Source organism: Chitinophaga sp. RCC_12 (assembly GCF_041360695.1).
Classification (GTDB): Bacteria; Bacteroidota; Bacteroidia; order Chitinophagales; family Chitinophagaceae; genus Chitinophaga.
On the sequence record NZ_JBFUPS010000001.1, the window covers coordinates 1038090 to 1153432 of the forward strand.

Sequence of the window (115343 nt, forward strand, 5' to 3'; positions counted from 1 at the left end):
CATCTCCTTAAATTCTGTGACCTGCTCACCACAAGTGCCGGAAGCGGCATACCGCGCATCCGGCGCAAAAAAACCAATGCTGTTATATCCCCAGTAATTCGTTAATCCTTTATCCACCAGGTAACGGTCGGCCACAAAATGATGTACCGGCATCAACTCCACCGCGGTAACGCCCAGTTGTTTTATATAATCAATAGTGGCCGGATGCGCCATGCCCCTGTAAGTGCCGCGTATTTCATCCGGGATACCGGGATGCAGTTTGGTGAAACCCTTTACATGCGTTTCATAAATAATGCTTTGCTGATAAGGTGTTTTAGGGGGCTTATCATCACCCCAGTTGAACTGTTGATCTATCACCACACTTTTGGGAACAAACGGTGCGCTGTCTGTTTCACTGTAGCTCAGGTCTTCATCCGGATGCCCTGGTTCATATCCGAACAGTGAATTATGCCAGTTGATAGTACCACTCACCGCTTTCGCATAGGGATCTATCAGGAGCTTATTGGGGTTAAAGCGGTGTCCTTCTGCTGGTTCATACGGGCCATGTACCCGGTAGCCGTATAAAAGACCGGGCTTCGCGCCAGGGAGATAGACATGCCATACATTACTGCTGCGGTCCGAAAGACGAACAGTATCGTATGCGCTTCCAGCAGGATCATTAAACAGGCACAGCTCAACCCGGGTAGCATTTTCTGCATACAACGCAAAGTTTACGCCCTGGCCGTCCCAGGTGGCGCCCAACGGGAAAGGGCTTCCGGGATATGTTGTTGTTTCCATATATCAGGTTACTACTTTTAGAATATGGTTATTCAAAAGGAACTACCTCTCATCAAAGCCGATGCCATACATAGGAAACGTTTTCCCTGACCGCCCCTGTAAACAGATTAAATTATCCATATATTTGCTTAGACCAGCATTTGAATAATGGACCCACTATCTACCCTGCATATCCGGATCATCAACCAGGTTTTTGAACTGGACAAGAAAACAAGTACCAAACCGGAGCTGCTGTCCCTGCAACGTAATATAGACCGGATCAAACAGCATTTTGAAGAAGCCGGATATACCATTCTTAATCCATTGGGTGAACCGTACCGGGAAACACGGGTGGATTACGAAGCCAGTATCACCGGCGATATGTCGCCGGACATGGAAATAGTAAATGTGATCAAACCTGTTGTATATTATACTGCCGGGGGACAAAAGTCCATTTTACAAAAAGGGGTAGTCATTGCCGCCGCAAAATAAACCTATGAACAACCAAATTAATTTCGGTATCGACCTGGGCACCACCAACTCCCTGATCGCCAGGTTCCAGAATGGCGCCGTGGAAATCTTCAAAAACCCGTTTGGCCAGAAAGAAACACTGCCTTCGGTGGTGGCCTTCCGGAAAGACAGGATCATTGTTGGCGACAAAGCCCGTGAACTGATAGAGAAAGATCCGGAAAATGTATTCTCTTCTTTCAAAAGAAAAATGGGAACATCGGAATCTTTTTTTGTACCCAATACCAGCGATTTTAAAACACCGGTAGAACTCTCTGCCCTGGTACTCCGCGAACTCAAAAACTTTATCTATACCGGTGAAAAACCGGAAGCAGTGATCATCACCATCCCCGCTTCTTTTGACACGATCCAGTCGAACGCTACCAAGAAAGCAGGCAACGATGCGGGCTTCAGCGAAGTACTGCTGTTGCAGGAGCCCATTGCCGCCAGCCTGGCTTTTGCCAACAAACAAGCCAACGCTACTTCCCTGCAGGGACAGTGGCTGGTGTATGATCTCGGCGGTGGCACCTTCGACGTGGCGCTCGTGAAAATTGTGGATGGCGAAATGCGTGTTACCGATCATGAGGGAGATAACTATCTTGGTGGCGTTGACTTCGACATCGCCATCATAGAGCAACTGGTGATCCCTGCCCTGCAACAACAACACGCCTTCCCCGACCTGCTCAACGAAATGCGCAGCGCACGCGGTAAATACAATACACTATATCATATCCTGCTCAAAAAAGCAGAAGAAGTAAAAGTGCAGCTCACCGCCAGCCCTTCCGCAGAAATAGAATTTGAGATCACCGATGCCGGCGGCCAGGTACAGGATATTTATCTCACCATCACCCGCGAACAATTTGAAACCGTTATATACGACCGCATACAATATTCCGTTGATCTCGTAAAAAAGATCATCGACCGTAACCACCTCACCGCTGCCGATATCAAAGAAGTAGTGATGATCGGCGGCAGTACCTACATCCCGCTGGTAAAAAACCTGGTTACTGCACAACTGGGCATCCCGGTTAACTGTAGCGTAGATCCTACCACTGCTGTAGCCGCAGGCGCAGCATGGTATGCCGGCACCAAAACAATTACTCCGTCCAAATCTGCGGTCAGCAAACCTTTGGCGGCAGGCACACCGGACATCCGGTTTAAAACGGCCTACCAGAAAAACACCGCCGATAAGGAAGAATATTTCACGGCTATTGTAACCGGTCCCGTAGCCGGACTAAGCTACCGCATTGTGCGCACCGACGGCGGCTACGACAGTGGCATCAAACCGCTACAGGAACGCATCTCCGAAATGTTATTGCTCGCCGAAAACACCAGCAACGCATTTAATATCCTGGTATTCGATGCCGCCCACAACGAACTGCCGGTACAGGCGCCGGTGATCGCTATTTCCCAGGGCAAGTTCAATATTCATGGTCAGCCGCTGCCCAACGATATCTGCATTGAAATAGATGACCTGGAAAACAATACGACCAAGCTGGAACTTATCTTTGAAAAGAACGCCATCCTCCCATTGAGGAAAACGATCATCAAAGAAGTGATGAAAACCATCCTGCGCACCAGCCAGGACAGCCTGCTGATCAACGTACTGGAAGGCAGTCGCTATGCCATCCCGGGCAGTTGTATCCCCCTCGGCATGATCGAAATAAAAAGCACTGACCTCATCACCGACCTCGTAAAAGGCTCCGATGTGGAAATTACTTTGCAGATCAGCGAAAGCAGGGACCTGTCCGTGAAAGCAGTACTGCTCATGAACGAACAGGAATTCTCCGAAGTATTTAACCCGATGGTCAGGAAAATAAACACTGGCAAACTGCTCGACGATATCCGCCAGCTGCGCCTGAGTGCATCTGAAAAAATAAAATCATTCAGGAGAAGCCAGCAATATGAACTGGCTGCCACGGTACAAGATATCATGGTGGATCTTGATCATATCAGCAACCGCCTGGAACTGCTCAGCTCAGACGATGTGACCGATGAAAAATATCAGCTCGAAGAAAAGAAACGTAAACTTGCGCAGCACCTCGACAGCACCGGGAAAGACCAGCTGATCGTAGAAATCACCGAACTCTATTTTAAACGGAAAGAATATTGTTTGTATAATATCCGGGAAGAAGAAGACAGCGCCCGCATGATCCGTTTTGAAAAGGTCATTGCCGATGAAAGCGCCTGTCTTTCTTCACAAAGCTACTATGCGATCAAAGCAAAAATTGATGAGCTGAATGACCTCACCTGGGAAATAAGACGCAACAAACCCGAAACCTGGATCAATGCGTATTATTACTATGCCAATGTAAGTACAGAAGATTATACTGATCCGCAAACAGCTGCCCGTTTCAAGGAAATCGGAGAAAGAGCGCTGGAGCGGAAAAATTATGAAGAACTGAAAGTAGCCGTGAATCAACTGTACAACCTCATGCCGGATACCAAAAAAGAATCCGATCAGCTGAAAGGAACCGGGATCGGCTAATTGGCGATTTCCAGCTCTATGCCTGCGGCATTATTTTCCAGCAGGTTGAAATGGAGACTGGTACTGTCTGTGAGCCCGATTTCAATAGGGATATTCCGGTTGGAAGTGGCCCAGTAATTGGGGTCCAGTTTGAAAATAAGGCTGCTTTCTTTGAGGAAGTCTTTGGAATTTTTATAAGGCAGGAGGAAAAAGCCTTTTGCACGGTATGCATGAACATCGCTCATCGGATATTTAGCTTCCTTTGTTCCATCCCAGTGTTGCCCTGCATAAACATACAGTTGGTTAACTGCGAGCTGTAGTGGTAGATAAGCACTATCCGCCGGCGCAATATAACAGGAATAAAAAGTATCCGGCGTTTGGATCATGGCGATGAAAGGAACTATTAAACGGTTATAGAGGTGAAGGCTTTGGCGGTGAGCTGTATTCGCCTTTGGCGCGGAGACGGTCGCTCCCGGTTTGCGGTCTTTAAGACGATCGTCCACCTTTTTTAATACAGTAGGGTCGTTTTTTTTCAGGGCGGCTATAAAATCGGGACCATATACGTCATCTCCTGTTTTGAGTGTTTTACTGGTATCCTTATTGTTTAGAGGATATATAGAGTCCGTTTGTAGATTAGATAGGAGGTATTTTACGGGCTCGTAAGTAATTGCATCTGTGAAATATTCTGATTGAGTTGCGGCTTTAGGTTGCGGCTTTTTCTTCGGCAAGCTGGTAAGAAAGGTTAAAAACACGAATACTGATATAAGGATCAGCAATACTCCAGCACCCTCTTCAGTTATCCAGCGTGGCTTAAGAGGGCCTATAAAATATCCTACCCTCTGCGATAAAGACATCTTCTTACGAAGCTCTTTTTTATGCTCCAGCATCCGCTCTTTCCATCGCTTATTTTCCTCCTGTACATACTCCGTAGTCTGTAACTTTTCCACCAAATCAAGAATAGCCATCCCATTCTGAAAATCTTTCTGGTATATAGCCAGACCCACGTTGATCAGGCCAATACCATAATCGCTTCTAAACTCATGAAAACCACGCGGCAATATATTCAGCTGTTGCACCAGCGTGATATTGGCCCACACTGACAGTTCCTTCCACCGAATAAATACACCATTTCTCAGTTTTCCGATAATAATTTTAAGGTGTTCCTCCAACACCTGGGTATAACGGAATATCCGTCTATAACTGGTAGTAGTATGCTCTCCATCCAGTAGCCAGGGATTGGCAAAAAGATGGGAGGTATTTTGCAGCTCCTGATGTTTCAAACTATCCAGTACCGCATTTGTAAACAGCGGTTCATAATAAGGAGAGATAAATTTCAGGAATGCATTTTCTTCGTAAAGCGGGTTATCTGCAAACCGGCCCGTGATGTCACCCGTTTCGAGGAAATGCAGCAGCACCGGGTCGGCGGCGATTTGCGCATGATAGCGTAGCTCATTGCCTAACGACAGCTGGTCAAAAAACTGCAGGAGCTGGTGCTTATTGAATACCCAATCATTTACTTTAAGTTGCTTATCATCCGACAGGTCCAGTTCTGCCAGCATTTTTTTCCGGAGAAGGGATAACACAGCACTGTTCCCGGTATCTACGGGTCCACCATGAACGGCTTCCAGGAAACTAAGGGGATTCACATACTTCATAAGAAAGCAAAATAAATAAAAAAGCGGCTACTCCATCGGAATCAGGTCTACGCCGTTGAAATTATTGGTCAGCTGCCGGAGTTGCAGTTGCTGCTGCACGTGGTTCTTTTCGGATAAGAAAACTTCTACCGGGATATAACGGTTGGAGTGCTGCCAGTAGCTGCTATCCAGGTTGAGCTGCAGGCAGGAGGTTTTCAGGAACGAAAGCGCATCATAAACAGGCATAAGAAAAAAACCTTTAGCACGATAAGATGGCACGTAGTCCATTGCATACTCCGCCTTCCATTCTGCATCCCAGCCAGTGCCGGCGTAAAAGTATACCCTGCTTATGGAAAGCGGCAGGGGCACAAAGGCGCTGTCGAACGGCGCTATGTAACACGAATAAAAAGAGTCGGGCGTTTGCACCATTGTAATCAGCGCTCCATCCTGGCGGTTAATTACCTGCATACTTTGCCGGTGCGCGGCATCGTTCCGGGAGCTGTCTTCCGGCGCCCACTTCCTCGACCGGCCAAAAGGCGGGCGCACAAAGCCGGCGCCGTAATCTCCCTGCATCCGTACGGCTTTCATAAAATCGGCGCCATACACATCTGCGCCCGTGGCAGGAGCCGGGAGCTTAGGACCTTCCAACAGCTTCTTCACACGTTTTTCATTGTCCATCAATAACTGTGATAAAAGATACTGCATAGTCAGCGATGTGCGGGCGCCGGTAAAAATGCTGTTCGCACTTTCCCCGACCTTTATACGGGGTACCTGTTCCTGTTCAAAGCGCGCACCGATGATGATGGCCGTAATAATTACCAGCGCAATCCCTCCTTTCAGCAAAGTATCGCGGAGCAGTTTCCGGCGTTGTTGTTTCGTTTTATACTCTCTCCCGAAAAACCTGCCCAGCAATGATTTGCGGCTGGCAGCTTTTTCTTCCAGTTGCTCTAAATATTTAGCTGTTTCTTCTCTCACATACGCGCCGCATTTCAACGCTTTTGCGGCATACAGGATTTCCAGCGCCTTTTTATTTTCACGGGTGCCGTCCAGCGCCAGTGCGAAGTTGATCATCCTGATACCATAGTCGTTTCTGAACTCCTGGAAAATTTCCGGCAAGGCGTTCAACACCTGTACCTGTTGCAAATTCACATACGGCGCTGCGTCCTTCCACCCGGAGCGGGGATCCGCCCTCCTGCGTTGTTCTGCCGCTTCCAGTATTTTATAGGATTCCTGTAATGCCCGGAATATTTTATCATAACTCCGGTGCTGGTGTTCACCGTCCATTAGCAGCGGGTTGGCATACAGTTGCTGTACTGCCGGCGCCTGCTGTTGTTTCAGGCTATCGAGTACCGCAGTGGTAAACACCGGCTCATAAAACGGCGCTATAAAAGTGAGGAAGACAGGCGTATTGTAAAGCGGGTTATGATTAAAAAATCCTGTCAGCTTACCCGTTTCCAGGAAAACCAACAGGACGTTATCATCCCTGATCTGTTGATGTAAGTGTAATTTGCCGGGCGACTGCAGTTCATCAAAAAAAAGCAGCAGGTCGTTTTTACTGAACCATTGCGCTCCTGCCCGTAATACCTTTTCTTCCGATAATTCCAGCTCTGCCATCATTTTTTTCCGGAGAAGGGATATCGCAGCAGTATCCTCTGTTGATACGGGTCCGCCATTCATCTTCTCCAGGAAAGCAAAGGGATTCAGGTATTTCATATACCGGCAAAATACTAAAAAAAGTAATCAGCCAGTTCAGGAAAACAGCAGGTAAGCCAGTATCAGTGTAACAATTACGTTAAACGTTTGGGCTATCAGGAACGCATATACCGGTTTCCTGCTTTCTGTACCGATCAGGTCCTTGAAATTCGTTTCCAGCCCGATACTGGTAAATGCCAGCGCAAACCACAGTCCCTGTAAACTTTTCAGCGATCCTTTCTCCGGCGCAATAGCGGCGGGCGACAACAAAAAGGAGAACACCAGCGACGCGATGATAAAGCCGATCACAAATTTTGGAAACCTGTCCCAGATCACTTTCAGTGTGGGCTTTTGCTCCTTATCGGCCGCATTCGGATGTTTGGTATACGTCCAGTATACGGAAATCGCAAAAGCGGCAATACCCAGTAACACATTCTGCGAAAACTTCACAATGGTGCTGATCTTCAGTGCAGTTTCACCTACCAGCGATCCGGATGCTACCACTGCCCCGGTAGTATCTATACTACCACCCAGCCAGGCCCCTGTTACTTCTTCGGGGAACTGGAAATGATGGGCAATCATCGGCATAAAGATCATCATCGGGATGGCCGTGATCAATACCAGTGAAATCACCAGCGATAACTTCTTTGAATCGCCTTTAATAGCGCCGGAAGTAGCGATGGCGGCAGACACCCCGCAAATAGACACCGCGCTGGACAACATCATGGTCAGCTCTTTATCTATTTTCAGTTGTTTACATACCCAATAGGAAAAATACCAAACAGAAATAACGACCACCAATGCCTGTATCAGTCCAAGGGAACCGGCTTTCAGCACATCTGAAAAAATAACGGTGGTACCGAGCAATACCAGCCCTATCTTCACAAAAAACTCCGACGTAAGGGATTCCCGGAACCAGGCAGGCAGTTTAAACAGGTTACCGATCAGCAACCCGATGATGAGGCTGAAAATTACCGCTTCCAGTCCCAGTTCATTCAACGCAGCATTACCTGCTACAATCAGCGCCAATGTGGTTAATATAAACACTGCCGGGAATACCAGCAGGGTATTTTTTAGCGATCTGCCAGTAAGAAAGGACCCGAGCAGGGCCACCAGCAATACGTAAATAAACTGTGCGCCGATTTTTAAAAAGTTGGCGCCGGTCAGCACCTTCGTGGTAAGGTCACCGGCGGTGCTCCATTTGTAATCCGGTAAAGCAACATGTACTCCGGCCAGCGAAAGCAGGATGATCAGGAACCCTAGTACAACAATGGCCCAATCTTCCTGTAAATAAGACTTAACTCCAGGCATATTTATTCATTAAGATAGTGACGGTTTAAAAAAAATCTTTCAGCACGGTGTTGGCAGCATGGTAGCCACACATGCCATGAACGCCGCCCCCCGGCGGTGTGGCAGAGGAACAGATATAGATTCCTTTGGCAGAGGTACGATAGGGTGAAATGCGGCAGGCAGGGCGCGTGTACAACTGCCTGATGTCGATGATGCCGCCATTGATATCGCCGCCTACATAGTTTGGATTATATATTTCCATCTGTTGTGCATTCATGGTATGTTTTGCCAGGATCAGGTCGCGGAACCCCGGTGCAAAGCGTTCTATCTGCTGCTCAATGATCCGGGTCATATCTGCATCGCTGCCGTTGGGAACGTGGCAATACGCCCATGCCGTATGTTTTCCGGCGGGGGCCCTTTCATCAAACAGGCTTTGCTGTGATAACAATACAAAAGGCGCCTTACAGATTTTGCCATCGTATGCCTGTTGCTCTGAGAATGCAATTTCCTCAAAGGTGCCTCCCAGGTGTACCGTGATGGCCTGCCTGCATTCCGGCGCTGTAAAAGGAATGGGGCCGCTCAGCGCCCAGTCCATTTTAAACACGCCCGGACCGTAACGGTAGCGCGACAGCTGCCGTTTATAGAATGGTGAAAACTGATCACCGGCAATGGTGAGCAGTTGTTTTGGCGTGAGATCAAACACCACTGCACGATGCGATGGCAATTGCCACAGTGAACTAACGTGCACGCCTGTTTGAATTTCTCCGCCCAACGAAACAAAGTACTGCGCCAGGGCGTTGCCAATGGCCTGTGAACCGCCTTTGGGAACCGGCCATCCGTAGCGGTGGCCTACCGCCGACAATACAATACCGATGGCCGCAGAAGCCACATTGGTCAAGGGTTGTATGGAGTGTGCCGTCATGCCGGCCCATAAGCCCCTGGCGGCCGTAGTGGAAAACCTGTTGGCAACCGCCGATGCTGAACGCAGCGCATTCAGCCCAAAACGGGCCATGATCAATGGATGCCGCGGAAACGAAAAGGGCCCCAGGCTATCTTCCGCCACCGCCTCCCAATTGTCGGCTACCGGTTTTATCAGTTCCCGGTACACTTTTTCATCTGCTCCCAGCGCACGGGCGGTATCGTCCAACGAGCGGGCCAGGAAGGCTGCAGTACCATCGTCAAATGGGTGGGCCGCTTCCAGCGGGGAATAGGCAAACTCCAAACCGTAATCTGCCAGCGGCAATTTGGAAAAAAAAGGAGACCCCATGGCCATCGGGTGCACCGCAGAACATACGTCGTGGTAAAATCCCGGCAACGTGAGCTCGGCAGTACGCATGCCCCCGCCAATGACGTCCTTTGCTTCCAGCAGTAATACCGATACCCCTTGCTGTTGCAGCCTGATGGCGGCAGATAAGCCATTGGGTCCGGACCCTACCACTATTACATCGTAATCTTTTTTCTCCATGAGCTGCTTGCCGCGGTTGAGAGGTACTACCCCCGCGCTGATTTATTAGTCTACAAACTTAGTATACTATTAACGGGAATGCAAATTATTTTTGAGAAAGATAATATTTTATTTCGCGTCTTCCACCACTACACCCAGGCGCAGGGCTTTCAAACCGCTGAGGCCCTGCAGGTCTTCCAGTTCCAGTTCCTCCAGCTCCGGCTGCAGCACACCGGTTTCCTGTAAATAGCGGATAAACGGCAGGTAATCATCTACGTCGTCTTTGTCGGAATAGATCAACGCAATTTTATCGGGCTGGGTTAACCGTTCTTCGGTATTCCGGATATGTACTTTGTCGATCCGCTTCTTGATCATCTGGTAACGGATATTATACGCGCCCTCCACATCAAACTTCCGTTCATCTGCCCGGAAGCTGATATCGATAGGATGGTTATGCACAAAAATAAGCTGGGTGGTAAACAACTCCTTCTCCATTTGCGCGATCAGCGAGTGCGTTAGTTTGGTGATGGCTACCATGGAAGATAACTGCCATAACCGGAGGTTTTTGAGATGGAAATGATTGAACGGCTTCGCCGGTGCAATAGATTGACCAATGTAAATATCATACTCCACGCCATCCGTTCTGAACTTTTCAAAATAACAGGGATAAGAATCCTGCAACTTGGCTTTCTCTGACTCCAGGTAGTTGTTTGCCGCCTGGGTGATCAGCTGCATAGATGTTTCCAGCGCATCTTTATTCACATTACCCGCCATGCTTTGCAGGCAGGTGTTAATCGTTTCGCGGGTATCAGGATATTGCGCCGCAATATGTTGCAGGTAATTCACCGATTCCTCTTCCAGGAACCTGTTCAGCGCGTTTTCATCGGAAGGGCTCAGCTGCTGATGCAACAGGGCCTGCTGCCATCGCTGGCTATGATAGATCATTTCCTGCAGCAGGTCATTTTGCTGGTACTTGCGCAGCAAGTCCAGGGTACTGGCAAGGATGCTTAAATGACTGTCCAGGTCAGCAATGATGGCCTTATTTCTTTCTACAGTAGAATTCCGGATATCAATGGCGCCATACAAAGGGTATACTTCTTTAAACAATATATTGGTGATGACAGCCGGCCGGTTCTTTTTCACCCTGTACAGGTAATGCCAGGCGGCCTCATTAAATTTCCACTGCACGGCCGGTTGTATGGAAGTAAATTTCTCTTTGATCACCTGCTCTATCTCCCCGTTAAATTCGTCTATATAGATCTGTAGTAGCTGGCCTATTGCGCCTATGGCAGGTTCCAGCAGCGACAACGTTTTCTCGTCAAAACTATGATCGCTCCAGGTATGTGCCGCAAATGCCCCTACCGGTTCACCCATATGGAAAATGGGCATAATCGCCAGCGACTTTACCCCCTGCTGACGGAAATGTTCCAGGAAGGAATATTCTTCCCGCGTTTCTTTTCCGATATCCCCGGAAAAAAAGAAAAGTGGTTTCGACATAAAGGCCTTCGCATTTCTGCTGAACTCCTCCGGCGACAGGCGGCTTTCACCCCACACGGCAAACAATACACCTGTTCCACCTTTTTCAAAACTATATACCGGGTTATCATTTACGCGCAGGAAAGGAAACAGGTCGAATTCAATCCTGCTGTCACGCACCAGCGATTTAAGCGATAAGATCACCCGTTCGTAATTCTGTTCGTCAATTAATGTAGTACGCGATAACCGCATACCGGCAATATTCTCCACCGCTTTCTCCGCCGTTACATCTGTTACGGTGATCACACAAAATCCACGGAAGCTGAACAGGTCCAGCGGCAACATATCTTCCAGTATCTCTTCGCCACCACCTTCACTGAAATGCGTATACAACTGCACAAAATCAATGTCCGGCAGTTTCCCTTTTGCCGTCACGTTAACAAAGTCGGTGCTGATGGCCACCGCATAATATTGCAGCAAACCGGTAGCTGTATTTACGCCTGCATGGTATTGCTCCGTTTTTACCGGCGCCTGGAAATTATACAGCCGTTGCAGGATCAGTGAATACACCAGCTGCAGGCGCTCCCGGTGATAATCTGCCGGTGTGCGCGTTACTTCGTAGTTATACTCCGGCGAATTATTTGCCAGCAATTGATAGATCAGGTCTGTACCATAAAAAGTAGTGGGAAGAAACGGGAAGCTGAGTCCCCAGGCCAGCTGATATTCCGGGCTCATGGCCGGAGAAAGGCAGGCATATACATATTCCAGCAGGCCGGAATACTGAGGGGTTTCTTCCAGGGGAATATCCCGCCGGCCAATATCCGATGCTTCAAACGCGGCCAGGGCTTCTTTATACAACCGGGCTTTCACGGTGGGTTCTTCGTGGATCCGCTGCCTGAGATAGGCGATAAATGGTTCAAAGGAAATGGCTGCATCTATGGCCAGTGGCTGCGCCTTATTTCCTGACACATCCAGGATGGTTGTTTGCATAAAGGGGAAAATTCTTTTTCAGGATCAAAGGTAGGGGAAATCCTGGCTATTTACGAGGTGTAACACGCATGCGATCGCGGAAAGCAATAAATATCTTACCTTGTTGGACTGTAATTTCACCCCATTACGAACATCTCTTAAACAGCTGCAAATCATGAAAACAATTTACCTGTTAACAGCTGCGTTATGCCTGTTAATTAACTCCGCAACCTTTGCCCAGCAAGACTCTGCCGCCATGATGAAAGCATGGGCAGACTACATGACACCAGGCCCCGCACACCAGAAAATGGCAGAAACCGATGGCGAATGGACAGCCGACATGACCTTCTGGGAAAAACCGGATGCCCCGCCCAGCAAATCAACCGGCACCGTCACTTACAAGATGATCCTCGGCGGCCGCTATTGCGAAGGCCGTTACACTGCCAACATGATGGGCATGGACTTCGAAGGCATTAGTACTATGGCGTACGACAATGCAAAGAAAAAATACTTCTCCACCTGGGTGGACAACATGGGCACCGGCATCATGGTGATGGAAGGTGAACCCCTCAAATCCGGCGATGGACTTGAATTTACCGGCAAAGGACTTGACCCCGCCACCGGCAAAGAACACAACGTACGCCAGGTATTAAAATGGCAGGATAAAGACCATCACACCATGGAAATGTACCGGTTAACCGATGGGAAAGAAACAAAAGACATGGAAATCAAATACACCCGCAAATAACACCAGATCTGGCAGGGGAATTAACTTCCGGGTGGAAGCTATTTCCTCTGCTTTAAAATATTATTCACCTCATAGTCCGGTGCACCTCCTGCATAAGAGGCCACCAGCGCTCCCAGGGCATTGGCAAACACCAGGCATTCCCGCGCCGCACGCCCTCGGATCACACTATGCAGGAACCCCGCCAGGAACGCATCCCCGCTTCCGATGGTATCCGCCACCTTCACCACAATACCAGGTTCCACATAAAAAATATCATTCATAAACAACAACGCACCGTCACCGCCCATCGTTACCACGATAGTAAGAATCCCAAAACGCTCCGATAACATACGCACGGCCTGTTCTTTATCCACAAAAGGATGATACCATCCGCTGATCAGCGCCAGTTCATCCGCATTCAACTTCAGGATATCACACTCCGCCAGTAACCATTCCACATGCGCCTGGGTATAATGCGGCTCCCTTAAATTAATATCCAGCACCTTCACCACTTCCTCCTTCAACGCCTGCTGCAACGTATGCAACGATACCTTGTCGCGCGAACAAAGACTTCCAAATACAAAATAACGTGTAGCCGTATCCTTTATCCGCACTGCCAATGCCGGCGTGTATTCAATAAAATCCCACGCCGCCGGGTATACGATATCATAATGCACATTATGCGGGTCAGTCATATCCGCATATACTTTCCCCGTTTCCTGCTGCTCATCGGTCTGAACCAGGCTGGTATCCAGCCCATACCGGTGCAGCATGTCCAGCAACCCCTGCCCACGGGCATCGCGTCCCACACGGGATACCAGCGATACCTGCTCTCCCAGCTTCTGCAGGTGGTAAGCTACATTCATCACCGCGCCACCGGGTAATTCTTTCTCCGGTAAAATATCCCAGAGCATTTCACCAAAACATACAATCCCATTTGCCATAACTTTTGATTAAAGGTGATGATCCCTTACATTGTTCAGACAAAATACGATAAAGCACTTATATTTATAACGCGAAGCCCCCTAAAACCCGGAAAAAGATGCACCAGGAAGAACATTTAAAAAGCTCAGATTTTATTACAGACATGGTCATTGGCATGAGCGACGGATTAACCGTGCCCTTCGCCCTGGCCGCAGGACTCAGCGGCGCCGTGAGCAGCAACAACATCATCCTCACTGCTGGTATTGCCGAAATCGTAGCCGGCTGTATCGCCATGGGTCTCGGCGGATACCTCGCCGGGAAAACAGAACTGGAACACTATGAAAGCGAATTAAGAAGAGAATATACAGAAGTGGAAACCGTACCCGACAAAGAAATGGAAGAAGTGAAGGAAGTGTTTGCGGAATATGGCCTCAGTCCCGAAGTACAACACCTGATTGCCACTGAACTGTCGAAAGACAAAACCAAGTGGGTGAACTTCATGATGAAATTTGAACTGGGACTGGAAGCACCCAACCCAAACAGGGCGCGGCAAAGCGCGCTCACCATCGGCGCTTCCTATTTTGTGGGAGGATTGCTGCCACTATCGGCTTATCTTTTCACGGACACGCCTCAACGCGGTTTAATAGGTTCCACCGCGCTCACCATCATCTGCCTGTTTGTATTCGGCTATTTTAAAAGTAAAGTAACCGGTCAGCCACCCGTGCAGGGAGCCCTGAAAGTAACCATGATAGGCGTGCTTGCAGCAGCAGCCGCTTTTGCCATCGCAAAATTGGTTTCCTGAAAAATGAACATATACAAGGCCCGGCTGTTTGTAATCAGATCATTCGCATACCAGGAATATGAATATATCGCCCAAAGCAAAAATATGGCTGAAAGTATTGGTGGTCCTGCTCATCCTCAGGATAGTCATCGGTGTGCTGTTATATTATCTTGTAGAACATAAGTTCGTAAACATCATACAATACATCGTCAGCAAAGAATCCGGGAACGCCTATACGTTTGACGCGGATGATATCGACTTCTCCCTTTTTAAAAGAAATATTGTGATCAGCGGCGCACGGCTCACCGGGAAAGATACCGTTAACGTGGCCGCTCATTTCGATGTGTCCATTCCCAGGGTCTATCTTTCCATACAATCCTGGCGCGCGCTGATACTGCATAAAAAACTGCTGGTCGACAGCCTCTCCGTGATCAGCCCGGCACTCACTATCCATGAACATGTGGCGCGCGGCTCCCGCCAGGAAGGATTCCAGCTTTCATCTTTAGTACAGCACCTGGAACAAACCCTGCAATATGTAAACGCCCGCATCGTTCACCTGCAAAACGGTTCCCTGGTATACAGCAAGGTAAATGGGCCGCCGCCCCTGCGCGTCGATCATTTTAATTTCTCTATCCTCAACTTCTCCAAGGTTACCAACTCCGATAATCACATCCTGGGATCGGATGATGTGGACTTCTCATTCGACCGCCAACACTGGATCCTTCCGGATGGGAGAAATACTATCAGCTTCAAACGGCTGCACTTCTCCGGTAAAAAACAAATTTTTGAACTCGACTCCGCGACCATCTTCAGTGCCGCCACTGCCACAAAAGGGGAAATGTCGCTGCAGGCAGATAAGTTCTACTTTAATGCCCGGCATCTTCCCGCTATTTATATGCGGGAAGAATTATTGATTGATACCCTCGTATGCATCCGCCCTGTATTAAAACTCCCCGGCAAGAAGGTGAGCACCAAAGATAAAAAGATAGCGCTGGACAGCCTGCCCAATACCCTGTTCAAACGAATGAACTTCCGGTACATCGAAGTAAAAGACGGCGAACTGCTGCTTCGTGGAAATGTGTCAACCGGCACCACCAAACGTACCAACCTGAATATTTATAACCTCAATATTGCACATGATTCCACACCAGCCATCACCGCCGACAGCATCGCACTCAATCTTGATAAAATAAAGTTCTATTCGCTCGACAGCATGTTCCAGCTCAGTGTGGACGAATTTATCCTGCAACGGAACGATGTGATCTTTAACAACGTGGAATACAGCCCCACGCCGATGAACCATTCCGGCAAAGGATTAACATTCCGCGCTCCTTCCCTGCGGCTCAACAACGTAAGCCTGGAACACCTGCTGAGAAAGCGTTTAAAAGCCACCAGCGCAGTGCTCTATCAACCGGGTATTACCTTTCTTACCAAAGCAAAGAAACGGGTTAAAGGCAAAGTTCCTATAGACAGCACCGCTATTAAAATGCCGGCCTTCTACCAAACGCTGCACGGTCTCAGCGAACTGATACAGGTGAACACCTTCCGGATAGTAGATGGTAATATCAACTTTACTTCCAACGGCAAATCAAAGGTAACGTTGCTGGTAAAAAACCTGAACACCGATATCCTGCTGCATAACTTCCTGCTCAGCGATTCGCTGGTGGATATCAAACATTCCATGCCTAACCTGCATATTCTGCAGGTGAATGTAATATCCGATAAAGCTAATATCACCATGGATAACTACAGTTTCGATGGCACGCACCGGCATAATAAAGCCACCAAAGTAGCCGTGGCACTGGAAGACGGCACCCGGATAGCGGCAAGGGATCTTTACTGGGAAGTATTCGACTGGGACGTATTTCAGCAATCAAAGGATATACAGGTAGATGTATTAAGGATCGGGGCCATTGATATACAGGCACATCACAATGGCGCTAAAAAAGAAGGTCCTGCAAAGGATTTGCCGGTAATACGGGTTGCCCGCCTGGATATCGGCAAGGTGCAGTTCAACAGCGAAGGCGCCGGTGAGCACAGTAGTTTTAATGCGGATAAAATATCCTTGAAAGATGTGCGCACACGCCAGCACTTCTTTACCTGGGCAGCTGCCACCGGCCAGCTTAACCGCATCAGCCATCACAGTAAAAAAATGGACGTTGCCATTGGCAACGTGCGGCTTAACAGCAACGGTTATACGTACATTACTGATGCCGCAGCCAAGTTGTATAACAGTAACGGGCATACTAAAATAACCGTCCCTTCCCTCGATATAAAAACCAACATCCATAGCACCGACTTCAGCAGGATAGCCATTAGTAAACTGGCTACGGGCAATGCAGCGGTTTCGCATACCAGCATCAAAGAATACGATACCACCCGCCTGGAAACACAGGCCCGGCTAACGGGGAGTCAACTGGAAGTAAATACCGGCGGTCAACAGCTGTTGCAATACGGCGATATGAACATGCAGTTATCGGCGCTCTCCTACAGTCATACCGGTACAATTGCTTCCGTTCCGCAGCTATCCCTGCAACTCAGTAAAGGTTCGTTGCATAAAGAGAAGTCCGGCCGCCTGTCGCTTCGCTCCGGTGTGGACCTCGCCTGGCAGGAGGCACAGCTTTCCCTGCACCAGGCCGATACGCTTGAATTGGTATTGCAAAAATTATCGGGCATGTTTAAAGATGCAGCCTTCTCCTGGAGCCAGGGCCATAAAATAAAGTGGACCTCATTCATCAACAATACCACACTCAGTGAAGGCGGATTGCACTACCGCAATAAACAGGTTCATGTCAACGCGGAAAGCTTTAAACTGGACCCAGCCACCCAAACATTTCAGGTGCGTAACTTTGAAGTGGCGCCCAACCTTTCGGCAGAAGAAACTTTCCGCACTGCCCGCTGGCAACGCGATTACATTACAGTGAAAGGAGATGCATTGCAGATCAGTGGTATCAATATGCATCAACAACCCGGCGACACCACCATTGCCATCCGTAAAATTACGGTGGACAATACACAGCTGACAACGGCGAGGGATAAACGAATTCCGTTTGAACACGGCATTGAAAAATGGATGCCCACGAAATTAATTCATACCATTCCATTTGCGCTCCGGGTAGATTCCATTGTAGTACAACAATCTGCGGTAACGGTCAATGAATCGTCGAAGTCCACGAACAAATGGTCAGCTGTACCCCTTACGGATATCAACGCCCTGATCACCCATTTCGGCAACACCTACGGCAATGCCGACAGCCTCCTGGTACAGGCTACCGGCAGGCTCCTGGGAAATCCTATCCGTTACTTTTCCTATCATGAATCCTATGGAGATTCCCTTTCCGGCTTTACAGCAGAAAGCTATCTTGCGCCCATGGACCTGAAAGATTTTAATGCCGTCGCCATCCCGATGGCAGCTGTAAAGGTAAGACGTGGTTATGCGGATACGATCTTCTCACAATGGTCCGGAAATAAATACGCTACACTTGGCGCCATGAATTTTTATTATCACAACCTGAACGTACAGGTGCTGAATAAAAAGGATTCCACGCGGCAGGGCTTCAAGGCTAACCTGGAAACCTTCCTGGCCAACCTCTTCCTGAAAAACCGCAATCAGCGGCCCACCCGGATGTTCTTTATCCGCGACCGGGAAAAGTTCATCTTCAACTATTGGGTAAAAGCAGAAACTTCCGGTATTGTAACAGCCGTGGGCGTTAAAAAAGACCGGAAGTACCTGAAGAAATATAATAAAGTAGCAAAGAAATATTCTTTACCTAAAAAGTAATTTATTCCCTGATAATAGCCAGGGCCCTGTCCAGCAGCTCATCCCGGTTTTCACGTATACCCTTCACCGTTGGCTCCATTACAATATCCGGTACAATCCCCACCCGCTGCGTTTCCCGGCCATCAGGATAGTACACGCCAATGCCGGTGATCAGCGTTTGCACGCCACCAGGAAGTGTGAAATAAGAAACATTTCCATCCGCACCGGCGGTAGTACTGCCCAGTACCACGGCACGCGGCGCCAGCCGGAGCGCCATGGTTACAAACTCGGCGTTGCTCTGCGTGGTGGCATCCACCAGGATAACTATCTTCCCTCTGTAATAATCTTTGTTCTTTGCGCCGGCCTTCATTTCACCTGTCACGCAAAACAACCCTGGCTGCTGTACACTGCCAACAGTAAACTTAGCAAAAGGTACAGGCGACGGCAGCACATACTTCACAAGTGAAGCCAGGAGGTTGTCTGCGGGATAAGTACGCATATCTATCACCATTCCCCTGGTGTTTTTAAAAGCATCCCTTACGGAATCCATTTGTGTGTTCTTAAAATTACCCGGGTATACATAGCCTACGTCTTCCCCGATCATCTTCCAGGAAACAGATGGCCAGCCGCCCGCTATGATGGCCTGTTTATAAGTAGTGGTAGCCAGCGTTACACTGCTGATCTTACCCTCTCTTTCGTATTCCAGTTGCAGGGTACTATCCTGCGTTTGAAACAGGATCCGTTCAATCCTGTTCAGTTGCGTGGCATAATTGGAAGCAGAAGCAAGCGGCAATAATCGTTGTACCATAGCTGTCACCGGCTCTTTATTAACAGCGGTAATCACGTCACCAACCTGCAATCCGTATTTTTCATCACCCACTTTCACCAGCACCGCTTTGTTTTCCACAAACCGTGCCCGCAGTGGCAATGTTCTAAACCTGTCTGTATTGCGGATCACCACATTGGCGCCATATATACCGGCATGCGAATCGTGGATACCTGCAATCAGCCGCAGCAGCGCAGTTTGGTATGCCGCAGTATCTGCCGCGTTAATCATGGCCGGTATATATTCTGCCAGTTTATTATTCCAGCCTTCGGTGATCAGGTGCTTATAAGGAAAACAATACTGTATGATATTCCAGTAGCGATATAATGCCAGCAGGCGGAAACCGGCGTCAGGATAGGCCATGGTGTTATAGGCCTGCTCATTTTTAAATGCCGGATTACCAGCAGGCTCCAGTCCGAGGTAATAACTGGCATCATCGCGGTTCATGGCGGCCACCGTCTTCAGGGCTGCCGATAATGCCGTGCCTAATGTTTTCTCATCTGAAATCCAGTCGAGATCAGGGGTGAATTTAATTACCATTTTACCGGTGCGCATACGCCGGAACTCCTGCGGCGCCGTAAGCTGGTTGGTCCACCGAAGCAGGACCTCATTCCTGGCCGTTTCGCTGGTACTGTTCAATATTGCCGGTAAGATCCTGAATAATTCATAGTCCCAATTATATTCACCCGCCATTATCGCAGGATGATAATATTTCAGGAAGCCCCAAACCTTTCCAAGTACTTCCAGGTGTGTTGCCTGAAGCGGGGTAAGGCTGGAGATATTTATACCGGAGCCTTTGTCAAACGCATGATCACTGTCGGCTTTATACACGCGAAGCGGTGGTGCGTCCTTCAATGGTTTGCCATCAATCAATACTTCCAGGTTATCCGCCCATACGTTACCATTGCTGTGATTAATGGCGCCGGCGTATACTGTGCCGCCACCGGACGGGAGGGAAAGGGTAATGTTGTATTGCTGCCAGCCAGTAGTTCCTTGTAGCCGGCGCTTCTGCATATTATCCATCTTGTATACGGCACCCGATTTATCGTCTACCCGCATAAACAGGCCGGCATAGCCATCCGTAACTGCATCCAGCTTCAGGTAGCCTTTGAGCGAAATGGTTTTCCCTGCGAAAGTAACGGGTATACGTATCACGGTACAACCATAATCGTTCATCCCTCTTTTTTCAAATGGTGTAATGCGCAACGCTCCATGTCCTTCGTAGTAGGTGCTGTCGTCCACGGCCAGGCGGTATTTACCGCCCCAGTCGACCCACCCGTCAGGCAACGCGCCTCCCGGTTTTTTACTTTCGAAGCTTCCGTCAAAAGATGCAGGGTATTGTGCTACAGCGGGAAGCGATAAGGCACACGATAATACAAGGGCAGGAAAGCGCATAAGGAAAAGATGTTAGTTTCAAATCTTCCTTAAAATAACAGGTATTTTTGCACACTAAAAGTTAAAGTGTGTACTTGATTATTTTAAGATTTTTGGCGTATTTTAACCTTCTTTCATTTACAACTTTTTATCCGACATTTGTTACCCAATTTTAAACGAATATGAAAGTTTGCATTGCTGAAAAACCAAGCGTGGCCAGGGATATTGCAGAAGTGATCGGTGCGAAACAACGCAAAGATGGCTACTATGAGGGCAATGGCTACCAGGTAACCTGGACTTTCGGACATTTCTGTACTCTCAAGGAGCCGCATGATTATTACGAACAATGGAAGTTCTGGCGACTGGAAGATCTGCCGATGATCCCTCCCAGCTTCGGTATCAAACTGATTGAAAATTCAGGTGTACAAAAACAGTTTAAAATTATAGAGAGCCTGGTGCAGGCCTGTGAAGAAGTGATAAATTGCGGGGATGCCGGCCAGGAAGGAGAACTGATCCAGCGCTGGGTGCTGCTGAAAGCAAAATGCACCGCCCCCATTAAAAGGCTCTGGATTTCATCCCTGACGGTAGAGGCTATCCGCGATGGCTTTCAAAACCTGAAAGCATCCGAACAATATAACAACCTGTACGCCGCAGGCAGCGCACGCGCTATCGGCGACTGGCTCCTGGGCATGAACGCCACCCGGCTGTTCACTAAAAAATTCGCACAGGGTAAGGTGGTACTGTCCATCGGAAGGGTGCAAACACCTACCCTGGCCATGATTGTGCAGCGGCAAAAGGAAATCAATGCCTTTGTGTCGGAAGACTACTGGGAACTGAAAACCATTTACCGGGAAACAGAATTCACCGCGGCCATCGACCGCCTGAAAACACCGGATAAAGCCGCCAAAGGGCTCGCCTATCTCAAAGAACACCCATTTGAGGTAACCTCTTTCGAAAAGAAAGACGGAAAAGAAGGCAACCCGCGCCTGTTTGACCTCACCGCCCTGCAGGTGGAAGCCAATAAAAAATTCGGCTTCTCTGCAGATGATACGCTCAAATATATTCAGAACCTCTACGAGAAAAAGCTGACTACCTACCCCAGGGTGGATACCACTTATCTCTCGGAAGACCTGCACCCGAAAATTGCCGGTATCCTGCAGGATATGACACCCTACAACGCGCTCACCGCACCGCTGCTGGCTGCTCCTATCCCAAAGCTAAAGACTGTTTTCGACGATAAAAAAGTAACAGATCACCATGCCATCATTCCGACTGGTCAGCATCCCGGTGGTCTTCCCTTAGAAGAAAAAAGGATCTACGACCTGGTAGCCCGCCGCTTTATTGCCGCTTTCTACCCGGAATGTAAGATCTCCAATACCACCGTACTCGGTAAAGTAGGACAGGTACCTTTCAAAGTAACCGGTAAACAGATTATAGAACCGGGATGGAAAGAAGTATATGCCAACGATGTAAAAGAGAAAAAGGAAGGGGAAGAAGAAGAGAAAATACTCCCTCACTTTGAAGTGGGTGAAAGCGGGCCACATACCCCACGCATCCACCAGGGCAAAACCTCCCCTCCCAAAGCCTTTACAGAAGCGACTTTGCTGAGAGCGATGGAAACTGCCGGCAAGCAGGTAGATGATGAGGAAATGAGGGAACTGCTGAAAGACAATGGCATCGGCCGGCCTTCCACCCGCGCCAATATCATCGAAACCTTGTTCCGCAGAAAATATATCGAGAAGAAAAAGAAAAATATCTATGCCACCCAAACCGGCATGGATCTTATTGACACCATACAAACAGAACTGCTGAAAAGCGCCGAACTAACCGGTCAGTGGGAACGTAAACTACGCCTCATAGAAAAAGGCGAGTACGCGATGGATACCTTCAAAGATGAACTGATCCAGATGGTAGTTGATCTTACCAAAGAAGTAAAAACATCCAGCTACAAGTTCATCACCATTGCCCCTGATCCGCCACCGGTACCGGAAGAAAAAGAGAAACCCAAAAAGGAACCTAAGCCCAAAAAAGCCGTAGTGATAGCGGAAATGCAATGCCCGAAATGCAAAACGCATCCGCTCAAAAAAGGCAACACCGCCTATGGCTGCGCTAATTTTAAAGAATGCGGCTTCAAACTTCCGTTCGAAATACTAGGCAAAAAATTAACCGACAAACACATTGCGGACCTGCTGACCAAAGGCAAAACCGCCAAAATAAAAGGGCTCCAGGTTCCTGGTAGCGCGGAAGAGCGCGAAGGAAGGCTTGAGCTGGGGGCGGACTTTAATGTCACGTTGTCTTAGTGCAGGGACATCGCCTTCGGCGATGGAAATTGTCTTGGCTCAGGATTACGCTGATTATACTGATTAACTGGATTTTTACTTTTTTGATTTTATAAAGGATTAAGGGAGATAGCAGCGGATATTCGCTTTTATCTCCCTTATTTATGTTAATCAAATAAAATCCAAAAAAATCCAAAAGTAAAAATCCGAGTAATCAGTATAATCAGCGTAATCAGCGAGAAAGACAAAATCCGCTGCGATCCATCCTACACAATCGCCGTTCCCACTGTTACATCCTTCCATTGTTCCAGGTCAGCTTCCAACGCGGCTATTTTTTGATAAGCGAAGTTGTAGGCGTCTTCTCCGAGGAAGAGATGCAGCGGTGCATTGTCTGCAGCGGCGATGTCGATAATGGCGGCTACTGCTTTTTCGGGATCACCTGGCTGGTTGCCGTTGATCTCCTCCTGATGCGCGTGCTGGGCAGCACGAACCGACTCGTATGCGGCCAGTTGGTTCACAGGCAGGCCCAGGGAGCCGGAAGAGAGGAAATCGGTTCTGAAATAACCAGGGGAAACGATGGTTACAGAGATGCCAAAAGGTTTCACTTCTACTGCTAACGATTCAGATAAACCGTTCACCGCGAACTTGGTAGCGCAATAGATACCGAAGCCGGGGAAGCTACCGGTAAGACCAGCGATAGAGGAAATGTTGATGATGTGCCCGGACTGTTGCGCTCTCATATGCGGCAGGATACTGCGGGTTACATTCAGGAGGCCAAATACATTCACATCAAAATTGCTTCGTGATTCTGCATCCGACAGTTCTTCAATGCTGCCTAATTGTCCGTACCCGGCGTTGTTCACCAGTACGTCGATGCGACCGAAACGGCTGATAGTTTCCTTTACTGCTGCCTGTATGCTATTTTCATTATTAAGGTCAACGGCCAGCGGCAGGAAATCCGCGTCCGTTGCAATTTTGCGCAGGTCGTCGATACTGCGTGAGGTGGCGGCTACTTTATATCCTTTGTTTAGTAATTGTTTTACGAGGGAGCGGCCTAATCCTTTGGAGGCGCCGGTTACAAACCATACTTTTTTGTTGTCCATGATCTTGTGTTTTTTGTTATCACAAAAGTAGAACAGGGACTGTTGCTGCATGTTACGCTATTCAAACCAATAATTGCAAAAATCAAACAACGCGAAAAGCGCCGGGAGGGATGCTGGTTTGTTTTTTGAAAAAGTTGCTGAAGTGGGCGGGTTCTTCAAATCCGAGGGCATAGCTGATCTCTGCCACATTCCAGTTAGTATGCTTTAATAAAGCTTTTGCTTCAGCCGTTACGCGCTCTGCAATGTGTGCCGTGGTGGTTTTACCCGTGGTTTCGCGGATGGCCCGGTTCAGGTGATTCACGTGCACAGACAACTGCTTTGCGAAATCGTTGGCAGAACGCAATGCAAACCGCTGTGCCGGCGATTCAATAGGGAATTGCCGCTCCAGCAGGTCGGTAAATACCGCTGTGATACGCGACTTCGCATCCGCATGCTGGTACAGGGTTTCAGAGGGCTGCATCTTTAAGGCATAATGGATGATTTCTGTAAGGTAGCTACGCAGCAGGTCGTATTTATAAACGTAGTCCGTATTAATTTCTGTGAGCATCTTTTTAAAGAGCTGTGATACTTCTTTGTCCTGGGCCTTTGTCAGTATGTAAGAAGGAATACCGCCCGGCATCATCATGGGCAGGTCGTGGATGTTGCCACGGGTGGCGCCTGTAAAAAAGGACTCCCGGAATATGCAGAAATAGCCGCTGATATCGGAGGTGCGGGGCTCCCAACCGTAAGGAACCTGCGGGTTAAAGAAAATCAGGGTGCTGCCTTTTACCTCAATGGTTTTATCTGCATAGTGATAGAGGTTGGCTCCCCTTAGCAGGCTTACCTTGTAAAAGTCACGGCGACTGTATTTGACTGTTGATGCGCCGTCTACAATGCAGTCCTCCAGCCGGAATACATTAAAGTGACCTATATCCTGCTGTAACTTATCAGGTACTGCCTGGAACTTATGTTCGTAAAACTCCTGGAGTGTTTCTGTTTTGTTCATTCAACGAAGTTACAAAATTCACACTATGATTAATGTGATTATTATGATTTCCCGGGTAACCATAATAATCACCTCTCTTTAACAAGCCAGTATTAAATCTTCCGGTTCGCGGAATTTCCGTTCGCTGCTTTTAATAGGCACATCGTTGATGGCGGCCAGCCTGCGTTGCATGAATCCATCGGCATTAAACTCCCACAGCTCATTACCGTACGACCGGAACCAGTTACCGGCATGATCGTGCCATTCATACTCAAAACATACGGCAATGTGGTTATCTGTAAAGCTCCAGAGCTCTTTTTTCAGGCGGTAGTCCAGCTCCCGCTGCCATTTCTTTGTAAGAAAGGCCACTACTTCTTCCCGGCCGTTGATAAACTGGTCGCGGTTGCGCCATACCGTGTCGGGCGTATATACCAGTGATACCTTTTGCGGATCACGGCTGTTCCAGGCGTCTTCTGCCATCTGCACTTTCTGCAGGGCGGTTTCATGCGTAAATGGAGGAAGGGGGAATTTCTGTTCCATGAGATAATTGTTTAAAAGTGATCAGTATAATATTACAGATAGATCGATCTGTCTATTTTAAAAGATTAAAAAAAAGATGCCGGGCATCTTTAAACTTATAGAGATGAAATATGCACCTGGTCCGCATTACAACAATCCCAACGCCATTTTCCTCGCTTCCTGCACCGGCCACTGGTTCCGGTAAAGCTGGCTTTCCACGATCGCGGATTCAAACAACAGGTATACATGATCCTTTATCAATTGCTTCTCGTTGGTGAGGATCTCACCTAAAAAAGCGCGCAGGTCTTTTTTATGATCCTGTATGACCGTCAACACCGCTGTGTCCTTCTCCGTAGTTTCCGACAGGATATTCAAAAAGGCGCAGCCCCTGAAATGCTCCCTTTCATTATTATCAAACAGGAAGTCAAACGCTGCTGCAATTTTATCCTTCGGCTTGCCGGCCTCGTCTGTAAAGCTTTTCAGCCCGGCCATCCAGTCGATATGACGCTGATGTAAGAACGCCAGGAGCAAAGATTCCTTCGATTCATAATGCAGGTACAAGCTGGCTCTCGCCACACCAGCTTCCTCAATCACCTGGTTAATGCCTGTGGCGTGATATCCCTGGTTATAGAAAAGTGCAGTGGCGGTATCCAGCAAACGCTGCTTTGGATCTCCTGTTTTCTTCTTCATGGAACAAAGATAGCACAAAAACAGACAGATCGATCTATCCTTCCCCATTTACATAAAACAATTAAAAAAAAGTACGGCTTACTTTATCTTGTTGGCAAATAATCAAGCGTTTAGCATGTATTTAACATTCCGGAAACTATTTCTGTATCTTTTAATTTTAGGATGTGCGGTATCAACGGTGTACGCCGGTGCAAAAGCCACTCCCTGCGAAGCTTCCCACCTGAAATGCGAACACCTGGTAATGCCGCTCGGTGTAGACGCCGCTCATCCGCGGCTGTCGTGGCAACTGGCAGATGCCCGCCCGGGCGCGCGCCAAACAGCCTACCAGATCCGCATCTCCACCGATTCACTGACCCTGGATACCCACCCGTTGTGGACTTCCGGCAAAATTAACCGCGCAGATATCCTTACCAGCTACTCCGGAAAACCGCTGCAACCATTTACCCGCTACTACTGGAGCGTGGAAGTATGGGATAAAGACGGCGTAAAATCCACTCCCCGGCGCTCCTGGTTTGAAACAGGCATGCTGCAGCAAAGCAACTGGAAAGGCGCCTGGATCAGCGACGGCGAAGACACCCGCCTGAAACCCGCCGCCAACTTCAGAAAAGTTTTCACCGCTACTAAATCCATAAAGTCTGCCCGCGCCTATATCGCCGTAGCAGGCTTGTATGAACTATATATCAACGGTGAAAAGGCAGGCAACCATCGCCTCGATCCCATGTACACCCGCTTCGACCGCCGCACGCTATACGTTACCTACGATGTTACGTCCCTGCTGCAATCCGGTAAAAACGCCATCGGCGTAATGCTTGGTAATGGCTGGTATAATCACCAGTCCACCGCCGTATGGAACTTTCATGAAGCGCCATGGCGCGGCCGGCCGGCATTCTGCCTCGATCTGCGGGTAACCTATACTGATGGCACCGTGGAAACTGTTACCTCGGGGAAAGACTGGAAAACGGCACTGGGACCTATCGTATTCAACAGCATTTACACCGCGGAACATTATGACGCCCGCAAAGAACAGCCAGGATGGAACACCGTTAATTTCGACGACAGTAAATGGAAAGAGGTTATTTACCGTGCCGCACCTTCCCAAAATATCGTATCGCAGCAATTATATCCCATCGAAAATGTGGAGGAAATTCCTGCTGCCGCCGTTACCCATCCCAACGACAGCACCTGGATATATGACCTGGGCAGAAATATTGCCGGTGTAAGTAAGATCCGCGTGAGCGGTGCAGCCGGTACTATCATTAAGCTGAAGCACGGGGAACAACTGGATAAAAAAGGATTTGTAGACCTCTCCAATATCGTAGTGCATTACCGCCCTACCGATGACACCGATCCTTTCCAGACAGATATTTTTATCCTCGGCGGCAAAGGCGAAGAAACCTTTATGCCCCGCTTCAACTATAAGGGCTTTCAGTATGTGGAAGTGACCAGCAGTAAACCGGTACAGCTCAATAAGGAAAGTCTCACCGGCTATTTCATGCACAGCAATGTACCCCCTGCAGGCCACGTTTATGGCTCCGATACCATGATCAATAAATTATTCGCGGCCACCAATAATGCCTATCTCTCCAACCTGTTCGGTTATCCAACGGATTGCCCGCAGCGCGAAAAGAACGGCTGGACAGGTGATGCACAGATTGCCATTGAAACCGGGTTGTATAGCTACGACGGCATCACCATCTATGAAAAATGGCTGGCAGACCACCGCGATGAGCAACAGCCCAATGGAGTGCTGCCCTCTATCATTCCCACCGGCGGTTGGGGATATGAATGGGGTAATGGCCCGGACTGGACCAGCACCATCGCCATCATTCCGTGGAACATCTACCTGTTTTATGGAGATACTACACTGCTCTCGGCCTCCTATGATAACATGCGCCGTTATGTGGACCGGATCACGGCGATTAGTCCTTCCGGACTAACCACCTGGGGCCTCGGCGACTGGGTACCGGTAAAATCGAAATCGCCGGTGGAATTCACTTCCTCGGCTTACTACTACGCCGACGCGCTGATCCTGGCCAAAGCGGCGAAACTGTTTGGCAGAACATCAGACCATAGTAAATACAGCGCACTGGCAGAGAAGATCAAAACCGCTTTTAATGCCAAATACCTGAACCGTGAAACCGGTATTTATGGAGAAGGCGTACAAACAGAGCAAAGCGTTGCCCTGTACTGGGGATTAGTGCCCGATGCCATGAAAAGCAAGGTAGCCGCCAATCTCGCAAAGAGAGTGGCCGCGGATAATTTTCACCTCGACGTAGGTTTGCTGGGCACCAAAAGCATCCTGAATGCACTGAGCGAAAACGGCTATGCAGATGTGGCCTGGAAAGTGGCTGCACAACGTACCTTCCCATCGTGGGGCTGGTGGATCATGAACGGCGCTACTACCCTCTTCGAAAACTGGGATATCAACGCCTCTTCAGATCTTTCACGCAATCACATCATGTTTGGTGAAATAGGCGCCTGGCTGTACAAGGGACTTGCTGGTATTAGGCCGGATGAAAATGCACCCGGGTTTAAAAATATCCTGTTATCTCCTAATTTCGTAGAAGGACTGGATCATTTTGAAGGAAGTCATGACAGCCCTTACGGAACCGTGGTTTCTTCCTGGAAAAGAAACGGTACTGCCATCACCTACCGTGTGACAGTACCCGCAAATGCCGGTGCAGACATCTTTTTTCACATCTCACCCACACAAAAAATATATGAAAACGATAAACCGGTAACCACAGAAAATACCGGTAAAGGGTTACGTTATCATGTAACCGCAGGTACGAAAGAATTTCAGATCAGGTAAGCAGGATCTTTCTGAATAATTTCCACTCCCTTCTTTCCCGCTATGATGGCAGCATGCGCCATATTATAGAAAAGCGATGTTTCGAGAATACCCGGAATGTCCTTTAAACGATAATTGAGGCTGTCTAATGGCGGGAAGGAACGGAACCAGATATCAACAAGCAGATTACCATTCTCGGTAATCACTGCCCCATCTTTTTTATTACTGAGCCGGATCACCGGGTTAGCCAGTGAAAATATTTTCTTCAGCTGCTTCAGCACAAAGGGAACAGCCTCCGGGATCACTTCTATTACCACGGGAAAAGTAGTGTATAGCTGTGCTACGTACTTGGAGCCATCGCCAATAAGGATAAATTTATCTGCCATTGCGGCCAGCAATTTTTCCCGTGTATGAATACCACCGCCACTCTTCAGGGCATTCAGCTGATGATCAAACTGATCGCATCCGTCAAAATAAATATCCAACTGCGATACGTCTCCTGGTTGTTTAGTGTTGAATCCGTGTTCCTGCAGTAATTGCTGTGTGTTAAATGAAGAGGTTACCGTGGTAATACTTTTGAACAACGTTTCCTCCGTTTTCAGGTAGTTCACCAGGTGTGCAATGGTACTGCCTGCACCCAGCCCGATGGTATGGCCGGGTTTTATATAATCTAACGCTGCCTTTGCAGCCACTTGTTTCAGATCTTCCATATGGGTTGTTATGAAAGGTAAAGATGCGATTTTTTTGTCTTACTCAGGTTAGCCTGAGTAAGACAAAACTCCGCCACTTTATACTGCGATATGATACTTCATTCCTTTCTTTGTAGCGAAGCGCAATACGCCGTTACTATACTGATGCGGTATCACTGCTCCGTTCCGATCCTTTACCACAGCGCTTTCCGGCAGCAACAGGCGGCACTCCGCGCCGGTATTGGAGAGCAGGTTGAGTTCCTGCACTGTTTTATTTTTCCAGCTGAAATCCACTACAAAACCATTGATAGCACAAAGTCCCTTTACCTGGCCGGCGGCAAATTCCTCTTTGTCCGGTAGCGCCGGCAGCAGGCGGATCACGTTATCGCCCCCATGGCTTTGCAGCAACATTTCCGCGATACCGGCCACGGCGCCTAAGTTACCATCAATCTGGAATGGCGGATGTGAGCAGAACAGGTTAGCGTAAGTACCTGCCCCGGAGCGCATACTGATTTCGCTGGTAGCGGCGGCAGGCGCCAATAATTCCTGCAACATGGTATAGGCATGATTACCGTTGCCTAAGCGGGCCCAGAAAGCAATTTTCCAGGCGCGCGACCAGCCGGTGCCGCCATCGCCTCTTCTGAGCAGCGTTTTTTCCGCAGCCGCGGCTAGTTCCGGTGTATCCCACGGCGTAATTTCGTCATAGGGATACAAACCATACAATGGTGATACGTGCCGGTGATGCGGATCTGCTTCTTTATAATCTTCCAGCCATTCCTGCACACCGCCGGTACTGGGGCTCACCTGGTTCGGCGCCAGTTTGGCCAGTACTCCCTGCAGCGTATCTGCCCAGCCTTTATCCGTTTGCAGGATGCGGGCTGCTTCCTGGTTGGCTTTGAGTAAATCCCTTCCAATCTGCATATCCATGGTTGGGCCCATGCAGGTTTGTCCCTGCTGCCCGTTGGGCAGGATGTACGCATTTTCCGGTGAGTTGGAAGGCGCCGTCACCAGCCATTGATGCGATGGCTCTGTGATCAGGATATCTTTATAAAAAACAGCGGCGCCTTTCAGTACCGGGTATACTTCTTTCAGGAACTTTTTATCGTTGGTATACTGGTAATGTTTCCAGAGATGGGTAGCTACCCAGGCGCCACCGGTTAGCGTAGAACCCCAGTCGGCCCCTTCACCGGGAGAAGTAAAGCCCCAGGGGTTGTTGATCACATGCGCCACCCAGCCATCTGCCTTATAGTAGGTGCGGGCGGTGCGCTGACCGTATTTCGCCATTTGCCTGGCCAGTGTAAACAGTGGCTGATGGCAATCCGACAGGTTTGTTACTTCCGCCGGCCAATAGTTCATCTGTACATTAATATTGAGATGATAATCGGCGTTCCATGGTGTTTGATACTCTTCTGCCCACAGCCCCTGTAAGTTGGCCGGCATGCCGCCATTACGCGAGGAGCTGATCAGCAGGTACCGCCCGAAGTTGAAATACAGGGAGGCCAGGGAAGCGTCCTTTTTACCATCGTGCAGGCGTTGCAGCCGGTCGATGGTAGCGAGGGACTTCACCTCGTCATTGCTGTTATCGGTAAAGGATATACGACAACGGTTAAAGAACGACGTATAGTCCTTTACGTGCGACTGCAATAACGCCTGCCAGGAGGAGGCAGTGGCTTTGTTGATATCTGCCAGTGTTTTCGGCATTGGGGCCGGACCCGGCGTTTCCACCTCCGGCCAATTCATATTGGTACGGGCGGCTACCAGTAATAAACATTCGGTAGCGCCGGTAATGATGATCTGGTCATTGCTTTGTGCGCGGGTACCGCCTTTGGGTATTACTTTCAGTACGGCTGCATACTGAACACCGGGGTCGTTGTTGCCGCCGTTGAGCGTACCGCTCATTTCCAGGTTGCCGTTTACCACTTTCAGGGCAGCGCGTTCTTTCCGGTATAAGCCGGTACTGAAAGAAAGACTGCCAGGTTTGCTGGCGCTGAGGCGTACTACGGCCACCTGCCCTGGAGCTGACACCAGTACTTCTTCCTTAAAGGTAACCCCGTTCTTTTCCCAGCTTACGGCGCTGATGGCGCTATCCAGCCGTAGTTGCCGCTGGTAGTTGCTTACCGCCGACGTGGTATCTTTCCACTGGATAAAAAGGTCGCCCAGGGTTTGATAGCAACCAAATTTCACATTGGCGCCACCGCTGCTTCCGGGGCCTTTGCACACAAAATATTGCTGCAGCATTTTCTGTGCTTCAATATTTTTCCCTTCCAGCAGTAATGTTCTTATCTGTGGCAGGTAATTGCCTGCTTCTTTGCTGTCGGCGTCCTGCACACCGCCAGCCCACATCGATATTTCATTTAATACAATCCGTTCCCTGTTGGTGTTGCCAAATACCATCGCTCCCATACGCCCGTTTCCCAACGGAGCAGATGCGGTGAAATGCCGGGCTGGTTCACTGAACCGTACCGTTACATCAGATTGCGCCGATAACGAAAGGACGCCCAATAAAAATGCAGCTTGCAGCGTGGAATATATCTTGCAGTTCATATGCTTCAAGATATATAAAATAGTTATGCTGGGGAAACCTATAAGGAGTAATTGCTAATTACAAATTAAAAAATGCGAATTCTGTATTGGTGCCGCGAAGTTTGTCTTGGCTCAGGATTACGCTGATTATACTGATTACCTTGATTTTACTTTTTGGATTTTGTAAAGGATTTTGGGAGATATAAGCGGATATTTTCGCTTATATCTCCCAAAATCATCTAAAATCCTTTTAAAATCCAAAAAGTAAAATCAAGGTAATCAGTATAATCAGCGTAATCCTGAGCCAAGACAACCTTCGCATAACCGCTTTATTCCTTCCATGCACGCCCGCGCATTGTGGTAGGGGCATTTCCATAGCCCGGCTTTGTCTTCCGGGATGATGCTGTAATCCGCGTACACGCCCCAGAACCATTCGCCGTTGGTTTTGTCGATGATGTGTTGCGTTATAAAGTTCCAGGTGTTTTGTGCGTGTTGCAGGTAATGGCCATGCGGTTGCAGTTGCCAGGCATTGATAAAGCCCACCAGCGCTTCGGCCTGTGGCCACCAGTGTTTTTCTGTATTCATGTGGCGCCGGGAGGTTTCATATTCGTACCAGAGGCCACCATCCTTATCTATGCCGCCCTGCAGGGTGGCGTTGGTGATCACCAGGGCCAGTTTGCGGTATTGTTCTATAAGCGCCGGATCTCTGATAATTTCTGCTGCTTCCAGCAGGAGCCAGCTGGCTTCAATATCATGTCCGTATGATACATGATTACCTTTTACCCGCCATTGTTCATCAAAAAACAAATGCAGATGCCCGCTTTTTCTATCGATGATCTTATCGTGAAATACCTGCAATAACCGTTGTATTTGTATGCGTAGTTTCTCGTCCGGCCAAACGGTGTACAGGTTGGCGTACGCTTCCACTACATGCAGATGGGTGTTCATGGTTTTCTTCTCATTGGCATCTTTTGCACTGAGACGCAGATCCGCTATTTCCTGCCACTCCCGTGTGAATGCTTCAAAGTAACCGTCATGAACCGGATCATAACTGTGCTGTTCTATGCTGTTGTACAGCGAGATGGCGGTAGACAGTATTTCCGGATGTGGCGCCGCCTTGTAGTATTCACTGTATGCGTAAAGGGCAAATGCAATAGCATATACCTGTTTCTTTGTTTCGGCGGGCTGGCCGGTATAGTCTACCGTCCAGTATACGCCCCCGTAAGCGGGATCAATAAAGTGCGTATTAAAATACCGGTATGCACGATCTGCTATTGCCAGGTAGGCCGGGTTGCGGGTAGTGTTGTAGGCGGCTGCAAATGTCCACAGGATGCGGGCATTTAATACCGCACCCTTTGCCGCTCCCGGTACGGGAACATTATCATTTCCCAGCTTGCCAAAGAAGCCGCCGTATGTTTCATCCGGCGTATATTTCATCCAGTAGTCCAGGATGGCGGTGAGTTCTTTTTCCAGTGATATCTTTAATTCCTGATGCATTATTTCCTTCTTTGTTCCAGTTCAGCAGAGATAGTAGCGATGCGCTCTTCAGAGAGCGGGTACATGGCGATAAATATGATAGACAATACCGATCCGATGGCCGGCAAAAAACTAAGCATTAACAGGATGCCGTTTTGTGCAGCATCGGCCTGTACTTCGTTGGCTTTAAAACCGAAGGCGCCCAGCAGCCAGCCGGTGAGCGCACCACCGATCGTCCAGCCAAACTTCTGCGACATCGACGAGGAAGAGAAGATCAGGCCAGTGGCACGGCGACCGTTCTTCCACTCGGAATAGTCCGCGATATCAGCGTACATCGACCATAGCAATGGGAAAATAATACCTGCACAAATACTGATAAGGAACTGGAATATAAAGATCAGGGTGAGCTGTCCGCGGCCCAGCCAGTAAAACCCTATGCTCAGGATAGAAGCTATCAGCATAGCGCCCAGGTAGGTATTCTTTTTACCTATTTTATTACCAATGGGAGAAGCGAAGATTACACCTGCAATATTTGCCGCCTGGCCAAGTACCAGGTACAGCGTGGAATAGGTAATGCTGATACTGCCCAGTTTAAAGGCCTGCGCATTCTGTATATAATATTTGAAATAGTACAGGGTGGCGCCGTCGCGGATAGAGTTGAAGATCAGTGCGGCAATACCCGCTCCCAGCAATATCCACCAGGGCTTATTTTTCCAGAGATCCTTCACGTCTTCTTTCAGTGACGACTGCTCCTCTTTTATAGGCTGCACCCTTTCTTTTACCCAGGCAAAACACAGCAGAAATAAGATCACACAAATTACGGCGATCACTGCCACGCCCAGCTGCCAGCCCATTTGCAGGTTGTTTTTCCCTCCGGCTTTACTAAAAAAATTTACCAGCGGCTCTATCAACGCCAGCGCAATAAGACTGCCACCAAAAGCAAAGGCCATCCTGAAAGAGGCCAGCGTATTCCTTTCCTTTCCGTCGGCAGAGATCACCCCCAGTAACGATGCATAAGGCACGTTAATCAGGGAATAGATCATCATCATGGCGGAATAGGTAATGTAAGCGTATACCAGTTTGCCAGTGGCGGCGTAATCCGGTGTAGTGAAAGTAAGTACGCCTATAATACCAAAAGGCACTGCCATATATAAAATGTAGGGCCTGAACTTCCCCCATTTGGAATGGGTTCTGTCAGACAAAGTACCTACCACCGGATCAAAGAAAGTATCCCATATACGGGTAATCAGGAACATCGTGCCTACCGCAGCGGCAGCGATGCCCATCACATCTGTATAAAAAAACAACAGGTACATACCAAACAACTTCCAGAACATGGAAGAAGCCATATCTCCAAAGCCATACCCTATTTTTTCCTTTAAAGAAACTGTGTTGCCCATAGGTGGAATTCTGCTTAAAAATTACTTTATACAATCAGCAAATCTATCTCTATAAAAGATCATTTTTATAATACTTATTTATCTATTCAGGGTGCTTTGTTATCCATTGGGAAGATTAGTCTTCCGCGGGAGTGATCTCAAACCTGCCGGCATAATGCAATGGTTCCACGGGTCTGCCGGTAAGAGCGCCCCAGGCATAGGTAAAACAGGCGCCGAAATAAAAGATCAGGGAAGAATAAAACATAAACAACAACACCAGCACAGTAGACGCAGAAGCCCCATAAATGCTGTTAATACTGCTGTAGGTAAGCATTACTTTCAACACCATTTTCCCGATGTTAAACAGGATACTGGTTACCAATGCGCCGGTAATCCCTACTCTCCATCGCGGGCGGCCATCCGGCAGGAAATGGAATACCAGGAAAAACCAGATGGTAACAATGATCACAGATATAACATAGTTAAGCGTGCTGTTATAATAACTGCCCAGTGCAGGCAGGTACAGGTCTATATACTTTCCAAGAAAGATGCGCGCAGTTTCTGCCACCAGGTCGATGATAAACAAAACTCCTGCGAAAACGATCACCAACACTGCTTTCAGCCGGGATAGCATAATTTCTCCAAAACTGCTTTTATGGATCAGTCTTATTTTCCACAGTTCATTCAGGGAGCCTTTAATAATTTTGAAGAGCGTGGTGGCCACAAACAACAGGAAAATAAACCCGGCGATGGCGATGATCCAGTTCTGCGCAATGCTCCGGAAGGCTCTCAGGGTTCCCAGGATGGCTTCGGTTGTTTCCTTTCCAAACATTCCTTCCAGCTGGATCATAAGACGCCGACCAGCATGTTGTATCCGGAAAATAATACGTAACAACTGGATAATAATGATCAGGATAGCCGGTAAGGCAAAAGTGGTAAAAAAGGCAGTAGCGCCCGCCATCCGCAGCGGATCGCTGGCCTGCAGTGCCTTGTATGCTTCTTTGAAGGAAAGCAGGAAAAGCTGCCAGCGCGGCAATTGTTTTTCTGTTGTAACAGTGTCCATACCTGCGCTCAATTTACCGATAAATTTGCTTTGCCGGTTAAATGGTTGCAGGAAATTAAAACCGGCGATATCGCTATTTCGTCACCATCTGCGCAATACCGCGGCCGAAAGACCAATCTTCCAGGTCATTTTCCACGAAGATGATGATTACGTCATCTGCGCTCACTGGTGTAGCGGCTGCTATACGGCTGGCTATTTTTTCATACAGCGCCTGTTTCATATCCGGTGTTCTGCCGGCCCTGGCGGTGATACGGATAAAGAGCAGGTTTTCGGTGTGCGGCACTTCAAAGTAGCTTTCCGGGTAAAGGATATCACCGGGTTCCATAGCATGGATCACCTGGAAATAATCTGCTACAGGAATACTGAAGATATCCACGAGGCTCTGATGAACGGCGAGGGAAATGTCTTTTTTATTTTGTTGGGAAAGATGTTTTCCCAGGTAGATCTGTACAAAAGGCATGGCTTATTTATTTATGATGATAGTAGGCTGATCTGGCGTCAAAGTGGCCTGGTCCATTTTTACTGTTTCCACAGTCAGACCAGTCAGATCCTGCTGCAACAATGTTTTGCGGGCAGTTGGCATTTGTGCCGCCGCTGCCCCGGTGGTTAGTATGCTCATGATCAATAATATGCTTTTCATGAATCAAATTTACTATGGTTTCATACATTTGCAATATTGAAATATTCAACATCATACTTTAATAAAACTAAACTATGATAACAGACCTCCTGGAGATGGTGAATGAGCTTCGGAAACGAACGAAGAAAAAATAAAAAGCCCTCCGGAAAACCGGAGGGCATGTGAATGTTTGTTCATCATTCTCTACAGTGCAATCTCCTGTACGGGGGAGAAAAGCATATCTTCTACGCCTGCTATCTTTAAACCAATCCGTGCAAATACGGAAGGCTGTGCCGGCACTACGTCCGGTATATCCAGCTGCAGGCTGATATTTGCAGGATCAACGATATCGCCACCGGCCATATCGGCTGTTTGAATGCTATTGCGGCCATCCACAAACTGCGTTTTACACACATACAGGAATACCCGCTCAATATCCCGCGCATTAACATCCTTAATGATCTTTTCCGCACTAAAGGTAGCCGTGAGCTTTTTCGCCACTGCTGTAAATTTCGGAGAGCGGATCATGTAATACGGCATTACCTCGATATCCTGTTGCAGGTTGCCGGAGATCGTCAACGGAATGGTATCTGTATTGGTTGTTTTGTCCGGAATGGACCTGAAAGGGCCCTGTGAAGCGGGAATCACCAGCTTATAGGCAGCATTGAACAACAATGCAGAAAAGGAACCATCCTGGCTTACATTAACGTTGATGGGTATACTTTTTCCCCAACCGGGTTCCCAGAGCTCAAAATATACATCGTTGTAACTAACATTTACCGGCTCTCCCTGGTATACCAGTCTTCCATTAAAAGTACTGGAGGGCGCCTTGTAGTTATCTTTCTTACAAGAGGCAGAAAATATACCTAATGCAATGAGTATGATATACTGAATTTTAGTTCTCATAATAATTCGCTTTACTGGTTAGGATTCTTTACTATTTTAGGGTTGTTATTCCGGATATCGTCATCGATATACCCATAATAATTTCCCATCCGGAACAGATGCGCGGAGGTAACCGCTCCCGGCAATACCTGCTTAAATATATACTTACCATTATTGACACTTCCCGGATCGTATACCTTGTAAGGCCACAGGGCAAATACCCGGTTACTTACCGCAGTTGCAGTGCCAGGTGTAGTAGTCAATGGTGTTTTCACACCATTCCATACTTTATGTGCCAGGCGCCAGCGTTTCATATCCCAGAATTCGTGGCCTTCAAACGCCAGTTCCACTTTCCTTTCATGCACAATCCGGTCGAAGGTGATTTGCCCGGCCGTCAGCGGGGTTTTAAACCCGGCCCTTTCACGTACTTCGTTGATATAACCGGCTGCCACACCTGCCTGCCCCAGTTCAAACGCTGCTTCCGCAGCATTGAGTAACACCTCTGCATAACGGTAACGGATCCACCATACTTCGCTTTGAGTGCCTATACGGCCCGATCCAACGGTGGGATCCATATACTTGCGGATAATAAAACCTGATTGCGCGCTGAACTCCAGGTTATTTACCGGCCCGTCAAATCCAACTACCTGCACATCCTGTCCATTCGGCTCCAGCTTGGCTTTTGCTCCGAAGTTGTCACCCGTAACAATGCTGCCATCCTTCTTAATATAACCGGCCCATATATCTACTTTCTTATCCTTAAATTCAGATCCGGGTAACATAACAGTAGCGGCCAAACGTGGATCCCTGTTGGCAAACAAATCCATCGGATCAGTGTAATACATATAACCGCCGCCTGACGCATTGATGGGAAGCGGGGCAAAAGTATTATCCAGTAACTCGAACGACTGTACGAGATTCAGCGACGGATTTAAGCGGCCACCCTGTTGCTCTTCTGCATTGGAACGCGGCTGGCTCCACAAGGTCCAGGGCTGCACACGTCCGCTCTGCAATTTGTAATCCTTTGCAAAAATCACTTCCGGATTGGAACCTTTGTCGATAAACAGGCTGACAAAATTCTGCGTGACGTTATCCGAATTCTTTTTGTACAAAGAATAACTGCCGGTGGCAATTAGCTCCTGTGCTGCCTGCAGGGCAGTAGTATAATAAGCATTTGCTTTTGAAACGGGGATACCTACTTCTCCACCGGGCAATGACACCTGCGGTGTTTCTGCGCCGTGTTTTGCAATAGAACCGGCATACAATGCGGCCCTGACTTTGGTAGCCAGTGCCAGGCCCACGGTAACACGGGTTTTACTCACAGGGCTTGCAGGCACATATTTCTTTACCGTATCCATTTCGCTGATCACAAAATCATAGATCTCTGATTCTTTCGCACGCGGATGTTGCAGATAAGCAGGATCGTTTTTATAGTCATATTCCATTGCCTGCAATATCAGCGGCACACCGCCCACCCTTTTTACTTCTTCAAAATACACCACCGCTCTCAGGTAACGGGCTTCGGCAACAAACCTGTCTTTTACCTCCTGCTTCAGTTTTGTGGAGGCACCACACTTTTCGATGAATATGTTCAACTCCCTGATATACGCATAATCCCAATAGGTCACTTCGCGTCCACCTTTTACAATCATACCTGGAAATACGTAAGGATAGTCGCTGGCGCTATGCCGCCAGTACTGGCCGCTTTCAGATGCGAACGCCTCATCAAAGCGGGCAAACTCGCCCCAGTTATCAATGGTTTGTACCACCATGGAAGGTATCGGCGAATTCTCAACATCCGTTTGCCTGTCCGGGTAACGGTCGTACAGATCCGCAAGTACAGAAAGGATCAGTCCTTCATCATTCCATAGCTGCTCATTCTGCAGGATGTTGGAAGGTGGCACGTTCAGAAAGTCTTTGTCCCTGTTGCAACCCGTATTCAAAGCGAGTGCACAAAGAGCTATATATAACAAACTTTTTTTCATAACGAATCTTATTAATTACTTAGAAAGTAAAGTTCAAACCAATGTTTACCAGCTTATTCTGCGGATATTGCAACCCGTTTTCATCTGCTATTTCCGGTTCAATTCCAAGATCTTTTACATTATCGAGGGAGAAGAGATTGTAGGTATTTACGTATACCCTTACCTTCTTAAACCTGATCCTGTCCAGTATTTGCTGAGGAATAGAATAGCCAATTTCCATTGTTCTCAAGCGCAGGTAACGCACATTATGCAGCCAGAAAGTAGATGCCTTATTATAGTTACTATGACCACCCTTGTTGAATCGCAGCGGGGGATTTTTACCGGGAATCCATTTGCTGTTCAGGTCAAAAGGATCTTCACGGTGCCAGCGATCATCGTAGAACTGTTTGAGCAGGTTGCCCCCATTCTGATAGGGCCATCTCATTTCCCAGTTCTGATTGTAGGAATACATGGAACCACCGGAGAAGTCGGCTGCAAAATCAAAACCATTCCATCTTACGCCGAAGTTTAAACCAAAGTTAACGGTAGGGTTACCTGTTGTTTGATAGCCGATAGGCCTTTCATCCAGGTTATTGATCACGTTATCACCGTTCATATCCTTGTAGATGATGTCTCCCGGTAACAAAGTTTTATTGCCTTGTCCGTCCACATTCACCGGGTACTTATTGATTTCATCCTGCGACTGGAACTGGCCGATGGCTTCATATCCCCAATAGATACCATTCCAACGGTCTTCAATGGAATTCCGGTAATGATCCCAAGAGTTGCCCCATATCGGCTTGTAGGTTTCGAGCAGCCTGCTCCTGGAATAAGACACATTGCCTCCAATCATAAAGCTCACTTTACCGGCCTGGCCGTTATAGGCAGCAGAAAATTCGCCGCCCCGCTGTGAATCGCTGTTCACGTTTTCATCCGGCAGGTTGTAGCCAATTTCACTTGGCACCAGTACATCGTACTTGCGGCCACGTAACCCGGAACGTTTACGGTTGAAGAAATCGAGCGAGCCGGATATTTTCCCGTTCCACAACTGGTAATCCAGCCCTACGTCAGCAATTTTACTGGTAAACCAGGAGAGACGGTCGTTTGGAACGCCTTTGTCGCGGGAGCCCCTGATAATGGTGCCATCCAGGATTACAGTAGACGTGCCGTACGTATAGCCGGGTAGGTAGTCGTAGGCGCCGATACCGATATCATCGTCACCCAGTTCTCCATAGGAAGCCCTTAATTTTAATTCTGTGAGAATAGAATTTCCACCCAGCAGGTTTTTAACAAAAGGCTCCTCTGTTAACCTCCATCCTCCGGAGATAGATGGAAAGAAGCCCCATCTTTTATCTGGCGTAAATTTCCAGGAGCCATCGTAACGGCCGGCTACTTCCAGGAAATATTTGTCACTGAAACTATAGTTTAAACGGCCGATATAACCCACACGGGCTTCTGTCCAGTCGTTGTCGTTATAAGTATCCATATCGGAAAACTGGATCAGCGGCAGCAGGTTGCTTTTAGGCACCGCATGTACCCATACATCCAACTCGCGGCGTTTGATGCGTTCAGACACCAATGTAGCGCCGATGGTATGTTTACCAAAAGTGTTGTTATAGTTGATCTGGCCCTGCAATACGTTTTCCAGCACTTTATGCGTGCCGCGTTCCCTCCAGGGATTGGAGCTTCCGCCGGTACGCAGGTAAGTATCCGTAGCTTCCTGGTAGGTGTAGGTATCATACGTATATTCGTGACCGTTCATCAGCTTGTCAGCGAAATAGTAGGAATACATTCCTTTCAGTGTGAGCCCTTTGATAGGTGTTTCGTAAGTAGCGTTGAAGTTGGTTTGCAGCACGCGCCAGTCTTCCGTCCAATAGCCGGAGATGGCTTTTGATTGTACCGCCCAGTTCTCCGTGTTGTGGCCGATGTCATTTGGGTACAGCGGGTTGTCGTTGGCGTATGCTCTTTCTGTGGGCCTGTTACGGAACAGTGCAAAACGGGGCGCCCAATAGTCGTCGCCGCCGGGAACGCCGGGGTTATCGCGCTGCTCAATACGACCGTTGATCTGTACGCCTACTTTTACACGCTTCGCTACTTTGGCATCCACATTACTCTGGATATTGGTACGGTTAAAATCAAATTCTCTTCCCAGCACCGATTTCTGATCCAGGCGTGTGAGGGAAAGATAGTAGTTGATATTTTCAGAACCACCCGTAGCATTCACATTAATAGAATTCTGCGGGGCATTTTTCTTGATAATAAAGTCGTACCAGTCGAAACTCCTGTATCCCTTTTCTGTTCCCGCTTTCCACTTCTCCAGTTCCTCTCTGGTGATATCTGTATGCGGGTTTTCATCATTCATTTCGGCATCGGCTTTACCAAGCATCCACTCATAGGCATTTACCGTTTTGGGGAACCTCGACCAGTTCTGCCATCCCGTGTAGGCATCCACGTTAATGGTATTTCCCGCGCCCATTTTACCTCTTTTGGTGGTTACCACTACTACTCCGTTTGCGGCCCTTACGCCATAAATGGCGGCGGAAGCATCTTTGAGCACGGTGATGCTTTCAATGTCGTTGGGGGAAATATTGTTGAACTGGCCGGCATCTTTCTGAATACCGTCAATTACATACAGGGCATTTCCGAAGTTACGGATCTGGATGTTCGCGCCGGCGCCGGGTCTGCCATCAGGCATACGGAAAGACACGCCCGGTATTTTACCAGCCAGCGTGGCGCTCACGGTAGAAGCGTGTACTCTTTCCAGGTCTTTGCTGGTTACGCCGGAGATAGCGCCTGTCAGGGATTCTTTCTTTTGTGTACCATACCCTACCACTACCACTTCTCCCAATCCTTTGCTATCCGTTTCCAGTTGTACGTTTACTACTTTTTTGCCCGATAGCGGTACTTCCTGTTTTAGAAATCCCACATAGGAAAACACCAGTACGGCATTGTTTTCCGGAACGGAGAGCGAGTAATTTCCGGCGCCATCCGTAGCGGTTCCTTTATTGGTCCCTTTTATATTCACCGTTACTCCTACCAGTGGTATTCCTTTATCATCTGTTACCTTACCGGTAATCACCATGTCTGCGGGCGCAGCATGGGCCATCAGGCCGAGGGAAAGCAATAATACCGTGAATAGCCGGCAATAGCCGCCCGGTATCACCTTCCGGATTAAATTGCGGAAACGTAATCGTTTTTTCATAACAAGTTTTTGTGTGGTCTTATTAAATTATCAGTCTTACATACTGTCTTTTTGGTTGAAATATGCTACGCTATTGTTTATTTCACTACCGGGAATGCTACAATTCTCACTTTGGTGCAACCATAGGGCACCAGCGTAATACTGGTTTCTTTGTCGTTTACTTTACCTTTATAAATACCGTTCCGGTCTGTTACGGGTTGGGGCGCCACATCATCCACCAGTTTCCACTCAGGGAGTTGTTTACCTGTGGTGGTGATCGTTACCGGCGCATGTGCCAGGTTCCATACGAAAGTGTCTGTTACCGGTTTCACGGTGCTCACCTGCAGGTACTTTGCCGGCTCGCGGATGATCTTTTCAGGCAGGCCATAGTTCCATTCACCTTTAGGGTAAACACTGAAATAATCGCCTTCCACTTCATCATGTCCCTTCTCCCACTGCTCTTCTAACTTTAACGCATATACGAGCGGACCTCTTTCCACGGTGCGCGAATTACGGCCCCAGTTGGAAGTGCGTATTTGCATGGGCAGTTGCAGAACCAGCTGATCATCGTTGTTCCAGCTCCGGTTCAGGGTAATGATCTGGCCGCCTTTTTCGGAATGTAATTTCCGGCCGTTGAGCAGTATTGTTGCTTCATCACACCAGGCGGGGATACGCAGTTGGAGGGGAAAGGCAACTGGCTCCCGCATGTTCATCCGGAAACGGATCTGATCTTCAAACGGGTAGCCGGTTTCTTCGTGAATGGTAACAGGGGTATGATTCTTTCCTACTTCAGCAGTTACTTCATTGGGACTGTAAGTAAGCGCCGCGAGGCCGTTACCGGCAGCGCCATACCACAGGTGTGAGGCGAACTTCGTCCAGCCCTGGTGCATATTGGCCAGGCAACAAGTATAACCGCTGCGCATGCCCAGAACATTATTCATTTCCCGGTCGAACGGCAGGGAGAAATTGAATACGCCTCTTTTGATATTCACCTGGTTGGCTACCTGGAAATATTGTTTGTTGTTATAATCGTCGGTTGTTTGTGTAGGCAGTGCGTTAAAGGTCATGCGTTCCAATGCTTCCATATACAACGGATCACCGGTGATACCGATAATTTCCTCCAGGGAAAACATGGCTTCCACGATGGCGCACAGTTCAGTGCCCTGCGTAGGTGCGTTACCGTGAAGGTCTTCATCGGCGGAAAAGATGCCCATCGGCAAGCCGTGGAGGTTCATCAGGTCGGTAAAGCCGGTATGCAGGTCCTGCAGGTATTTTTTGTCGCCGGTGCGTTGGTAGTTCATCACGGGATCTTTCAGTCCCATGCCTACGTTTACACCGTGACGGCGCATCCAGTGCTGGTCGTTTTGCTGTGCAGCCGCATCTATTACCCAACTGCGGTTACCGAGCCAATTACTCCAGGTAAATGCCTGTGATTGCAGCAATGCAGCCAGCTCCAGCAGTTGTTTGTCTTTATTGATACTGTACAGCCATTGGGCTACCATTACGTTTTCAGCGCCACGGGAGGTGGCCCATTCTGTCCATTTGCCCAGCGGGCAGGATTTCAATACCTGCAACTGGTAGTGAAAATACCGTGTCATAAAAGGTAAAACACGGGGATCATTTGTGGCCGTATAATATTGTTGCAGTACTTTCAACATCACCATCTTTGGCCACCAGTCGTCGCCGTCGGCGGCATTACTAACGCCAATGGCTATATTCTTTTCCCGCTCGGTTTTGGTGAGCGGGCCAAAATAACCGGAAGGCCGCTGGTGATCGAGGGTCCAGTTGATATAGCGGAGCACTTTACTTTTCAGTTCTTTGTCGTTGAGCAACCAGGCCAGGGGCACTGCGCCATCCAGCCAGTAAGGTGTTTCCTCCCAGCCGTCGCCTTTTCCACCCAGCCAGCCGTTGTCGTTCTTCACTTTACCGTATACTTCATCGAGGTGGCCGCTGGTTCCGTTGCGCATGATCTGCAACTGGTGCAGCAGCCAGCCCTGTGGCTTTACTGCGCCGAGTGGAAGGGCCTGGTAAACGGGGGCCACAAAGGCATTGGTGTCAGCCCTGGCACCCGGCAGATGCGCTGCATCCGCCGGGATAAGACCAACAAAAAAAGCAGAAAGCATCAATAAGCCAAACAACTTTCGCTTTTCCATCATTATGGTTTTATAGTTACCAAGGCCGGGTTATACAATTTCTGATGAATCAGTTTCAGTTTGTCCAGTGGCATCTTCTGCACTTTCCGGTCGTAGGTCATCAGGCCGTTTGTTTCCACTTCCACATCGGTGGTTTGTGTGTATACGGCGGCCGACAGCCCTTGTTTGATCAGTGCTTCCAACCTATCGGTGAACCCGCTGTAGCGTTTAAAAAGATCTTCCTCGTTTTTAAAGCTCTGGTATCCCCAGTTATCTTTTTGCTGCCATACATGTCCGTTCACCGGCAATCCCAGTCCGCCGAATTCACCCAGCACGATGGCGCGTTTATCGCCATATATAGCCGGATCGGGCATTGCAGGCTCGGGGTAATTATGCAGGTCGATGATATGTCCTACCGGGTAAAAATTACCGCCGCTGGCAGTATTCACGAGGCGGGACGGATCTTTCTTCATGGTCCATTCTGCAATCTCCACTGTTTTAAATTGTCCCCATGCTTCGTTGAATGGCGTCCATACTACAATAGAAGGATAGTTATATAACTGATCAATGATGGTGTTCCATTCTTTACGGTAGTAGCTTTCTGATTCAGTTGAACGATGCTGATCGGTGCCGCGCCCGATAATACCGGGACGTGGCTCCCAGCCGTTTCCGAGATCGCCGCTCGGCATGTCCTGCCATACCAGCATACCCAGCTGATCACAGTAATAATACCAGCGTGCCGGTTCTACTTTAATATGTTTCCTGATCATATTAAAGCCCATTGCTTTGGTTTGTGCGATATCAAACTTCAGGGCTTCATCTGTAGGGGCGGTATATAATCCGTCGGGCCACCAGCCCTGATCCAGCGGGCCATATTGGAATACGAATTTATTGTTCAGCAGCATGCGTTCCACACCATTGGCATCTTTTCCAATGGAAGATTTACGCATGGCGAAATAGCTTTTCACTTCGTCTACTACCTTGGCTTTTCGTATAACCGTTAGGGTGAGGTTGTAGAGGAAAGGGGATTCCGGCGACCATAACTTTGGCGAAGCTATTTTCAATACCGCATTTTCGCCGTTGATGGTGCTTTCGGCTACTTTGGTACCACCATCAAATGCGGTTACTTTTATTACATCACCTGCCTTTAAGTTTTCCACATTAGCCGCTACCGTAAGTGTGCCCTGGTCGATATCGGGTGTTTGTTTAGTAGAAGCGATGTAGGTATCTGCTACGGCTTCCACCCATACTGTTTGCCAGATACCGGTTACCGGGGTATACCATATTCCTTCCGGACGCTTCACCTGCTTGCCTCGTGGCTGATCGCCATCGTCGGTGGGATCCCATACTTTTACTGCAATTTCCTGTTTACCTTTTTTTACTAATGACGTGATATCGAAGGTAAATGGATCAAAGCCGCCTTCGTGGCTACCGGCTTCTTTGCCATTAACGTATACGGTTGTACGCCAGTCGGACGCACCGAAGTGCAGCAATATCTTTTTACCCTGCATACCGGAAGGCAGCGTGAGTATGGTGTTATACCACAGGGTACTGTCTTTTCCCACAGTACGGCCCACACCGGAAAGTGCTGATTCCACAGCAAAGGGTACCAGTATTTTGCCGTCCCAGGTGGTGGGTTGACTTTCCTCTTTTGCTTTGATGGCATAATTCCACAATCCGTTCAGGTTTTTCCAGTTGCCGCGAACCAGCTGCGGGCGTGGATATTCCGGCAACGTAGCTGCCGGCGATACCTGTTCGCTCCAGGAAGTAGCGATCTTCCCTCCCACTATTTTCCAATCCTGTTGTTGTGCTATTGCTGTACTGCTGCCCAATCCAAGTGCCAGTGCAAAAAATAGGTACTTCTTTTTCATATATTTTCTTAAAGTGATTTTACTCTCCTGAAGGCTTAGTGACCCACGTATTTATTTTCACCGGTTCACCAAAAAATGGCGTGCCGTCTGTATTCCAGGTGATCTTTTGTATGCGGGGATTACGTTGGTTGCCACATCCCTGTCCGGCTTTTGAGTTGGCGTGATAAATGATCCAGTCTTCTTTTCCGTCCGGTGATTTAAAGAAACCGTTATGTCCTGGTGCGTAAGCGCCGTTTTCCGGCCTGCTTTGCAATACCGGCTCGGGCGATTTAGTCCAACTTGCCGGCAGCAGCGGATCGGCGCCCGGCTTTAATTTCATGATACCGAGTATATAATTTTCTGTCCAGCACCCGCAAGCGGAGAAGACCAGGAAGATTTCTCCTTTGGCATTCCGGAGAATTTCAGGACCTTCATTGATCCCGTTCTGTTCCCACGGGTATTGAGGCGCAGCTATTTCTACTTTTGAAGATGCCAGTGTCCAGGGATCTTTCATGCGGGCGATATACAGGCGTTGCACCACATCTTTTCCATTATGCCCGCTCCAGATAAAATAGTTATTGCCATTATGTTGTAAGAGCGTGCCATCAATAGCGAAGTGCTCCGGATGGGCGGGATCGGTGATCTGTCCTTTATCAGTCCAGCTGCCTGTGGTTGGATCGGCGGCCGTATTTTCCAGCACAAATGTGTGTTGCGGATGAATGCTATCGGACGATCCGGCGGTATAATACACATACCATTTCCCATTCAAACGGTGCAGTTCGGGCGCCCAGATGTCCCTTGCATTGGGTCCTTTCGCTGGTGGTGTCCATATAACTTTTTGAGTGGATTGCGCCAAAGCCGACATGCTTTTTGTTTTCCGCATCACCAGGTTATGACCTGTGGTATGCATATAATAATACATACCGTTGTGGCTTACCACCCAGGGATCGGGGCCGGAGGTCAGCAAAGGATTCTTGAACATACCGGTGGTATCTTCAGATGTGGCACGGCATATCCCGCTGATAAACAGTAAAAATACCAGTGAAAGTAGTTGGCTACTTTTCATAACATGGATTTAGAAGATGGCTTATTTAAGTGTATATTTCACGCTTAACACACTTCTCCAAAGAAAGACTATCCGCTGAATACTTGTTTGCCCATTTATCTCAATTTTTATCTCTTTTGTATCATTTTAGCTTTTGGCCGGACAGTGGTGGGTTTTAGCGGAAAAACCATTAGTTTTAAGCTTTCCACTAAACGAACACATGCCAAAAATCCGCTATTATATCCTGTTCCTGTTGCTGCAGCTAAGCGGGGCGCTACATAGCCAGTCGCCCGGTTTTGTACATTACCAGGTAGAGAACGGTTTGTCGCACAACGCCGTTATCTGCACGCTGCAGGACAAACAGGGATTTATGTGGTTTGGAACGATGTATGGCTTGAACCGGTTCGATGGTTACACCTTCCGGGTATTCAGGCGAACAGAGCAGCCGGGAAGTATTGGCGGCAACTATATCCTCTGCCTGTTCCAGGACGATGACGGCCTGTTATATGTTGGATCGGACAAAGGAGTATTTATATATAATCCGCGTAATGAACAGTTCCGCGAGCTGAGTAAAAAAACGGAGGGAGAAGTACGGTCCATCACAAAAGACAGGCAGGGAAATATCTGGATTATATCCGCAGGCCGCCTGTTCCGCTACCAGGCAGCTACCGACCGTTTGACAGAAGTCCCCGGCTTCCGGGATGCCTCCTCTGCTTGCCTGGATGGTGAAGGGCACCTCTGGTTTTGCTCTTCGGCGGGCAATATGGCGGTCTATCATTACGACAAAAACAATTTTACCACGTATTCCCTCTTTACACATTCTGCCAAACCCAATTCCTATGCTATCCAGAAAATTGTACCAATGGGCAGGGATACCATCTGGGCATGTACCGCGGGGCAGGGCTTAAAACTGTTTAATACACGGACACGCACCTACGAAGATTTCCTTTCCAGGGATACAACCGGTATTGAATTGTATGTGAGGGACATTATCCGCCGGAACGATGATGAATACTGGATTGCATCGGAATCCGGTATCTATATCTATAATATTAAAAGCGGTAAGATCATCAACCTGAAAAAAAGTTATGATGATCCTTATTCTGTTTCTGATAATGCCATTTATAATATTTGTAAAGATAAAGAAGGCGGTATATGGGTAGGTACTTACTTTGGCGGCACCAATTATTTTCCACAGCCTTATACGTACTTCGAAAAGTTATTTCCGAAAACAGGTTCTTCTTCTCTCAGTGGTAACGCAGTGAGAGAGATTCATCCCGATAAATATGGTCATTTGTGGATAGGTACCGAAGATGGTGGTCTGAATAAGTTCATCCCATCGGACGGCAGTTTTTCGGCCATCCGGCCTTTGGATAAACATGCACCTGGTTTATCGCATACCAATCTTCATGGTTTACTGGTTACCGGAGATTCCCTCTGGATAGGCACTTTCGAGCATGGCCTGGATGTCATGGATATCCCCAGCGGAAAATTTATCCGGCACTATGCACCGGGCGACGGGCCACATCAGCTGCACAGCGGTTTTATCTATAGCCTGCTGCGTACCAGCAACGATAATATACTGATATGTACTACCTGGGGACTTTATGAGTATAGCCGTTCCCGTGATGAATTTAATACCGTAAAAGAAGTACCTCATTATATCTTTTATACGGCTGCTTTTGAAGACAGGGAAGGCACTATCTGGCTAGGCACGGTGAGAGACGGATTATATTTCTATAACCGCCGCACGGGGAAGAAAGGGCTTTACCTGCATGATGCCCGTGACAGCACCAGTTTGAGCAACAACCGCGTGAACAGAATTTTTGAAGACAGTCATCATCGTTTATGGCTGGCCACAGATGATGGTCTTTGTTTGTATAACCAGCAGCGTAATAATTTTACGACCTACAGCACCCGGCATGGTTTCCTCAGTAATATGATGTTTTCTATCCTGGAAGACAAGAGCGACCGCCTCTGGGTAACTACTTCCAAAGGGCTGGCGTGTTTTACACCCGCCACTGAAAATGCGGTGGTATATACCAAGGCCAGTGGTTTATTAAATGATCAGTTTAATTATAATTCTGCTTATAAAGACAGTTGTGGCAATATGTATTTTGGCAGTGTGAAAGGATTGATCCGTTTCAACCCAGAGTCGTTTGTGCGTAACAGTTATCTGCCACCCGTATATATTACCGGCTTCCAGGTGTATAATAAAGAGGCACAGGTTGGGGACATCCTGAAACAATCTATTTTCCTGACGGATACGATTGTATTATCGCACGACCAGTCCTCTTTTAGCATCAACTTTGCGGCGCTGAGCTACACTTCCCCGGAGATGACGGCTTACACGTATAAAATGGAAGGGCTTGACCGTGACTGGACTTACCTGGAAACCAACCGGAAAGCCTTCTTTACCAAATTACCACCCGGTACTTACCGGTTTATGGTGAAGTCGGCCAGCAGCGGCGGCAGCTGGAGTATTACGCCGCGTGTGCTTACTATTATTATCCTCCCGCCCTTCTGGGCCAGTTATTGGGCATATGCCGCCTACATCGTCCTGTTATGCAGCCTGGCATATTTTATTATCGGGTGGTATCATCAGCGTGCGCAGCAAAAGCAAAAACGGCAGCTTGAATTGCTGGAGCATGAAAAAGAAAAAGAGTTATACCAGGCGAAAATTGAATTCTTCACACATCTTGCGCATGAGATCCGGACACCACTTACACTGATCAAGGGGCCGATGGAAAAGGTGATCCGCAAATCGGATGAAGTACCGCTGATCCAGAAAAACCTGCGCATCATGGAACGCAATACCGACCGGCTGCTGGAGTTAACCAATCAGTTGCTCGACTTCCGCAAAACAGAGATCAATGGTTTCAGCCTGAATTTTGTGCGTACTGATATTTCTGAACTGCTGAAAGAAAACCATCTGCGGTTTACGCCGGCAGCGGAGCAGCAGGATATCCGGTTTAAAATAGAGTTATCAAGCCTTCATTTTTTTGCTTATGTAGATGCGGAAGCTCTACATAAGATACTAGGCAACCTGATCAACAATGCTATCCGGTATGCCGCTACCAAAGCATCTATACACCTGCTACCAGTGAATGAAAACGATGCCACTTTTACTATCCTGGTAAAGAACGACGGATACATTATTCCTGCCGAAATGAAGGACAAAATATTTGAGCCATTCTTCCGCGCGAAGGCCACGGCCGATAAATCAGGCACGGGTATCGGGCTATCCCTTTCAAGATCATTAACGTTGCTGCACAAAGGTAGCCTCGAGTTGCTGCCGACCGATGGGACACTAAATGTTTTTTCACTTACTTTGCCTGTTCACCAGGAAATAGAATTTAACCTGAGCAAATGGAAAACAAGCCACTGATACTGTTGGTAGATGATAATGAAGAAATACTTTCTTTCATTGCAGACGACCTGGAAGATAAATATAAAGTCATCACTGCGCGAGACGGGCAGGCCGCCTTGCTATTATTGCAGGAGCAGCCCGTGCAGCTGGTGATCAGTGATGTGATGATGCCGGTAATGGATGGCTTTGAACTTTGCCGGATTATTAAGTCGGATTTTGTATCCAGTCATATTCCGGTGATCCTGCTTACGGCACGCAATACAATGCAGTCGAAAATAGAAGGGCTTGAACTCGGCGCCGATGCTTATATTGAAAAACCATTCTCACCTGAATTCCTGCAGGCGCAAATTGCGAGCCTGCTCACCAACCGTCATAAAATAAAATCCTATTATGCCAGTACTCCGCTGGTACATCTGCGCAGCATGGCCTATACCAGCGCCGACGAACAATTTCTGGAAAAGCTGAATGACCTGATCAACCAGCATCTCAATAACATTGACCTCGATGTGGAACAGCTGGCGGATTTTATGAACATGAGCCGCCCCACTTTCTATCGTAAAATAAAAGCGATATCCGATCTTACGCCTCATGAGCTGATCAATATTGCGCGTTTGAAAAAAGCAGCGTCGTTATTATCCACCGGATCATACAAAGTGAATGAAGTCGCGGAGCTTTGCGGCTTTGCTTCCCTGACTAATTTTGGAAAGAATTTTCAGAAACAGTTCGGAATACTACCGTCGAGATATGTAGCGCAGATACAGGCGGAGAAGGAGCGATAGCCAAACTTAATCTTGCTTCCCCGCTGAAAAAATAATATATTAGCAATATTCAAAGGTCCGGAAACTGGCATCTGACACATATGTGCGCTGATTTCTCAGCGCCATAAAAGTACATCACACGAAACATTAAATCGATTATTACTGTATGCATCTACCATCATTGATCATTGACCTGGCATTAATATTAGGAGCGGCGGGAGTTATTACATTACTATTTAAACGGCTGAAACAGCCGATGGTGCTGGGGTATATCATCGCTGGATTTATAGTGGGGCCCAATTTCAAACTGTTTCCTACTATCGGGGATGCAGAAGGGATAAAAACCTGGTCTGAAATCGGGGTTATCTTCCTCTTATTTTCACTGGGACTGGAATTTAGTTTTAAAAAGCTGATGCGGGTGGGAGGTACTGCCACCATTACCGCATTTGTAGAAATAGCGCTGATCACCGTTGCCGGTTATTTTACAGGTAAACTGATGGGCTGGGGCTTTATGGACAGCCTGTTCCTAGGAGGTTTGCTGGCCAGTTCCTCTACCACTATCATTATCCGTGCCTTTGAAGAATTAGGTATCAAGAAAAAGTCATTTACCAAAATAGTTTTCGGTGTGTTGGTGATAGAGGACATTGTGGTGATCCTCATGATGGTATTATTATCTACGATGGCGGTGAGCCGTAAATTTGAAGGAACGGAGATGCTGTTTACCATTGCCAAGCTGATGTTCTTCCTGGCGGTTTGGTTCCTGGCAGGGATTTTTCTTTTACCCACCGCACTGAAGAAAATAGAACGCTACCTCAATGGAGAAACCCTGCTGATACTGAGTATAGCGCTCTGTTTGGGCATGGTGATCCTGGCCACTAAAGTGGGCTTCTCCGCAGAACTGGGCGCCTTTATCATGGGTTCCATCATAGCGGAAACCACCTCCTCTGAAAAAGTGGAGCACCTCATACAACCGGTAAAAGATCTTTTTGGCGCTATCTTTTTCGTGTCGGTAGGTATGCTTATCAACCCCGAGATGATTGTAGAATACAGGTGGCCGGTACTGTGGATAACGTTGTTAACCATCACCGGGAAATTTTTCACCACCACAATGGGAGCGTTGTTATCCGGTCAGCCGCTGAAACAGGCTGTCCAGGTGGGCATGAGTATGGCGCAGGTAGGGGAATTTGCCTTTATTATTGCAACACTGGGGCTTTCCCTCGGAGTAACCAGCGAGTTCCTTTTCCCGGTAGCAGTGGGCGTTTCCGCCATTACCACCTTTACTACGCCTTACATGATCAAGTTTTCCGTGCCGTTTTATAACTGGCTGGAGAAGATCATCCCCAGTCGCTGGCTAACTACCCTGAACCGGTACAGTGCCAGTTCACAAACCCTACAGGCGGAAAGCGACTGGCGTATTGTATTGCGCAGTTATGTAAAAGTGATTGTATTGAATGCGGTGATCATGTTCGCCGTGATCTTACTCAACACCTATTATATCGGTCCGTTTGTGATTAAATATGTGAAGAACCTGTTCCTGGCAGAATTGCTGAGCGTGATCATCGGTATTGCCATGATGTCGCCGTTTATCTGGGCGCTGATGGTGCAGAAAATTTCGAGCAATTCCTATAAGGCGTTATGGCTGGATTCCAAATACAATCACGGTCCGCTGGTAGTGGTGGAAGTAGTGCGTAACGTGGTGGCCGTGCTGCTGGTGGGTTTCCTGGTAAACCAGTACTTTCCCTTCTGGCAGGCGTTGATGGGTACTGCCGTTATATTGGCCTGCGTGCTGCTGGTGTTGCGTTCACAATTGCAGAAATATTATAACCGTATTGAAAGCCGCTTCTTGACCAATCTGAATGCCCGTGAAACTGCCGATGCAGCCAATAATAAAGCTACGGCAGCGGATTTGCTGCCCTGGGATGCGCAGGTGTCTGAAGTAGAAATTGATCCCTGGTCTACCCTGGTGGATAAACCGCTGATAGATCTGCAGCTGCGGGAAAAGTACGGTATTAACGTAGGCGCCATTAAAAGAGGCAATGTGACCATCTACGCACCCACCCGCGATGAGAAATTATTTCCGCACGACATCCTTACCGCCATTGGTACGGAAGCGCAGCTGGAGGAATTTAACCGCGTGGTAAACACCCTCAACGTAGAAAGAAGCGACGATGTGGCGGATGAAAACATCGGCCTGACCAGCATCGTAGTGGATGAACACAATGGCCTCAAAGGTCAGACCATCCGTGGTTCCGGCATCCGGGAAAAAACGCAGGCACTCGTAGTAGGCATTGCCCGCGGCGGCGAGAAAATCCTCAACCCCGCTTCCGAAACCGCATTTGAATGGGAAGATGTAGTGTGGCTGGTAGGCAACCGCCGGAAGATCCTGGAATTTTCGCGGGGCAGGTAGCGCGAGTTTTGTCTTTCTCGCTGATTACGCTGATTATACTGATTAGCTTGATTTTTACTTTTGGATTTTATAAAGGATTAAAGGAGATAGCAGCGGATATATTCGCTGTTATCTCCCTTAATCCTTTATAAAATCCAAAAAATCCAAAAGTAAAAATCAAGCTAATCAGTATAATCAGCGTAATCAGCGAGAAAGACAAAATTCGCGTTTAAGCCTTCTCAAGAAACGCCCGTAGCACATACTGCAAGATGCCACCATGACGATAATACTCGATTTCTATCAGGGAGTTTAGCTTTGATTTTACTTTGAAAATAATGGGCGGCCCTTCCGCCGGAATAGCCGTTACCGTTAGTATTTTGTTGGGAACAAGACCGGTGGAGATATCGCTGATGGTATATGATTCTGTTCCGGTTAGATTTAAAATAGCTGCATTTTCTCCTTCCAGGTACTCGAGTGGGAGAATGCCCATGCCTACCAGGTTGCTGCGATGAATACGTTCATAGCTTTCCGCAATCACTGCTTTTACGCCGAGGAGATTGGTGCCCTTTGCTGCCCAGTCGCGCGAAGAACCGCTGCCGTACTCCTTTCCGGCCAGGATGATCAGTGGCACTTTTGTGGCCGCATATTTCTGTGCCGCATCATAAATGGGCAACACCATTCCGGATGGGATGATGGTGGTAAAGCCACCTTCTTTGGGCGACAACTCATTTTTAATACGCACATTGGCAAAGGTACCTCGGATCATCACTTCATGATTTCCCCTCCGGGAGCCATAAGAATTAAAGAGACGCGGATCAATGCCCCGGTCCAGCAGGTATTTACCGGCAGGCGTGTCTTGTTTAAACGAGCCTGCGGGGGAGATGTGATCTGTAGTAACAGAGTCGCCCAGCTTCAGTAGCACACGTGCGTCTTTTACATCTTCCACGGAAGACGGAAATTCAGAGAGCCCTTTAAAGAACGGCGCTTCCCGGATATAGGTGGAGTCGTTACTCCAGTGATAATCTTTGCCCGAGGGCGCCAGTAAACCGCGCCATTGTTCGTCGCCGTCGAATATTACCTTATAGATGTTTTCAAAGTCTTCCTGCTTTACTGCGGCCGCTACGGTATCATTGATTTCCTGTTGTGTAGGCCAGATGTCGCGGAGGTATACCGGTTCGCCGTTAGGATCATAGCCCAGCGGGGCGGTGAGTATATCTACATCGATGCGGCCGGCAATGGCGTAAGCTACTACCAGCAGCGGTGAAGCGAGGAAATTCATCTTTACCTGCGGATGTACCCTTGCCTCAAAATTACGGTTACCGGAAAGTACCGACGCCACCACCAGGTTACCTTTTTCCACCGCTTCCGCAATGGCAGGCGGCAGCGGACCACTGTTACCAATACACGAAGTACAACCATAGCCAACAATATGAAAACGCAATGCTTCAAGTTCAGCCAGTAATCCCGAGCGCGTCAGGTATTCGGTTACCACCCGTGAACCCGGCGCCAGGCTGGTTTTTACCCAGGGCTTCACATATAACCCGCGACTGATTGCTTTCTTTGCTACCAGCCCCGCCCCTATCATTACGCTTGGATTAGAAGTATTGGTACAACTGGTGATAGCAGCGATGGTGATGGCGCCGTCGCTCAGCACATATTCTTCATTTTTCAGTTTAATACGTACGGATTTAAGATAGTCGAGTTCCACCGCTACTTCCTCCACATGCTTCTGTATTTCGTAGGTAAAGGTGGTACCGGAACCACCTTCCGCCAGCCAGGCGGTATCGCGCCGTTTGCCTTCGGGGGTGTACATGCGCTTGAATTCCTTGCTGAGCAGGGTTTCAAACTCGTTGTGCAGATCACGGACCAGGATACGGTCCTGCGGGCGCTTAGGCCCGGCCACAGCGGATTGTATTTGCCCGAGATCCACTTCAATGATATCCGTATAGGTGATTTGTTCGCTGCCATGACGCCAGAGCATATTTTCTTTGCAATAGTTTTCCACCTGCGCAATATCCTCTTTGGAGCGGTTGGTGCGATGCATGTATTGCAACGTTTGTGTATCTATCGGAAAATAGGTAACCGTGCAGCCAAACTCTGGCGACATATTGGAGATAGTAGCGCGATCAGGCACGGAGAGGAAGTCCAGGCCGTCGCCGAATACTTCCACGAATTTGTCGACCACACCGTATTTACGCAGCAGCTGTGTAATGGCCAACACCATATCCGTAGCAGTAACGCCTTCTGTCAACCGGCCGGTGAGCCGCAGGCCAATCACCTGGGGGCAGGAGAAATAGATTGGCTGGCCCAGAATGGCTGCTTCGGCTTCAATACCACCTACGCCCCAGCCCAACACGCCGATACCGTTAACCATGGGAGTATGGGAGTCTGTGCCCACCAATGTATCAGGAAACAGCCAGCCATCGCGGTTAATAACGCCTTTGGCGAGGTATTCCAGGTTTACCTGGTGACAAATACCCATGCCCGGAGGCACTACCGTAAAATTATCGAAGGCCTGTTGCGCCCATTTGAGCAACTGGTAACGTTCTTTATTACGTTCATATTCATAGGCCACATTTTTTGTATAAGAGTAGTCTGTTCCGAAAAAATCTACCTGCACAGAGTGATCTACCACCAGGTCAACCGGTATAGCCGGGTTAATTTTAGCGCCGTCTTTTCCTTTGCGGATCACTTCCGCACGGATGGAAGCGATATCCACCACAGCGGCAACGCCGGTGAAGTCCTGCATCAGTACGCGGGCCGGTTTAAAAGGTATTTCGTTATCTGTTCCCGCAGGATCCCAGTTCACCAGTGTTTCCACGTGTTCATCAGTGATGGCGAAGTTGTCGTGGTTCCGCAATACATTTTCCAGTAAGATCCTGATCGAGAAAGGCAACCGGGAGATTTTTCTTCCGTCCTGTTCCAGTTTGCTGAGTGATGCGATACGTGGCTGCATAAGCTGAGTTGTTGACATTTTTAATGAAACAATGATGCTACCATTTTGTTTATTAAAGATACCTTATTATGAATCGTTTATAAACGGTTCATATTAAAATAACCCTGCCGTACCTATGCATTGCGCTATATTAGCTTTATTGTAAATGCACCTCAAAATGACCGGAAAACTAAAAGTACCCTCCACTTCCCGCCTGGTGCTGGAAGCAGCCATGCAATTGTACACCTCTCCGCTGCAACAACAATATATGGAAGCGATCGATTTCAGTGAAACCAGTGGTTTATATGATGAGCTGAAACGGCAATATCCATTTGTTACAGATATGATCTGCCTGCGCAAACAGAGCATCCGCGGGATGTTGCGCGGGCGCATCCCTGAATTTGCAGGGCAACAGGTGATTATCCTGGGCGCCGGACTGGACCCTTTATCTTTATATCTCCTGGAAAACTATCCTCAACAGATCAGCCGGATCATAGAAGTAGACAATGGATATATTGAAGAAAAGCAACGGCTATACGAAGAAATTATTCCGGGCAATCCGCTGATCGCTTTCATCAAATGCGATATAACAGACACGGCGCTGCTATGGAATAAATTATTGAAAAATGGCTACCGGGAAGAGATTCCTGCTATCATCATTTTTGAGGGTGTGCTTCACTACATCCCCAACCAGGCATTTGTGCAGGTGATGCAGCTATTTAAAACGCAGTCTCACCACAACCTGGTAATGCTGGATTATTCTTTATCTGAAGAAGAGGTGCCTGCAAATTTTTTGTCTCATCACAAAGCGGTAAAAGAGGTGCTGGAAAGCTATATTGGCCGGCCCATCAATGTGAATAACCGTGCAGACATGGCAGGATTGCTGTATCAGCTGGATGGCATACTGGAAACAGTGGAGCCTTTGTGCGAAACGGAAAAAAGACTCACCTGGGGCAATCAGCTGTTTCATGCACCCGGTGAAGGTATTGTGGAAATGGTGAGTTTCCGGATATAAGTATTACTCCCACCAGTGTTCCTGCGGATAATGTGCGCCTATGGTTACCGGCTCTCCTATGCGGGGAGTGGTAACCAGCAACCCTCTTTGTGCACCGGCGGCGGTCACTCTTTTCGGGGAATCATTCCAGGCGTGCATAGCCAGCACAAATTTACCCCAGTGTACCGGCAGCAGGGCTTTTGCCTGCAGGTCGACAGCCGCCTGCACGGTTTCTTCCGGTTTCATATGGATGAAAGGCCAGTAATCATTGTATTGTCCGCATTCCAGTATCACGAGATCGAAGGGACCGAATTTATCACCGATGGCTTTGAAATGCGTGTCGTATCCCGAGTCTCCCCCGATAAAAATCTTGTACCCAAAAATTTCCAGTACAAAAGAAGACCACAGGCTGCCACCTCTTTTGAATCCGCGGCCGGAGAAATGTCGTGCAGGCGTAGCCGTTAGGGTGATGTCTGCAGCAATTTCACGGGTTTCCCACCAGTCCATTTCCGTCACGTTGTTGCCTGTTGCCACACAGCGCTGTAAATCGTGACCAACGCCAAGGCTGGTATAGATGCGCTTTGTACGTGGTTTCAGCTGTGCTAATGTTTTTTTATCAAGATGATCATAGTGATTGTGAGTGACGATCAAGAGATCTATTTCCGGCATATCAGCGGGCGTATAGGCATCTGCTCCCGGAAAAGCCTTTACCATAAATGACATGGGGGATGCGCTGCCGCTGAACACCGGGTCTACCAATATATTAAAGCCCTTTACATGGATGAGGTACGACGAATGACCAAACCATATGACCACCGGTTTTTCCGAGTATAATGTTTTCAGGTTGGTGTGCACCGTGGGCATCGGTCCCGGGGGGCGAACATCCGCCGGGCGTCGCAGTACTTTGCGGAGCATGGTAAAATAGGTAACATCGTCAGGTTTCATCGGCGTAACGGAGAGGTTCTGAAACGCCCCGTTCCGGAAGTTCTGCGAGTGTTGTATTCTTTCTTCTATGGAAGGTAATTTCCGCTGCATGTATTAAAGTTAAGAAGCTTTTATACGAAGACGGACAGTGCGGAGGAATATTTTACCCGGTATAAAAAAAGGCCCGCTCAAAAGAGCGGACCCACATTTTAACCTTTATGTCGGCAGGTTAAGATCGTGCCAGCAATCGTTTTCCCCGGGCCATTAACCGCAGCAGGCGGGTATTGCCATAGAAAGCAGAATGATACTTTGCGGTGGCCTTGCGGCGTTCACCATAGGTTCTCAGCACGCCATCGGCAGTAACGATGCCTGTCAATTTCTTTCCTTTGTCGAGTACCGCCAGGATATCCGGCGGGTAGCTATCGAAGAGTTCTGTAACGAGATTGATATTATCGGCGGGATACAGGTATGGTGCAGATGACTCCAGGAGCTCGCGGACAGGCGTATTGCTTCCGGCCGACAACTGCTGCCTGTTAACATAGCCTTTAAACTGTCCGGCGTTATCTGTTACCGGCAGGTAACGATAGTGGTAAAAGACGGTTTGCAATAACTGGTCTGCCTGCGCCTGTGTCATTTGCTCCTGTAATGTAACAGGAGGTTGTGTGGCAACGGCCGCCACATTGATCAGCTGCATCATATCAGGGGTATATTCTTCCGGGGTGGCAACACCTCTGCGGCGGATCTTTTCCGTCATGATGCTGCCTTTCATAAGAAAGAACGATACGAAATAAGCGGCTGTGCAGGCGGCTATCAGCGGCAGGAGGCCATGTGTTTGCCCGGTTGTTTCCAGCGAAAATACAATGGCGGTGAGCAATGCACGGGAAGCGCCGGCAAACATGGCGGCCATACCAATCAATGCCGCGGTAGCAATATTGATGCCGCTGCCGGGGAATAATTGCATCACGGCCACACCCAGTAAGGCGCCAAAAGCACCGCCAATAGTAAACAGGGGCGCCAGTGTTCCGCCGGAAGTGCCGCTACCCAGGGAAATTACCCAGGAAAGATATTTAAAGATACAAAGCGATACCAGCAGCGCCAGCGGTGCATTGCCGGTCAACAGCGTTTTGATGTTATCATAACCCACTCCCATGGTGTGCGGGGCGAAGTAGCCGATCACACCCACCGCGATGGCGCCGAGTGCCGGCCACCACATCCAGTGGATGGGTAATTTCTCAAACAGGTCCTCCACGAAATAAACGGACTTCGACACGTAAGCGGCGACTACGCCAATTACAGCGCCCATCAGCACATAAGTGACCAGGGCAATATCGGTTACGGCAGGGATGGGGGGCATAGCAAAAACCGGGTTGCTATCGAATAACAGGATGTGCATACCGGCGCCGGCGATACAGCCTATGGCCACGGGAATCACTGAGCGGGGAGAGAATTCGAACAATAATAATTCAATGGCCAGCAGGATAGCGGCCAGCGGGCTGCCGAAAATAGCGGCCATACCAGCACAAGCGCCGGCGGCCAGTAATACTTTTCTTTCTGCAGAAGAAATGTGGATCACCTGGCCGGTGAAGGAGCCAATGGCGCCACCGGTGGCGATGATAGGGCCTTCCGCACCAAAGGGACCACCTGTGCCGATTGAGATAGCAGCGGATATGGGTTTCAGCAAGGTAATCACCGGCGGGATCTTGCTTTCATTGCCAATGATGTTCTCCATGGCTTCCGGGATACCGTGACCGCGGATGGCTTTACTGCCGAAACGCGCCATCACGCCTACTATCAGGCTACCTATGATAGGAACTATTATTACGATCATACCCAGGTTGTTTCCTGCGGGCCCTGCTTCTTCAAATGAAAATTTACCGTAAAACGACAGGTTGGTAATAAGACTGATCAGCAACACCAGTGCTTTTGCCACTACGCCTATAACCAGGGCGTTGATACATGCCTGCAGGCTCAGGTAAAATACCCTCCGCGACATATTTCCGGCAAACTTTTGCTCTTTTTTATGATTCATACTATATAAAATGACAATTGTATCTTTAAAACAATGCAAAAATATGATTCAAATCATATTAAAACCTATTTTTTCTTCCAAAAACACAAAAAAACACTAGTATTGCAGTCATGAAAAAAGCCGGAACCTGCGATCTGAACACCTGTTTTTTATGCCAGTACAGCATTCCTGAATGGATTGCAGCGGTATCGGATCACAGGCAGCATCTTTTTTATAAAAAGAATGAAACAATTTTCCAGGAAGGCAGCCCGGTAAAAGGGATCTTTTTTTTGTATGACGGCAACGTAAAGGTGCACAAGCAATGGGGCTCTGAAAAAGAACTCATTGTCCGCTTTGCACAAAAAGGTGATATCCTCGGACATCGGGGGCTAGGCAGCGGTGAGCGGCTGTATACGGTTTCCGCCACTGCGCTGGAAGATACCACGGTATGCTATACGGAACTGTCTTTTTTTGAGGCATCACTGAAAGTGAACCCCAACCTGGCGTTGAAGCTGATGCAATTTTATGCCGACGAATTACAGGAGGCAGAAAGGAAGATGCGCAACCTGGTGCATATGGATGTAAAAGGCAGGCTGGCGGATGCTTTGCTGGAACTCAGCCGGTTGCATAAGGCGCTTCATTTTACGATCAGCCGCCAGGATCTCGCTGCTTTTGCAGGCACCACCTATGAAACTATTTACCGCAATTTGCAGGAATTTATGGCAGAGAAACTGATTACCGCGGAGGGAAGGGCGATTACGATATTAAACGAGAAGAAACTGCGTAAGTATATTGTTTAGTGGGGATTAAGAGGAGGTAAGCCCGGCGTTGATACGACGATGAGGTGGACTTGATCCGGAAATGCCCTCAGGCACTGGTTTCCGTAAGCCTGAGCAACTTGTTTTCATTCAGGATGGTGATACTTTTTCCTGAAACTGCTACCAACCGTTCCTCTATTAATTCATTCAACACCCGGAAAGTGGTTTCATAAGTAGCCCCGATGTAGGAGGCCAGGTCTTGTTTACTCAATGCAAGATCAATAAACCCGTCTTTGTTAAAGCCAAACTTTTGTTGCAGCAGTATCAGGGCATTGGCCATGCGGCCTTTAACGGACATATGTGCGAGGTTGCGCATCTGCTTTTCGGACGTTTGCAGTTCCTGTGCATAAAACAGCATCAGTTCGTACAGCAGGTCGTGATTGATTTTAAGAGATGCCTGAAAAAAATCCATCTCTATAAAACAAACTTTTACCGGCTCCAGGGCGGTGGCAGATATGGGGTAATGGTGTTCCGTACCACCTATGCCGCGGTGGCCAACGATATCGCCTTTTTGTGCAAAGCGGACAATGAGTTCTTTTTCAGAGCCCCAGTGTTTATGTACTTTCATGCGGCCTTCATAAATAAAGTAGATACCTTCTACTTTATCACCTTCTTTAAACAGGGTTTCTCCTTTGTTCAACGAAAAGTTTTTCCGGTACAACGCTGTTGCCGGGGCCCACTCTTTCAGGGATAGCCGGCAAAGGAGACAAGTTTTACCATCACAGCCCTGTTTATCTTTCTTCATGTATCGTATTACTGTTTTGTAATTGTTGTAATGTTTCATCTGCCAGCAGGGATTGCAGCTTTACTACCTCTCCTACCACTATAATAGCAGGATTTCCCATACCGGCCGCCTGTGCCCGCCAGGTGATATCCTTTACGGTGCCGGTCACCATTTTTTGCCGGGACGTGGTGCCATCCTGGATAATGGCTACCGGCGTGGTTGCTTTGCCGTGTGCCTGGAAAATATCCATGATCGCTTCCAGTTTACTCATGGCCATTAATATGACTACGGTGGCGGTGGACCGCGCCGCCAGGGCAATATCTTTCGAAATATCGCCGCTTTGGGTAGTGCCGGTGGTTACCCAGAAGCTTTCCGCCGTGCCCCTGCAGGTAAGCGGTATCATTTGAGATGCCGGTACTGCTACTGCACTGGAGATCCCTGGTATGATGGCCACTTTGATCCCATGCTTCCTGGCGGTTTCAATTTCCTCCACCGCCCTGCCGAATATGAACGGATCGCCGCCTTTGAGCCGGACCACATGACCGTGGGCCAATGCCATTTCCACGATCAGGTGGTTTATTTCCTGTTGGGAGAGCGCATGGCAACCATATCTTTTACCTACAAACTTTATTACCGCGCCTGGCGAAGCATAAGTGAGCAGTGATTCGTTTACCAATGCATCATATAATATAACGTTGGCCTGGCGGATGGTATTAATCGCTTTCAGCGTGATCATTTCAGGATCTCCGGGTCCTGCTCCTACTAAAGATAGAAATGGATTTGATACCTGCATACATATGATATTTAAAATTATGTGATTATTTAACAGCTATGCATGCCTAAAATTAAAACAAAAACGCTTAATTTTATAATTAACATCATACACCTACCTTAAAAATCATCTCCAAAGCAAAAAATACTATTATATTAATTAATTTATAATATAATTCAAGATTTCTGATCCTTAAATATAATCGAATGAAAATAGTAGTAATAGGAAACGGTATGGTGGGATACAAATTTTGTGAGAAGATCATTTCCAAATCTGCCGACACCCCGATTGAACTGGTTGTATTTGGAGAAGAGCCCCGTCCCGCCTACGATCGCGTACATCTCACCTCCTGGTTTGACGGCAAAACAGCCGACGACCTGCTACTTGCTACCGCCGACTGGTACGTAGAGCAAGGCATCCGCCTGCACCTGGGCGACCCGGTATTGCAGATTGACCGTATCAATAAAACAGTGCAGTCATATAAAGGTATCGTGGAAACCTACGATTACCTCGTAATGGCCACCGGCTCGGCCGCCTTTGTACCGCCGGTACCCGGCATGGATAAAAAAGGCGTATTCATTTACCGCACTATAGAAGACCTGGAAATGATGAAGGCTTATGCCCCGGGAGCCAGCAGCGGCGCTGTAATAGGCGGTGGATTGCTGGGACTGGAAGCTGCCAAAGCACTCCTGGACCTCGGTATTAACAATACGCATGTGGTGGAATTTTCCTCCCGCCTCATGCCACGCCAGATAGATGAACAAGGATCCTCCATCCTGCAGAACAAGCTGGCCAGTCTTGGACTGAAAGTGCTTACCGGCAAAAACACCCGTGAAATACTGGGTGAAGAGGCCATAACAGGTTTACAGTTTTCCGATGATACCATCCTGGAGACAGATATCCTCGTAGTGTCTGCCGGTATTAAACCACGGGATGAGCTCGCACGTGCTGCCGGCATCACCGTTGGTCCGCGCGGGGGAATTGTAGTAAACGAGCAGATGCAGACAAGTGACTCCTTTATATATTCCATCGGTGAGTGCGCACTTTACAACAACATGATCTACGGCCTGGTGGCCCCGGGCTATGAAATGGCAGAAGTGGCCGCCTCCCATATCACCGGTGAAGCCAAAGCCTTCACCGGTTTCGATATGAGTACCAAATTAAAACTCATCGGGGTGGATGTGGCCAGCTTCGGCGACCCGTTCCCTGCCCCGGAAAGCTGTCACAGTATAGTATTTGAAGATAAATTCAAAGGCACCTACAAAAGGATCAACATCACCCAGGACGGCCAGTTCCTGCTGGGAGGTATATTAATAGGAGATGCAGCTGCCTACAACATGCTGCTGCAAACCACCAAAAACAAACTGGCCCTGCCGGCTAACCCAGAAGATTTATTACTGGGTAACAGAAGCGGCAGTGCTGATACCGGCGCCGGCGTTACCGCCCTTCCGGATGAGGCGATTATCTGCAGCTGTGAAAGCGTCAGCAAAGGCGCCATCTGCCAGGTGGTAACCGACGGTTTTGAAACGCTGGACGAAGTAAAGAAATGTACTAAAGCCGGCACCTGCTGTGGTGGCTGTACGCCGATGGTGAAAGACCTGATCACCGCCACCATGAAGGCACAGGGCAAATACATCCGCAACGTGGTTTGCGAGCACTTCCAGTACTCCCGCCAGGAAATGCTGGATCTGATTAAAGTAAAATCACTCCGTTCCTTTGATGAAGTACTGGACCACTACGGCAACGGCGAAGGCTGCGAAGTATGTAAACCGGTAGTTGCCTCTATCCTCGCCAGTTTGTGGAACGACATGATCCTTGATAAAGGCAACGACACTGCGCAGGATTCCAACGACCGCTACCTCGCCAATATCCAGAAAGGTGGTACCTACTCCGTGGTACCCAGAATTCCCGGCGGAGAAATTACGCCGGAAAAACTGGTAGTGATTGGTCAGATCGGTACTAAATACAACCTCTATACGAAAATCACCGGCGGACAGCGTATCGATCTCTTTGGCGCGCACCTCAGCGATCTGCCCAATATCTGGGAAGAATTGATTGCGGCGGGTTTTGAAAGCGGTCATGCTTACGGTAAAGCACTCCGCACGGTAAAAAGCTGTGTAGGCTCCACCTGGTGCCGATTCGGACTGCACGACAGTGTGAGTTTCGCCATCCGGATAGAAGAACGCTACCGCGGATTGCGGGCGCCGCATAAAATTAAATCGGCGGTATCCGGTTGTATCCGGGAATGTGCAGAGGCGCAGTCGAAAGACTTTGGCATCATCGCCACAGAAAGAGGCTGGAACCTGTATGTATGCGGTAATGGCGGCTCCAAACCGCAGCATGCGCAATTGCTCGCATCAGACATCGACAGTGAAACCTGTATCCAATACATCGATCGCTTCCTGATGTTTTACATCAAAACTGCTGATCCACTTACCCGTACAGCTACCTGGCTCAACAAGCTGGATGGCGGCATGGATTATTTACGCAATGTGGTGCTGAATGACAGTCTTGGTATCGCCGCCCAGCTCGAAGCAGAAATGCAGCTGCTGGTCGACAACTACAAATGCGAGTGGCGCGAAGTGGTGGAAAATCCTGAGTTGCGTAAACGTTTCTCGCACTTCGTAAATGCACCGGCTGATAAAGACCCTACTGTAAAATTTGAAACGATGCGCGCCCAGAAGAAAGCCGCAGAATGGAAATAATCTCTTTACACAAAAAATATACTGCTATGTCTACTACTCACACAACTACTACCAGCTGGTTCCTCGCCTGCAAAACATCAGATGTACCTACCAATGGCGGCGTTTGCGTAAAGTATAAGGAGGAGCAGATAGCGCTGTTCTTTTTTGCCCGCAGAAATGAATGGTATGCCACGCAGAACCTTTGCCCCCACCGCCAGCAGATGGCGCTCAGCCGCGGCATGACCGGCACTGTACAAGACGAGCCTAAAGTAGCCTGTCCTTTTCATAAAAAAACATTCTCTCTGAAAGATGGCCGTTGCCTGTCTGATGAACACGAATGTTCCCTCACTACCTACCCTGTAAAGATCGTGGACGACATGGTGTATATAGGCGTAGAAGCTGAGATGGAGATGGCAGGTGTATAATAAAAAAACGAAACCCGGTAGCTGGCAGGCTAACCGGGCTTCTGATCCTGAAATGATTGGCTCATTCAAAATCAACCAAAGTTACATGAAAAAATGGTTTCCAGGCAAGGTATCGTTGATACTTCCCGGACTGCTGTTATCGCAGTACGGCTATGCCCAGCTCTCTCTCGGTGCGCAACTCAGGACCCGCACCGAACTACGTAACGGACAAGGCGCTCCGCAGCCTGAAGGCACCGCACCCGCTTTTTTTACTTCCCAGCGCACCCGGTTAATGGCGGGATTCAGTGCTTACCGGATCAAGCTGGGACTAACAGTACAGGATGTACGTGTATGGGGACAAGACGGATCCACCATTAACCGTACTACCACCCCGGATAATAACGGGTTTATGCTGCATGAAGCCTGGGCAGAAATATTGCTGACAGATACGGTGGTGAAGAATAAGAGCCTTTCTCTGAAAATCGGCCGCCAGGAACTAGTGTATGACGACAGCCGTTTGCTGGGAAACCTCGACTGGCTGCAGCAGGGCCGCCGTCACGATGCAGCGGTCTTAAAGTATGAAAGTAATGCGTGGACCCTGCATGTGGGCGCCGCGTTTAACCAGAATAAAGAAAATGCCAGCGGCAGTGTGTACAATGCCACGCCTCCCGGTAATTATACCGCGAACACTAATGGCGGCAACATGTACAAAAGCCTGGAGTTCGCCTATGTATCCAGGAAGCTGAACAAGGGCAACTTATCTTTTCTTTTCCTGACGGATCAGTTTTCAAAATACCACATCGACAGTGTAGAGCATGTGGCCGTAAAAGTATATGAAGGCGCTGTAAATACCCGTATGACCACCGGGTTATTTTACACACAGGCATTTAACAAATTTACCTATACAGCTGCCGCGTATCATCAGTTTGGTACCAACGGGAACGGACAAACGGTGAGCGGCAGTTTACTTTCCGGTTCTTTCTTTTATAGTGTAAATAAAACTTTCAGCGCAGGCGCCGGCGCAGATTATATCAGTCCTGATTTTGACCCGCTGTATGGCACCCCCCATAAGTTCTGGGGTAATATGGATTATTTCTATGTGGCGAGCGGATTTGGGAATAAGGGATTACAGGATTATTACGTAAAAACAAAACTAAAGCCGGGACCGCGTTGGGCGCTGACCGGCGACGTACACGAGTTTTTCAGTGCAGCCGATGTAACGGGCATGAATAAACAGTTTGGAACAGAAGCAGATGTAACGGCAAATTACACACTTACCAAAATGATAGGCCTGGAAGCAGGTTACAGTCACTTCTGGAGTACTGCTACCCTGTCTTCCCCTACTGTTAAAAATGTAAAGAACGCTGCTCCAAACAGTAACTGGGCATACATATCGGTTAATATCCGGCCCGAATTTCTGATTAAATAACCTGTAAAAACACAACACATGGCTGCTCCTTTAGATAAATTAAAAATATTCAGTCTTGATACCATACAGATGCGCACGTTCCATATTACGTGGCTCATGTTTTTCGTTTGCTTCTTTGGCTGGTTCGGGCTGGCGCCGCTGATGCCTACCATTCGCACGGATCTCGGTTTAACCAAATCGCAGGTAGGTAATATCATCATTGCTTCCGTATCCGGCACTATCATAGCGCGGCTGATCATTGGCCGGCTCTGTGATACCTGGGGACCACGCAAAACCGCCATCCGGCTGCTGCTGATAGGTTCGTTGCCGGTATTCCTGGTAGGGTTATCAAAAGACTATACTTCCTTTATGCTGTTCCGTTTAGCCATCAGCGTTATAGGCGGTTCCTTTGTTATTACGCAGTTTCACACCTCCCTTATGTTCGCCCCTGCCATCAAAGGCACCGCCAATGCGATTACCGGCGGCTGGGGCAACCTGGGCGGGGGCGTTACCAACATGGTGATGCCGGTGATATTTGCCGCGATTGTTGGTTTTGGTTATACCAAGCCCGAAGCGTGGCGGTATGCGATGATATTGCCGGGAGTGATGATGCTCGGTGTAGCGTATCTGTATTACCGTTATACAAAAGATACACCTAACGGAAATTTTGATGAGATTGGTTATAATAAAAGGGATAATAAAACAGATTGGTCGGTATTGGCCGACTGGCGCATCTGGGCGCTGACACTGGCATACGGAATGTGTTTTGGCATGGAGATCACTTTTGATAATGTCGCCTCTTTACATTTTGTGGATACATTTCAACTTTCGCAGGGCAGCGCAGGGTTCTGGGCCGGCATCTTTGGTTTTATGAACCTGTTTGCACGGGCATTGGGAGGCATTATTTCAGACAAGGCAGGCGCCAGATTTGGCATGAAGGGGAAAGGATGGTTATTGGCCCTGATGCTGCTGGCGGAAGGAATCGGATTATTGTTATTTGCGCAGGCAGGATCACTGGTAGTAGCTATCATAGCGATGCTGAGCTTTGCACTGTTCCTGAAAATGGCCAATGGCGCCACTTACGGGATTGTGCCTTTTATTAACGAAAAAAATGCGGGGCTGGTAAGCGGCATCGTTGGCGCCGGGGGAAACCTGGGTGGTATGATGTTCGGCTTCCTGTTTAAATCAGACAGCATCAGCTACGTACAGGCGTTCACGTATATCGGTTATGTGGTGATTGGCATTTCCTGTATTGTAATGCTCACGCGCTTTACCCGGCAGCCTGCCAGTGAGGAAGCACCGGTAAGAACACCGGTAGCGGTATCATAAATCATTGTAAAACCTTTAGCATGCAAGCATCATTCAAAACCACCTGTTGTTACTGCGGCGTAGGCTGTGGAATAGTGGTACATAAAGACCGGCAGGGCAAGCTGCATGTGGAAGGTGATAAAACACACCCGGTTAACAAGGGCATGCTTTGTTCCAAAGGTATGAACCTGCATTATACCGTGATGGATACATCAGACAGGTTGTTGTATCCTGAAATGCGGTATCACCGTAACCTTCCACGGCAAAGGGTTACATGGGACCAGGCATTGGAAAGAACTGCTGCTGTATTTGCAGCCATTATCAAAAAACATGGTCCGGATGCCGTAGCCTTCTACGCATCCGGGCAATGCCTTACAGAAGAATACTATGTAGTAAATAAGCTGATCAAAGGATTTATTGGCAGCAACAATATAGATACCAATTCGCGGTTGTGTATGAGCAGCGCAGTAGCTGCTTATAAAATGGCTTTGGGAGAAGATGCTGTGCCTGGCACCTATGATGATATAGAGCAGGCCGACTGCATCTTTGTAGCAGGCGCCAATCCGGCCTGGTGCCATCCTATTTTATGGCGCAGGGTAGAAGCCGCGAAGGCAGCCAACCCCGCCATGAAAATCATTGTAAGTGACCCGAGGGTTACACAGAGCTGCGGGCTGGCCGATCTGCACCTGCAGGTGAACCCGGGTACCGATATTGTATTGCATCATGCTATAGGCAGGGCGCTCATCACTGCCGGCTTTACCGACAGCTCCTTTGTAGAAGCGCATACCAATGGTTTTGATAAGTACAAGGATACCGTGATGGAACGCACCATAGAAGAAGCGGCGGCCATTTGCGGTGTTACAGCAGAAGATATTCACCGGGCAGCAGATTATATTGGCAATGCCACCGGGTTCATGACCTTCTGGACAATGGGACTGAATCAAAGCTCGGTGGGTGTGCATAAAAATCTTAGTCTTATTAACCTGCACCTGATCACCGGGCATATCGGCAAGTCCGGCAGCGGTCCTTTTTCCTTAACCGGTCAGCCTAACGCCATGGGTGGCCGCGAAGTGGGCGGTTTATCCAATCTCCTGCCTGCACACCGGGTGTTGAACAACCCTGCGCACCGCAAAGAGGTACAGGCTTTCTGGGGAGGCACAGCGCTTTCTGATAAGCCGGGCCTTACTGCCACCGAGATGTTCACCGCATTGAATGACGGACGGCTGAAAGCCATATGGATCATGTGTACCAATCCGCTGGTGAGTTTACCCGACGCCCGCTTTGCCGAAGCAGCACTGCAAAAGGCGAAGTACGTGGTGGTACAGGAAATTTCCAGCAAACCGGAAACATTGCGCTATGCAGATGTAGTATTGCCCGCCGCAGCCTGGACGGAAAAAGAAGGCACCATGACCAATGCAGAACGCCGCATCAGTTATCTCTCCAAAGTAAATGATGCGCCTGGCGAAGCGTTGCCGGATGCCGAGATTATTTGCCGCTTTGCACAAAAAATGGGGTATCACGGGTTCGACTATACGAATGTATCAGAAATATACGACGAACATTGCCGGCTTACTGCCGGAACCAATATTGATGTAAGTGAACTGAACTATGATATTATAAAGGCACAGCGCAGCGTGCAGTGGCCCTATCAATCGGGTAACGGCACGCCACGCCTGTTCCGCGACCACCGGTTTTACACCCCGGATGAAAAGGCGGTGATACATAGTTTTGACGATGACAACAGGTCAGAGCCGCTCAGCCATGAGCTGCCGCTGATATTGACTACCGGCCGCATACGCGACCAGTGGCATACCATGAGTAAAACGGGTAAGGTAAGTAAGCTGAAGCAGCATATTTCCTCCTCCTTCCTTGAAATACATCCCGAAGATGCGCGGCAACGTGGCATTTCGGCAGACGATATTGTTACCGTTACCAATGGACGCGGTAACGTACGGGTCAAAGCCCAGCTCAGCACCACCATCAAAAAAGGAGTTGTTTTCCTCCCGATGCACTGGGGAAAAATCCTTCAAAACGATCTTCACCGCGCCAATAACCTGACCAGCCCGCTGCTTGACCCGATTTCCAAACAGCCGGATTTTAAATACGCAGCGGTACAGGTAGCACGCTACCGGAAGCCGGTACAAAAAATTGTGGTAATAGGCGCCGGGGCCGGCGCCTGCGGATTTGTAAAGTCGTACCGGGAACTAAACACCTCAGATGAAATAGTGGTGTTCAGTAAAGAGGACCTGCCGTTTTACAACCGGGTAATGCTTCCGGATTATATCAGCGGTACCCAGCAATGGAAACAGCTGGTGAAGATGACCCGTGCAGAAGAAAAAGCCTATAATATTACCTTGCACAGGGGGGTCAGTATTACGCATATCGACCGTACCAACAAGTTGCTCACCGACAGTAACGGAAAAGTACATACGTATGATATCCTGCTGATGGCCACCGGCAGCCGGGCCGCCACGCTACGTGATATTCCGCCTATACCGGGCATTTTCACCATGCGCACGCGAATGGATGCAGATGCCTTCAAACAACATATAGATCCCTCCAAAGGGAAAGTAATGATAGCAGGGGGTGGATTATTGGGGATAGAGCTGGCAGCATCTCTCAAAGAAATTAATATAGACGTTGGCGTTATACAACGCACTTCCCGGTTAATGGACCGGCAACTGGATACACTGGGCGGGCAGCTTCTTTATGAAGAACTTACCGACAGGGGTATTGAGATTTATTACAATGATGAAATTAACCGTTTCTCCGGGCAGGACCAACTGGAAGGCATTCAGCTGAAAAGTGGTTTGTACATTCCCTGCCAGGCGGTGGTAATGTCTATAGGAACGGTACCTAATATAGAACTGGCCCAGGCGGCGCAACTGGAGTGCAACCGCGGTGTAGTGGTGAATGAATATCTTCAGACCAGTGATCCGGAAATTTATGCTATTGGCGAGATTGCTGCTTTCAATGGCACCTTGTACGGCATCACTGCCGCTGCAGAACAGCAGGCGGAAGTAGTGGCCCGTTATCTTAACGGCGACATCAGCAATTATTACCAGGGTTCGCTGTTTATGAACATCCTGAAGATGCATGGCACTGATCTTTGTTCGCTTGGTATGGTGGAAACACCGAAAGACCCGGCTTATGAAGAGGTTGTTTTTATAGATAAGGCGAAACGTTATTATAAGAAATGTATTATTCACCAGGACCGGCTGGTGGGCGCCATCCTGATTGGCGACAAATCGGAGTTTGTAGAATTCAGGGATCTGATCCAGCAAAAGATCGAGTTATCAGACAAGCGGCTGGAGTTACTTCGTTCCGGTAAAAAAGGAACACCGGTGATTGGCAGGCTGGTATGTTCCTGCGGCAATGTGGGCGAAGGAAATATTACGGAGAAAATAGCAGGAGGTTGCGATAACCTGCAACAGCTTTGCCAGGCCTCCGGCGCCGGACTGGGCTGTGGCAGCTGCAAATCAGAAATAAAGACCCTGCTGGAAAAATCGATTCAGAAAACCGTGGCAGCACTCGTATAATTATGGCTAAACACACGCATACTTTACCCGTTAATTTCACCGGTGGCATTATTTCACCGGGATACCTGCTGGAGCTGCTGGAAACAGCGGCGGCAGCGCAGGCTACGCATGTGCGCTTTGGCTTACGGCAACAACTACTCGTAGATATACCGGATAAAAATTTAGCTGCCTTTAAAAAGAACTGCGCAGATAAACAGTTGCCTATAGCCGACCAGCCTAATATCATGAGCTCCTATCCTGCCGCCGGTATTTTTATCCACGACAGCTGGCTGAGTGAAGGAATTTATAAAGATGTATTTAACGGCTTCGACTATACGCCCACATTGAAAATCAATATCTGCGATAGTCAGCAAACATTTGTACCGTTGTTCACCGGGCATATCAACTGGATCTCTTCAGGCAGCCTGCATTACTGGTACCTCTATATCCGCATGCCGGGAAGCCAGCAGCTGTACGCCTGGCCGGAGCTGATCTATACCAATAACATTGCTGCCATGAGCAAGCAGCTGGAACAAAGCATCAATGAAGGCGATACGCCGGAGGAAGTGTACCAGCAGGTGAAACAGGTAGCGAGCTATATTGGCCGTCCGAAGGAGAAGGAACCCGATCTGCCGGCTTTCCATTTACCCTACTACGAAGGTTTTAATAAGTTCGAAAATAGTTACTGGTTAGGTATTTACCGGCGGGATGAAGATTTCCCGATTGCTTTTTTGAAAGAAGTATGTACCATCTGCCTGGAAACACGCATCGGGCAGCTGTATGCCACACCGTGGAAGTCGCTGATCATAAAAAATATTGAACCGGCTCACCGTAAGCTCTGGGACTATGTGTTAGGGAAATATGGCATCAATGTGCGCCATGCGGCGAATGAATTAAACTGGCAGGTAGAAGACAACTGTGAAGATGGCCTCGTGCTGAAACGTCATATCATCCGTTACTTTGATACGGCCGATGTGCGTACCTATGGTTTGTGCTTCAGTGTAAGGATTAACCGGCCGGCAAGTCTTTTTGGAACGGTAGTGATCCGTAAGCAGGAAAACAAGCATGGCAGCAAGCTGAAATATATGCAGCGTTACGACATTCTGTATACGGCGGGTTACAACGCCAACTCCGCGCAGTTGTTGTTATACCGGGAAGGTGTTTCCAAAGAGCACCTGGGACCATACATTGTAGCGTTGTGCAGAACTTTTTACGAACGGGAAAGCGAGGCGGATGTATTGCAGCATTATGTAACCGAACAGCAATCACTGGCGCCTGTTGCCGCTGTTGAACGGGTAGTACATCAATGCCAGGTGTGCTTAACGGTGTACGATGATGCCGCCGGTGATCCGGAACAGCAAATCCCCGAGGGTACTGCATTCAGTGAATTACCGGAGGATTACTGCTGTTCCGTATGTTCATCACCGTTAGACGAATTTAAAGCGATCAACGAGACGGATTTACATCCCGCTACTTTATCCACACACACTGTGTAAATGCGCCGTTGGCGGCAACATCCCATAATTCAAACCGTACCCATTTACGGTTTTCGAGGTTAGTATTAAATGTAAATGTGGTGGACCCGAAAGATTGCGTCTGATGCAGTGAAATTTTTTCCCGGTAAACCTCTTTCCCATCACCGGAGATGATTACCGCGTAGTTAAGCGGGAAAGTCCAGCTGGCAGTTACTTTCACGATTCCTTTTTTTGCAGCGGAGATGGTATTGCCGGAAGATTTCCCATTTACCGTAAAAGCGGGTAACAGTATTTCACCGGTGGTTACAAAAAACTTTCCCTGCTGCATGGCATCCAGCACAGGTTGCCAACCCTCTTTAAAAGCAGGCAGGTGGTCCAGTTGAAGATAGTTTACGTTGAGATGTCCGTACAGTTCATCTTCCGGCGTGATGCGGAAAAGATCTGCTTCTGCAATCATTGTTTTGTGCAAGCCCCAGTTGGCCATATCATCGAGCAGATCCAGTGCCCGCTTGCCGAGATAAGGCTGCGAAAGATCGCCAGGCAAAGCCTTCCAGGCGGCGCCCATGAATTGGGGCGAGGTAAAAAATGCTTCTTCCTTATATTTATCAGGGAAGCCTGTTGACCCTTTGGTACGTGCGTGGGCCGTCCAGGCCATGCCTTTTTCCGTTTGCAGCAGTTGCAGCATTTCTTCTTTATTGCCTACACGGTATACCTTCCCGTAAGTTGGATCATTGGTTACAAAAGGCTGTGCCGGTTTACGATCCATCACCCAATAAACCGGTTTGGGAAAGATGTTCATCCAATGGCCACCGAAGAAGTTGTTGGGCTCTTCACCCGGGAGCAGTAAAAAATTTCCGGCAGACAATCGCTCGCACTCTTTGAATAGTGTTTGCTGTTCCAGGAAGCGTTCATTTTCCGGACCGCGGGGATGGCCTGGGCCGTGGAATTCACCCAGGTGGACGATATTCACGCCTGTTTCACGAAAAGCTTTTATGAAGGCCGGAATTTCCGGCATCGGCAGCTTATTTAATACATCTGCGGTATGCTCCTGGTGAAAATGGCTGCTCATCGTATAGTATCCGGGAAGCGGCGTATAGACGTCACTGTGAGTATAGCGGCGAACATACTGCAACGTTTGCCCTGCGGCAGTGTTGCTGAGCAAACAAAAGAAATGAAGGCGCTGCGCCGTTCCCGGAGGCGCATTAAACCAGGGCACCCATCTTTTATCTCCCGCCGGTTCCTGCCGGATACCGATACCGTAGCCGGGTGCGTCTTTATTATAATTATTTCCGTACCAGGTGAACGATTGGTTGAAGCAATTATCCAAGGGGTAAAAGAACTGGTGCGGTGCAGGGAATAATGCCAGGCTGCCGGCTTTGCTTTCACCGATGATGGTGCGGTATTTAACGGCTACGTTGGTACTTTGTGTACCTGCTACTGCCGGCACTGACTTCATCACGCCTTTAGGATCGGACCAGCGAATTTGCTGCCAGGGTATATCCGTGGCCGTTAGCCCCGCATCGTATAATATCGCGGTGGAATCATTTTGGGTGGTCATCACGGCGGCTATATTCATTAGCCCGCTGCCGTTGTAAAGGGTTATTTCCACCACGCCGTTAAACGGACCGGCCGTAGCGCCTGCCACCCGCAATACCGTGCGGGAGCCATCTGTAATAACGGTTACACTGTCTTTCTGCAATCGTACCGGATAAGTGGTACGTGGTAATTTATCCGTTTTATCAAAGAAGATATTCCATCCGTTTTGTGAAACCAGGTCGCGTTTGCCGGTGGTAAGGAAAAATACCGGTTGCAAACCGGATGCCACCTGCTGCCATTCTTTTTTACCGGTGTTCCAGCTGAGGCTGTGAATAAGCGGGTTTTGCTGTTCCATGTTCAGTACAATACGCGCTTGTGTATTAGCGCCGGCATTCCACACAGCGGTGAGCTGTTGATCTGCTACGCTTACCTTTACTTCGCCAGAGGGCTTGTACGCATGGAGGTCAACCGGTACCTGCGCCGCTACAGGCAGGTAAAGAAAGCAACAGCTGATAATATATTTAAAGAAGGACATAACACGTGGACATTTAAATACAGAAAAGGGAGAAATCATTACCTCCACGGTAATCATCTCTCCCCTACAAAATATATAATTGTCCTGAAAACAACCTGCTATTTTTTATAAACAGCGGTGGTTTGTAACTGGTTCAGTAAAATCACCGGTGGTTGTGTGGCAAACTTAATAAAATCTGCTGCGCTCACCTGACCTTCGTAAGGTATGAAAGCGCCTTCCTTTGGCCCGTTGCGCCAGAAGAGTGCATACGACATCTTATATTTTTCCAGTACGGGCAGAAATGTTTTTGTCCACCACTCCGCCTGTGGCGTATTGATGTTGCCCACTTCAGTGAGTGCCGGTATTTTGTGGTGTTTGGCGGCTATTTGCTGAAGGATACTTAACCGGTTGTTAAGATCTTTTACAAAATAGGCTACGTCTTTATTACAATAGGCATCAAAGCCCAGCACATCCACATATGCATCACCGGGATAGCGTTCCAGGTACTCTTTTTCTGTAGCAAAATCTGCGGCAGAATAAGCATACAACAGGTTATGCAATTGTTTCACATCGCGCAGGTAGTTGACGGTGAACTGCCAGATGGCTTTAAACTCTTCCGGTGTGCAGGACGATTTGCCCCACCAGAACCAGTTACCGGTATGTTCATGAAACGGACGGAACAATAAAGGAATTTCTTCTCCCTTATTATTTTTTATTTTATGAAGATAAACAGCCAGTTTATCCAGGTAAGCTTTGTAAGCCGCGTGATGCGCACCACCGGGGATAATGCTTTTCACCGTGTTCGGATCAGTACTCCAGGCGGTGGCTTTTGTAACCGGGTCGTTGAAGTGCCAGCTGAAAGTATTGATGCCGCCGTTTCCGTATACCCATTTCATATATACCACAATAGAATCGAAAGGAACGCCATCCAGGTTATGGGTGCTATCCTTTTCCAGGCGCCCCAGTTCCCAACCGAACACGCCGGGGTACTGCCCCGTTAACCTTCTCACATCAGACTCCCCTGTTTTGTAGGCCCATTGCATGCCGTAGGCCAGGTCGTCCTGGTGGCCGAGGATGACGCCTTTATCCAGCAGCGCCGACATGTTATGCAGCAGCTGCCTGGTTTCCGGTGTCGCCTTTTTATCGATTGGCTGCTGCTGGGCCAGCGCCGGCAGGGCGCCCAGCAATGCAGCAGTGATGACGGTTCTTAACTTCATGTTGTTCATTTAAACATTACAGAAATGACTGGTTCTTACTCACCTGGTCGCATATACGTTGTACCGTGCTATCGGACGTAAAACCGTCTGCCGGTGTATTGATGGCATAGTCCAGCATTTTATCCACCGTGGTAACGGCAACGTGCATACGCGTATCTGACGAAGCATAATATACAAAGATATTTCCTTCTTCGTCTGTTACCCAACCGTTGGAAAATAAAACGTTGGATACGTCTCCCACACGCTCCTCTCCTTCCGGCGCCATGAAGTAGCCGGCAGGCTTATGTATTACCTCGGTGGGTTCTTCCAGCGAGGTGATAAATACATAGAGCGTGTAACGCAGGCCTGCGGCGGTGTTGCGAACACCATGAGCTAAATGCAACCAGCCTTTACTTGTTTTAACAGGTGCTGGTCCCAGGCCGTTCTTTGCTTCATATACGGTATGGTATACTTTTTTATCCAGCAGTTGTTCTTCGTGAATAACGGCGTTGGTAATATCGTCTGCCAGCCCGAATCCGATGCCACCGCCATTTCCGGCTTCAATAAAACCATCCTGCGGACGGGTATAAAAAGCGTATTTGCCGTTTACAAATTCCGGATGCAGCACTACATTCCGTTGTTGGGGGGAAGGTGTTTGCAGATCCGGCAACCGCTCCCAGGAGCGAAGATCTTTAGTGCGGACGATGCCGCATTGCGCCACCGCGGCGGATTGATCGCCCGGAGCGGCAGCCGGATCCCTGCGTTCTACGCAAAACAGGCCGTAGATCCATCCGTCTTCATGCTGTGTTAAACGCATATCGTATACGTTGGTTTCCTGGTCGGCCACCTGTGGCAGCGCAACGGGATAATCCCAGAAGCGGAATTGATCGATACCGTTTGGACTTTCAGCTACGGCAAAGAAAGATTTACGGTCGCTGCCTTCCACCCTGGCCACGAGGTAAAACTTACCATTCAGCCGGATGGCGCCTGCATTGAATACCGCGTTAATACCGATACGTTCCTGCAGGAATGGATTGGTAACCGGGTTCAGGTCAAATTTCCAGAAATAAGGTATATGCGCTGCCGTTAGTACGGGATACTTATACCTGTCATAAATACCATTGTATGTACCCGCAGGTTCATTGGTGCGTCGTACCAGTTGCTCATATTGTGCCTGCAGCTGTTCTACCTGCAGGGCTGTGTTTTTCATTGTATACTCCATAAACATGATTTAATATCCACTGGTCTGTTTCAGGTTGCCCTGCGACAAGTCAATTTCTTTTTGAGGAATGGGGAAGGTGGGATACTTACCACCGGCAAATTTGCTGATCCAGGTACCATAGAATTTTCCTTTCAGATCGCCCCTTGCTTCATATCCGTTGGCGCCCCATTTTTTGTAGTAAGCATCCAGTGCAACGGTATTATCTGTACGGATAAGGTCCCAGAGACGAACGCCTTCCATACCCAGTTCCACGCGGCGTTCATGCGCAATATCTTTCAGCAGTTGCACATCGCTGGTATACACACGCATCGGCAAGGTGTTGGCTGCAACGGTAAATTGTTGCTTTACACGCACCGGGTCGGCTTTAGGTGTGTTGTTAGCGCGTTTGCGTATTTCGTTGAGATAAAATACGGCGGTGTTTACATCTTTAGCGGCAGTTGACCGCACGAGTGCTTCTGCATACAACAGGTACATATCTGCGAGGCGAACAATTTTTTCGTTCATGCCGGCGCCGCCGGTGGTCATGCCATCACGTTCTGCCTGCAGCATCATCACTTTATAGGAATGGTACTGATATACGTTGTTGATGGAATTCTTTTCTTCCACCTGTTCCGCAGGTGTTTTTGCCTGGAAAATATCTTTGGAATAGGTAAGCGTATAAATGATACGTGGGTCGCCTGCTTCAAACTCATTGGCCAGGTCTTGTGTTGGCTGGTTAAAGCCCCAGCCCCATGTGTTGCGGGACGATTCGTATACATTACGGATAGCGCCTTCTCCATCGCTGGACCAGTTCCAGGTATTGGTATAGTTGATTTCAAAAATATTTTCGGCGTTGAAATCGCCCGTACCCGGACGCCACAGCGAATTGAAAGTGGGCGCCAGCTGGTAGCCTCCGTTCTTTACCAGGTCTGATAATACCGGCACGGCTGCATCATACTTCTTCTGAAACATCAGTGATTTTGCGAGGATCGCCTGGGCGGCGCCTTTCGTAGCACGCCCCAGTTCTGAAGAAGGAATAGTTTGTTTGGTATAAAGTGCGGGAATAGCTTCCTTCAGGTCTTTTTCCACCTGTGCCCATACATCAGCCACCGGTTTCCTGATCATCATTTTCGGATCTACCTGTGTATAGTTGGTAACGCCGTTAGTGAACAGGGGCACATCGCCATAGGCCATTGCCAGGTAGTAGTAGCCCAGGGCGCGGAGGAACTGTGCTTCTGCGCGGTAACGGTTCTTCGTGGTTTCATCTCCCTTAAAATCCGCTTTGGTATCAATACTCTCCACCAGGATATTTGCTTTCGTGACGGCTTTGTAACATTGTGTCCACAGCTTATAGGACCAGTCGTTGGTAGACAGTGGCCGGCATTCCACCAGGGCTTCCATATCCGGGCCGTCGCCGATGGTTTCACCGCCTTTCAGGGCGTCGTCGCTGGCCATATCGCCATATACGAAGCGGGCCAGTTGCGATTCTTCTTCCTGGAAAGCATCATAGGCATCCATCAGGCCCATGTTTACTTCCTTTGCATTGCTATAGAACTGGTTGACGTCTGTTTTGGCAGGCACGTCCCCTTTGATAAAATCTTTTGAACAGCTGCCCAGTAAGAGTGCTGCCGGTAATGCTATATATATCAGCCTTTTCATTTCTTGTCAGTTAAAAAGTTATTAGAATTTCAAACTTGCACCTACCTGCATCGTGCGCACCTGTGGATAAGTGTAGTTATCCACACCCATCAAACGCGACATTTTATTCTGGTCGCTGCTGTTTAACTGGTAAGCGCCTACTTCAGGATCCAGGCCGGTATACTTTGTGAAGGTGAACAGGTTTTGCGCAGCTACGTATATCCGTAACTGTTGTAGCCCCATGCGTTTGATTAATGCTTCCGGCAAAGTATATCCCAGCTGGATATTTTTGATGCGCAGGTAGCTGCCGTTTTCCACATACCAGTCGGATGCGCGGTAGTTATCGTTCGGATCGTTCACCGACATTTTCGGATATTCGTTGGAGTGATTTTCAGGCGTCCAGGCGTTGTAGGCAGCGCCGGCCTCCACGTTATTGAAGCCAAGTGGATGCTTTGTTAAATACTTGGTGGCATTGAACAGTTTATTACCGGAAACGCCTTGCAGGAACAGGGAGAAATCAAATGCTTTATACGACAGGTTGATATTTGCGCCATAGGTAAATTTGGGATGGGGGCTGCCGATGGCGGTTTTATCTGCATCGTTAATCACGCCGTCGCCGTTCAGGTCTTTGAAGCGGAAATCGCCGGGACCTGCGTTGGGCTGGATCACTTCACCTTTGCTGCTTTTGTAGTTGTCCACATCGGCCTGCGACTGGAAGATACCATCTGTTTTCCAGCCATAGAATTCACCGATGGGATGACCTTCTGCTGTTCTGGAGAAACTGAGTACACGCAGTTGCCAGCCTACGTCTTCCACATATGGCTGACCGCCGCCGAGACTCAGCACTTCATTTTTATAGGTAGAAATATTACCACCAACAGCATAGTGTATTGCACCGGCGTCGCCTTCATAATTCGCGGAAAGCTCAAAGCCTTTGTTGCTTACATTACCGGCATTCACCCAGGGATAAGGCACGCCAAACATGGAAGCAGTTGGCATAGCGATGAGCATATCCCTTGTTTTGCGGTTAAAATATTCCGCTTCAATTTTCAGGCTGTTTTTAAATAATCCGAGTTCCAGTCCTACGTTCGACTGTTCCGCTGTTTCCCATTTGATATTCCCGTTACCAAGATTATCCATAGAGTAACCCGGCATTACCACGGATGTACCGTTACCAAGCAGGTAGTTACGACCCAGGCTGTTGGCTACAAACGTGGTGTAGGCGCCGTTGGGAATGTTTTGATTACCTACTTGTCCCCAGCCTGCGCGCAATTTTACATTGGTCAGCCAGGCAAGGTCGATATCTTTAAAGAACTGTTCCCTGCTGATCACCCAACCACCGGAAACAGCAGGAAAAACACCAAACTGTTTATCTGTACCGAAGTTAGAGGAGCCATCGCGGCGCACACTTGCAGAGAACAAGTATTTATCGGCGTAGCTGTAGTTGGCGCGTGCGAACTGTGATATCAGCGACCAGCGCGCTGCGCCGCCGCCGCTTTTGTCGTTCATATTACCGGCATCGAGGAACCAATAGTTTTCTTCATTGCCCAGCTGCCCTTGTTTGCTGCCGTTAAGATAGGTATCGCGGCTGCGTTCTGCACTGATACCTGCCAGTACATTGAGGCGATGCTGGCCGAATGTCTCCGTCCAGTTCAACGTGTTTGTCCAGTTGTAATAATTATTAGACGCCTTTGAAGAATTGGCCTGCGGCGTTTCCAGCAGGTCGCTCGGCTTCATATAATAAGTGGGGCTGAAAGTCCATTCGTCTGCCCGGGAAATATTCAATCCGAAACGGGTGGTAAACACGAGGCTTTTGAGGATGTTTACGTTAGCGAAAACGTCTCCTACCATGCGCAGTGTATTGCGCTTGCCTACTTCCCTTGCCAGGATGGCTTTAGGGCTGCTGCCGAATACGGTGGCAGAGGTAGCCCATTTGCTGTATGGATCGCTCTGGTCTTTTGACGGGTCCAGCACCGGGATCAGCGGATCGTAGGGAATGATGTTGCCCATGATACCGGGTATTTCATCACCGATTACATTTGTTTGTTCGTTGGAGATGCTGAGATTTTGACCGATAGTAAGCCATTCTTTTGCTTTCGCAGAAGTATTGGCACGGAAAGAGATGCGGTTAAAATCAGAGGGATCGATGATACCTTTCTGATCGAAGTAACCGCCGCTGATGGCATAAGTTACTTTGTCGGTGCCACCGTATACGCCGAGGTTATAGCTTTGCACGGGGGCGTTTTTCTTCACGGTTTCTTTCCACCAGTTAGTATTATATCCTTTGTTATACTGTGCCAGTGCATCTTTATACTGATCGGTAGTTTCGCCGTATACATTTTTTACCATGTAGAGGTATTCATCGCGGCCGGCAGGTTTATAATCTTTCCACGGACTGTTGAGACCATAATATGCATCCAGTGTGATCTGTGATTTACCAGCTTTACCTTTCCGGGTGGTGATGAGCACTACGCCGTTGGCAGCGCGGGAGCCATAGATGGCGGTAGCAGAAGCATCTTTCAGGATTTCCATGCTTTCTATGTCGGCAGGGTTGAGATAGTTCATACCACTTACCGGCACACCGTCTACCACGTAGAGCGGGTCGTTATTATTTACCGTACCTATTCCACGGATGCGGACCATTACCGGTGAGCCGGGGACGCCGGATGCAGACGTAACAGTTACACCGGCGGCGCGGCCTTGTAATGCCTGTTCCACGCCTGTTACCGGTGCGCTTTTTACACCGGCAAGATCTACTTTGGTAATAGAAGAAGTAAGATCTGATTTACGTTGCGTACCATATCCAACTACGATGACTTCACCAAGCGCTTTAGTATCCGGTTGCAGTTGAATGTCGATCGTATGGCGGCCGGCAAGGGTTTCCTGTTTGGCCAGGTATCCCATGAAAGTAAAGCTGAGCTGCGTGCCGTTAGCGGGTATATTCAGCTGGTATTTACCAGCAGCATCTGTTACCGCACCGGCGGTAGTGCCGGTCACCTGTACGCTTACACCCGGCAGAGCTATGCCGGTGGTGGCATCCCGTACCACTCCTGTTACTGTTTGCTGTTGCGCATAGGTACCCAGTGGTACTATCAGCGTGAGAAAGAAAATAAAAAGAAGGCATCGTTTCATAACGGTCATATTAAATTGTGTAGTACAGATAGGCAAAAAGATTCCTTTTCCGGAAACGGGTGTTTCCGGTGAACTGTTTTTATATGTGAATAATGACTTGGTTGCTGGCTGACTTCAGGAGATGTTTAAACCGGTACTTTTTTAATCCGCAGCTTATGCTTACAAGTAGTATGCATTAAGCCCGGCTGATATAATATCAAATGATGCAGCGCTGATCCGGATTCCTTTTTTCTTTCGCAAAGAAGGCTGGAAGTCCCGTAAGTACTGCCTGTAAAAGTAGTTTTGTTCATAACGTTCGTACGAGTGTTATCAGGACACTAAAAGTACGGACGTATCAAATACTTTAATGACACTTTCTTTTCCAAATGTTGTACTATTTCAATCAAATAATGATGTTAAGCATACGCGGAAGAAAAACATCCTTGATAAGAAGCGCCTTTTTTTCTCCAGGAAAAGAACTTTTAATATTTACTTTTATTCCGCAGCGCTTACAATGCGCCGGATTTAAACCTATTCCCGGATGAAGATAAATTTATACTGTAGCATGAATGTCCAAAAATTAGTTATTTCAACCTGTGTAATACTACTATCAGTCCTTCAGGTGACTGCCCAACACAAACCCTTCACGTTTGGAGTAAACGCCGGGTTTAACCTGTCGAACGCCCATGAAACAGTGAACTATATTATTGGAGACAAGAAGAGTAAGCCCGGGTTCCAGGTGGGATTTATTGCAGACTACAACCTGTCGGATGCGGTTTATTTACGATCCGGCGTTTCACTCACCGTCAAAGGGACCATACATGAAAGTGCTGAAAGGTGGATTGGCGGCAGCAATGCGCCGATCACCTATAGCAAAATAATAACCAATCAAACTTATCTTCAGTTGCCTCTTCTTATCGGGTATAAACTCCCGCTTACTTCCAGTACCCGGCTGTTTATAAATGCAGGGCCTTATATTGCTTATGGTATCGGGGGAAAAGAGGTAACAAAGAACAAAACAGTTCACTCGTCCGGCAAAACCGATTATGAAAAAACCTCAACGGATACATTCGGGGATACACGACACCCTTTATCAAGAACGGATTTCGGGATAAGCTCCGGTGTGGGGGTGGAATATAAAAGGTTTTCTTTGGGGGTAAACTATGAGCCGGGTTTGATAAATATCGGGGAGATTAAGGAGGAGGGTACTTATTCCGAACGGGATTATAAAAACAGGAATTTATCTGTTACTGTGGGGTATAGGTTGTGATCTCTTATCAATGAAGATAAAACAGTATTTAAGTACTTGTTGCCAAGATAATGCTTCATTCAAAGCCGCCATGGAGGAACAGGCAACAGCGGCTCCCGGCCACTCCCACATCCTGGCGGAAATACCCCTGAATAAACAGCATTTTAACAGTTATGGCTGCGGATATATTTTGATCCGCAGCCATAAGTATGTATATTTGTATAGTTATGGCTGCCAATCAAAATATATCCGCAGCCATAACTGCTAAAATATTAAATTATTTCAATATGGAAAAACTGATCGGGAGGGAGAGCGAAAAAAAGATACTACAACAGACTTTGGTTTCTAAAGAAGCAGAACTTGTTGCTGTATATGGAAGAAGAAGGGTAGGAAAAACCTTCCTGATCCGGCAGTTTTATCATAAACAGCTCATTTGCGAATTCTCAGGCGTACATAATGCCTCCGTTCAGCAACAGCTGGAGAATTTCAGAAACAGTATTGCCATTGCATTAAATTCACCGATACCGCCTGCGGTTCCGAAAACCTGGACGGAAGCATTTCTTCTGCTCATAAAATTTTCGACACCGTTACTGGGAAAGGAAAAGAAGGTGATATTTTTTGATGAATTTCCCTGGCTAAGTTCTCACAAATCTGGTTTTTTATCCGCATTTGAATATTTCTGGAATTCGTGGGGATCAAAGCAACCTCAACTGATAGTCGCTATCTGTGGCTCCGCAGCATCATGGATGATTCAGAAAATTGTTAATAATAAAGGAGGACTGCATAACCGGATTACAAAAAAAATCCGTTTACTACCTTTTACCCTTTATGAAACATCAGTTTATCTCCACAGTAAATCGGTGAATCTGGACACATACCAAATATTGCATATATATATGGCTTTTGGCGGAGTACCGCATTACCTGAAGGAGATCACAAAAGGGGAAAGTGCCACACAGGCCATCGATCGCCTGTGTTTTACAAAAGACGGACTGCTTATAGGTGAATTCAATAATCTGTATCACTCATTATTTGAAATGGCTGACCGCCATATCATAGTTGTAAAGGCTCTGGCGGCAAAGCCGTCAGGTTTAACAAGAAAAGAGATCATTAAAGCCTGTAATCTGCACACTGGTGGTACCACAACGAGGCTGCTTGATGAGCTGATCCAGTCCGCTTTTGTGAATATGTATATGCCATTTCAAAAAAATACACGGGATGGGGTTTATAAATTAATTGATGAATACAGCTTATTCTACCTCAAATTCATTGAGCATACCAGGGCAACAGGAAAGGGGACCTGGATGAAACTGTCGACCTCTCAGTCATGGAAGAGCTGGAGCGGTAGTGCCTTTGAAGGTATTTGCCTGAAGCACACCAACCAGATTAAACATGCTTTGGGGATATCCGGTGTCTATACAGAAGAATCTGCCTGGAGATCAACACCTGAAAAAAAAGAAAAGGGTGCCCAGATAGATTTGCTGCTTGACAGGCAGGACGGCTGTATCAATGTCTGTGAAATGAAATTTTCAAATGCCACATTTTCTATTGATAAATCCTATGCTACTGAATTAGAAAACAAATTGCACGTTTTTAAGGAAAAGACGGGTACAAAGAAGACTTTGTTCCTTACAATGGTGACTACTTACGGGACCAAAGACAATGTATATAAAACAGGAATCATTCAGAACGAAGTAACGATGGAAGACTTGTTTAAACGGTAAAATACAATCCCCTGCATTTCCAAGGCCATTTCTCCCCGGATTTGCCTAATTTTGCGTCGTCAAATGCCACAAACAGGTGTGTGAGCGCAGATCATGTTAGCAAATATTCAAAATGAAACCGATGCCAGGCAATACCGCATCGCTATCTCCGTCTTCTTTTTCATCTCCGGATTAGGTTATTCCTCCTGGGCTTCCAGGATACCCTCTATCAAACAACAATTGCATTTAAACGAGGCGCAGTTCGGATTGGTATTATTAGCCCTGCCTATCGGGCTGATGCTTACAATGCCCATTACCGGCAGGCTGCTGGGACTATTCAGTGCCAGGAAGATCATGGTATTTGGCGCGATGGTGTTTAACCTGATACTAAGCCTGCCTGGTTTCACCACCAGTATCTGGCAGCTGGCGCTGGTATTATTTTGTTTTGGCTCAGCCCGTAACCTGCTGAACCTTTCCATGAACTCGCAGGCGGTACAGGTACAGCACCTGTTCCCGCAATCTATTATGACCACCTTCCACGGCATCTGGAGCGTGGCGGGCTTCGCAGGGGCGGCTATTGGATACCTGATGGTGACTATGAACGTGGCGCCTTCCTATCATTTGCTGATGATCAGTGTTTTATTACTGGTATTCACCATCTATTATTATCCAAAAACATTACCGGATCAACCGGTGAGGGAAACAGTAAAGAGAGCGGCCTTTGCGCTTCCCGATAAATCATTACTGAAATACTCTTTGATCTGCTTCGCGTGTATGGCTACGGAGAACACTATGTACGACTGGAGCGGGCTATACTTTGAAAAAATTGTTGGCAGCACTAAATCCACTGCCGTAGCTGCATTTGGTATATACATGGTGGCCATGACCACCGGGCGTTTTATCGGCGACAGGCTCGTCAACAGGCTGGGTATTAAATCAATGCTGCTATATAGCGGCTGGTTCATTCTCAGCGGGCTATTGCTGGCTATTTTGCTGCCTTATCCGGTTACTGCCGGTATCGGGTTTATTTTTGCCGGACTGGGCGTAGCATGTGTAGTGCCACTCGTATTTAGTTTGGCAGGACGCTCGAAGAGTACCAACAGCGGGCAAACGCTGGCATCCATTTCCACCATCGGTTATCTTGGATTTATGATAGTGCCGCCACTGGTGGGATTAGTGGCCCAGGCTACCAGTTTACGCTGGTCGTTTGCCATTATGGCAATGTGCGGTTTAGCGATTGTAGCCCTTGTAAAAGGAATGAAGGAATAAGTAAAAGCGGAGGGAAATCCCTCCGCTTTTACTACTAAATAGTGTACTTCTCTTTCAGGATCGCCCGCTCCTTTTCCCCGATACCTAATTCTTTCTCAAAGAAATTTTCCACTGTGCCATATTTGCCTTTAATGGCATTAAAAAGGCTGTGCAACAATTCCGGTTTCAGTTCCAGTGCTTTACGGATCGTTTCTTCATCCATACCTGTACTTTTTTGCATACCCTGGAACATCCGCTTATTCATGGGCAACAGGTATACATTGCTGGCGGTGAAATCGGCTTCGATTGTTTGTTGTGGTACACCTAATGCATAAAGGAACAAAGCAGTAGCCATGCCGGTTCTGTCGCGGCCACCGGTGCAATGGTACATGATGGATTCATTGGCCGGTAACACCAGCAGTTTCTGGAACAGTGGCTTATAACGATCGCCCAGGTATTGGGTGTTGCCGTAAAACTTCTCCAGGAAATTACCCTTCTTAATAATTTCGCCCATTTGTGCAGCACCTGGCAAACTATCGCTGCCGGCGGGGCACAGCAGGTAATCCGTTTTTGGCAGCAAATGATCCGGCGCCGCAGCGGCTTCTTTTATCCCACGGAAATCTATTACAGTATGGATATGTTTCTGCTCCAGTACGGTGAGGTCCTGGTCTGTTAAATGGCTGACATCGGCAGAGCGGAATACTTTTCCCCACACGACTTCTTTACCATCTGTTGTTTTATATCCGCCTACATCGCGAAAGTTAACCGCTCCCTGCATGCGCACAACTCTTTGTGCGCTATCGGCCAATTGGGCAAAGGTTGCCATGGGTAAGGCTATAGCCAGTACCAGCATTATTCTTTTCATATTGTATTTGTTATTTTTTTGAGAGATGATGTTATTTGATGATGTCCCACCGGATACCAGCCTGACCACGACTGCCATACCATTCTTCGGCAGCAACACGGCGTTTGTCACCCATATAGGTTTTCAGTGGTTCGTTGGTGATGTTGTTCAGCTCTGCAAACACCCGTATTTTGGAGGTGATGTTTACGGTAGCGGAAGCATCTACGGTAAAGTTCTTATCTGTCCAGATATAAAAATCCTTACCCAGCTGCTGGTTGATCGTTTCCACGGATGCGCCGCGGTAATTGCCCGCAATACGGATCATAAGACCATTGCGTTCATAAAAGAGGATGCTGTTAAAAAGGTGACGCGATTGGTTAGGCAAACTGGTTTTATCCGTGATCTTATTCCCGCTCACGGTTCTGGGTACTTCTACCGAAGAACTGATAAACGTGTAGTTCAGTTCAGCGCCCAATCCGCCGAGGATGCCCGGTAAAAAATCGAAGCGTTTGTTGATACCCGCTTCCAGCCCGGCGAGCGTTGCATTGTTCAGGTTTTTTGCCTGTGCCACTACATAGTTCACGCCATTCTCCGTGTAATAATTTTTATTGGCAAAAATTACATTGCTGATCTGTTTATAAAAAACACCCCCGGAAATGAGACCAATATTTTTGAAATAGTATTCACCCATCAGGTCGAAGTTATTGGAGAAGGTTGGCTTCAGATCAGGATTTCCTTTGGTGATGGTGACGTTGGAGCCGGTGTTATCCACAGATTCGCCGGGTGTGAGATCCGTGAAATTCGGACGGATGAAAGTACGGGTATAAGCGGCGCGCAGGTTTGCCTGGTCGTTGATGCTGTATTTCAGGTGCATCATGGGCAGCAGCGCATTGTAGTTGTTTTTCACAGTGGCTGGTGTAATGGTGGTTACTTTTGGAGTGCCTTCAGCAGTGGCTTTGGAGCCATGCAATGTAAATGCCGTGTATTCATTTCTGACACCGGCAATCATTTTTAATTTATCTGTGAGATCGATTTCTGCCATGGCATAAGCGGCAGCTACATTTTCTGTACCTGTATAAATGTTGGTGGCATTGGTTTTAGAAGTGTAGTCGGCAAAGCCGTTTTTCCGCAGGGTGGCAGTATCATACAAATCAAACAGCTGTTGTTTGGTGATGGGATCTATCATGAACTGATCATAGTTACCTTTCAGTCCCTGGAAGAAGCCGCCACGTACCGGGAAATCGGTGCGCTGGAGTGTATTCAGCGGCAGCAGGTCCGGCGATTTGGGAATGCCCAGTGCAGCGCCGGGGAGGTATACAATGTTGGAGCCATACGTACCGGCGCGGTCTTTATGCCGGTATTTGGCGCCGAACTTCAGGTTTACCCGCGAAGAGGCGCTCACTTTGAAGTTCAACTGTGCTGTTTTATCTTCTTCTTTTGTATCCAGTTGCGCAATTACTAACTGCTGCAAGGTGAGCTTCGACGCGTCCATTACTTCTCCGCTGTTTTTGATGCCGGCATCAAAGTGCAGCGGATCACCGCCCACACCTTCCGGTGAATCGAAACCCCAGTACCGTTTCCCATCTGCAGAAAGATTATTAAAACCGCCGGTTATTTTCTGCCGGAAAGTAGCGATGGGTAATCCTTTATTATCGTTGGTGGGCGGTGTTTCCAGGAAATATTTTGTGTAGTAGTCGCTGATGGTCCAGTCCATTTTCACTTTGGAAGACAGCTGATGTTCGCCGCCCAGTTCACCGCCGTTGAGCACGGTCTGATAGTAAGAGTAGCGGTAGTTATACTGATAGCGGCTGTTATTGTAATCCACATAGGATTCATATACCGGGCGGATATCGTTGAATTTATCCATCAGGCCACGAAAGAATATTTTATTGGAGGAATTGAATTTATATTCAAGGCCAACGTTGGCGCCATAGGTCTGGCGTTTACCCATATACCGTTTCAGCATGACGGTGCTGACAGATTTTTGTTGTGCGGGATTGGTCAGGCCGGTATTGTAGGCCACTTCATAGGCATCTGTTCCCCACTGGCGGTCCCAGATGGCGCCGGCAATCATGACGCCCAGTTTATCTTTAAAAAAGCGATCTCCGTATACCAGGGATGCGTTGTAGGTAGCGTCTTTTGAAAAAGTATTGTAACCGCCTGCCGCGCTAACATTGAGTGTTCTTTTAGCGGGAGCGGTGCGGGTGATGAAATTAATGGAACCGCCAATGGCGTCGCCTTCCATGTCTGGTGTGATGGCTTTGGCCACCTGTACATACTGGATAATTTCTGAGGGCACGGCGTCCAGCACCGAGTTACGGTTACCGAGTACGTTGGCGCTTGGCAGGCGGCTGCCATTGAAAAGGGTGGATGTCCATGCGAAGGGCGTACCTCTCACGGTGGCGGCATCGGCTTCTCCGTGATAGCGGGCTACCGCCACTCCCTGTACACGTTGTACCGCTTCGGCGGCATTGCGGTCCGGTAATTTACCGATGGCATCGGCCGCAATTACGTCCATGATGGCGAGGGAATTCTTCTTGATGCTGAGTGCTTTCACCGTGGAAGGCGCCATGGTTCCCTTTACCAGTACTTCTCCCAGTTTTCCGCCGGTGGGCGACAGTGTAATATTACCCGCGTCGTTGATACCGGGTTTTACGGTTAGTTCCAGTCGTTGCGTTTCGTGTCCTATATAAGATACCAGCAATGTTACTTTACCGGTAGTGTGTACGTTGATGGTGAAGGCGCCATTCAGATCGGTGGCGGTGCCTTGTTTGGTTCCCGCGGTTTGTACAGAAGCGCCGGGCAGGTGTCCTTCCCTGCCGTTGATAATTCCTTTGATGGTTTGTGCCTTTGCCGTGCCGGCCATTACCAGTAAAACCAGTAATGTGCAGTAACGGGAGCGTTTTAATGGTATAAAAATGCGATCCATATGAAGGTATTTTTCAACAAAAGTGGGGGTTGCTGATGATGACTACGACCGCATCCAACTACCGCTACGCGTAGGTGTATTTTCTGTTTTAAACGTACTCACTTTTATTGAAAACCAATACATTAGCATGTGTTACGAAATCATTACCAAATGGATCACCAGCCAGCCGATGCAGCAGGTTTAACATTCCGGTAATATTGGTTTTATACTTTCGGTGCATATCCGCACTATGATATATGTTATTGCCATCGGAGCATTTCAGGCACTTACCGCAGTTGCTTTACTAGGCAGCAGTAAGTTGCGCAGTAAAGCAGATTTTCTGCTGATCCTGTTGCTGTGTAGTATTGCTGCGCATCTCGCTATCAAGTTTTGCATTTACTCATTTGTGAACGACCCCGAAGTGCGTACGCAGATGAATACATTTATCGGTTTTTGCTACGGTCCGTTGCTGTATTTATATGCCTGCCAGCGGCGGGATACCGCGTTTATTCCTGCTTCGCGGTGGTATGTTTTCCTGCCGTTTATGCTTGGCGCGGTGGGCTATCTTACGGTGGTGTGCGTGTTGATGTGGTCGGCGGATGCCGGTCATGCTGTATTGTATTACTACAATGAAACCACCACATGGCTGATGATGGTGTTGGGTTTCCTGTTTCCGGTGTTATCACTCCGCATTGCGAAGGAATTACCTGATATGCCGCAGGAGAAGAAGCTGATCAACAGTATCAGTTACCTGCTGGGTATTATCAGTGTTATTTCATTGGGATTTAAAACCGCGCAATCGGCGCATATGCTGGATGGCTCGTATAATATTATCTGCAGAGATATCGTATATTCCTTACTGTTAGTGGTGTGCCTGGTGATTATCCGGTACAAGTATGTGGGGATCATGGGCACGCAGCCGGTGAAAGTAATAGCCGGACCAGCAGCGGAGGTATTGCCTTCCCGCAAAATGCATCTCAGTACTGAGGAGCAGCGGCTGCTGTTACAATCGTTGGAAGCTTATCTTCATAAAACAAAAATATTTACGGATGCGGAGCTGAACCTCGATAAACTCGCGCAGGGCGCCGGGATCAGCAAGTATCATATTTCAGAAACGCTGAACAGTTATGCCGGCAAATCGTTTTACCAGTATATCAATGAATGGCGTATCCGGCGGGCGATGGAACAGATCCGTTTCATGAACGAAAAAGCGCTGCCGGTGAACGTGTTAACACTGGCGTATGATTGCGGCTTTAAAGCCAAGTCATCTTTCAACCAGTATTTTAAAAAGATAACCGGTCTTACACCTACTGAGTATATTAAATCACTGGTGGCTACCAGCGTAACTATTCACGACTGAAGGACTATATAGTTCCGTAGAAAATATCCGTTGTACTTTATCTATTTCCGCCGCATACATTGTTTTCTTCCGTGTACCGAAATACAGGGTATTTTCCATGATCGATTCTCCCTCCCACGCCAGTTTCATGCTGCCTGTTTCAATTTCGCGGGCGCACAAAAAGTCGGGTACTACCGAAAAGCCGGTTTCTCCACTGAGACAGCGCACAATAGAGCAGATATTTGGAACAATGTAGTTGGGTTTAAAATCCATTTGATGATGGAAGTTGAACTGCCAGAATCGTTTCAGGTGCTCCATGTCCGCCGCGGTGCTGTACCACAGTTGTTCTTTCAGCCAGTTCTCCGCTGCTTTGAGATCTTTCTTCTTCAATAAAGCGTTCAGTGGTTTGATATCTGTTTTGCCACCGGCCACCAGTACGATCCTTTCTTTTGAAAATGGTTTAAACTCCAGGTTTTTCTGATCTCCTTTTTGCGGTGTGATAATAAGATCCAGCAATCCTTTATCGAGATCGTTGATCATTTGCGGGTAGTCTCCGAATTTAATGATGACGTTAAAGGGCAGGGTGGCAATATATTTCTCCAGTGTATATTGAAATGTTTCAAAGCACATGCCTATGCTGATGGTGGCCCTGTCGGCTTTGGTACTTTTATGAAAAAGCTGTTCTGCATTTTCCAGTTTGAGTAAAGGTTCCTCGATAAAATTATAGATCACTTTTCCCCTTTCGGTAGGCACCAGTTTTTTGGCCGAGCGATCAAATAATTTATAGCCGGTATATGCCTCGAGGGAGTTGAGGTGCAGGCTTACGCCTGGTTGTGAAATAAAAAGTTCCTGCGCCGCCCCGGTGAGGGTGCCCTGTTCATAGATGGATTTGAAGGTACGGAGCCATTCCAGGTTGAGTCCCATATGATATCATTTTTCTGATACAAAGGTATAAGTTAAATAATTATGATAATAACAAATTTTGGAAGAATTTTGCCTTATCAAAATACGAAGACGATGCTTTTTACAGAATATACACTTGGCGGACTTCACCTGAAAAACAGGATTGTAATGCCGCCAATGACCAGATCCAGAGCGGCCCGCGGCGATGTGGCCACCGCATTGATGGCAGAATATTACAGTCAGCGTACCGGGGCGGGCCTGCTGATATCAGAAGGCACACAAATCAGCCGCCAGGGCCAGGGCTATGCCTGGACGCCGGGTATTTACAGCCCGGAGCAAATAGCGGGCTGGAAACAGGTAACAGATGCCGTGCATACCAATAACGGCCTCATCTTCGCCCAGTTGTGGCATGTGGGGCGGGTTTCACATATCTCCATACAGGAAAACGGCGCCGCGCCGGTAGCGCCTTCCCCTATCCTGGCAGAAGGCGTGAAAGTATTTGCCGATCCCACAGGAAAAGGAGCCGAAAACGGCGCCGGGGAAATGATCCAGCACTCTATGCCCCGTGAGCTTACCAAAGCCGAAATACAGGCTATTATCAGCGATTTTGCGCAAGCCGCCAAAAATGCGGTGGCAGCTGGCTTCGACGGCGTGGAATTGCATGGCGCCAATGGCTACCTGATTGAGCAGTTCATCGATTCACAAACCAATCACAGAACAGATGAATACGGCGGTTCGCTGGAAAATCGCTTGCGCTTCCTGAAAGAAGTGGTAACCGCAGTAGCAGATGCTATCGGAAAGCACCGTGTAGGCGTGCGCCAGGCCCCGTTGACCACGTTGATGGGCGCTATGGACGATCATCCGGAAGAAACTTATATCGCGGCAGCCAAGGTATTGAACGACATAGGCATTGCTTATATCCACATCGCGGAAGCCGACTGGGACAATGCACCCGTGATGCCGGTGGCTTTTAAGGAAGCTTACAGGGAAGCCTTCTCCGGTACCCTTATTTATGCCGGTAAATACACCGTTGCCAGGGCGGAAGAAGCGCTGCAGAAAGGATGGGCAGACCTCATCGCTTTTGGTCGCCCCTTTATTGCCAATCCCGATCTGCCTTACCGCCTGCAACACCAGTTGCCGCTGAATGAGCCTGACAGGTCAAAATTTTTTGGTGGCAGCGCCGCAGGGTATACCGATTATCCGATTATTAAAAAAACAACAAATGCTATTATTTGAACCATATACCCGCAAAGGCCTGGCATTAAAGAACAGGATCGTGATGGCGCCCATGACACGCGCACGGAATCCAAACGGCATACCCAATGAAATGAATGCGTTGTACTACCGGCAACGCACCAACGCAGGACTCATCATCACGGAAGGCACTTCCATCTCTCCTACGGCATCGGGCGTATTGCATATTCCCGGTTTGTTTACGCCGGCACAGGTAGAGGGCTGGAAACTGGTTACCAGCGCTGTTCACGCAGCAGGCAGTAAAATATTCACGCAGTTGTGGCATGTAGGCCGCGTATCACACACCACCAATCAACCTGGCGGCGCTGCACCGGTAGGCGCTTCCAACATCCGGGCCGCCAATTCGCATGCATGGGCCTACAATGAAAACGGCCAGGAAGCTTTTGTTCCCTGCGCTGTTCCGGTAGCCTTAACCACCGAGGGTGTAAAAGCAGTGGTACAGGATTTTGCCAATGCCGCTGCCAATGCAGTGAAAGCAGGCTTCGACGGAGTAGAACTCCACGGCGCCAATGGCTACCTCATTGAACAGTTCCTGAATCCTTTTGTGAATAACCGCACCGATGAATATGGCGGCAGTATCATTAACCGCAGCCGCTTTTTACTGGAAGCCATCGATGCCTGCATTGCGAATATTGGTGCGGGGAAAGTAGCGATCCGTCTTACACCATATGGGGGCTTGCATGAAATGCCGCACTATGATGAATTGGAGGCTACTTACAACTACCTGGCCACTGAACTCGGCAAGCGGAACATTGCCTATATCCATATCATGGACCAGCAATCGAGAGGCAGCTTTGCTTTACCCGACGGCTTCCTGGAACGGTTCAGACAACAATACAACGGCGTGATCATACTGGCAGGTGGTATGAACCGGGAAAAAGCGGAGCAGTACTTAGCTGACGGCATCATCGACCTGGCTGCATGGGGAGAACCTTTTATTGCCAACCCTGATCTCGCTGACCGACTAAAAAACGACTGGCCATTAAATAAACCCGAACGGAATTTACACTATGGAGGGGCCGCACATGGGTATACAGACTACCCGGTGTATGAAGCAACACGATAAAAAGAAAGCATTACGATTCATACCGTAATGCTTTTTTTATGAATTCACTTTTACAGCTGGAGATAAAAACATTGAACCCGCCTGTGACAGCGGGTTCAAGTCAACTAAAACAAACTTTAGCCATTGGGCATCCGGCTATTAGCATACCCAAAAAGTTTCTCCGCAGGAGATAAACTGCGTGGTGGGCAAAGTACGTTCTTTGCTTTTCTCCTGTGGCGCTTTACTAAGGCTGGCAACGGTAATTTTTGTAAGCTTCAGCTTTGAAGTGATTTTCTTTTTCATATTGATACAGATTTAGGTTACTTCAATCTACGATAAGAATCTGTTACCGTCAATCACGTAAAAAGGGGATTTATCACTGCTGTGCTCCTTTGCTGATTTTGTTATTAACGATACGGGCGTTACCGTCGATATCCAGACTACCATTCACTGCTTCAGAGATCACTGCACCGGTATTGCGGGCGGGTGAATTGGGAGCAATGTGCAGGTCAGGTATTGTTGTACTGATAAGTAAAGGATCTGTACCATACACGGAGCTGGCATCGGTGCCGGAAGTGCTTTTCCAGGTATTGAAATCCGTAATGATATTTGTATTGGTACCATTCCAGATCCATTGCGGCGTACCGGTAGTGAAGTAAAGGTTATTATCGATGATATTACCGGAGCCGGTACCGGTATATTTATGCACAAAGATATCTACCGGCCTCGCATATACGATATTATTGCGGATCACGTTGTCAAAGCATTGTTCCGTGAGGCGGATCTCTCCTTCTATTTCGCCAAAAGCGCCCGGCTCGCGGTCGTTGAACAACAGGGTATTGTTTACCACGTAGCAATTGCGTGTACCGCCGGATGTATACCCCAGGTAGCCGCCGAGATAGATACCGGTGCGCCAGCAGTTAGACACAAAATTATTTCTGACGATGCAATTGCTGGTAGGATATGCATCGTTTTCACTGACAATACCGATGCCGCGGTCGGCTTCATGGATGCGGTTCCTTTCCACGGTGATATTCCGGGCGCCGTCTACATAAATAGCAATAGCGCCGTGACCATGCGCACCGCCAACGGGACCACGTGTCATGTCAATGTTATACAATTCATTTTCGGAGATAAGGCCATTTCTTGCATAGTTCAATGCAGGATTGGTATTGGCGGCGTAGCCACCGGCTGCATCGATACCAATGTTTTCGGTGTTGTAGATCGTGTTTCTCCTGATCGTAAATCCATCTACATAACCATTGATGGTGAGGTTTTCGCTGTACCCGGTTTTAGTGTCATGAATGATATTATCTTCCACGAGGATGTTCTTCATCACATCGGCGGTGTTGCCGATAATTTCTATACCATGACCGCTCCTGCCCTGCGATGGTTCCACGTTATGTTCTATGTTATAAATTTTATTTTTCCGGATGATGATATTACTGGCACCTGCGTCTGCGGTAATTCCATTCACATTGGCCCATGCTGCAGTACTTTTTAAATTGCAGATATCAAATCCTTCCAGCACCACATAGCTTGTATTACTGATAGTAACCAGCGCTTCCCTCCCGGTAACGATCATGCCGGTGCCATCAATCACCGCCTTTTCACCGGGATAGGCTTTGAGTGTGATGAGTTTTTCCAGCCGGCCGGCGCGTGGAAAAACCACCTTTTCCCCGTAAGTACCGGCTCTCACCATCACGGTATCGCCGGGAAGCGCCTTTGCCAAAGCGATGTTGATGTTGCGTACCGGTTTGCTGATTGTTCCTGCAGCCGAGTTATCGCCATTAGCGGCAACATAGTAAGTGTGGGTTTGTGCGGCATCAACGGTAGTAACAGCGGTAGATCCTTTACTACAGGCGCCGGCCAGCATAGCGAATAGAAAAAAATACATGTTCCTGTTTAACATCTTTTTAAAAATAAACGGCGGCGGTAAGTGACCGCCGCCGTGGGTTTGCATATAGTTTATTCTGAAATTATTTTCCTGACCCTGTTATTATTCTTATCCAGCACATATACAATCCCATCTTTGTCCACTGCTACGCCCATGGGTGCATTAAACGAGGCGGCAGCGCCGATACCATCTTTAAAACCAGCGCTGTTGCTACCGGCATAGGTAGTCACATTCCAGGTGTTAGCGGAAATAGCGCGGATACTTTCATCGGCATTAGCGCCGTAACTGCCATTACCGGCTACGTATATATTGCCGGTAATGTCTACTGCAAGTCCCCATGGATTTGCAAACCGTGCAGCCGTACCGGCGCCGTTTTCATAACCTGCCACGCCGGTAGCGCCGGCAATAACCGTAGGCTGCCAGGTACCTGCTTTGAACTGGATAATAGTATTGCCTGTGTTACTTGATATGTAAAGATTGCCGGCTTTGTCGAAGTCCATACCACCTGGCGCCGTGATGCCATTAATAATAGCCACACTGCTGCCATCCGGCTTCATCTCAAAAACGCCGCCGCCGCCCGTGCTGCAATAATATATTTTGCCGGATGTTTTATCTACTGCAACATTCCAGGGTTCCTGTACTGTACCCCCCAGGGTAGTGGTAGTGCCATCCGGTGTAATTTTGCGGATGCTCCAGGTGCCAGGATCTGCGGTATACACATTGCCCTGTGCGTCCAGTGCCAGGCCGTATGGAATCTGGAAACGCGCCGCAGTACCTTTGCCATCATCGCTTCCGCTGTTACCGGGGCTGCCGGCCAATACAGTTGCATTTCCTTCACTGTCTATTTTACGGATACAGGCATTACCAGGATCTGCCACATACACGTTCCCGTTATCATCCGCACCAATCCCCATCATCCGGTACCAGCTTTGCCCGTTAAAACTAAACAGGGCGTCAGCGCCTTTTCCGTTGGCAAATCCGGCGGTGCCGTTGCCGGCAAGTGTGGTAACTGTTCTGGAAAACACATAGGTAAACGGCGTGCTGCTCACCACACTGTCTTTTCCAACTTTCACCACGAGGTTGCCGGTGCCGCATTTCTTCGGCACTATTACCATGATCTGTTTCGTATTGGCGTTCACGATAGCACAACGTTTACCATTGATCGTAACAGTAATATCGGAGGTATCGGCAGAGAAGTTATCACCTGTAATCAGTACTTCCGTGGTACTGCCGCCGGTAGCGGGGATAAAGTCGGTGAGTAGTACCGGTTGCCCTTCCGCGTGTTTCAGATCGTCGTCTTTTGAACATCCCGCCAACAAGGCAGACATCAGTAAACAACCTTTCAGTATATATGAATTCAGTGGCCTGATCATAGCAGTTAGTTAAGAATTAATAAAGAAAAAATTACCAGCCCGGGTTTTGCACTAGTGCGCGGTCTCTTTCCAGGTCCTGTTGCTGGATAGGGAACATATACATCTTATTATCCCAGTATCTTTTCTGGAAAAGTGTGCGGGTATAAAAACCGGTAAAAGAAAATCCCTGGTCATTATCTTTCGCATTTATATTCATGCCGTAAATCGCCTGGTTTTCCGGTTTACTCATCAGCAACCTGCGGATGAGCGTGTAATAACGATCGCCTTCAAAGCAAAATTCTACTTGTCTTTCCCGCAGAATATATTTCCTCATTTCTTCCTGGTTACCTACGGCACCCGGATATACGGTTTCAATACCCGGCAGGCCTGCGCGTGTTCTTACCTGATTAAGGTATTTCACGATATCCGGGTTAGCCGGATCATACTCATTCAATGCCTCTACGTAGTCGAGTAAAATTTCCGAATAACGGATAAGGATATACGGAGATCGATAGGCGTCGGTAGACATGCTGCGGAGGTTATCGTTCGGGCTCAGTAATTTAGCGGGAAGGTAGCCGGTGATAATGTTGCTGCCCATTCCCTGCATGCCTGATTTACCGCTGTAGTAAAATTCCTGGCGGCCGGTACCATCTTTATTTTTTTCAGAAGAGAAATAGTTTTTATCATCTACTGATACCGCGGCAATCACCGGGCGGCGGTTGTAGGCGATGTAAGCATAGAACCTTGGTTCACGCTTCGCGTACATGTTCCAGTCGCCTTCCTTATTCTCCCAGTAATGCTCACCATCCTGTGCAGCAAAGCCTGTTTCCACATAGTTGGAAGTAGGATCACTAATGGTTTTTCCATTGTTCATATAAAAGGCATCCACCACGTTTTGTGTAGCATTGTACAGGTTGTATCCTGCAGGGCCGGGAGAGGAACAGATGGTATATCCCCAGCGTTGCCAGTTCATGGAGGCAAGGATAATTTCATCATTCCAGGAAGTAAGGAATACATCCCTTACAGAAAGAAACGGATCGAAGGTAGTACCGCCGTTATCGAGGTTGGTAAACAATTTATACTTGTTGGAATCGATGATCGCTTTTGCTGCCTGTGCGGCGATGCGCCATTTATTTACATCATAGCCGGCGGGCGCCAGTGATGTACCGTCCTGGTTTTTGAAGCCAGCAAGGGCGGGGTTGCCGTTCCACAAGGGGCTTGCCGCCCACTGTGCAACTTTTGCTTTTACAGCGAGACAGGCACCACGGGTAGCACGGCCATTGTTACCGGAGGAACTCCATACGAAAGGAAGTCCGGCTGCTGCGCCATCCATCATTTCATTGATAAACTTTACGCAGGTGTCGAAAGGCGCTCGAGGGTATTTGTTCATGTCTTCATCCTGGCTAACGGTACCGGTGAGCTTCACGAATGGTCCGTATTGCCGTAGCAGCATCCAGTAAAAGTAACCACGCAGAAAAAGATTTTCCGACTTGTATTGCGCTTTCAGTTCGTTGCTCAACTGATCACCAGGCACCTTATCGATATTTTGCTCGAAGATGAAAGATTTCCGGATGGCAGTATAGTAGCCGCCCCAGTTGTAGAAGTACCAATCGGACGCACTCCAGTTGCCGCCCACCATGTACCTTACCGTGGTACCGGGGATAGAAACAGAGAGTTCATCCGCGGCCCCGATGCCGGCATAGTCGCCGCCGGCCTGGCGGGCGCTGTAGATATTACTCAAGTAAGCTTCCGCATTAGCCCTGGTTTGCCAGAGCTGATCTTCGGTGAGAAGGTTATCCGGCTTTTTGTCCAGGTACTTGCTGCAGGATACCAGTGTGATGGCAATGATACCGATGAAAAAAAGTAACAGGTATTTATATCTGGTCATAACAATAATCTTTTTGATCTTGATTAAAACTGTGCTCTTACACCCAGGGTAACGGTTTTAGGATAAGGATACCTTGCCGCGAAATTGCCCAGTTCCGGATCCCATAATTTAAACTTCGTGAACGTAAGCATGTTGGTAGCAGTAGTATATACCTGCAGACTGCTGATTCCTTTGCGTTTCATATCCGGTGTGATAAAGGAATAGCTGAAGGTGGCCTGTTTCAGGCGCATGAAACTACCGTCTTTAATCCACCAGCTGCTGCTTAAATAGTTATTGTCGTTGGTATTAGCTACGGTAAGACGTGGATAGCGCACATTCTGACTGGGATTTTCCGGTGTCCACCTGTTCATCATATCTTCCAGTACACTGGCGGAATATTGCCCCATACCGGCGAAAGGAATAACACCTACGCCATCGGCCCCGGCGCCATTACCGGTCACTCCTGAGCCATTGGCCATGATCCCTACATCCGCCACGCCGGCGAATACGGCGGAGAGCTCAAATTTCTTATATCCGAAATTGAAGCCGTAACCGTATGACCAGGTAGGGAAACTGGATTTGCCTAAATAGGTTTGGTCGTTACCATCGATCCTGCCATCGTTATTGAGGTCTGCATACTTTATATCGCCGGGATGCATTACCCTGAACTGTTGCGGGCTTTTCTCCACATCATCCTGATTGGTGAATAATCCGAGGCTCTGGTAACCTTTGAATTCGCCAAACTTATGTCCTTCCTGTTGTGCATAGGCATACAGGGCGATAGGGTTATCTGCGTAGATGATCTTGTTTCTGGCGTAAGTAATATTGCCGAATAAACGAATCGAAATATCTTTCCCGATATGACCGGTATACTCCATGCTGCCATCTATTCCTTTATTCACCATTTCTCCGATGTTGCCATAAATACTGCTGGAGCCGTATCCTGCAATGGGTGAAATGGATTTGCGGGCAACCAGGATCGCACTTCTTTTATCCTGGAATCCATCTATGATAATATTCAGTTTATTCCACAAACCCACTTCGAGGCCGATATCGGTTTTGGCAGATTTTTCCCAGGTGAGGTTTTCTGTACCGATTACATCTGCATTAACGCCTCCATTATAGGAAGGCGTACCGGAGCTACCGAAAGACACTCCAGGCGCACCACTATTATAATAGGTGAGATAACCAAAACGGTTCCCGTCGATCTGGTCGTTACCTGTCATCCCGTAAGACCCTCGGATCTTCAGGAGATTGATCACTTTGGTATAAGGGAGGAAAAAGTTTTCTTTGGAAATTACCCAGCCAGCGGAACCTGCCGGAAAGTAGCCCCATCTTTTGCCTTGTTCAAAGTTTTCAGATCCGGTGGCGCCCATATTCACTTCTGCCAGGTATTTATCCATATAGGAATAAGTGACCCTGGCTGCGGCGCTTTGGTTACGGTAAGGAATGGCTCCTTTTACATCTCCGGCAGAACCCACCAACCTGTTACGGATACTACCTACCAGTAATCCACCGAAATTATGTTTACCAAAGCTATGATCATAGGTGAGGTTACCTTCCAGGTACATCATGCGTTCGCCGGTGGAAGAGGCTCCATAGCCCAGGTAAGTACTGCCTATCCTGGTTTGATTATAAATCAGGCTACCATCTTCATTTCTGCCGGGCGCATAAAACAGGTCATTTACACCGGTTCTGCTGTTATCAAATTCGCTGTAAGTATCAAAAGAAAACCGGGCATTGGCGCTCAGTCCTTCTGTAATTACATCCAGTTTCTGATTAAGGGATAACACGGATTGGATGGAAGGTCTGAATTCTGTGGAGTAGCCAGCGTTTTGTACCAGGTTAAACGGGTTCGCACCACCGTTGTTAACCGGGCCTGCCCATTTACCATCCGGGTAGGATACCGGGAAAGAGATGGGATTGGTGGCGTAAGTGGAATACCAGATAGAACCGGCGGAGTTACCCGGGTAGCGGGTGTTTACCAGCATGGAAGCCAGGTTGAGGGAAAGCAGTGTTGTTTTGGTGACGTTCAGGTCCACGTTGCTCCTGAAATCATATCTTTTGAAATTGAGATTGGGATTGTAGCCAATGTTATTCACTTTGTATTGTCCGTCCTGGTTGTAAAACGACATAGACACATAGTAGCGCATGGCTTCTCCGCCGCCGCTTACATTCACATTGGCGTTTGCCATAGTGGCCCAGTCCTTATAAATAGTTTTGATCCAGTTTACATTTGGATAGATATACGGATCGAGCCCGCTGGCTGTTTTACGGATCAATTCATCGGAGTATACCGGTTCATCTCCGGCATTGGTGCGGGCTTCGTTATACAGCTTCATATAATTCACGCCATCCAGCATTTTGGGCATCTGGGTTAGCCCACTGAAACCCGTTTCTGCTTTAGCGGATACCTTTGGTTTACCGGCCACCCCTCTGCGGGTGGTGATGATCAGTACGCCGTTGGCGCCTTTCGCGCCATACACTGCGGTAGCGGAAGCATCTTTCAGCAGTGAAATACTCTGGATATCTTCCGGATCAATGTTATTAAAAGCGCCGCCGTAGGTGCTGTTTACATCTTCCCTTTGCACGCCATCAACAATGATGAGCGGGGAAACGCTTCCCTGGAAAGTACCGATACCGCGGATGGTGAAGTTGGGGTTATCATAACCCGGTTCCCCACCACCACTCTGCATGGAAATTACACCGGCCACCTTGCCCACCAGTGCGTTGGTTAAGGAGCGCACCGGCGTTTGCATATCGGCCATATTTACAGTGGATACGGCGCCCGTTACCGTTACTTTTTTCTGGCTGCCAAAACCTACTACCACTACTTCGTTCAGCTTATCCACCTTTGCGGTTAAGCTTACCTTGAGTGTTTTCTGATTCACCACTTTTACTTCTTCGGGATTCATGCCCATCATCGCCACTTTGATGATGTCATCTTTGTTGGCCGCAATGGAAAATACGCCCATTACATCGGTAACAGTTCCTTTCTTACTGTCTTTTACCGTAATAGTGGCGCCAGGCAGGGGATTTCCATCTACATCCATTACCTGCCCGCGCACCAGCCACTCCGCTTGTTTCTCTGCCGCCGCGGTGACTGTGGTTTCCGGCACCGCGGCTTTTTTGTCGAGTACAATGCGGTTACGTTGCAATACGTAGCTGATATTTTTATCTTTAAAAATAAAAGCCAGTACTTCCTCCAGTTTTGCCTGCTGGAAGTTGAGCGACATTTTTTCCCCATCGTTCAGCAGTTGATTGCTGTACACCAGGGTAAGCCCTGTTTGTTTTTTAATGGCCCGGAAGATCTGCAGGAGGGTTACCTCATTACCGGTAACCGTGACGATTGACTGCAGTGAAGGCGGCGGTGTTTGTGCCTTCACGCTCGAAAAGGAAGTGCATATAAGGGCACAGAGCACCAACATGCGCACTACGTTTCGCATAGCCAGCTGGCAGTGGCGTATACTTTTTCTCATTCGGGAATGTTTACAAGTTAAAATGATGGTACAGCAAATGACGGTAACAAATGCTTTCATCACAACTACATCGTTTTTCAGAAAACGGGTGACAAGGAGTAGTAAAAATATTTTTTGAGAGAAGAAAAATCTATCTCAGGGTAATTTCATTGCCTGATAAATGGTATTCGATATGGGCAGTTGTTTTAAGATCGGATAAGAAATCTTCCAGCCGGTTACGGTCCATCAGGCCCGTTACCACCTGTCCGGCTTCTTTGTTTTTATCCAATACAAAGCGCATCCCGTAGAAGCGCGAAGCGGCGGCGATAAGGGTTGTCAGCGGCATACGGTGGTAATAGTAAACCCCGTTGCGCCAGGATAATACTTCTTCTTCATCGAAGTGGCTGGTAACAAATCCTTGTCCGGCGTTGTAGTCGGCCTGGATACCCGGTTGCAGGGTTTGGCGCTCACCCGTTTTCCCTTTGGTGATAACGCTGCCCTGTACGAGGGCTGTTTTTACTGTTCCCGGCTGATAGGTGTTAATATTAAAAGCTGTTCCCAGTACCTGTACGCTGGTAAGCGCTGTGTGCACAATAAAAGGCTTTTCCGCATTGGCGGCCACCTTAAAATAGGCTTCCCCTTCTACATATATTTCTCTTGCCGCCCTGCCGAAATGAAAAGGAAAACGCAGCCTGGTGGCGGCATTCAGCCATACTTCCGTACCGTCCGACAAGGTAAGCTTATAGCTTTCGCCGGCAGGAACATCGAGGGTATTTAATACGGTGTCGGCAGAAGTATATTGCAGGGCGCCGTTGCTGGTGTTCAGCGTGGCGTTGTTAAGTGCAATGGTTTTAGCGCCGCTGTCTTTACTCAGCTCCACTTTTTCGCCGTTACTCAGCAACAGGCGAACCGGTTGTTTCTGTTGCTGCATGGCTACCGATGGCGAAGTTACCGGTGCTGTGCGGGTAAAGAAATAGTACGTACCGCTGCCTGCCAAGAGCAGTATGGCGGCTGCGGACAGCCACTTTTTCAGATGTATAACCGGGCGGCGTGTTGTTCTTTCTTCTTTGATCCGGTGCAGGGCCGCGTCAGAATCAATCTGCTGAAGATACCTGTCTGTATGAAGAGTCATGCTTTCCTGTTCCAGCTGATCCCACTGCGCTTTGAAGCCGGCATCATGCTGCAACATTTCCTGGACATACTCCTCCTCTTCTGCAGAGAGTGTTCCCGACAAACGTTGTAGATATAATTCAAATATTTTTTCCTGTGCCTGCTCCATTGTTAACAAAACGCGGGCTAATACCCCTTATTAGTAATTGCATGACGTAATACTTTCAGCCCTCTTTTCAGATGGGTTTTGAAAGAATTGATACTGATGCCCATTTCATCCGCTGCTTCCTGGTACCGTTTTCCCTGGATATACACCATTTGTATAGCCGATCTTTTTTGTACCGCCATATCGTTGATGGCCGTTAATACCTGTTTATAATAATCCGGTGAAACTTCAGTGTTTACCATACAGGTTTCATCCTGTAACTGGGTGAATGCCACTTTATTTTCCAGTTCCGCCTTTTGTTTTTTAAGGTACGTGAGGCAACGGTTTTTGACGGCCTGATGCAGGTATCCCTTGATATCACCTGAAAAATGAAGGTATAGTTTTTTGTCCCAAATATCCAGGAAGAAAGTCTGTACAAGATCATTGGCTTCTGCCTCATTCCGCAGGAACCAATAGGCATTCAGGCAAAGCAGCTTGTGATACTTCATAAATAAAGCATCATACGCTGAAGCATCGCCTTCCTTTAACCGCTGCACCAATACTATGTCTGAAGAATGACTCATGTAACCGGAACCTTATTGGTAATTATTCATTACAGGTAGCTTAAACACATAACATATCTGTAACGCTGCCCGGTGGCAACTTTATTACAGTGACTTTGATTAAATGATCCGGAAGAAATTTATTTCTTCCATTGTTCACGTTGATACTAAAGATTTTGGCTAATTGACTATTAAACTGGAATCAAGGTAAATAATAAAATCGGAAAATTATACGGGCGCGGTAAAAAAAATAAAAGCCCCGGTAAAGGATACCGGAGCTTTGTTTTCATGGGGGTTTCAGTAGATAGCCTATAATTTAAAGAAGATCTTCTTTTTAAACAGCCAGTAGCACAGGCCCCATTCCAGCGCCAGTACCACAAAGGCGGATAATATTTCCCGGATGCTTTCCGGGATTCCGGCCAGCGCGGTAAATCCTTTTACAAAGATGCCGGTGGTGGGATTTACCCATTGAGCGCCTACCGTTTCAAAGAAGAGGTAAATAAAAATAGCGTTCATACCCACTACGGTGGCTATCCAGGCGTAACGCACATTCTGTTTTACATCTATAATCCAATACAGCAGGGCCATTACCAGCATTACCCATCCTCCGGAAGCCAGTGTAAAAGAGGCAGTGGCAATCCGTTTGATGATCGGCGTGATGCCTGCCAGGTCCAGTCCGAAGCCGGCGACAAGCCCTATCAGCCCCGCGATCACCAGGATCTTTATTTTCTGCGCCCGCGGCCGGTCGCTGATCAGTAACTTCCCGGCCAGCGCGCCCCAGATGGTATGCGCGGCGGTAGGGATAAAGTTAATGGTCACCCATCCGTCAGGGTTGATCTTACCCATCAGCACAGTATCCATAAAAGCTCCGAAGTTATGACCTTGTATAAATGGCTCTTCGAAACCGGGCAATAAAACAAACCGGTACATTAAATCAGTTGCCAGCAACAGTAAAAGGCTTATGGCCAGCTGGAAACCAAAGGAACGGCGTATGATAAGGTAAGCGATCAGGGTGGTCACAGATAACTGCGTGAGCACATTCCATAACTCCCATACTAACCTTCCTGCATATACGCAATGGAGGGCAGTACCAAATATAAACAACTTTAAACAACGCAGGGCAATATGCCGGAAATTTTGTGACCAGGTAATACCCTTTTGCGTTTTATAATAGTAAGAGATGAACATCGCAGCACCGGCCATTGTCATAAAAGCAGGTTGCACCAGGTCCCAGGCCCGTAGCCCGTTCCAGGGATGGTGAAAAAACTGCGTTATCAGACTGCCGGCTACCCCCGTGGGGTGTAAATGTGCTATCGACTCATAGATACGGGCGCTTTCTCCGGCGAGGAGAATCATAATAAGGCCACGCATCACATCCAGGGAAATCAATCGTTGACTGACATTGGTTGTTTGGCTCATTGTCCTGTTTGTAGGCTTAAATTAATAATTTATTCCGGCATATTTAATAAAAAAGCGGCAGCGCCTTCATCGGGGATGGTACCCAGCTGTGTGGACCAATCGCTGGAAGTGGCCACCATGCCCAGCCGTATAGCCGTTCCCGTAAAGCCCTTTATTTTTGAGCGGTCCAGTTTTCCTTCAAAACGGATGGTCCCCCCTTCTTCTTTAATGGTGCCCATCGTAAAGAAATCCGTTCCTGATTGCACATCGAAACTGAAGCTGGTTTGCGGCCCGTTATGATAATACATCGCCATCGGGATAGGCGCCGTGTTCTGATTGAGCAGCAGCTGCCCCTCCAGCAATACATCGTAAGCCGCGCCGGTAAACAGGGAAGTGATCAGGCCTGTGGCGTCACTGTTGTCGCTGTCGATATACACGTCGAAAATGGCGCCATCGGCCAGTTTACCGCTCATCTCTCCATAGAAATACATAAACTGTCCGTCGTAATCGAATTTCAGCTTTTTGAAAACGCCGCCTGCCGGACCGGCAGTGATCACATTCTGACTGATGGTATCCCAGTCGGCCAGGCTGTTATCAGTAAGTTTCACCGGCGAGGTTTTGGAGATCCGGATCACGGTAGATCCCTCCGCGGTAACCCCTGCAGCAGAAGTGGCATACAGGGTTGGCACATATTTACCCTTGCCCTGGTAGGTATGCACCGGGCTTTGCTCAGTGGAATTAGTGCCATCGCCGAAGTCCCATTTCCAGGAGGTAGCACCGGTAGTAGTGTTATTAAAAGATACCTGGTTCCCTTCTACTTCAATGGTATATACTACCAGCGGCGCCGGGTTGGTATCGTCTTTTTTACAGGCGGAAGCTGCGCACAGCAGCATAAATATATAGAGCAGTTGCTTTTGCATGATCAGGTGGTTTTAAGGATTCTGTACGCACAGTTTATTGGTTTCTATTTCATCGATAGGGATGTAATAGATGATCTTCGGATTATCAGGCTGCACTACCATGCCGGCATAACCGGAAGGATTTACTGCCGGGTTGATATCCGATTCTTTCAGGCCCGGTAAATGATACCCCCAGTAGGTTCTGTTCATGGGTTTCTTATTGCGGTACACATCATAGGCGCGGTGACCTTCAAAGGCAAGTTCCAGTCTCCTTTCCTTCAACACCACGTCCAGTATAGTTTTCCCGGCAGGCAGCTGTTGATGATACAGTGCACCCGACAAGCCGCGGTTGGTGCGGATCATATCCAGGTCGTCGAGCGCCGCGGCTGTTTTGCCCGCTTTGGCTTCGGCTTCCGCCCTGTTCAGGTACATTTCCGCAAGGCGGAAAAGAATGGGTGAGCTCAGCGTAGGACTTCCCCCCTGACCGGAGAATTTGGAGATATAGTAGATATCGATGCCATTCTTCTGCTGCAATACGCCATTGTCATCTTTCAGGGGTATAATATATTTCCAGCGTACATCCTCCGGGTTAGCGGACATGGTATCTCTCAGCGACGCAGACGCAAATTCCTCTCCCCAGCCGGAATTACCGTTGGAATAGATCATAGAAGCGATAGAACCAAACTTACCGTAGTCGTCCAGCTGCGTAAAGGCCACACAGAAAATGGTTTCGGTACCGGCGGCTGCGTTGGCAAACAGATCGGGATAAGTAGCGGAGGTTGCCAGTGAATAGCGGCCGGACGAAATTACCTGCGATGCAAAGTAAGTGGTGCTGTCGTTGTTCCCTTCATACAGGTATGCCCTGGAAAGCAGCGCCCATGCCGCTTCGCGGGAGGCATACTGTGATCCCCTGCTTTGCGACATCAGTTCCGCTCCTCTCCTGGCATCTGCAATGATCTGTGCATATACTTCCCCTACACTGGCCCGTGCCTTTTGTGCAGGATCGCTGGTAGAAGTACGCAGGATTACACCGGGAGCGCCGGGGTTTTGTGCGTATGGCATGGCGAATAATTTCACCAGGTTAAAATGACTGAAAGCTCGCAGAAAGTAGCATTCACCCAACATCTGTTGCGTGGTAGCATCAGGATTGGCCTGCTTTTCCACCGCTTCAATAACGGTGTTGGCGTCGTTGATAATTTTATAGGAGATATACCAGAAATAGCGTGTATTCGTTTGCGTTGGCGAGTGGCCTAACGAGAAACTATAAAACAGGGGATCTTCTGTTGTTTGTCCGCATACGATATCATCACTGGCAAAATCCGACAACTGGAAATACTGCCGCAGGTACATGTTGTTATCATCGGTGGTGCCATTAAACGGCACGTGATCTTTCAGCAGTGAATATGCTCCATTCACGGCATTCTTCAGCCCTTCGGGAGAACCGGTAATGGTTTCTGTGGTGAGGGCATCGCTTGGATTCACATCTTTCATACAACCTGTTTGCCATAACAACACAGGCAGTAGTATTAATATTATAATCGCTGATCTCATGACAGGCATTTTAGAATCTGAAATTAATGTTGAACAGGTACTGGCGGTTGTTGGGATACTTGAAATCCGACACGCCAGGCATTACCTGTGATCCAGGTGTGATGGTAGTTTGCGGATCCTGTCCCAGGAAATTGGTGAACGTATGCACGTTATCGGCGGTGAAGCCAACGGTCACACCATCGAGGCGCCACCTGTTTACCAATGCTTTGGGTAGTTCGTAACTCAGGCTGATGTTACGCAATGCCCAGAAGCTGCCGTCTTTCAAAAAGCGTGTAGACGTTTGCGTGCTGTTGGCAGAATTCTGCGGACTGGGCTCTGTGGCATTGTCGCCGGGCTTTGCCCAGGTACTGCTGCCTTTGGGCAGGTTCACCTGGTTATAGTAAGGTTCGTTGCCATCATTTTCCACAAAGCGCAGGTTATTACTGTATACTTTGTTGCCGGAAAGGAAATAGATATTTGCACTTAAAGAGATACCGCTATAGGTGAAAGTGTTGGTCATGCCGCCCTGGAACTTCGGTAACGCGGAGCCTACTTCCTGGTAGGTGGCGCTGGCATAATCCGAGGTAGATGACCTGTTGCCATCTTTATCCACCACTTCCCATAAAGGTGCGCCGGTTTGTTTATCTACCCCTAACCATTTGGGCATATAAAATTCATACAGGTTGCCGCCATTGCGGTAGATCTGTGAAATACTCCAGGTAGATTGTGTGTTGATGATACTGGCCGGGAACTTCTGCAGCTTGTTGGTGTTGAAGTTGATATTAAAATCGGTGCTCCATTGGAATTTCCGGCCGCGGATATTCACGGAGCTAATGCCCAGTTCCACACCGTTGTTCACCAGCTCGCCTACGTTCTGCCAGCGTGTTTCAAAGCCAACCGACAATGGTTGTGATACCTGCAGTAACAGGTTTTTGGTGATGTTGTTATACACATCCACGCTCAGGTCAATGCGTTTAAACAACCCGATATCGATACCGCCGTTCCACTGGTATTTGCTTTCCCAGGTAAGATCCGGGCTGGGCAGCTGTGATGGCGTAGCCGCTATTTGTCCGTTGTACTGGCTGGCCAGTGAAAACAACGCCAGATAGCGCGATGACCCGATGTCCTGTGTACCGGTAACGCCGTAACTGGCGCGGAGTTTCAGATTAGTGAACACCGCATTATCTTTCAGAAAATCTTCATTACTCATTAACCATGCGGCAGAAACAGATGGGAAAGATGCCCATCGGTTACCGGATGGAAAATTGGAAGAGCCATCCACACGGAATGATCCTGTGAGGAAATATTTATCGAGGTAACTGTAGTTTACCTGTGAGATGAACGACTGTATAATAGCTTCATTGATACTACCATTTACAACCTGGCTGTTGGCTACTACGTTCAGCACTTTTAAACCGGCGGGCAGTCCTTTCCCGGAGGCGCCCAGCACGTCGGTGTTGCTGCCTTCAAACGCTACGCCCGCGAGGCCGCTGATGCGGTGATCGCCCATACGGAAATCTACTTTCAGCAGGTTGTTGGAGATGTATCCATAGTTAAGTGTACTGAATTCACTGAGGTAACCGGTACTATGGTATTGCCCGGCCACATCCGGCGAATACCAGGTTTTATTTTTATTGTATCCCAGCGAAAGCCGGTTGGTGCTGGTAAATGTGAGCCAGTCGGTGATACCGATGTTAAGTCCCATGTCATAATTCACATCAAAATTCTTGTAGGGATGTTCCGAATTATTAATGGTGTGAATAGGATTTACCTTATCGCGCGACCACCATTTGAAGGGCGAATTACCATCTACATACAATGCTTTACCGGAGCTGTCGTACGGGTTATCCCAGGGCATGTTGAGATAAGCATAATACATATCGTTGTAGTCGTATGTTTTACCAAAGGAGCCGCTGAGGTTGATGTTGTTGGTTAGGCTGATACGTTTGGTAAAGTGGTAAGTAGAATTGGCTCTCAGGTTTACGCGCTGGTAGTTGGTATTCATAAAAGTTCCTTTCTCGTTGTAATAAGAGAGGCCCAGGTAGTAATCTGATTTTTCCGACTTGCCACTGGCGGAGAGATATACATTCTGCATCGGTGCGCGTTGGAACATATCGGTTAACCAATTGTAGTTCTGGTTGCGTAGGTTGAGCGGGCGTTCGTTATAAAATTTCAGCAGGTCTATTTTGTAGGAGTTGTTGGAAGCGCCTGGAATATAGTCGCGGTAATATTCTTTCTGGCGTTCATACAATTCGCTGCCGTTCATCATGTCCATGGTGCCAAAGTCGGGTGTGCGGAAGCCGGTGGTTACTTTTGCCTGGAACTGTATTTTACCTGAAGCGGCTCTTTTGGTGGTGATGATGATTACGCCGGCATTGGCCTGGGAGCCGTACATGGCAGTGGCGCCGGCGTCTTTGAGCACCGTTACGCTTTCAATATCGTTGGGGTCGTAGTTGCCGCCAATGATACCATCCACTACTACGAGCGGACTTTGCGACGCGTTGACCGAAGAAATGCCGCGCATGCGGATTTCTGCTGCGGCGCCGGGCACACCGGAGCTGCTTACCACCTGGAGACCGGCTACTTTACCTTGCAGCATAGTACCTACATCGTTGGTGGTAACGTCTTTCAGTTTTGCAGCGTCTACAACGGTAACGGCGCTGGTTAATTCGCTTTTCTTTTTATCAGAGTAGCCTACTACCACTACCTGATCCAGCTGACTGTTGGCGGTTCGCAGGGTTACCTGCATGCCGTTGCGGGCGGGCAGTTCCTGTTTATCATAGCCGGTGAAAGTGAACACCAGTATTTCGCCGGCGTTGGCGGCTACGGTGAATTGTCCGCCTGCATTGGTAGCATTGCCCCTGCTGGTGCCTTTTACAATTACCGTAGCGCCGGGGAGCAGTGTGCCGTCAGGGCCACGTACTATACCGGTAATACGGCCAGTGGTATCCACTGACGGCGGCGGGGGATCGGACTTTGGGCGGATAACGAATACCCCGTTGTTGATAGAGAAGGTGACCGGCTGGTGTTGCAGGCATTGCTCCAGTACTGATTGCACGGAGGCGCTGCTTACCTGTAAGGTAACCGGGGTGGTGTTTTTGAGGGCAGATTCATTGTATACGATGGTGGCCCCCGATTGCAGGATTATTTCTGCAAATACTTTCTGTAACGGCATATTTTTCACAGAGAGGGTAACCTGTTGTGAAAAACTCCTGGCGCTTACATGTAGGCAGGCGATCAGGATAAGCCAGGTGGTCATTTTCATAACCCGCAAAATTTTGGTTAATAAAAGTCCCTTTGGGAGAAATGGTATCTCCTTAAATTTTAAATGCATACTTTTAATAAGGTTTAGAATTCTTAAATGATCGTCGCTGATCTTACAGGATGCTGAGCTGCTGCCGGGGGTGTGTCACCACCTCCGGCTTTTTTCATTGTTCAATGTGTTACTTCATATGCTTTTTTTACAGGTTTTACGGTAATACCACTACTTTATTTCCATCTGTTTTAAAGTGATTAGTTCCGTTTTCTTCTAACACGCGCAATACGGCTGACAAATTAAGATTCCGGCTGATTCCGCCACCATACAGTTCTTTACCGGGTGGGGACTGATACACAATTTCCACATCATACCAGCGGGCAATTTCCCGCAGTATGGTTGGCAGGTCCATATTATTAAATACAAAGAGGCCGTTTTTCCAGGCCATAATTTTATTGACGTCGGCATCGCGAACGGTGAGCTGGTGGCCGGACAGGGCCAGCACGGCCTGCTGGCCGGGACGCAGGATCTTATCCTGTACTTTTATTTTTCCATCCACCAGGGTGGCGTTGATCGTGGGTTCATCGGGGTAGGCCATCATATCGAAGCGGGTGCCCAGCACCAGCACTTCCATTTCATTGGCCTGTACTTTAAAGGGTTTTGCGGCATTGGCGGCAATTTCAAAGTAGGCTTGTCCCTGCAGGATCACTTTCCGTTCTGCTCCCTGGAAACTTGTAGGATAACGCAGGGAAGTGGCGGAGTTGAGCCATACCCTGGTGCCGTCCGGCAATACCAGCTGAAATTGGCCACCACGGGGCACGGTGAGGGTATTATATACTACTTCGTCGCTGGCGTCATTGGCCTGGTAGGCCAGTTGTCCTTTTTCTTTTTTGATGATGTTTGCACCGCCTTGTTTACCAAGGGCGCCGTTGGCTGCATCATCGAGTGTAATAGTGCTGCCATCGGCCAGGGTAAGCATGGCTTTTTGGTTGGCCGGCGGTTTATCTGTTGCGGTGGCGTTATCCGCCATCATATTTTTTTGGGGAGATGGATACCGGTGCTGCCATCCTATTTTCCCGGCTACTGCTACCAGGGCCAGCAGGGCCGCAGCAGCGGCATAACGCCAGAAGGGAATCTTTTTCACTTTGGGCGCCTGCATCACCGGCTTCAACCTGTTGAGCAGCCGCTGTTCCAGCATCCGTCGGTCTTCCCCTGGCTCCACGGGCAGCGGCACTTCGCTGTCGTCGAAGCTATCATACCACTCGTGAAGCGCTTCCACTTCTTCGGGTGAAGCATTGCCTTTCAGGTAACGTTGGATCAGGTCTTTTAGGTGCTGCATAATAACAGAGTACAGAAATACTGCTGTTACCCTTAGTTATTTTTATATTTTTTTTCAGAAGAAGAAAGAAAGATAGGGATATACGTCTTTCAGGCGAACGCGCAGGTGTTTCAGGGCCTTTGTCAGATGGGCTTCCACCGTTTTTTCCGACAGTTGCAGGGCAGCGGCGATTTCTTTATTGCTGTACTGATCGCGGCGGCTGTATAAAAATACGAGACGGCATTTTTCGGGGAGGTGGTCGATTTCCTGCCCCAGCCGCTCCTGGAGGCGGCAATAATCAAGGTGGTCCATATCAGGGTTTTGTACCAGTTGCTGCGCCACATCAGCCGTATCCAGCGGATGATCCGGCAATAAACGGCTGATCTGCCGGAACACGGCATACCGCGTAGCTGTAGCCAGGTACCCGGAAAGGTGGCGGATATCCAGCTCCCCTTTTCGTACCCACAGGCTGGCCAGTACTTCCTGCACTACATCTTCCGCTGCAGCGCGGGTACGCAGGCGGTTGTACGCAATAGCATACAGTTTCTCCCAATAACGATGAAATATTTCGGTGTACGCCGATTCATCGGATTGCC

At 48.3% G+C, this 115343-nt stretch carries 75 protein-coding genes (2 of these 75 cut by a window edge); 24 read left to right on the forward strand and 51 right to left on the reverse strand.

From position 1 onward, the window contains the following. Positions 1 to 777: the 5' portion of a glycogen debranching protein GlgX gene (gene glgX / locus AB6805_RS04080; RefSeq protein WP_370908179.1), read on the reverse strand. Its footprint begins 1347 nt before the window's first position; 777 of the gene's 2124 nt are visible here — the first part of the coding sequence; it begins with the start codon at positions 775 to 777; the stop codon falls past the left edge of the window. Positions 778 to 924: 147 nt separating this feature from the next. On the opposite strand from glgX, the gene AB6805_RS04085 reads away from it, so the two are divergent. Together AB6805_RS04085 and AB6805_RS04090 are read left to right on the forward strand one after the other, a co-directional pair. Continuing rightward, positions 925 to 1248, forward strand: a complete 324-nt coding sequence (locus AB6805_RS04085; RefSeq protein WP_370908180.1) for a hypothetical protein — start codon at positions 925 to 927, stop codon at positions 1246 to 1248. A gap of 4 nt (positions 1249 to 1252) precedes the next feature. Continuing rightward, the gene (locus AB6805_RS04090) at positions 1253 to 3751 is read left to right on the forward strand and encodes an Hsp70 family protein (RefSeq protein WP_370908181.1); all 2499 of its coding nucleotides are present in this window, start codon (positions 1253 to 1255) and stop codon (positions 3749 to 3751) included. On the opposite strand, the gene AB6805_RS04095 is transcribed toward AB6805_RS04090, so the two are convergent. The 5 genes from AB6805_RS04095 to AB6805_RS04115 form a co-directional block, all read right to left on the reverse strand. Beyond that, on the reverse strand, positions 3748 to 5385 hold the full coding sequence (locus tag AB6805_RS04095) for a hypothetical protein (protein ID WP_370908182.1): 1638 nt from the start codon (positions 5383 to 5385) through the stop codon (positions 3748 to 3750). The two genes, AB6805_RS04090 and AB6805_RS04095, sit on opposite strands and share 4 nt — an antisense overlap. 27 nt (positions 5386 to 5412) lie before the next feature. Next, complete coding sequence (locus AB6805_RS04100) at positions 5413 to 7077, reverse strand: hypothetical protein (RefSeq protein WP_370908183.1); 1665 nt, start codon at positions 7075 to 7077, stop codon at positions 5413 to 5415. A gap of 36 nt (positions 7078 to 7113) precedes the next feature. Beyond that, positions 7114 to 8367, reverse strand: coding sequence for a YeiH family protein (locus tag AB6805_RS04105; protein ID WP_370908184.1), 1254 nt, complete (start codon positions 8365 to 8367; stop codon positions 7114 to 7116). A 25-nt stretch (positions 8368 to 8392) separates the two neighbouring features. Then, positions 8393 to 9811, reverse strand: a complete 1419-nt coding sequence (locus tag AB6805_RS04110) for a phytoene desaturase family protein (protein WP_370908185.1) — start codon at positions 9809 to 9811, stop codon at positions 8393 to 8395. Between the two features lie 108 nt (positions 9812 to 9919). After that, on the reverse strand, positions 9920 to 12256 hold the full coding sequence (locus AB6805_RS04115) for a GAF domain-containing protein (RefSeq protein ID WP_370908186.1): 2337 nt from the start codon (positions 12254 to 12256) through the stop codon (positions 9920 to 9922). A 154-nt stretch (positions 12257 to 12410) separates the two neighbouring features. Between AB6805_RS04115 and AB6805_RS04120 the strand changes: the two genes are divergently transcribed. Further along, positions 12411 to 12983, forward strand: a complete 573-nt coding sequence (locus AB6805_RS04120; RefSeq protein WP_370908187.1) for a DUF1579 domain-containing protein — start codon at positions 12411 to 12413, stop codon at positions 12981 to 12983. Between the two features lie 38 nt (positions 12984 to 13021). Here AB6805_RS04120 and AB6805_RS04125 read toward each other — a convergent pair whose 3' ends face one another. Beyond that, on the reverse strand, positions 13022 to 13906 hold the full coding sequence (locus AB6805_RS04125) for a carbohydrate kinase (protein ID WP_370908188.1): 885 nt from the start codon (positions 13904 to 13906) through the stop codon (positions 13022 to 13024). A gap of 98 nt (positions 13907 to 14004) precedes the next feature. Between AB6805_RS04125 and AB6805_RS04130 the strand changes: the two genes are divergently transcribed. Further along, on the forward strand, positions 14005 to 14688 hold the full coding sequence (locus tag AB6805_RS04130; RefSeq protein WP_370908189.1) for a VIT1/CCC1 transporter family protein: 684 nt from the start codon (positions 14005 to 14007) through the stop codon (positions 14686 to 14688). Between the two features lie 58 nt (positions 14689 to 14746). Next, positions 14747 to 18448: a hypothetical protein gene (locus tag AB6805_RS04135; protein WP_370908190.1), complete on the forward strand. Its 3702-nt coding sequence runs from the start codon at positions 14747 to 14749 to the stop codon at positions 18446 to 18448. 1 nt (position 18449) lies between these two features. Here the strand turns inward: AB6805_RS04135 and AB6805_RS04140 are convergent, their stop codons facing one another. Then, a complete protein-coding gene (locus AB6805_RS04140) occupies positions 18450 to 20648 on the reverse strand; it encodes a S41 family peptidase (protein ID WP_370908191.1) in 2199 nt (732 codons plus the stop codon). A 161-nt stretch (positions 20649 to 20809) separates the two neighbouring features. Here AB6805_RS04140 and AB6805_RS04145 point away from each other — a divergent pair, with 161 nt between their 5' ends. Next, the gene (locus tag AB6805_RS04145; RefSeq protein ID WP_370908192.1) at positions 20810 to 22927 is read left to right on the forward strand and encodes a DNA topoisomerase 3; all 2118 of its coding nucleotides are present in this window, start codon (positions 20810 to 20812) and stop codon (positions 22925 to 22927) included. A gap of 245 nt (positions 22928 to 23172) precedes the next feature. Here the strand turns inward: AB6805_RS04145 and AB6805_RS04150 are convergent, their stop codons facing one another. The 4 genes from AB6805_RS04150 to AB6805_RS04165 all read right to left on the reverse strand — a co-directional run bounded on the left by AB6805_RS04150 (position 23173) and on the right by AB6805_RS04165 (position 26182). After that, a complete protein-coding gene (locus tag AB6805_RS04150) occupies positions 23173 to 24009 on the reverse strand; it encodes an oxidoreductase (protein WP_370908193.1) in 837 nt (278 codons plus the stop codon). Between the two features lie 82 nt (positions 24010 to 24091). Then, positions 24092 to 24994 (reverse strand): helix-turn-helix domain-containing protein, encoded by a 903-nt coding sequence (locus tag AB6805_RS04155; protein WP_370908194.1) that lies wholly within the window; start codon positions 24992 to 24994, stop codon positions 24092 to 24094. Positions 24995 to 25072: 78 nt separating this feature from the next. Further along, positions 25073 to 25513 carry a DUF1348 family protein gene (locus AB6805_RS04160; protein WP_370908195.1) on the reverse strand — a complete coding sequence of 147 codons (441 nt, stop codon included), beginning with the start codon at positions 25511 to 25513 and terminating at the stop codon, positions 25073 to 25075. 126 nt (positions 25514 to 25639) lie between these two features. Beyond that, entirely contained in the window at positions 25640 to 26182 is a 543-nt protein-coding gene (locus AB6805_RS04165) for a TetR/AcrR family transcriptional regulator (protein WP_370908196.1), read from the reverse strand. A 115-nt stretch (positions 26183 to 26297) separates the two neighbouring features. On the opposite strand from AB6805_RS04165, the gene AB6805_RS04170 reads away from it, so the two are divergent. Next, positions 26298 to 28994 (forward strand): family 78 glycoside hydrolase catalytic domain, encoded by a 2697-nt coding sequence (locus AB6805_RS04170; protein WP_370908197.1) that lies wholly within the window; start codon positions 26298 to 26300, stop codon positions 28992 to 28994. On the opposite strand, the gene rpiA is transcribed toward AB6805_RS04170, so the two are convergent. The 13 genes from rpiA to AB6805_RS04235 form a co-directional block, all read right to left on the reverse strand. Beyond that, positions 28982 to 29683: a ribose-5-phosphate isomerase RpiA gene (rpiA, locus tag AB6805_RS04175; RefSeq protein WP_370908198.1), complete on the reverse strand. Its 702-nt coding sequence runs from the start codon at positions 29681 to 29683 to the stop codon at positions 28982 to 28984. The genes AB6805_RS04170 and rpiA overlap by 13 nt on opposite strands. A gap of 78 nt (positions 29684 to 29761) precedes the next feature. Beyond that, complete coding sequence (locus AB6805_RS04180) at positions 29762 to 32206, reverse strand: glycoside hydrolase N-terminal domain-containing protein (RefSeq protein ID WP_370908199.1); 2445 nt, start codon at positions 32204 to 32206, stop codon at positions 29762 to 29764. Positions 32207 to 32473: 267 nt separating this feature from the next. Further along, on the reverse strand, positions 32474 to 33682 hold the full coding sequence (locus AB6805_RS04185; protein WP_370908200.1) for an AGE family epimerase/isomerase: 1209 nt from the start codon (positions 33680 to 33682) through the stop codon (positions 32474 to 32476). Further along, the gene (locus tag AB6805_RS04190) at positions 33682 to 35061 is read right to left on the reverse strand and encodes an MFS transporter (RefSeq protein WP_370908201.1); all 1380 of its coding nucleotides are present in this window, start codon (positions 35059 to 35061) and stop codon (positions 33682 to 33684) included. The genes AB6805_RS04185 and AB6805_RS04190 overlap by 1 nt, the downstream gene beginning before the upstream one ends. 115 nt (positions 35062 to 35176) lie before the next feature. Continuing rightward, positions 35177 to 36103 (reverse strand): YihY/virulence factor BrkB family protein, encoded by a 927-nt coding sequence (locus tag AB6805_RS04195; protein ID WP_370908202.1) that lies wholly within the window; start codon positions 36101 to 36103, stop codon positions 35177 to 35179. Between the two features lie 73 nt (positions 36104 to 36176). Further along, positions 36177 to 36563 (reverse strand): tautomerase family protein, encoded by a 387-nt coding sequence (locus tag AB6805_RS04200; protein WP_370908203.1) that lies wholly within the window; start codon positions 36561 to 36563, stop codon positions 36177 to 36179. Between the two features lie 3 nt (positions 36564 to 36566). Next, a complete protein-coding gene (locus AB6805_RS04205) occupies positions 36567 to 36743 on the reverse strand; it encodes a hypothetical protein (RefSeq protein WP_370908204.1) in 177 nt (58 codons plus the stop codon). Positions 36744 to 36926: 183 nt separating this feature from the next. Continuing rightward, the gene (locus AB6805_RS04210) at positions 36927 to 37628 is read right to left on the reverse strand and encodes a DUF3823 domain-containing protein (RefSeq protein ID WP_370908205.1); all 702 of its coding nucleotides are present in this window, start codon (positions 37626 to 37628) and stop codon (positions 36927 to 36929) included. A gap of 11 nt (positions 37629 to 37639) precedes the next feature. Next, positions 37640 to 39592 carry a RagB/SusD family nutrient uptake outer membrane protein gene (locus AB6805_RS04215; RefSeq protein WP_370908206.1) on the reverse strand — a complete coding sequence of 651 codons (1953 nt, stop codon included), beginning with the start codon at positions 39590 to 39592 and terminating at the stop codon, positions 37640 to 37642. Between the two features lie 19 nt (positions 39593 to 39611). Beyond that, on the reverse strand, positions 39612 to 42773 hold the full coding sequence (locus AB6805_RS04220; protein ID WP_370908207.1) for a SusC/RagA family TonB-linked outer membrane protein: 3162 nt from the start codon (positions 42771 to 42773) through the stop codon (positions 39612 to 39614). 77 nt (positions 42774 to 42850) lie between these two features. Further along, on the reverse strand, positions 42851 to 44905 hold the full coding sequence (locus tag AB6805_RS04225) for a beta-L-arabinofuranosidase domain-containing protein (RefSeq protein WP_370908208.1): 2055 nt from the start codon (positions 44903 to 44905) through the stop codon (positions 42851 to 42853). 2 nt (positions 44906 to 44907) lie between these two features. Next, complete coding sequence (locus tag AB6805_RS04230; protein WP_370908209.1) at positions 44908 to 46755, reverse strand: glycoside hydrolase family 2 protein; 1848 nt, start codon at positions 46753 to 46755, stop codon at positions 44908 to 44910. A 19-nt stretch (positions 46756 to 46774) separates the two neighbouring features. After that, on the reverse strand, positions 46775 to 47800 hold the full coding sequence (locus tag AB6805_RS04235) for a family 43 glycosylhydrolase (RefSeq protein WP_370908210.1): 1026 nt from the start codon (positions 47798 to 47800) through the stop codon (positions 46775 to 46777). A 199-nt stretch (positions 47801 to 47999) separates the two neighbouring features. Between AB6805_RS04235 and AB6805_RS04240 the strand changes: the two genes are divergently transcribed. From AB6805_RS04240 to AB6805_RS04250, 3 genes are all read left to right on the forward strand, one after another. Next, complete coding sequence (locus tag AB6805_RS04240) at positions 48000 to 51167, forward strand: two-component regulator propeller domain-containing protein (RefSeq protein ID WP_370908211.1); 3168 nt, start codon at positions 48000 to 48002, stop codon at positions 51165 to 51167. Continuing rightward, positions 51149 to 51928 carry a response regulator gene (locus AB6805_RS04245; protein WP_370908212.1) on the forward strand — a complete coding sequence of 260 codons (780 nt, stop codon included), beginning with the start codon at positions 51149 to 51151 and terminating at the stop codon, positions 51926 to 51928. The genes AB6805_RS04240 and AB6805_RS04245 overlap by 19 nt, the downstream gene beginning before the upstream one ends. A 145-nt stretch (positions 51929 to 52073) precedes the next feature. Further along, on the forward strand, positions 52074 to 54314 hold the full coding sequence (locus AB6805_RS04250) for a cation:proton antiporter (protein WP_370908213.1): 2241 nt from the start codon (positions 52074 to 52076) through the stop codon (positions 54312 to 54314). 208 nt (positions 54315 to 54522) lie between these two features. Here AB6805_RS04250 and acnA read toward each other — a convergent pair whose 3' ends face one another. Continuing rightward, complete coding sequence (acnA, locus tag AB6805_RS04255) at positions 54523 to 57249, reverse strand: aconitate hydratase AcnA (RefSeq protein ID WP_370908214.1); 2727 nt, start codon at positions 57247 to 57249, stop codon at positions 54523 to 54525. A gap of 157 nt (positions 57250 to 57406) precedes the next feature. Here acnA and AB6805_RS04260 point away from each other — a divergent pair, with 157 nt between their 5' ends. Beyond that, positions 57407 to 58243 carry a class I SAM-dependent methyltransferase gene (locus AB6805_RS04260; protein WP_370908215.1) on the forward strand — a complete coding sequence of 279 codons (837 nt, stop codon included), beginning with the start codon at positions 57407 to 57409 and terminating at the stop codon, positions 58241 to 58243. Positions 58244 to 58246: 3 nt separating this feature from the next. Here AB6805_RS04260 and AB6805_RS04265 read toward each other — a convergent pair whose 3' ends face one another. Together AB6805_RS04265 and AB6805_RS04270 are read right to left on the reverse strand one after the other, a co-directional pair. Further along, positions 58247 to 59257, reverse strand: coding sequence for an MBL fold metallo-hydrolase (locus tag AB6805_RS04265; protein WP_370908216.1), 1011 nt, complete (start codon positions 59255 to 59257; stop codon positions 58247 to 58249). A 118-nt stretch (positions 59258 to 59375) separates the two neighbouring features. Further along, entirely contained in the window at positions 59376 to 61175 is a 1800-nt protein-coding gene (locus AB6805_RS04270) for a chloride channel protein (protein ID WP_370908217.1), read from the reverse strand. Between the two features lie 110 nt (positions 61176 to 61285). On the opposite strand from AB6805_RS04270, the gene AB6805_RS04275 reads away from it, so the two are divergent. After that, entirely contained in the window at positions 61286 to 61954 is a 669-nt protein-coding gene (locus AB6805_RS04275) for a Crp/Fnr family transcriptional regulator (protein WP_370908218.1), read from the forward strand. Positions 61955 to 62021: 67 nt separating this feature from the next. On the opposite strand, the gene AB6805_RS04280 is transcribed toward AB6805_RS04275, so the two are convergent. Next, positions 62022 to 62717 carry a Crp/Fnr family transcriptional regulator gene (locus tag AB6805_RS04280; protein ID WP_370908219.1) on the reverse strand — a complete coding sequence of 232 codons (696 nt, stop codon included), beginning with the start codon at positions 62715 to 62717 and terminating at the stop codon, positions 62022 to 62024. Further along, positions 62704 to 63489: a uroporphyrinogen-III C-methyltransferase gene (cobA, locus tag AB6805_RS04285; protein WP_370908220.1), complete on the reverse strand. Its 786-nt coding sequence runs from the start codon at positions 63487 to 63489 to the stop codon at positions 62704 to 62706. Before cobA ends, AB6805_RS04280 begins: the two co-directional genes overlap by 14 nt. Before the next feature lie 185 nt (positions 63490 to 63674). On the opposite strand from cobA, the gene nirB reads away from it, so the two are divergent. The 6 genes from nirB (at position 63675) to AB6805_RS04315 (ending at position 74286) form a co-directional block, all read left to right on the forward strand. Continuing rightward, positions 63675 to 66173 (forward strand): nitrite reductase large subunit NirB, encoded by a 2499-nt coding sequence (gene nirB, locus AB6805_RS04290; RefSeq protein WP_370908221.1) that lies wholly within the window; start codon positions 63675 to 63677, stop codon positions 66171 to 66173. Positions 66174 to 66199: 26 nt separating this feature from the next. Continuing rightward, positions 66200 to 66577, forward strand: coding sequence for a nitrite reductase small subunit NirD (nirD, locus tag AB6805_RS04295; RefSeq protein ID WP_370908222.1), 378 nt, complete (start codon positions 66200 to 66202; stop codon positions 66575 to 66577). 85 nt (positions 66578 to 66662) lie between these two features. Continuing rightward, the gene (locus tag AB6805_RS04300) at positions 66663 to 67985 is read left to right on the forward strand and encodes an alginate export family protein (protein WP_370908223.1); all 1323 of its coding nucleotides are present in this window, start codon (positions 66663 to 66665) and stop codon (positions 67983 to 67985) included. 18 nt (positions 67986 to 68003) lie between these two features. Further along, positions 68004 to 69293 (forward strand): MFS transporter, encoded by a 1290-nt coding sequence (locus tag AB6805_RS04305; RefSeq protein WP_370908224.1) that lies wholly within the window; start codon positions 68004 to 68006, stop codon positions 69291 to 69293. 20 nt (positions 69294 to 69313) lie between these two features. Next, positions 69314 to 72811, forward strand: coding sequence for a molybdopterin-dependent oxidoreductase (locus AB6805_RS04310; RefSeq protein ID WP_370908225.1), 3498 nt, complete (start codon positions 69314 to 69316; stop codon positions 72809 to 72811). 2 nt (positions 72812 to 72813) lie between these two features. Then, complete coding sequence (locus AB6805_RS04315; RefSeq protein ID WP_370908226.1) at positions 72814 to 74286, forward strand: rubredoxin; 1473 nt, start codon at positions 72814 to 72816, stop codon at positions 74284 to 74286. On the opposite strand, the gene AB6805_RS04320 is transcribed toward AB6805_RS04315, so the two are convergent. The 5 genes from AB6805_RS04320 to AB6805_RS04340 form a co-directional block, all read right to left on the reverse strand. Beyond that, the gene (locus AB6805_RS04320) at positions 74261 to 76336 is read right to left on the reverse strand and encodes a hypothetical protein (RefSeq protein WP_370908227.1); all 2076 of its coding nucleotides are present in this window, start codon (positions 76334 to 76336) and stop codon (positions 74261 to 74263) included. The two genes, AB6805_RS04315 and AB6805_RS04320, sit on opposite strands and share 26 nt — an antisense overlap. Before the next feature lie 98 nt (positions 76337 to 76434). After that, complete coding sequence (locus tag AB6805_RS04325) at positions 76435 to 77532, reverse strand: glycoside hydrolase family 26 protein (RefSeq protein WP_370908228.1); 1098 nt, start codon at positions 77530 to 77532, stop codon at positions 76435 to 76437. 16 nt (positions 77533 to 77548) lie between these two features. Continuing rightward, entirely contained in the window at positions 77549 to 78733 is a 1185-nt protein-coding gene (locus AB6805_RS04330) for a glycosidase (RefSeq protein ID WP_370908229.1), read from the reverse strand. 9 nt (positions 78734 to 78742) lie between these two features. Next, positions 78743 to 80371: a RagB/SusD family nutrient uptake outer membrane protein gene (locus AB6805_RS04335; RefSeq protein ID WP_370908230.1), complete on the reverse strand. Its 1629-nt coding sequence runs from the start codon at positions 80369 to 80371 to the stop codon at positions 78743 to 78745. A gap of 21 nt (positions 80372 to 80392) precedes the next feature. Beyond that, positions 80393 to 83482, reverse strand: a complete 3090-nt coding sequence (locus AB6805_RS04340; RefSeq protein WP_370908231.1) for a SusC/RagA family TonB-linked outer membrane protein — start codon at positions 83480 to 83482, stop codon at positions 80393 to 80395. Positions 83483 to 84002: 520 nt separating this feature from the next. Here AB6805_RS04340 and AB6805_RS04345 point away from each other — a divergent pair. The 3 genes from AB6805_RS04345 to AB6805_RS04355 all read left to right on the forward strand — a co-directional run bounded on the left by AB6805_RS04345 (position 84003) and on the right by AB6805_RS04355 (position 87682). Then, positions 84003 to 84731, forward strand: coding sequence for a porin family protein (locus AB6805_RS04345; RefSeq protein ID WP_370908232.1), 729 nt, complete (start codon positions 84003 to 84005; stop codon positions 84729 to 84731). Positions 84732 to 84997: 266 nt separating this feature from the next. Next, positions 84998 to 86434 carry an ATP-binding protein gene (locus AB6805_RS04350; RefSeq protein ID WP_370908233.1) on the forward strand — a complete coding sequence of 479 codons (1437 nt, stop codon included), beginning with the start codon at positions 84998 to 85000 and terminating at the stop codon, positions 86432 to 86434. Positions 86435 to 86527: 93 nt separating this feature from the next. Next, positions 86528 to 87682 (forward strand): MFS transporter, encoded by a 1155-nt coding sequence (locus tag AB6805_RS04355; RefSeq protein ID WP_370908234.1) that lies wholly within the window; start codon positions 86528 to 86530, stop codon positions 87680 to 87682. Positions 87683 to 87716: 34 nt separating this feature from the next. Here AB6805_RS04355 and AB6805_RS04360 read toward each other — a convergent pair whose 3' ends face one another. Then, the gene (locus AB6805_RS04360; RefSeq protein WP_370908235.1) at positions 87717 to 88526 is read right to left on the reverse strand and encodes a tyrosine-protein phosphatase; all 810 of its coding nucleotides are present in this window, start codon (positions 88524 to 88526) and stop codon (positions 87717 to 87719) included. Between the two features lie 31 nt (positions 88527 to 88557). Further along, positions 88558 to 91434 carry a TonB-dependent receptor gene (locus AB6805_RS04365; protein WP_370908236.1) on the reverse strand — a complete coding sequence of 959 codons (2877 nt, stop codon included), beginning with the start codon at positions 91432 to 91434 and terminating at the stop codon, positions 88558 to 88560. A gap of 229 nt (positions 91435 to 91663) precedes the next feature. Here AB6805_RS04365 and AB6805_RS04370 point away from each other — a divergent pair, with 229 nt between their 5' ends. Further along, positions 91664 to 92773, forward strand: coding sequence for a helix-turn-helix domain-containing protein (locus AB6805_RS04370; protein WP_370908237.1), 1110 nt, complete (start codon positions 91664 to 91666; stop codon positions 92771 to 92773). On the opposite strand, the gene AB6805_RS04375 is transcribed toward AB6805_RS04370, so the two are convergent. Beyond that, positions 92738 to 93676 carry a LysR family transcriptional regulator gene (locus tag AB6805_RS04375; protein ID WP_370908238.1) on the reverse strand — a complete coding sequence of 313 codons (939 nt, stop codon included), beginning with the start codon at positions 93674 to 93676 and terminating at the stop codon, positions 92738 to 92740. The genes AB6805_RS04370 and AB6805_RS04375 overlap by 36 nt on opposite strands. Before the next feature lie 93 nt (positions 93677 to 93769). Between AB6805_RS04375 and AB6805_RS04380 the strand changes: the two genes are divergently transcribed. Next, positions 93770 to 94891 (forward strand): alkene reductase, encoded by a 1122-nt coding sequence (locus tag AB6805_RS04380; RefSeq protein ID WP_370908239.1) that lies wholly within the window; start codon positions 93770 to 93772, stop codon positions 94889 to 94891. Beyond that, a complete protein-coding gene (locus tag AB6805_RS04385) occupies positions 94878 to 95975 on the forward strand; it encodes an alkene reductase (protein ID WP_370908240.1) in 1098 nt (365 codons plus the stop codon). Before AB6805_RS04380 ends, AB6805_RS04385 begins: the two co-directional genes overlap by 14 nt. Positions 95976 to 96113: 138 nt before the next feature. On the opposite strand, the gene AB6805_RS04390 is transcribed toward AB6805_RS04385, so the two are convergent. From AB6805_RS04390 to AB6805_RS04450, 13 genes are all read right to left on the reverse strand, one after another. Then, positions 96114 to 96257 (reverse strand): hypothetical protein, encoded by a 144-nt coding sequence (locus AB6805_RS04390; RefSeq protein WP_370908241.1) that lies wholly within the window; start codon positions 96255 to 96257, stop codon positions 96114 to 96116. A gap of 73 nt (positions 96258 to 96330) precedes the next feature. Continuing rightward, complete coding sequence (locus AB6805_RS04395) at positions 96331 to 97851, reverse strand: hypothetical protein (RefSeq protein WP_370908242.1); 1521 nt, start codon at positions 97849 to 97851, stop codon at positions 96331 to 96333. A gap of 71 nt (positions 97852 to 97922) precedes the next feature. Further along, positions 97923 to 99224, reverse strand: coding sequence for an IPT/TIG domain-containing protein (locus AB6805_RS04400; RefSeq protein ID WP_370908243.1), 1302 nt, complete (start codon positions 99222 to 99224; stop codon positions 97923 to 97925). A gap of 31 nt (positions 99225 to 99255) precedes the next feature. Continuing rightward, entirely contained in the window at positions 99256 to 101091 is a 1836-nt protein-coding gene (locus AB6805_RS04405) for a RagB/SusD family nutrient uptake outer membrane protein (protein ID WP_370908244.1), read from the reverse strand. A 23-nt stretch (positions 101092 to 101114) separates the two neighbouring features. Further along, on the reverse strand, positions 101115 to 104549 hold the full coding sequence (locus tag AB6805_RS04410; RefSeq protein WP_370908245.1) for a TonB-dependent receptor: 3435 nt from the start codon (positions 104547 to 104549) through the stop codon (positions 101115 to 101117). Between the two features lie 130 nt (positions 104550 to 104679). Further along, complete coding sequence (locus AB6805_RS04415; protein WP_370908246.1) at positions 104680 to 105807, reverse strand: FecR family protein; 1128 nt, start codon at positions 105805 to 105807, stop codon at positions 104680 to 104682. Between the two features lie 17 nt (positions 105808 to 105824). Beyond that, complete coding sequence (locus tag AB6805_RS04420; protein WP_370908247.1) at positions 105825 to 106367, reverse strand: RNA polymerase sigma factor; 543 nt, start codon at positions 106365 to 106367, stop codon at positions 105825 to 105827. 288 nt (positions 106368 to 106655) lie between these two features. Then, the gene (locus AB6805_RS04425) at positions 106656 to 107765 is read right to left on the reverse strand and encodes an acyltransferase family protein (protein WP_370908248.1); all 1110 of its coding nucleotides are present in this window, start codon (positions 107763 to 107765) and stop codon (positions 106656 to 106658) included. A 29-nt stretch (positions 107766 to 107794) separates the two neighbouring features. Further along, entirely contained in the window at positions 107795 to 108664 is an 870-nt protein-coding gene (locus AB6805_RS04430) for a PKD domain-containing protein (protein ID WP_370908249.1), read from the reverse strand. Between the two features lie 12 nt (positions 108665 to 108676). Further along, positions 108677 to 110194 (reverse strand): RagB/SusD family nutrient uptake outer membrane protein, encoded by a 1518-nt coding sequence (locus AB6805_RS04435; protein ID WP_370908250.1) that lies wholly within the window; start codon positions 110192 to 110194, stop codon positions 108677 to 108679. A 10-nt stretch (positions 110195 to 110204) separates the two neighbouring features. Next, on the reverse strand, positions 110205 to 113438 hold the full coding sequence (locus AB6805_RS04440; protein WP_370908251.1) for a TonB-dependent receptor: 3234 nt from the start codon (positions 113436 to 113438) through the stop codon (positions 110205 to 110207). A gap of 205 nt (positions 113439 to 113643) precedes the next feature. Further along, the gene (locus tag AB6805_RS04445) at positions 113644 to 114768 is read right to left on the reverse strand and encodes a FecR family protein (protein ID WP_370908252.1); all 1125 of its coding nucleotides are present in this window, start codon (positions 114766 to 114768) and stop codon (positions 113644 to 113646) included. Positions 114769 to 114822: 54 nt separating this feature from the next. Further along, a protein-coding gene (locus AB6805_RS04450; protein ID WP_370908253.1) for an RNA polymerase sigma factor crosses the window boundary here: on the reverse strand, positions 114823 to 115343 show its 3' portion. Its footprint extends 40 nt past the window's final position; 521 of the gene's 561 nt are visible here — the last part of the coding sequence; its start codon lies beyond the right edge, outside the window; the stop codon is at positions 114823 to 114825.

Bases quoted from the DNA above. Each gene is read 5' to 3' on its own strand.
- AB6805_RS04085 (WP_370908180.1), top strand. From the start codon at position 925: ATGGACCCACTATCTACCCTGCATATCCGGATCATCAACCAGGTTTTT.
- AB6805_RS04090 (WP_370908181.1), top strand. From the start codon at position 1,253: ATGAACAACCAAATTAATTTCGGTATCGACCTGGGCACCACCAACTCC.
- AB6805_RS04095 (WP_370908182.1), bottom strand. From the start codon at position 5,385: ATGAAGTATGTGAATCCCCTTAGTTTCCTGGAAGCCGTTCATGGTGGA.
- AB6805_RS04100 (WP_370908183.1), bottom strand. From the start codon at position 7,077: ATGAAATACCTGAATCCCTTTGCTTTCCTGGAGAAGATGAATGGCGGA.
- AB6805_RS04105 (WP_370908184.1), bottom strand. From the start codon at position 8,367: ATGCCTGGAGTTAAGTCTTATTTACAGGAAGATTGGGCCATTGTTGTA.
- AB6805_RS04110 (WP_370908185.1), bottom strand. From the start codon at position 9,811: ATGGAGAAAAAAGATTACGATGTAATAGTGGTAGGGTCCGGACCCAAT.
- AB6805_RS04115 (WP_370908186.1), bottom strand. From the start codon at position 12,256: ATGCAAACAACCATCCTGGATGTGTCAGGAAATAAGGCGCAGCCACTG.
- AB6805_RS04120 (WP_370908187.1), top strand. From the start codon at position 12,411: ATGAAAACAATTTACCTGTTAACAGCTGCGTTATGCCTGTTAATTAAC.
- AB6805_RS04125 (WP_370908188.1), bottom strand. From the start codon at position 13,906: ATGGCAAATGGGATTGTATGTTTTGGTGAAATGCTCTGGGATATTTTA.
- AB6805_RS04130 (WP_370908189.1), top strand. From the start codon at position 14,005: ATGCACCAGGAAGAACATTTAAAAAGCTCAGATTTTATTACAGACATG.
- AB6805_RS04135 (WP_370908190.1), top strand. From the start codon at position 14,747: ATGAATATATCGCCCAAAGCAAAAATATGGCTGAAAGTATTGGTGGTC.
- AB6805_RS04140 (WP_370908191.1), bottom strand. From the start codon at position 20,648: ATGCGCTTTCCTGCCCTTGTATTATCGTGTGCCTTATCGCTTCCCGCT.
- AB6805_RS04145 (WP_370908192.1), top strand. From the start codon at position 20,810: ATGAAAGTTTGCATTGCTGAAAAACCAAGCGTGGCCAGGGATATTGCA.
- AB6805_RS04150 (WP_370908193.1), bottom strand. From the start codon at position 24,009: ATGGACAACAAAAAAGTATGGTTTGTAACCGGCGCCTCCAAAGGATTA.
- AB6805_RS04155 (WP_370908194.1), bottom strand. From the start codon at position 24,994: ATGAACAAAACAGAAACACTCCAGGAGTTTTACGAACATAAGTTCCAG.
- AB6805_RS04160 (WP_370908195.1), bottom strand. From the start codon at position 25,513: ATGGAACAGAAATTCCCCCTTCCTCCATTTACGCATGAAACCGCCCTG.
- AB6805_RS04165 (WP_370908196.1), bottom strand. From the start codon at position 26,182: ATGAAGAAGAAAACAGGAGATCCAAAGCAGCGTTTGCTGGATACCGCC.
- AB6805_RS04170 (WP_370908197.1), top strand. From the start codon at position 26,298: ATGTATTTAACATTCCGGAAACTATTTCTGTATCTTTTAATTTTAGGA.
- rpiA (WP_370908198.1), bottom strand. From the start codon at position 29,683: ATGGAAGATCTGAAACAAGTGGCTGCAAAGGCAGCGTTAGATTATATA.
- AB6805_RS04180 (WP_370908199.1), bottom strand. From the start codon at position 32,206: ATGAACTGCAAGATATATTCCACGCTGCAAGCTGCATTTTTATTGGGC.
- AB6805_RS04185 (WP_370908200.1), bottom strand. From the start codon at position 33,682: ATGCATCAGGAATTAAAGATATCACTGGAAAAAGAACTCACCGCCATC.
- AB6805_RS04190 (WP_370908201.1), bottom strand. From the start codon at position 35,061: ATGGGCAACACAGTTTCTTTAAAGGAAAAAATAGGGTATGGCTTTGGA.
- AB6805_RS04195 (WP_370908202.1), bottom strand. From the start codon at position 36,103: ATGGACACTGTTACAACAGAAAAACAATTGCCGCGCTGGCAGCTTTTC.
- AB6805_RS04200 (WP_370908203.1), bottom strand. From the start codon at position 36,563: ATGCCTTTTGTACAGATCTACCTGGGAAAACATCTTTCCCAACAAAAT.
- AB6805_RS04205 (WP_370908204.1), bottom strand. From the start codon at position 36,743: ATGAAAAGCATATTATTGATCATGAGCATACTAACCACCGGGGCAGCG.
- AB6805_RS04210 (WP_370908205.1), bottom strand. From the start codon at position 37,628: ATGAGAACTAAAATTCAGTATATCATACTCATTGCATTAGGTATATTT.
- AB6805_RS04215 (WP_370908206.1), bottom strand. From the start codon at position 39,592: ATGAAAAAAAGTTTGTTATATATAGCTCTTTGTGCACTCGCTTTGAAT.
- AB6805_RS04220 (WP_370908207.1), bottom strand. From the start codon at position 42,773: ATGAAAAAACGATTACGTTTCCGCAATTTAATCCGGAAGGTGATACCG.
- AB6805_RS04225 (WP_370908208.1), bottom strand. From the start codon at position 44,905: ATGGAAAAGCGAAAGTTGTTTGGCTTATTGATGCTTTCTGCTTTTTTT.
- AB6805_RS04230 (WP_370908209.1), bottom strand. From the start codon at position 46,755: ATGAAAAAGAAGTACCTATTTTTTGCACTGGCACTTGGATTGGGCAGC.
- AB6805_RS04235 (WP_370908210.1), bottom strand. From the start codon at position 47,800: ATGAAAAGTAGCCAACTACTTTCACTGGTATTTTTACTGTTTATCAGC.
- AB6805_RS04240 (WP_370908211.1), top strand. From the start codon at position 48,000: ATGCCAAAAATCCGCTATTATATCCTGTTCCTGTTGCTGCAGCTAAGC.
- AB6805_RS04245 (WP_370908212.1), top strand. From the start codon at position 51,149: ATGGAAAACAAGCCACTGATACTGTTGGTAGATGATAATGAAGAAATA.
- AB6805_RS04250 (WP_370908213.1), top strand. From the start codon at position 52,074: ATGCATCTACCATCATTGATCATTGACCTGGCATTAATATTAGGAGCG.
- acnA (WP_370908214.1), bottom strand. From the start codon at position 57,249: ATGCAGCCACGTATCGCATCACTCAGCAAACTGGAACAGGACGGAAGA.
- AB6805_RS04260 (WP_370908215.1), top strand. From the start codon at position 57,407: ATGACCGGAAAACTAAAAGTACCCTCCACTTCCCGCCTGGTGCTGGAA.
- AB6805_RS04265 (WP_370908216.1), bottom strand. From the start codon at position 59,257: ATGCAGCGGAAATTACCTTCCATAGAAGAAAGAATACAACACTCGCAG.
- AB6805_RS04270 (WP_370908217.1), bottom strand. From the start codon at position 61,175: ATGAATCATAAAAAAGAGCAAAAGTTTGCCGGAAATATGTCGCGGAGG.
- AB6805_RS04275 (WP_370908218.1), top strand. From the start codon at position 61,286: ATGAAAAAAGCCGGAACCTGCGATCTGAACACCTGTTTTTTATGCCAG.
- AB6805_RS04280 (WP_370908219.1), bottom strand. From the start codon at position 62,717: ATGAAGAAAGATAAACAGGGCTGTGATGGTAAAACTTGTCTCCTTTGC.
- cobA (WP_370908220.1), bottom strand. From the start codon at position 63,489: ATGCAGGTATCAAATCCATTTCTATCTTTAGTAGGAGCAGGACCCGGA.
- nirB (WP_370908221.1), top strand. From the start codon at position 63,675: ATGAAAATAGTAGTAATAGGAAACGGTATGGTGGGATACAAATTTTGT.
- nirD (WP_370908222.1), top strand. From the start codon at position 66,200: ATGTCTACTACTCACACAACTACTACCAGCTGGTTCCTCGCCTGCAAA.
- AB6805_RS04300 (WP_370908223.1), top strand. From the start codon at position 66,663: ATGAAAAAATGGTTTCCAGGCAAGGTATCGTTGATACTTCCCGGACTG.
- AB6805_RS04305 (WP_370908224.1), top strand. From the start codon at position 68,004: ATGGCTGCTCCTTTAGATAAATTAAAAATATTCAGTCTTGATACCATA.
- AB6805_RS04310 (WP_370908225.1), top strand. From the start codon at position 69,314: ATGCAAGCATCATTCAAAACCACCTGTTGTTACTGCGGCGTAGGCTGT.
- AB6805_RS04315 (WP_370908226.1), top strand. From the start codon at position 72,814: ATGGCTAAACACACGCATACTTTACCCGTTAATTTCACCGGTGGCATT.
- AB6805_RS04320 (WP_370908227.1), bottom strand. From the start codon at position 76,336: ATGTCCTTCTTTAAATATATTATCAGCTGTTGCTTTCTTTACCTGCCT.
- AB6805_RS04325 (WP_370908228.1), bottom strand. From the start codon at position 77,532: ATGAAGTTAAGAACCGTCATCACTGCTGCATTGCTGGGCGCCCTGCCG.
- AB6805_RS04330 (WP_370908229.1), bottom strand. From the start codon at position 78,733: ATGGAGTATACAATGAAAAACACAGCCCTGCAGGTAGAACAGCTGCAG.
- AB6805_RS04335 (WP_370908230.1), bottom strand. From the start codon at position 80,371: ATGAAAAGGCTGATATATATAGCATTACCGGCAGCACTCTTACTGGGC.
- AB6805_RS04340 (WP_370908231.1), bottom strand. From the start codon at position 83,482: ATGAAACGATGCCTTCTTTTTATTTTCTTTCTCACGCTGATAGTACCA.
- AB6805_RS04345 (WP_370908232.1), top strand. From the start codon at position 84,003: ATGAAGATAAATTTATACTGTAGCATGAATGTCCAAAAATTAGTTATT.
- AB6805_RS04350 (WP_370908233.1), top strand. From the start codon at position 84,998: ATGGAAAAACTGATCGGGAGGGAGAGCGAAAAAAAGATACTACAACAG.
- AB6805_RS04355 (WP_370908234.1), top strand. From the start codon at position 86,528: ATGTTAGCAAATATTCAAAATGAAACCGATGCCAGGCAATACCGCATC.
- AB6805_RS04360 (WP_370908235.1), bottom strand. From the start codon at position 88,526: ATGAAAAGAATAATGCTGGTACTGGCTATAGCCTTACCCATGGCAACC.
- AB6805_RS04365 (WP_370908236.1), bottom strand. From the start codon at position 91,434: ATGGATCGCATTTTTATACCATTAAAACGCTCCCGTTACTGCACATTA.
- AB6805_RS04370 (WP_370908237.1), top strand. From the start codon at position 91,664: ATGATATATGTTATTGCCATCGGAGCATTTCAGGCACTTACCGCAGTT.
- AB6805_RS04375 (WP_370908238.1), bottom strand. From the start codon at position 93,676: ATGGGACTCAACCTGGAATGGCTCCGTACCTTCAAATCCATCTATGAA.
- AB6805_RS04380 (WP_370908239.1), top strand. From the start codon at position 93,770: ATGCTTTTTACAGAATATACACTTGGCGGACTTCACCTGAAAAACAGG.
- AB6805_RS04385 (WP_370908240.1), top strand. From the start codon at position 94,878: ATGCTATTATTTGAACCATATACCCGCAAAGGCCTGGCATTAAAGAAC.
- AB6805_RS04390 (WP_370908241.1), bottom strand. From the start codon at position 96,257: ATGAAAAAGAAAATCACTTCAAAGCTGAAGCTTACAAAAATTACCGTT.
- AB6805_RS04395 (WP_370908242.1), bottom strand. From the start codon at position 97,851: ATGTATTTTTTTCTATTCGCTATGCTGGCCGGCGCCTGTAGTAAAGGA.
- AB6805_RS04400 (WP_370908243.1), bottom strand. From the start codon at position 99,224: ATGATCAGGCCACTGAATTCATATATACTGAAAGGTTGTTTACTGATG.
- AB6805_RS04405 (WP_370908244.1), bottom strand. From the start codon at position 101,091: ATGACCAGATATAAATACCTGTTACTTTTTTTCATCGGTATCATTGCC.
- AB6805_RS04410 (WP_370908245.1), bottom strand. From the start codon at position 104,549: ATGAGAAAAAGTATACGCCACTGCCAGCTGGCTATGCGAAACGTAGTG.
- AB6805_RS04415 (WP_370908246.1), bottom strand. From the start codon at position 105,807: ATGGAGCAGGCACAGGAAAAAATATTTGAATTATATCTACAACGTTTG.
- AB6805_RS04420 (WP_370908247.1), bottom strand. From the start codon at position 106,367: ATGAGTCATTCTTCAGACATAGTATTGGTGCAGCGGTTAAAGGAAGGC.
- AB6805_RS04425 (WP_370908248.1), bottom strand. From the start codon at position 107,765: ATGAGCCAAACAACCAATGTCAGTCAACGATTGATTTCCCTGGATGTG.
- AB6805_RS04430 (WP_370908249.1), bottom strand. From the start codon at position 108,664: ATGCAAAAGCAACTGCTCTATATATTTATGCTGCTGTGCGCAGCTTCC.
- AB6805_RS04435 (WP_370908250.1), bottom strand. From the start codon at position 110,194: ATGAGATCAGCGATTATAATATTAATACTACTGCCTGTGTTGTTATGG.
- AB6805_RS04440 (WP_370908251.1), bottom strand. From the start codon at position 113,438: ATGAAAATGACCACCTGGCTTATCCTGATCGCCTGCCTACATGTAAGC.
- AB6805_RS04445 (WP_370908252.1), bottom strand. From the start codon at position 114,768: ATGCAGCACCTAAAAGACCTGATCCAACGTTACCTGAAAGGCAATGCT.